Below are 115343 nucleotides of genomic sequence, written 5' to 3'. Positions count from 1 at the left end.
CGAAGCAGCCCCGAGGGCCGTTCCTGTTCCAGAGTCACCGCCTGGGACGCGGCATCCACGCGATCCAGAATATCCACGCAAGCAGCGTAATAGCGTTCGCCTGCTGCCGTAAGGCTCATGCGCCGGGTATTGCGATGGATCAGACGCACGCCCAGCGCGGACTCCAATTGCTGCAAGTTGCGCGACACCGACGAGTGAGTGGTGTCCAGCCGCTCGGCCGCGGCAGAAAACCCCTGAGCCTCCACGATGCAGCGAAACACGCGCATGGCGAGCATCTGATTCATATTTTCAGCGTACCGGCAGCTTGATGATTTGGGCGGTGGTCATCACATCACCGAAAGTATCCTCGACCTCGGCCAGTGCGGCCTTGTGCAAGGTGTCCTTGTCGATCGCTTCGCCACTGACCCGGGTGATCGCACGGGTAGCCGATGCATCGGAGGCGACCAACACATTGTAGCCAAGCGGCGCCGCATCACGGGCAGCACCGGCCACGCAGGCGTGGGTCATGAGACCGGAAATGATCAGGGTTTCGATGCCCGCGCTCTTCAAACGCTTGTCCAGGTCGGTACTGCCGAAGACGCTGACCGTGGTCTTTTGCAAAACAACATCCTGAGCCCTGGGCTGCATGTCCGGGTGGAATTTCACCGTTTCGCCACCCTCGGCAAACACCGCCGAACCGGCTGGCGCAATGTGCTGGATATGGAACACCGGCATGTGGTGGTCATCGGCGAAGTCAATCAGTTCGCGGGTGTTGGCCAAGGCAGCGGCACCGTCAGGGATGGGCATTTTGCCGGTGAAATATTCGTTCTGAAAATCGATGACCAGTAACGCGGTTTTACCGGCCGGGAGTTGGCTGACCGGCTCCGCGCCAGCCATGGCTCGAATAGTGGGATGTGCATCAGCCAGTGCACCGGTGCTGGCGACAATACCGGAGAACGCACAGGCGGCGAGCAAACGACGGGTGAAACGTTGCATAAGGGACTCCTTCATGGGTGGTTGAGTGAAGAAATCCTAGGGGGAGCGTTCAGGCGGGAACACAGTGCGGCTGGAACAGGACTTGTTTGTTTTTCGCACAAATCCACCGCTTCAGAGGGTGGGTCAGAAGGAAACGGCCGGTTCCCCCAATATCTGGCACTGCCGATGACACACAACCCGATTGCGTCCGCCGGTCTTGGCCTGGTAAAGCGCCTGGTCGGCGTCGTTGAGCCAGAAAGTCGCGTCGCCATAGGCCGGGTTGAAGGCCGCCAGGCCAATGCTCAGCGTGACTTTTAGCGCAGGGACCTGCTCGCACCCGAGCAGGGCGAATCGCTCACGCAGGCTCTCCATGGCGAGCACGGCATTGTGCAACGTCAGGTCCGGCAGAATCACGCCGAACTCGTCCCCTCCGTAACGCCCGACAACGTCGGCGGCCCGCAGGTTTTGCCTGAGCATCTTGCCGAGCTGACGCAACACCATGTCGCCGGCGCCATGGCCATAGGTATCATTGATGGCTTTGAAGTGGTCGATGTCCAGCAGCGCAATCACGCCGTGACCTGTCCCATCGTGTGGCTGTCTCAGGCAGCGCTGGAATTCTTCATTGAGCCGGTCCTTCCAGGCTCCGTGATTGAGTAGACCGGTCAGGCTGTCGGTACGACTCAGGGCCAACAACTCGCGCTTTTGTCGGCGCAGGGCGTCAGTCTGGCGAAAACAGATCCAACCCAACGCCAGCGGATAGATGCACAACAGCGGCAAACTGGCGTAGAGCTGCGCCGAGCTGGTCATGGGCACACTGGTCAACGGGAAGATGGCGGTGCCCAGGGCGATGCCCGCTATTTTCACTGCCGCCCCGGCGAACATAAAACGCAAGCCGCCGATGGAGACGTTGTTCATCGCCATCATCGCCAGCGTAACGGCCGTGGGCAGTGGATTGAATTGCATCGCCGCGACCCAGAAACCGCCAAGAAAGGCGTCGATCAGCAAGTTGCGGCGTTCGGCCTGGAACGGCAGGGCCGCGCGACGGGCCCATTGATAGGCCATATGCGGCCATATCAGGCCGTTGAAAAGCATGGCTCCCCAGACCCAGGGTGCCGGGTCGAGGGGATAGACCGCGACACTCACCAGCAACAACCCCAGCGCCAGGCCCAGGATTCGTGAGGTGTAAAGCCTCCTGGCCAATGACAGTCCCTTTCGTCCCGTTTTGTGCATAGAGACCTCTATACCGAGGACTTCCCAGGTTGTGGGATAGGGTAGTTTGAAGTCTATCAGGGCAACATCAAATAGCCACCAACGATGAAGGGATATTTATTCCCCTTCAAATGCACGGCGCTGTTCGGATTTTGGCTATACATGACAAAGGGAATCGGCAACCCACCACCAGGAGGCCCATGCGCAGCTATCAGGCGTTGATCATCGGCAGTAGGCAAATCCGGTGGCTGTCACAGCTGGTATCAAAGCAAAAGCGGCCACGTCGTCGCGATGTTCCCCGGTTTCAGCTTCACTTATCACTATCTGACTCGTCGGCTGCGGTTGGCCGATCACATTCTGTCCTGACCCTGGAGGGCAAAGCATGTTGGTGTTGTGGGTAGTCCTCGCCGTGTTCATCGCCTGGAGCTGGCTGACGTATCCAGGCATCGGCCATGTGCTGTACGACATGGGCATGGCCCTGGAGGCGCGTCTGTACCGACTGCACAAGATCACGGTGCCCATCAGCGAGATGACCGTGTCGACCTGGCAAGGCGGGCCCTACGAAGCGTCCGGCAGCATATTGATGCTGCACGGCTACAGCGCCGACAAAAACCTCTGGCTGCGTTTTGCCCGGCATTTTGTCAGCGACTACCGGGTGGTGATTCCTGACCTGGCTGGTCATGGCGAAACCGGCTTCAAGGCCGGCGGCGGTTATGACATTCCGACCCAGGCCCGGCGGGTGATCGAACTGTTGGATGCCTGCGGCCTGGACAAGGTCCATGTGATCGGCAACTCCATGGGCGGTCATCTCGCCGCCTGGCTGGCGGCGACTTCCCCGGAACGGATACTCACCCTGGCCCTGATCGACCCGGCCGGCGTCACCGCGCCCGAACCCAGCGACATGGAGCGGCACCTGGCAGCCGGCCACAACCCGTTCCTGGTGCGCTCGCGGGACGACTTCGCTCCTTTCTACGCGATGACGATGGCATCGCCGCCGTGGGTCCCGAGTGTGGTGCTGGCGGCGCTGGCCGAGCGTTATGAGCAACGCCGGGATGAACTGGAAGAGATCTTCGTCGACTTTCGCGCCAGCCCGCCGATGGAACCGCGCCTGCCCGACATCCGCGCGCCGTCGCTGCTGCTCTGGGGTCGCAAGGACCGGCTGATCGACGTCAGCAGTGTGCCCGTGTGGAGCAAGGGCATCGCCGACTTGCGTGTGGAAATCTGGGATGGGGTCGGCCACATGCCCATGGTCGAACGCCCCGGGAGAACCGCCGCGCTGTATCGCGATTTTCTCAAAGGCCTGGGCCAATGACCTTGATGCCGCTGAGCCACGGTGAAGTGGGCGGATCAGTCCCTGACAGAATGAAGTCCTGAAGATTCTTCGTTTGTCGACGCTGGTGAAGGCTGCGATCTTTCCTCCCACTTTCCCACAGCTTGCGCCAGGAATTCTCACAATGAGCTTCGTCAGTCCCGACCTGATCCGCCAACGCTTCTCCAAGGCGATGTCCGACATGTACCGCGACGAGGTGCCGCTGTACGGGGCACTGATGAATCTGGTGGAACAGACCAATGCCCAGGTGCTGGTCAACGACCCGCACTTGGCCGAACACCTGCGCAGTACCGGCGAACTCCAGCGCCTGGACCTGGAGCGCCACGGCGCGATCCGTGTCGGCACCGCCGCAGAACTGGCAACCCTGGGGCGTCTGTTCGCGGTCATGGGCATGCACCCGGTGGGCTACTACGACCTCACGCCCGCCGGGGTGCCTGTGCATTCCACGGCCTTTCGAGCCGTGCATGAAAGCGCCTTGCAGGTCAGCCCGTTCCGGGTGTTTACCTCGTTGCTGCGTCTGGAGCTGATCGAAAACACCGAGCTGCGGGCTTTTGCCGAATCGGTACTGAACAAGCGCCAGATCTTCACCGCCACGGCGCTCCAGCTCATCGACCTCGCCGAACGCCAAGGTGGTCTGACCCAACCACAGGCTGATGACTTCGTCCTGCAGGCCCTGGAAACCTTTCGTTGGCACCACAGCGCCACCGTCACGGCCGAGCAATATCGGCAACTGAGCGCCCAGCATCGGCTGATCGCCGACGTGGTGGCTTTCAAGGGCCCGCACATCAATCACCTGACGCCACGCACCCTGGACATCGACATCGTTCAGGCCCAGATGCCCGTGCACGGCATCACCCCCAAGGCAGTCGTCGAAGGCCCGCCCCGTCGGCATTGCCCGATCCTGCTGCGCCAGACCAGCTTCAAAGCGCTCGACGAACCTGTAGCGTTCACCGACCAGCCCCAATCCCAAGGCAGCCACAGCGCCCGCTTCGGCGAAATCGAGCAACGGGGCGCCGCCCTGACCCCGAAAGGTCGTGCACTCTACGATCAGTTGCTGAACGCCGCTCGGGATGCGCTGGGGGAATTTCCCAACGAAGCCAACGCCGAACGCTATAACGCACTGATGACCGAACATTTTGCCCAGTTTCCTGACAACCACGATGAGCTGCGTCGGCAGGCACTGGCGTACTTTCGCTATTTCGTGACGCCAAAGGGCCTCGCTGCCAAAGGCACGATCAAGCAACCGGCCTCGCTGGAACACTTGCTGGAAGCGCAATACCTGCGCGCCGAACCCTTGGTGTACGAGGACTTCCTGCCAGTGAGCGCCGCTGGCATCTTCCAGTCGAACCTCGGCGATGCAGCCCAAATTCACTACGCCGGACAGTCCAATCGCCAGGCATTCGAGCAAGCGCTGGGACAACCGACCATCGATGAGCTGCGGCTGTATGCCGAAACGCAACAGCGCTCCATGGATGAGTGCATGTCCGCCTTGGGAATGTAGGAAAAAACCGAAAGCCGAATGCGTAAGAAATTGCGCGTCCGGCTTGCCAACTACGCAACTCCTCGCGCGCATACCTCTGTACCCGGAGCGCTCATGGACCGGTTATTGATCCCAACTTATTGATATAAATAGTTTTTATAGAAGATGGCATGGCTCTTGATAACCGTCAGGCCACCTGGGGACGATTCCTTTCCCAGGTCCCTTTAGTTATCCCGCAAGGAGAGCATCCATTGGCTACCCCCGCTTACATGTCCATTGAAGGCACCAAACAAGGTCTGATCACTGCCGGCGCGTTTACGGCCGACTCGGTGGGCAATACCTACCAGGAAGGTCATGAAGATCAAGTCATGGTGCAAGGCTTCGAACACCAGGTCATCATCCCCCGCGATCCTCAGTCGGGTCAGCCAACCGGCCAGCGCGTGCATAAACCCCTGGTCATCACCAAGGTGTTCGACAAGGCCTCGCCGCTGCTGCTGGCGGCCCTGACCTGTGGAGAACGCCTGACCAAAGTCGAGATCCAGTGGTACCGCACCTCGGCAGCCGGCACCCAGGAGCATTACTACACCACCACCCTGGAGGACGCGATCATCGTCGATATCAAGGATTACATGCTCAACTGTCAGGACCCGGCGAACGCGCACTTCACCCATCTGGAAGATGTGCACTTCACCTACCGCAAGATCACCTGGACCCACGAAGTCAGCGGCACATCGGGCTCCGATGACTGGCGTTCACCGGTCGCCGGTTAATCGTCGATAGATATCGATTCAGGATGGTGTTCGCCCAGTGCGACGGCCTCGGCATTCCATGCACTGGTAAAGAGCCTGACACTGGGCGAACGGGCATAATAATAGTGGAACTTGCAAAATATGTGCGCGCGCTTGTTTAAATAATTATTTATCTTTAGTCGTAATTATTAATGCCCAATCAATCGCCGTGACGAGCCAGCCCGTTCTCCTCAGGCCGCCCAGCAACCGCTGTTTTTGGGGTCGTTTGGCAGCCGGCGCGAGCAGGCTCTCTTTCCATGAACTTCGATAAACTCCAGTGCGCCTACATAGCTATACGAACAGCTATACAAAATCCAACAGCAGTATAAAAAATATATCCGCTACGCCGAACAAGACCTGGCAAGTAAAAGCAGCATTAACAAGTGCGTTTTCAAGACCGCGCGATCTATCAATCCTCAACCCCGTCGCGCGGTCTTTTGTGCATCCGTCTCCCCCGCTTCTGTATCGCCTTCCTGCTGTTTGCGTTTAGCCGGATCGTTGGGGCGCAGGGCGTCGTTGTCACGCTCCACCTCACCCGGCATCGCCGGCTCGTCTGGATTGTGCGACGTTTGATCACTGGGTTTCATGGCGAACTCCTTGGTTTTTCGGGCCTGCGCGTCAGGCGTCAGGATCGGCGACTTCTTCAGCGACATTGGCGTCGGGTGAACGATGGTGCAGTTGCTCGGCCTTGGCCTTGAGTTCCTGCCACTGTGCCAGGTCGATAGCGCCCTGGCCGAACAGGTCATCGGCCACCCGCATCAGCTCGGTGAAATGGACGTCGGGCGACTGCTGCCAGTAGGTCTTGTCGTCGAACAAGCGCTGCCAGTCGGCCAGCGAGGGAAGTGTGAGGTCATCACTCATGACGGACTCCTCAGAGACATTCATAAGGTATGAGGGTCGACATTCCTGGGGAGTTCCGGCGATTCTCAGTAGCCGGTCATTTCCAGATAACCGTTGCCGCTGTGGCTGCCGCTCAGGTGCACCGGTCCTTCCCAATAGGGAATGCGCAGGTCCATCCAGGCGTTGGGGTTCAAGGCATCGGTGGTGATGTCGAGTCGCTTGCCGGGGATCCTGATCGTCCAGCGCACCGGCATCGAGCGCCCGGCAACCTCGGCGGTGTCCAGTGGTTCAAGGCTGATCTCATCGGCGTGCAAGGTCTGCGCCTGGCCTTGGGCATCGATCCAGGTGCCCGTGAGGTATGGCGCCCCATCCTTGTGGCGCATGCGGTAGAGCATCACATGCTCGCCGCTGTCCAGGTGCAGGGAAAACCAGTCCCAGCCCGTCTGGTTGGCAGTCAGTGGCTGGCTGCTCCATTCGCGGTCGAGCCAGGCCGGGCCGCTGACCGTATAACGTTGGCCATCGATTTCCACATGGCCGCTGGCCTGGAAGAACGGTTGGCTGTAGTAGTACGACGCCTGGCCCTGTTCGGATTTCTGGCTGAACCCCTTATCGCCCTGCAGCACCAGCGGACGCGTCGACGTGAGGCGCAACTCATAACTGAAGTGTCGGTCACGGGCCTTGAGCTGCATGTCCGCCAATGGATCGGCCCCCAACGCTTGGGTAGCGAACCGCCAGTCATCGATCCAGGCGTCGAAAGGACTCGTCTGCACCCCCGCCTGGCCCACGCCGCCGCGGGCATAGCGCTCGGCGGCATGGTGGACGGCGCTGGAAGTGACCGCAGCATGACCGAGCCAGATCGTCTGGTTGCGCCAGCCGCTGGCCTGGGGCGCGGCGTTCAGGGCGCTGCGAAACAGTGTCCATTGCACACCGTAATCGCGGCCCTCGGCATCCTTGAGATTGGCAGTGACGTACCACCACTCGATGCGAAACCCCTCATGAACGCCATGATCGGCGGGAAAACTGAATACCCGCCCCGGCACCACGGGCATGAATGCGCCGACCTGCTCACCCAAACCGGCGAAGCCTTTTGGCGGCGGTTGCCGGTTGTCACAACCGCAGAGCAGCAGCGCCATCAGCATCAAGCCCAGTTTAATCTTCATGGGCAAAGGTCCTGAGCAAATCCGCCGGTTGCGTGCGGTACAACGCATACAGCGGCCAAGCCGACGCCAGCAGGGTGGCAAGCATCGCCAGCCCCAGCAACTGCGCCAATTGCCACGGGAACACCCGCAACGGCAGGCGCCAGCCGAAGGCCTGCACATTGATCACCGCGTCCAGGCACCAGGCCAGGGCGATGCCCAGCGGCAAGGCCAGCACCAGGGTCAATAGCGCCAATAGCCAGGTCTGGCCCAGATTGAGCAACATCAACTGTCGACGCGTCACCCCCAACGCCCACAGCGGTGCCAACTGACCGAGACGGCTTTGGCTCTGAGTCAGCAGGCTGATGAACAGCGCCACCCCGGCCACCGCCAGCGTCAGGCTATTGAGGGCAGCGGTGGCGGCGAAGGTACGTTCGAATACTTGCGTCGACCAGCCCTTGAGCCGGGCCTGATCGACAATTCGGCTGTCATCCAGGCTGAACCGGGCCTGTAAGGCCGTCAGTAACGCCGGGATCGCGGAGGGTTCGATGCGCAGGTTGAAGCGGTTCGGCGTCAGTTGCGGCCAATGTCGCAGCAAGTGGTCGGCATTGACCAGCACATGGCCCTTGGGGTTGCCGTAGTCGGCATAGATGCCGACGAGGCGCGGCGTCCAGGAGCCCTGGGGCGTCGCAATAGTCAATTGATCGCCAATGTTCACGTTGAGACGCCGGGCCAGTTGTTCGCTGAGCATCAACGTGTCACCCGCGGCCAATTGCTCCCAAGGCTTGTCGGAAACCGACTCCAGCAACGGCCAATGCTGCCGATAGGCGCTGTGGTCGATGATGCCGTAGATGTCCGTCGGCCAGCCTTGCAAAGGGATCGAGACCTGCCAGTTGGGCAATATCGTGGTGATCGCCGACTGCTCCTTGAGCCAGGTGTGCAGCTCACCCGCCTGGGCCGGGGTTTGCGGACTGATGTACAGCTCGGCGGTCAACCGTTGCTCGAGCCAGTCACTGAAAGTCTGGCGAAAACCGGCGGTCATGCTGCCGGCACCGATATTCGCCGCCAGTGCCAGTAGCAACGCCATCAGTGCCAGGCTCAGCGTCGGCAATTGCTGACGGCAGTCGGCGAGAAACCATTGCCCAAGTACCGAACGACTGCGGCGCAACAGCAACTTCAGCGCGCCACTGAGCAACACCGGTAAAGCCAGGGCAGCGCCCAGCAACAACGCCGTCATCAAGACAAAACCGCTGCCCAGGCTGTCACCCCAGATCAACGCCGATACCGCGAGCAACCCCGCCAATGTCGCCACCCACCCCTGGCGCCGCAGCCAGCGGGCATGGGCCTGATGCCAGGCCTGGGGATTGGCCAGCGCCAACAGCGGCAGACGCGCCGCCCGCAGCAAACTGTCGGCTCCGGCCAATAACGCACCGAGCAGGCTCAGGCCCACGCCGCTGAGCCACCACCACGGGCTGAGGTTCAGGTGGCCGGCCACTTCGGCGCCGTACAGGCCGCGCAGGCTCGCCGCGACATCGGGCAACAACAGGCTGGCCAGCCAGTAGCCGCTGAGCACCCCGGCGATTCCGCCGAGCAAGGCCAGCGCGCCCAATTCAAGGGCCAGGCTGGCGACCAGCACCCGCGCACTGACGCCACAGGCCCGCAGGGTTCGCAGCAAGCTACGGCGTTGTTCCAGCGCCAGGCCAATGGCGGCGTGAACGATGAACAACCCCACTACGAAGGACAGCACCCCCAAGGCGTCGAGGTTCAGGTGAAAGCTTTCGGTCAGGCGTGACAGATTGTTTTCTTCATCGGCGTGCTTGAACTGCAGCCGGCCGTTGAACGCCGTCGGCAAGGGCGCGGTGAACGTGGCAGGCAATAGCAAACGCGACAGCTGGCCCGGCCGTCCAAGTACCTGCTGGGCGAAGCCGATGTCCATCAGCAGCACGCCAGGCGCCATGTCCGCCTGGATAAGCAACGGTGGCAGGGATTGTCCATCGACCGTCCGGGGCTGATCACCCTCGCTCAGTCCCAAGGCCTGCAAGGTCTGCGCAGCGATCCAGGTGCGGCCAGGGTCAGTGAAAAACTCCACCACGTCTGCCATCTCCCGGACCTGCCCCGCCACTGCCGCTCCGAGGGGCAAAGACACCGGATCGATGCCCATTAACTGCAGGCGCTGATCCTCGTGCCCCTGCAGCGTCACCCGAGCCTGCAACACGGGGGACACCGGCCATCCCAGGCGACGCAGATCGACAAACCATTGTTGAGTGAAGGTGCCGCCGCCGGGCGCACTGAGGCTGGCCTGGGGTTCACCACCAATCAGTTGGCTGGCTCGAGCGTAACTGTCCCGAGCCTGACTGTTGAGCGCCTGCACGCCGGTGAGCAGGCTGGTGGCGAGCCAGAGGCCGGTCAGGACGCTGAAAAACTGCACAGGGTGCTGACGCCAATGGCTGAGCAAGGCCTTGAGCGTCTGGCGAAGGATCATCACCCTTGGGCCACCTGCGCCAGACGTCCGCCCTGCAATACCACCCGACGGCTCAGACGGGCTGCCACCCGGGGGCTGTGGGTCACCATCAGCAGACTCGTCGGGCTGCCGTCCAGCAACTCCAGCAACAGTTGCAACACCTCGTCGCTGGTGGTTTCGTCGAGGCTGCCGGTGGGCTCGTCAGCCAGCAACAGGGGCGGCCGCGAGGCCAGTGCCCGCCCCAATGCCACCCGTTGCTGCTGGCCGCCGGACAGCTGTTCAGGATAGCGGTACAGCAGTTGCGAAAGGCCGAGCCGTTGCACCAGATGGGTCTGCCAGGCAGGGTCATAGCGACCGCACAGACGCGCCTGGAACGCCAGATTATCCTCCACCGGCAAGCTACTGATGAGGTTGAACTGCTGGAACACCAGGCCGAGCTGTGTACGTCGCCAGCTCGCCAGTTGGCTTTCGCTCATGCCGTCGAGCCTGCGCTCGCCAAAGCGAATGCTGCCACGGTCGACCTTGTCCAAACCGGCAACCAGATGCAGCAAGGTGCTTTTCCCGCTGCCGGACTCCCCCATCAGCGCCAGGCTGTCGCCAGGGGCCAACGTCAGGTCGATACCTTGCAGCACCGGCAATGGCCCTTGCGGCGTGGGATAGCTCTTAAATACGTCGCGAACTTCAAGCATGAAAAGGCTCATGGGTAAACGTGAGGCTCAGGATAGCGGAGTTGGGTGACGGGGACAGATCAAGGATGCGCTCAGGCAACGGGCAAACACCGCTGGTCGTCTGCCTCGCCTTGTTTTGCCCGACGCCTTGCAAAGCATAAATTTCAAGCTATCAATCAATGACTAATACGTGCCGTTTACATGCAGTCGGCAAATTCGTCATAAACATGACGCACCTGGATTGCCTCCTATTCAAGGACGATCGCCGACATGCCTCAAACCCAATATCGCCTCGATATCGATGGGCTTCGCTGCATTGCAGTCCTGGCCGTACTCATCCATCACCTCAACGCCAACCTGCTGCCAGGCGGGTTCGTGGGGGTCGATATTTTTTTCGTCATCTCGGGTTACCTCATCACTTCCCAGGTGTTTTCCGAGATCAAGGGCAACGCCTTTTCGCTCAAACGCTTTTATCAGCGGCGCATCAATCGCATCGTGCCCGCACTCGCCATTGTGTTGTTGGCGAGCGTGATCGCAGGGGCCTTCATCCTTTCTCCAGCCGACCTGACGCGGCTCAACGTCAGTGCGCTGTTCTCCCTGCTGGGGGTCTCGAATATCTATATCTGGATGAAGTACGGAAACTATTTCGCCGCCGATGCCAGCGAGGCGCCGCTGCTGCATACCTGGTCCCTGGGGATTGAAGAGCAGTTCTACGTGATCTGGCCGCTGTTGATCCTGGTGCTCTATCGCTTTGCCCCGCGTTATATTCTGCCGGTATTGGGCGTCGGTATCGTGGCGGCAGTAGGGTTTTCCGCATATGCCACGAACGTCTTCGCCACGGCCTCCTATTACCTGCTGCCCACACGTTTTTTCGAACTCATGATGGGCGGAGCGCTGGGTATCTATCTTTATCAGCCACGTACACTCAGCAGGATAGAAGTGCTGGCTTATACAGCGGCGGGGTATGGACTGATTGTTTTTTCCTTGTTTGCCCTGAGCCGGGACACACCCTTCCCTGGTGTCAACGCTTTTATACCTTGCCTGGGGGCAGCGCTGCTGATTCTGGCCGGCAGCGGTGAGGCTCGCTCGCGCCTGCTGACCAACCGCCCCATGGTGTTCATAGGCCTGATTTCCTATTCGCTGTATTTATGGCACTGGCCGTTGATTGCCTACCTGAATTACCTGGGCATCGAGATAACCCTTTCTGTGGGCGTATCACTGGTGCTGGTGTCGATTCTGTTGTCCTGGTGGTCCTGGCGGTATGTCGAAATTCCCTTTCGGCGCTCTGGCGCGCAATTGCAGTTCCCTCGCGTACTGGTCCGGCGATTCATGGTCCCGGCCCTGGGGCTGGCCCTCCTGGCGACCTTGAGCCTGCAATGGAATGGCTTCCCACAGCGTTTTGCACCTGAAGTGTCGAGGCTCGAGGCCATGGCGCTGAGCAAACCGAACAGGCTTCGCAGCGGTTGCCATATGCCCAGTGCGCGGTACAGCGCCGAACCTGATCCGGCTTGCCGGCTCGGCGCACACAAAGAGCAACTGGACGGGATGCTGGTGGGTGACTCGTTCGCCAATCATTTCACGGGCATGGTCGATATCCTGGCCAAACCCAACGGCATCAGATTAATGGACTACACCCTGGACGCCTGCCCGCCGATTTTCGGCTATGTCACCGAGGTGTCCGAGGCGTATGGGGACCGTTGCATGGCGCGCAACGCCCGGGTGTTCGAGCTGATCAAGCAGAACCACTACCCATACGTCGTGCTGGCCGGCGCCTGGCCCAGGGATGCGTCGGCTGCGCAAATTATCGAAGCGAGCATCAAGCACGTGGCGAACAACACCGGTCAGGTCATCGTGATCCTGCGCAACCAGAACATCGACAATGCAGCGACCTGCCCCGTGCGCCGCTTGATGTTCGGCACCGATCGCCCATGCTCAGCCCCACTGGATATCACCGCGACGTATTGGGAAGGGATACGCGCCAGACTGCCCCAGGTGCGCTTTATCGACCCCAATCAAGTGATCTGCCCAGCGGGACTCTGCAGCCCGATCATTGACGGGCAGTTGTTGTACCGCGATGACGCACACTTGAACGATGTGGGCTCACGCTTCATCGGCCGCACATTGCGCGAGCTGGGATTCTCCCTGCTGCACGACCCGGCCCGACTCGGCCCAATCGCCGCAATCCAGTGAGCCCCTCGCAGGCTTGTGGGTATGCAAGATCTACGAACGACTCGCTTGCGCAGCGATTGCGCCTACCCCTGTGCTCTATCAAATGGCGGAAGGCAGCCGGAGTCGAACCTGCCCGGGAACGGATGCCGTCCCCAACCGGGTTTGAAGCCCGGCCGCGCCACCGGGCGCGATTGCCTTCCTTGAACTCAGTCTTCTTGTTGGGCCAGTGCATTGTCGAGCCGGATGTGGCGCCGGTCGCCAAAGCGTCGGGTCAGGCCGATTCGGTCGAAGTACTCCAGAATCTGAATACTGCGCTTGCGCCCCAGGCCCACGGCATCGCGAAACGCGGTGACCTGAATCACCGGATCATCGCTGGCCAGTTGCACCAGCATAGCCGCCAATCGGCGCACCAGGGTCTCGGTATAAAACAAGTCACGGACCACTTGATGCATCAACCCCAAACGCGCCATCTTGCGCAGCAACAGGCGTACGGTGGCCTCTTCATGGCTTGTCGCTTTAGCCAGATCACGCACCCACGGCGGATCGAAACCCGCCTGTTCGAACAACGGCTGTAATTGTTGCCACAGGGTTTCATCGTCTTCGCTCAATCGCACTTGGTGATCGGGCAAGTGCAGCCAAGGGCCGCTGGCGACGATCGCACCGCTGGCCAGTAATTCGTTGAGCAGGCTGATAAAGGTCGGCCGGTCCAGCGCGGTGCCGGCGAAGCGACGCAGGCGATCCCTGTCTGGTCCCATTTGATCCGGTTCGAGTTGATGAAAGCGTGCCAGGTGTTCCAGCAGTGGCGCTTTCAAGGCCTCCCAGCGGGCAGCACTGAACAGCAACGGCCCTTGCCGCGTATCGATCAAGCGCACGTCATCGGGCAACACCCAGCTATCGCGCGGACGATTGAACTGGCGTTCCAGACGCTGCGGATCGAGCCCGGTGTCGCTGTTGGCCAGCAGCGTCGGCAGTGCGTCTTCCAGGCTGGTCGTGGTGGCCAGCATCTTTAGCTGCGCCAATCTTTCGGGGCTACGGTGGTGTCGGGCCGGGGCGAACGGGTCAAGCACCCGGCCACCGCCGAGAGTGCGTTGAGCGCTTTGGTCGCGCAGGATCAAACGATCGCCCCTCACCGCCAGCACCGGCGCGTTCACCCGCAATTGCGCGAACATCTGCTCACCCGGTGCCAGGCTGACGCCCTCCAGCAAGACCACTCGCCCAGTCACGTCCTGAGTGCCGAGATGCACGTGCACTGGCTGAAAGTGCTCGAAGCTTCGCGCCTCGCTGACCAACAAGGTCATCTCGATATCCAGACGCTGGGGCGGCGCATGCAGCCATTCGGCCAACAACCATTGGCCCCGGTGAACCTGCTCCAGGGCCAAACGGTCGGCACTCAGGTTCAGCGCGACTCGCTGCCCGGCCGTTGCGCTGTCAGCCGCCTGATTCTGCGCATGCAGGCCTCGCACCCGCACCGGTTTGCCCAGCGGACTCAACATCAGCGTATCGCCCACGGCCACTTGGCCAGATAACGCGGTGCCGGTCACCACGATCCCGGCACCGGCCACACTGAAAGCCCGATCAATCGCCAGGCGAAAACCGCCGCTGGCGCTGCGTTGAAGCACCTCATGTTGCGCATCCAGCAAGGCGTTACGCAGTGTCTCGACGCCTTCGCCGGTCACACTCGACAGCGCGACTTTCGGCGCGCCGGCATAAGGTCCGGGTGCGAGCAATGCGTCGATCTGTTCCTGGACGGCTTGCACACGAGCAGGGTCGACGCGGTCGCATTTGGTGATTGCAATCAGTGCCCGAGGGATGCCCAGCAACTCGACAATCGCCAAATGTTCGCGGGTCTGAGGCATGACACCGTCATCGGCCGCCACCACCAACAACACCAAATCAATGCCCTGAGCACCGGCGAGCATGTTGTGGGTGAAGCGCTCATGGCCGGGGACGTCGATAAAACCGGTCAGCGCGGCGCCCGGTTCCAGCGCCGCGTAGATGTAGCCGAGGTCGATGGTCATGCCGCGTTCGCGTTCTTCCCGGCGACGGTCGCCAGCCTGGCCGGTCAGTGCCTGGAGCAAGGAGGTTTTGCCGTGATCGATGTGCCCCGCTGTGCCGACAATCACCCGTCCTGACCCTCCTCTTGCAGTTGATTGAGTTGGGCCAACCACGCGGCTTCGTCGTCGAGTTGGCGCAGGTCCAGCCAAAGCGCATCGCCGTCGATGCGCCCGAGCACGGGAATCGGCAGCCGACGAAACGCGGCTTCCAGCCCCATCAATCGCCGCCCGCGCAGACGTTTGGATACGTTGGGCCGCAGGCATAACGCAGCACTCGGTAAGCGCGCCACCGGTTGGCTGCCGCTGCCGATCATGCCCAGCGCTGGTACCGCGCTGATGCTCCAGCCGTCACCCAATACCTGTGCCAGTGGCGGTTGCAGGCGTTCGGCCTGGGCGAAGATGTCGGTTTGGGGGCGGGTCAGCAGGCGCAGACTCGGCAGGCGCTCGACCAACCGCTCAGGATCGCGGTACAGCGCCAATACGGCTTCGAGGGCTGCCAGGGTTAGCTTGTCGACCCGCAGTGCGCGCTTGAGCGGATTCTTCTTGATCTTCGCGATCAGGTCTTTGCGGCCGACTATCAACCCGGCCTGGGGACCGCCGAGCAGTTTGTCGCCGCTGAAGGTAACGATATCCGCGCCATCGATCAGGGCCTGGCGCACCGTCGGTTCGGCGGGCAGGCCCCAGCGAGTCAGGTCCAGCAGACTGCCGCTGCCCAAGTCTTCGAGCAGCGGCAGTCCGTGGCGGTGAGCCAACTCCGCCAATTCAGCCGTCGGCACCCGGGCAGTGAAACCTTCGATTGAGTAATTGCTCGCATGTACGCGCATCACCAGGCCACTGCGCGGACCGATGGCCGCCTCGTAATCGCGGGCATGGGTGCGGTTGGTGGTACCCACTTCGTGCAGCCGCACTCCGGCGCGGGCCATGATGTCGGGAATGCGGAAGGCGCCGCCGATTTCGATCAGTTCACCACGGGAAATGATGCCTTCCTTGCGCGCGCCCAGGCTGTTGAGCGTCAGCAATACGGCGGCGGCGTTGTTGTTGACCACGGTCACCGCTTCGGCGCCGGTCAGCTCGCGGACCAGGCCTTCGATCAGGTCGTCCCGGTCGCCACGCTTGCCGCTGTGCAGATCAAACTCCAGATTGAGCGGATAGCGGGCGGCGAGCTGAACGGCTTCGATAGCCGACTCCGGCAGCAACGCGCGCCCAAGGTTGGTGTGCAGCACCGTGCCGGTGAGGTTGAACACCCGCCGGACCTGGCTGCGATGCTGGATCGCCAGACGCTCACCCACCCTGCCCGCCAATACGTCGGGAGCTATTTCAACGGCAGCGAGTTCAACCTTGAGCATCGGCTCGCGCAGGTCCTCGAGCAGTTCCCGCAGGCCGGCCAGCAGCGCGTCACGCCCATAACGCTCAGCCAACACCTGGCAGGCGGGATGGCGCAGCAAGCTGTCGATGGAGGGCAGCCGCAAAACTGGGCTGGCGGAGGTTGCAGACATCAGAGGCTCCCGGAAGCGAATGACCGTCGCGTCTGAGTGTAGCCGCTGGGCTCATCGGGATAGGCTTAGGAGGACAGGCTCAGTCGCCTCCCGGCGCCAGCATCAGATTCGGCGATGGGCGCTGGTAGCCCTCCTGCTCCAGGCGCATGTCCAGCATCAGGCTGGACAGGTCTGCCGAGAGCGCTTCGGCTTCGGCGTCGTTTTCCAGGTAGCTCAGTTTCAGATAGCTGTTGCAGCCGGGGCAGACTTCCGCCCGCAACGGCGCCTGATTGGCAGTATGACGGTCATCCTCGAAGCTGACGTATCGAAGTCCCTTGCTCTGTTCGCAATACACGCACTTGACCCGCACCGCATGCCATTCGCAAGCGCACAACGAGCACACCAGATAACGCAAACCGTTGTATTTGCCGCGATGGCGAATCACTCCGGCCATCGCCGGTGAACCGCAGGCCGGGCATTGACTAAGACTGTCGCCGCGCTTGAGTTCAAGGTTCGGTGAACTCAGCAGCCAATGGCTCCAGGCCGCTTGCAGCGCTGCACCGAGGAACGGCACCAGCTCTGCCGGCAGCATTGAATACTGTCCGCTGACCAAGGCAATCGCCCACGCCTTGAGCATCCCCGGGTTGGCACTACGCAAAGTCGCCACGGCGTTTTCTACCGCCGTTTGTGGCGGTGGCTGATAGCGCTGCAACAACGCTTCGAGATACGGCAACCAAACGTTTTCGCGCACCAGACTGTCGGCGGCGAACGGTGGCAAACCATGTTCCACGCACACCCGAAGACGTTCGGGATCGGGCATGGCGGCCACGGGCGGATCGTCCATCAATTTCTGCTGAGCGTGGCACAGCCCCGCGATCAAGCGCAGATAGGCCGCCATGGGATGCCCGTCGGCCAGGTGCTCCAGACGCAGCGCGCGCAAGGTGAACAGGTTATTCGGTGGCAGGTACAGAAACGGCGGTGAGCTCGCCGCCGCTTCTATCTGCCCAGGCTCAAGGATCGTGGCCACGGGGTCATCCTTTTTTGCTGATCGGTCGCTCAGGCGTCTCGTCTCGGGTCACTTCCCGGTACCAGAGTTCATGGTGTTTTTTCGCCCAGGCGCGACTGACTCTGCCACGCACCATTGCATGGACCGAACCACGAATCCAGATACCCGCATAGATGTGAATGATGATGCTCAGCACCAGGATGAACCCTGCCAGCGCATGCAGCAGCATCGCCCAGCGAATACTGGTGATGCCGAAGTACGCGCTGAACCAGGCACGCCAGATCACCAGCCCGCTGAACAGCAGCACCAGCATGCAGATCAGCAAGACCCAGAACAGCACTTTCTGCGCCGGGTTGTATTTGCCGATTGGCGGTACGCCCTCCTCCTCGTTACGCATGACCGTCCCGACGCGCGTGAGCCACAACCGGTCGTTGGCGCTGAAGTAATTCGCCCGCCAAAAACTGAACACCAGACCGAGGAACAGCACAAACATCGCCACGCCCATGTACGGATGCAGAATGCGCGTCCACGAACCGCCGCCAAACAGGTTGCTGAGCCAGAACAATCCCGGATGGAACAAGGCCAGCCCCGACAGCGCGGCCATGAAAAACAGAATCGCCACCAGCCAGTGATTGGTGCGCTGGTTGGAGGTGTAGCGCAGGATCGTTTTGTCGTTCATGGCCTGTCCTCCCCGCCGGGTTTCGTCGGATCAAAGGTGTGCACCGACGGATCGAATTCATGCACCGCCGGGTCGAGGGTGACTGGATGTTCGTCTTCCTCGACCCGTTGTGGCCCGACGCGCACGTAATGGAAGAACCCGGCCAGCACCGCCGCGCCCATGGCAAGCAACGCCAGGGGTTTGCTCAGGCCTTTCCACAGGTCCACCAACGGACTGATCACCGGGTGATCCGGCAACCCGGCATACAACCTGGGTGTGTCGGCATGGTGCAGCACATACATGACGTGCGTGCCGCCGACGCCTTCGGGATCATACAAACCGGCGTTTTCGAAACCGCGACTCTTGAGGTCGACGATACGTTCGGCGGCGTGCTCCTTCATGTCTTCCTTGCTGCCGAAAACGATGGCGCCAGTCGGGCAGGTTTTCACGCAGGCCGGCTCCAGCCCCACCGCCACCCGATCCGAACACAGCGTGCATTTATAAGCCTTGTGGTCCTTTTGCGAGATGCGCGGAATGTTGAACGGGCAACCGGTGATGCAATACCCGCAACCGATGCAATGGTCCTGATCGAAATCGACGATGCCGTTGACGTGTTTGATGATCGCGCCGGGGCTCGGGCACGCCGCCAGGCAGCCGGGCTCGGCGCAGTGCATGCAGCCGTCCTTGCGGATCAACCATTCGAGGTTACCGGCGTCGGTTTCATGCTCGGTAAAGCGCATCAAGGTCCAGGTGTCTGCGCTGAGGTCTTGAGGGTTGTCATAAGTGCCTAGGTTGTGACCGACATCGTCGCGCAGCTCGTTCCATTCCGAGCAGGCGACCTGGCAGGCCTTGCAGCCGATGCACTTGGTGGTATCGATCAGCTTGGCCACTGCCTCTTGCGTGCGCACCGAGGGCGGCATGGTGGTGGTGGCCGAACGGGCGATGATGTCTTGGCTGGCCATTTAGACTTTCTCCACGTTGACCAGGAACGACTTGGATTCCGGGGTCTGTGTGTTGCCATCGCCGAGGAACGGCACCAGGGTGTTGGTCAGGTAACCGTGACGGGTGGCGCCGGTGAAACCCCAGTGCAACGGGATACCGATCTGGTGCACCACTTGATTGTTGACCTGCAGCGGACGAATCCGCTTGGTCACCACCGCCACCGCTTCGATGTGCCCGCGCTTGGAACTGACCCGCACCCTGTCACCAGCAGCAATGCCTTTCTCCTTGGCCAGGACTTCGCCGATTTCGACAAACTGTTCGGGCTGGGTAATAGCGTTGATCGGGCAATGCTTGGACCAGAAATGGAAGTGTTCGGTCAGCCGGTAGCTGGTCGCCGCATAAGGAAAGTCCTTGGCCTGCCCGAGAGTTTCCCAGACTGAATCGAAGATCCGCCCGGCCGGGTTGCTGGTGGCCTGCTTGTTGTTGGGGTGCATCGGGTTGATGCCAATGGGCGTCTCGAACGGTTCATAGTGTTCCGGGAATGGCCCTTCGTTCATCTTGTCGAGGGCGAAGAAACGCGCCACGCCTTCGGGGTTCATGATGAACGGGTTGATGCCCGCTTCCGGTGCGGCGTCGGCCTTGTAATCGGGCACGTCGGTGCCGGTCCAGACCTTGCCGTTCCACCACACCAGCCGTTTGTTCGGGTCCCATGGTTTGCCTTGAGGGTCGCAAGAGGCACGGTTATAGAGAATCCGCCGGTTCATCGGCCAGGCCCAGGCCCACCCCGGGTTCTGCTTCATGCCGAAAGGATCGCTGTTGTCTCGCCGGGCCATCAGGTTGCCCTGCTCGGTCCAGCTGCCGCAGAAAATCCAGCACCCGGACGCCGTGCTGCCATCGTCCTTGAGTTGGCCGAAACCGGACAGTTGCTGACCCGTCTTGATTACCGCGCCTGAAGCGTCGGTGACATCGGATACGGCGTAGCCGTTGAATTCCCGGGCCAACTCTTCCGGCGCCGGGTCATCCGGCACTTTGTAGGGCCAGTCGAGCTTGAGGATCGGCTCGGCCCCGGCACCACCATTGGCCTGGTAACGCTTGCGCAGGCGCAAGAACAGCTCGGCCATGATCTTCACGTCCGTGCGCGCCTGCCCCGGGCCATCGGCACCCTTCCAGTGCCATTGCAGCCAACGACCGCTGTTGACCAGCGAACCGTTTTCTTCGGCGAAACAGGTGGTGGGCAGACGGATGACTTCGGTCTGGATCTCGACCGTTTGCACATCGTTGTAAGGGCCGGCGTTGCGCCAGAACTCCGAGGTTTCGGTGGCCAGTGGGTCCATCACCACCAGCCACTTGAGTTTGGCCAGCGCCTTCATTACCCGGTTCTTGTCCGGCAAGGCTGCGATCGGGTTGAAGCCCTGGCACATGTAGCCATTGACCTCGCCCTTGCCCATCATGTCGAACATTTTCAGGATGTCGTAGCCGGGAATGTCCAGTTTGGGCAGCCAGTCATAGCCCCAGTTATTCTCGGCAGTGGCATTGGCGCCGTACCAGGCTTTCATCAGGCTGACGTGAAACTTGCCGTAGTTCTGCCAGTAAGACATCTGCCCGGGACGCAGCGGCTTGAGTGCGCGCTTGGCGATGTAGGCGTTGTAATCCTGTTCGGCCTCGGCCGGCAGGGTCAGGTAACCGGGCAGCAGGTTGGACAGCAAGCCCAAGTCGGTCAGGCCCTGGATGTTGGAGTGCCCGCGCAGCGCATTGACGCCCCCGCCCGGCATGCCGACGTTGCCCAGCAGCAGTTGCACCATGGCCGCGCTGCGGATCATCTGCGAGCCGGTCGAATGCTGAGTCCAGCCCAGCGCGTAGAGAATCGTCATGGTTTTGCCCGGTTGCGAGCAGGTGGCGATCTCTTCCCAGATTTTCTGCATTGCATCCACGGGCATGCCGCAGACCTGACTGGTCAGCTCCAGGGTGTAGCGGCTGTAATGCTGCTTCATTAATTGATAGACGCAGCGTGGGTCTTGCAAGGTCGGGTCGACTTTGGCGAAACCGTCCTCGCCGATTTCGTAGCCCCAGCCGGACTTGTCGGTATAGATGCGCTTGCTCGCGTCGTAGCCGCTGAACAACCCATCCTCGAAGCCGTAGTTGGCCTTGACGATGAATGACAGGTCCGTATAGGCGCGTACGTATTCGTGCTGGATCTTGTCTTCGGTCAGCAGGTAATTGATCAGCCCACCCATGAAGGCAATGTCGGTGCCGGTGCGGATCGGCGCGTAATAGTCGGCCACCGAGGCCGTACGGGTGAAACGCGGGTCGACCACAATCAGCCGCGCCTTGTTGTGGGCTTTGGCTTCGGTCACCCATTTGAAACCGCAAGGGTGCGCTTCGGCGGCGTTGCCACCCATCACCAGAACCAGATTCGCATTGGCGATATCGGTCCAGTGGTTGGTCATGGCACCACGGCCATACGTCGGGGCAAGACTTGCCACCGTCGGGCCATGTCAGACACGTGCCTGGTTATCAAACCCCAGCATGCCGAGACTGCGAATCACCTTGTGGGTGATGTACCCCGCTTCGTTGGACGATGCCGACGCCGCAAGGAAACCGGTGGTCAGCCAGCGATTCACCGTTTGCCCCTGGGCGTTGTTCTCGATGAAATTGGCGTCGCGGTCGGCCTTCATCAGGTCGGCAATGCGATCCAGCGCTTCATCCCAGGAGATTCGCGTCCATTGCGTGGTGCCGGGCTTGCGCACCTGCGGGTACTGGAGACGAGTGGGGCTATGAATGAAATCGAGCAGCCCTGCGCCTTTGGGGCAGAGGGTGCCACGATTGACGGGATGGTCGGCATCGCCTTCGATGTGGATGATGCTCTGGGCGACATTCTTCGCATTGTCACCCAGGCTGTACATGATCAAACCGCAACCGACCGAGCAGTACGGGCAGGTGTTGCGGGTTTCATGGGTATGGGCGAGCTTGAAATGACGCACTTGTTCGGCGAAAGCTGGCGTCGGGGCCATGCCCAGCGCGCCGAGGCTTGAGCCCGCAAGGCCGAGACCAGCGACCTTGAAGAACTGACGACGGTTGAGGTCCATCGTGCACTCCTGATCAGGTGGAAACCCGGTGCATTGGCCGGATTTTTCTGGACGATCACGGTGACGGCAACGGAACTACCGTCACTTCAAACTGTAGACAATGCTGTTTTTTGTGGTGGAAAAACCGACCGTCGGGTAATGCCGCCAGCCAGCCAGACACATAATTAACGAAGATCTACTGTGGAAGCGAACCGGCTCGCGATGACGGCGGCACATTCAACAGCGGTGCCGACTGCCCCGCCGCCATCTCGGCTTGAACCGGACCCGGTGTGACAATCTGCTTGAGATCGATATGTTTCCATTCAGGCGTCGCCCCCAGCCGCGCATTGAAGCGGTAGTTGAAGGTAAAGGCGTCTTCGGTCGGCTGGCTCAGGGATTTTCCATAAGTCGCTTCAACACCGGCCGGGTCGTACCCCATCAACTGCAACAGCGTCGGGAAGATGTTGTAGTGGCTGGAGCGGTCCTTGTTCTGTGCCCACGCCCGCTGCCAATCCAGGGTCTGCAACCGCGCGCCTTCTATGACCACCAGCGGCACAAGCCCTTCCTCCGCCACCGGGTCACCACCGCAGTGGGTATTGAGCCCGGGGTTGCCGCGCTCGTGAAGATCCTGACCGTGGTCGGAGGTGTAGATCAGCACGGCGTTGCCTAAATCGGCCTGCTGGAAGATCCGCCTGAAGAACTCTCCGACATTCCACAGCAAAGTGTTCTGGTAAGCGTTGCGGTATAGCTCCCAGTCACGGGTCCGGCCATCAAAACCGTCACGCTGGCCGGTGTCGGCGACTTCGAGAAAGCGCCCACGCGGCAGTGCGGGACGATAGCTCATGAACTCATCCGGGTATTTGTCGTGCACCGGAAAATGCGCACCGAGCTTGTTCACCACCACCAGTTCGGCCCGGTCATTGCCCAGTCGCTCGATCAGTTGCGTGGCAACCGCCATGTCCCGCTCGAACACCGGGGTGCGGTCGAACTGCACGAAGTCGTCGATATCGTTTTTTTCGGTCTCGGTCATCAGGTTCTGAAGGTGACCACCGGTACGCTGGGCGTCGATATAGACCGTGCGCAACCCGGCGTTTTTAGCGTATTGCCAGATCGACGGCAACGTGCTGTTGATGCGCACGTAATCGGCTCGGGTGCCACCGTAACGCAAGGTGACGTTGGTGTCGGCGCTGCAGTTGGCAATGGAAGCGGCGTAACCGAAATTGAACACCTGCACCCCATCGGGCGGCGTCTTGAGGCCCGTGTGCACGCCGAACGGCGTATTGATATCCAGATAATTTCCAGCGACGCTTTCATCGATGATCAGCACAATATCATGCTCGATCGCCGAAGTTTGCCGCGCCAGGCGAATCGACTCCCGAGGGCCGACAGTGTTGTGCAGGGCTTCATAAACGAACAGATTCAGATAGGCCAGTGGTGTGTACATCACCGGCAGCCCCCGCGCGCCCTCGCCCGCCCGGACGAACAGGACTCCACTGAGCAACAACACGCCCAACACAGGCGCGGCGATAGGCAAATAACCGGGCAATGACACCGACCGCCGAGGCTTGAGACCCAGTCCCAACAGCAGCAACAGGCCACCGGTGGCGGCGCTGACAATCACTTCGCGGTACTGCGAAGCCGCCTCCCCGATAAAACCACCCGAATACACCAGCGACACAAACTGGCTGTACGTCAGGTAGCTGTCGGTCACCCGCGTGTAAACCTCGAAGAACACCGCCGAACCAAACATTGCCAGTGCGAACAGGTGACGCACGAAGGTCTGGCGAATGTAAGCACTCATCCACAGCGCCACCACCAATACCACGAACATCGCACCGAACAGCAACGTGGCGAAACCCAAACCCAAGGCATTCAGACGGTCAAGGTAATAGTCATATCCCCTGATCAGGTAGAGCACCAGCAACAGTTCCTTGAGGTATCGGAGCATGTGTTTCTCGGCGATAGGACGGCGTTGGAGAGAGGGTCGTTTTCTGCACGTTAGCAGCGGCTTTGCAAAGCGCAAGAAAAGGGATGAACGGCTAATGCGTCAAAAAAAAGTTAGCCCAAAAATGACACGCTTTAAGCCAGTCAAACGTAAAAATCTATGAATAAATACCGTTCATCGCCTAGTTAAACGCCGTTAAAGCCCTTTAAAAACGGCACTTTTCTAAACCAGTCAATGACTTGATATCAAAAGGCCAAGCTCCGTCGAGTTTGCCAACACTGACAACTGTCATTTTGCTGACACGCTTTTCTGAAGCTGCGCTATACCCCTCTAAACAGTTTCATCCGAGTTACATCAACCGTCTTGCGAGGCGCGCCAAAAATGGACGTGAGCGTATTTGGTACGGGGTATGTGGGATTGATTCAAGCGGCTGCGTTGGCTGACGTCGGCCACCGCGTTTTGTGCATCGACATTGACCCCAACAAGATTCGTCAGCTGCAGCAAGCGGTGCCACCGATCAGCGAGCCTGGGTTGTCCGAACTGCTCGAAGAGAACATCAAGAGTGGCCGGCTGCTGTTCAGTGATCAGGCCAGCGATGCGGTCAATCACGGCGAACTGATTTTCATCGCGGTAGGTACGCCAGCCGATGAAGACGGTTCGGCAGACCTGAGCCATGTACTGGCGGTCACCCGCCAGATCGCTGACTTCATGGACAGCGACCGCACCTTGATCATCAAGTCCACGGTACCGGTCGGCACCGCCGACAAGGTCGCCGAATGTGCCCGTCAGGCGTTGGCTCGCCGAGGTCTGAAACAGCTGAACGTGCGGGTGGTGTCCAACCCCGAGTTTCTCAAGGAAGGCAGCGCCCTGGCCGACTGCATGCGCCCGGACCGGATCATCATCGGCACCGCCGACCCGCTGGCCCGCGATCAGATGAGCGAGCTGTATGCGCCCTTTTGCCGTAACCGCGAAAAACTGATGTTCATGGACAACCGCAGCGCCGAACTGACCAAGTACGCGGCCAACGCCATGCTCGCCACCCGCATCAGCTTCATGAACGAACTGGCCAATCTCACCGAAAGGCTGGGCGCCGACATCGAAGCGGTACGCAAGGGTATCGGTTCGGACCCTCGCATCGGTTATCACTTCATCTACCCCGGATGCGGCTTCGGCGGTTCATGCTTTCCCAAGGACCTGCGCGCGCTGCTGCATACCGCCGAACAGAGCGGCATGCCCCTGCGCCTGCTGCGCAGTGTCACCGACGTCAACGACAGCCAGCGGCACATTCTCTTCGAGAAACTGACGCAACAGTTCTCCGGTGGCCTGGCCGGCAAGTCGATTGCGATTTGGGGCCTGGCTTTCAAACCCAATACCGATGACATGCGCGAAGCCCCCAGCCGCTACCTGATGGAGGCGCTGTGGCGCGAAGGCGCTCGGGTCCATGCCTACGACCCGGAGGCCATGTCCGAATGCCGCCGCCTCTATGGCTACCGCAAAGACCTGAACCTGTGCGCCACCCGCGACGACACCCTGGAGGATGCAGACGCCCTGGTGATCTGCACCGAGTGGAAGAACTTCCGGGTCGTGGATTTCGCTCTGTTGGCCAACAAGTTGCGCGCCCGGGTCATCATCGATGGCCGCAACCTGTACAACCCCGAACACCTGGCCGCCGCCGGCCTCCTGTATCGCGGCATCGGGTTGCGTCACACCGTGCCCAGCACGCTGCCCCAGGGGCCACGGGCGTGAACATTCTGGTGACCGGCGCAGCCGGTTTCATCGGCGCCCATTGCGTGCTGCGGCTGCTGCGCGACGGCCATCAGGTGTGGGGGTTGGACAACTTCAACGACTACTACGACCCGCAGCTCAAGCACGATCGCGTGGCATGGGTGAAGGACCAGGCTGGGGACTTTACGTTGGCACGGGTGGACCTGACCGACGCCTCGGCCATCGATGAGTTGTTCCAGTCACACCGCCCCGACGTGGTGATTCATCTCGCCGCCCAGGCCGGCGTGCGTTATTCCCTGGAGAATCCCCGGGCCTACGTCGACAGCAATCTCACCGGGTTCCTGAACATTCTGGAAAGCTGCCGTCGCCATCCGGTCAAGCACCTGATCTACGCCTCCTCAAGCTCGGTGTATGGCGCCAACCAGCGCACACCTTACTCAGTACAGGACGGCGTGAACCATCCGCTGTCGCTGTATGCGGCCAGCAAGAAAGCCAACGAGTTGATGGCCCACAGTTACAGCCATCTGTTTGGCATTCCGTGCACCGGCTTGCGGTTTTTCACGGTGTACGGCCCCTGGGGCCGGCCGGACATGTCGCCGATCCAGTTCGCCCGCGCCATCGCCGAAGGCCGCGTGTTGCAGTTGTTCAACCATGGCGAGCACCAGCGCGATTTCACCTACATCGACGACATCGTCGAAAGCATCGCCCGGCTGATCGAACGCCCGCCCCATGCCACGCCACAGTGGGATCGCGATCAACCGGACCCGGCCACCAGCGCGGCGCCCTGGCGGATCTACAACATCGGAGGGCAGCACCCGGTGGCGCTGCGCACCTATGTAGCGCTGCTGGAAAAGCACTTGGGGCAAACCGCCCGGATCGAACTGCTGCCCCTGCAACCGGGGGACGTGTTGAACACCTGCGCCGATGCCAGCGACCTGGCACGGGCCACCGGTTTTCAGCCGCGCATCGAGCTGGACGAGGGCCTCGGCCGCTTCATCGACTGGTTCCTCGATTACTACGCCCTGCCTATCGCCGACACCGCTTGCAGCCAAACGCTTGCGACCAACCTTCAGCGGAGGAGTCTATGACCCGACATGAACAAAGCATCCCTATCACCGCCCGCGGGGGCGACAAGCGTGTCGATCCCGAGCACCGCCGACGCCTGGACGCGGCCATCCATCGTCAGGGTCGTGGCTGGCTGACCGGTCGCGACGGCGGTCGACCCTGGACGGTCTCACGCACCAATCGGGTGGTGGCCTGTCTCGGCGCGCTGTCGATCCTGGTGCTGCTCAGCCCGCTGCTGCTGGGCCTGGCACTGCTGATCAAGTTCTCAAGCCCCGGTCCCGTGCTGTTCGTGCAGAAACGCACCGGATACCGCGGCCGGGTCTTTGGCATGTACAAGTTTCGCACCATGGTGGCTGATGCCGAGGCGCTCAAGGAGTCACTGCGCCACCTCAACAAGCACGGCGCCGATGCCATCGACTTCAAGATCGACAACGACCCGCGCATCACCCCCGTCGGCCGGTTCCTGCGACGCAGCAGCCTCGACGAGTTACCCAACCTGATCAATGTGGTGACCGGCGACATGCGCCTGGTCGGCCCGCGGCCGACCTCGTTCAACGCCTACCGCTACAAGGACAACCATCTTGTCCGCCTGAGCATCTACCCCGGCCTGACCGGCCTGTGGCAGATCTCCGGGCGCAGCAATATCGACTTCGACCAGCGCGTGGAACTGGACCTCAGCTACATCGCTGAACAAAGCCTGTTGCTGGACTTGAAGATCCTGATGATCACCCCTTTCAAAGTTTTCAGCGGCCACGGAGCGAGTTAAATGGACGGTTCAACCAATATCCTGAGCATCGCAAGCCCGAGCGAGACCAACCTGACCTCAACCGTGCTTGACCCATCCATACGGATTCTGCTTCTGACGGCCGCCAACACCGGCACCGGAACCAGTACCAGTGCCATGGCCCTGGCCGCTCAACTGGCGCAGATGAGCAGCGGCCGCGTACTGCTGGTGGACGCCAGCCAGTCGCCGCGCAACCTCAGCCAGCAATTGTCGCTGCACAAGGAGCGCGGCTTCAGCGACCTGCTGTTCAACAGCCTCGCACCGCCCTTGTTGCAGGACTGCGTGGTGCAGACCTCCAGCCTGCCCTTCGACGTGCTGCCCAACGGTCGTCTGGGGCGCAATGCCGAGCGCCTGAACCCCGAGCAGCTTCGCCCGCTGTTCAAGCAACTGGCCGGGCAATACCGCTTTGTGGTGATCGATGCCGACGCGGTGTATTCGGCCTCCGACACCTTGGTCATGAGCACCCAGGTGGACGGCGTGGTGCTGGTGGTACGCGGTGAAGACACCCGCTGGGAGGTGGCCCAGGCCGCTCGCCTGCGTCTGACCCAGGCCGGTGCCAAGGTGGTGGGCAGCGTGTTCAACCGCCGCAAGTACTACATGCCCAAGTGGCTCTACAACAACCTGTAAGCCTGCAAAAAGGATGACGAGATGAACGCCAGATTGCTTGTCCTGCTGCTGTTGCCGCTTGCCGGTTGCACCAGCCACACCGAAACCCGCTCCATGCCGGTGCAGATCCTCACGGCCGCACCGGCCAACGCCCAGGCCACTGACATGCCCCGGGTCGAACAGACCTTGCGTCCCCAGGATGTGCTGGATGTGATCTTTCACATCAGCACCAGCGGGTCGGATGCCTACCGGGTCCAGCCAGGTGACCAGGTGGCCTTGAACTTCACCGCCGCCAGCCAGCTCAACGGCGCACAACAGGTCATGCCCGACGGCACTATCGAACTGCCGGGGGCCAACACCTCGGTGAAAATCGCCGGCCTGACCACGGACGAAGCACGCCTTGAGGTACAGCGTGCCTATGACCGCAAAATGTTGTTCCAGCCCAACCGCAATCAATTGACGGTGCAGGTCACCAGCCCGTTGAGCAACGAGACAAAACTGCGCAACACCCTGACCCACCCGGGCACCGGCATGAGTCGGGAGATCACCGTGGGCACCGATGGCTACGCCAGTTTTCCGGAAATCGGCTCCGTGCCGCTGCAAGGCATGACCGTCAACCAGTTGGAAACCTTCCTCAATGAACGCTACGCCAAACTGCCAGGACGCATGTCCGTCAATGTGCTGCTCAAGTCCACCGCGGGTAACGAAATCTATGTTCTGGGCGAAGTCGCCCAACCCGGTTCCTATCCGATCCGTCGGCCAGTCTCGGTCCTTGAGGCGCTGACCATGGCCCGGGGCTCGAACATCAAGGCGCGGCTCGATTCGGTGGTGATCATGCGCCGCAACGGTAATCAGGTCGAAGCGCGCAGCTACGACGTGGAGAAGGCACTGGACGGTGACGCGTCGCAAATTGCCTACCTGCAACCGGACGACATGCTCTACGTGCCCAAGACCAAGCTGGCCAGCGCCGGCGAACTGGCCCGGCAATTGGCCGACGTGGTGCTGTTTCAGGGCGTGGGGTTCAGCTTCGGCTACCGCGTCGACAACAAAGGCAGCGACAACTGAAACTCAGGTGATTGATCATGAACCCCAAGGAAAACTATCTGCATGAGTTCTTCAGGATTTTCTTCGCCAACAAGCAATGGGTGAAGCGAGTCTTCCTGATCTTCGCCGTGATCGCCCTGGCGCTGCCGTTGATGCTCAAACAGAGCTTCGACATCACCGCCCAGGTCATCGTCCAGTCGAAAAAACTCTCCCAGGGCGACGCCACCACGTCGCTGAACCAGGAAGACGCCACCTTCATTCCACCGTCCCTGGCGGACATGGAAACCGAGAGCAATATCCTGCGCTCGCCGGCCCTGATCCGGCAGACCATCAGCACCCTGCGCGACCAGGGCGAGTACAGCCCCAGCCCCGGCATCTTCAACAAATGGGTGAGCGAGCCGCTCAAGCACTATGTCACCACGCCGCTGCGCGAGTATGTCGTCAACCCGCTGCGCGACGGCCTGGGACTGGAAGTCGATCCGGTGCGAGATACCACGCTCGACATGCTGACCGACGAAGCCATCGCCAACCTGAAAATCGAAACCCTGCCAGGCTCCAACGTCATCTCCATCGTCTACAGCTTCGGCGACCCGGCCCAGGGCACTCGGTTCGTGGCGCAACTGCTGGAGAACTACCTCTCCAGTCGCCAGGACCTGCAATCGATCGAGCTGCCGCAAGCCTTCTATGAGCAAAAGAAAACCCAGTACCAAACTCGCCTAGACGGACTGGAAGGCACCCGCCTGGCGCTGCTTGAAGACGTCAGCTCCTCAGATCCCAAGGAGGAGATCACCTTCCGCCTGAACGCCATCAACACCGAAGAACAGGCCTTGAACCTGTACCGCGATCGTCTGCTGCAAAGCCAGCGCTGGCTCGATTACCTCAAGACCAGCCTGACGGCGGCGAACAGCTCGCGGTTCAACGACTACACCTTCCCCTTCACCTTCACCACCACTGTGGACAACATCGCTTTCGAAGACCGGGAGATCAAACAACTGGGTGAGCAACTGACCACCCAGGTCAGCCGCTACATGAATGACCTGGCGATCTTCCAGCCCGGCAGCGAACCGATGCTATTGACTCGGGAGCAGATCGCACGCACCCGCCAGCAGTTTCTCAAAGTGGTGAGCAACCGCATCCAGGAACGCACCAACGACCTGGCAATCGTCAGCTCGGTGATCGACCAGAAAACCGCGCGCATCGCCGCGTTCAAGGAGCGCATCCATCAGTTGCAGCAAACCCAGAGCAAGCTGCGGCAGATGGACACAGAGATCAATGCTCTGCATGCGGCATTTTCCACCTACGCTCAACGGTTCGCCGAGAGCAGCACCGCTCGGGCGCTGGACAACGACCTATCCAACGCTCGCGTCCTGAGCCCGCCGTTCGAACCGACCGCCGCGGCGTTTCCCAAGCCAATGCTGATTATTGCGTTCGGTCTGTTCAGCGGCTTGCTCCTGGCGATCGCCCTGGTCTATGTGCGTGAGTTCTTCGACCATCGCTTCAAGCACCCTGCCCAGATTACCCAGCAACTGGATGTACCGGTGCTGCTGGTGATCAACGAGCAGAACCCCGACCAGGTCAACCCGCACCGCAACTGGAGCCTGCCCAGCCTTGTCCATTGGGTGCGCAATTGAACGCGCCGGTGGGCCCGACTTGCCGCAGCAGCGCCCTGCCGATCATTCATTTGCTCGACAGCGGCGGCTTCTACGGGGCCGAACGGATGTTGCTCGATCATTGCCTGGCCACGCCGGGGCAGCACCAAGTGCTGTTCCTGGCGGCGCCGCCGACGTTGATCACGCGCTTTCGCCAAGCCGGAGTCGATTGCCGCCACTGCGCCAGTTGGGCCGAGCTGGTGCAGCACCTGCGCCAGCGACGGGAGGAGCAGCCGCTGATCAACACCCATAACTTCAAGGGTCTGCTGTTCGGCTGGGCCGCGGCCACGCTGCTGCGCTTGCCCCTGGTCATCACCCAGCACGGCTTCACCCCGCGCAGCACCAAGCAACGGTTCTACACCTGGCTGAGCCTGCAACTGTGCCGGACCGCCTCGGTCAAGCGCGTGGTCTGCGTGGCCGAAAGCATTGCCGTGCTGCACCGCCAGGCCAGCGTGCGCGCGGAAAAACTCGACGTGATTCCCAACGGCCTGCCGTCGGTCACAGCACCGCTGCCTCATCGTGACGACAGGCTGCGCTGGCGGGTCGGCTACGTCGGTCGCTTGAGCCACGAGAAAGGCCCGGACCTGTTCCTCGACGCCATGATCCCGCTGTGCCAGCGGCATGCATCGCTGCACGCGGTGATGCTCGGCGACGGCCCGGAACGTCAGGCCTTGCTCAAGCGCATTGCCGACGCAGGCCTGCCGACTCGCATCGAGCTGCCCGGTTATCAGACCGACATGAACCCCTGGTGGAGTCAGCTCGACGCGCTGGTGATCAGTTCGCGTACCGAAGGCACACCGATGATTCTGCTCGAAGCGATGCAGGCCGGAGTGCCGGTGGTGGCATTCGGCGTGGGGGGCATTCCCGATGTGCTGCAGGACCGTCACAACGGCCTGCTCGCGACGCCGGCTGACAGCGCCGAACTGGCCCGGCAGATCGAAACACTGTTTGGCGAACCGCCCCTGGCGCGGATCCTGGCCGACAACGCGCGCCGCACCCAACGGGACCGTTATGACCTGCGCGCCCTGGCCGAACGCTGGTCGCAGCTCTATATCCGCACGGCACGGGAGGCTCGTCCATGATTGTCCCGCTCTCAATCGTCAGCCTGCTGGGCCTGGTTTGCCTGGTGTTGCTGGCCAGCCCCTATCCCTTCCTGGCGCCGGGGGCGGTGCTCGGCCTGGTGGGCGTCGCCGTGCTGTACCGCAAACCCGGCTGGGGCTTGCTGGGCATTGCGGCGCTGGTACCGTTCGAAGGTCTGTTCAAGGAGAATGCTTTTTCAGGCAGCAAATTCTTCGGCGTGGCACTGATTCTGATCCTGATGTTGCAGTTGGCTCTGCGTCAGATCCCTTCGTCACGCTTGCGCAGCAATATCTGGCGGCCGCTGATCGCCTTCATGATGCTCTATGGCCTGAGCCTGTTGCTGTCGCAGAACCTGGGCCTGTCCATGACCCACTTGCGCGAACTGATGGTGGGGTTGATTCTGTTCGTGATCACCCTGCTGATCGGTCGCGAGCTGAACCTGGACCTGTTCTGCCGGCTGATGACCCTGAGCGTGAGCACCACCTGTGTGCTGGCCATGTTCTCGGCCAAATACCAGGACCAGGGCCGCGCGTCCGGCCTGTTGGAAGACCCGAACACCTTTGCCCTGCTGATCGCCTTTACCGTGCCGCTGGCATTGTTGCTGGTATTACGCAGCCCGAACCTGTTGCACCGGTTATTCTGGGGTGGCTGTTTCATCCTGCTGCTGGGCGGCATGACCAAGACCGAATCGCGCTCCGGGCTGGTGGTGCTGTTGCTGAGCCTGGTGATTGGCCTCTATCACTATCGTGCACAACTGCCGCGCATCCGCCCGCGACACCTGGGCTTCGCCATGTTCGGGCTGGCCATCCTGATTCCCTTGGGGATCGCAGTGATGCCGGCCGGCTACGTGGCGCGCATCCAGTCGCTGAGCATCCTCAGCGCTGGCGCCAGTGCCCACAAAGACGAATCCCTGGGCCGACGCGCCTCGTACATCGTGGTCGGCAGTCAGATGATCCGCGAGAACCCGGTGCTGGGCAGCGGGCCGGGCACTTTCCCGCTGCACTACGCGCCCACCGGCTACGCCAAGGCGTTCTCGGCCAATCGCAAGCTGGGGGATCTGTATCGCCGGGCCCATAACACCTATCTGGAAATCTTCAGCGAGATCGGCATCCCGGGCGGGCTGATGTTCGTCGGCATGCTCGGCCTGGGCCTGTACAACCTGCTGCGCGCCCGCCAGCTCTGGTTGCAGCGGCGGGACTGGACGCAGGCAGACTTGGTGACGCACCTGGGCATGAGCTTCCTGTCGCTGACGCTGTTTTTGATGTTCCTCAGCGCCCCCAACCATAAGTTGCTGTGGATCATGCTCGCCCTCACCAGCGTGTTGCGCTACGACGCCGAACAGGCAACACCGCAGGAGGCCCGGCCATGACCTGCATCAGCATTGTGATCCCGATGTTCAACGAGGCCCGACACATTGGCCGTACGTTGCAGGCGGCGCAGGAAGCCGCCCGCCAGGCGCAGATGGACTGCGAGCTGATCGTGGTGGACAACGGCTCCGACGATCATGGCCCGCGCATCGCCAACGAACTGGGCGCGCGCGTGCTGATCGTGCCCGGCGTGCACATCGGCGCCCTGCGCAACCGCGGTGCGGCCGTCGCCCACGGGGAATGGCTGGCGTTCATCGACGCCGACATCGAGATGCCGGCCAACTGGCTCACGCTGTTACTGGAACTCCAAGGCCAGGGCGATGTGCTGGGCCTGGACTTGGACACCCCCGCTCAGGCGCCTTGGTTCGCTCAAGCCTGGCAACGCCGCAACCAACGCCCAGGCTCGCGTCCATTGCACCGAGTGCAGTGGCTGCCCAGCGCCAACCTGTTGTTGCGTCGCCAGTGGTTTGAGCAGGTCAGGGGGTTCGACGAAACCCTGCGCACGGGCGAAGACAAGGATTTTTCCCTACGCCTGCGCGACGCCGGGGCGCAATTGCTGCTGGTCAATGAAAGCGTGGCCCTGCATTGGGGCTACGAAGGCAGTTGGCGGGAGTGGATGAGCAAGGAACTGTGGCGCCAGGGCAGCCATTTGCAATTGTTGCGCAGCCATGGTCCGAGCCTGCGTCTGTTGCGCTTTCCCGCACTGTCCATCGGTGCCTGGGGCCTGGATTTTCTGGCGTTGGTCGCCCTGTTCCAGGGCCAGCCGCGCATTGCCCTGATGCTGCTGTTGCTGACCTCCCTGCCCGCTTTGTTCCTCAGTCTGCGCCAAAGCGGGCGTGACGTGCGCCTGACGCTGCAACTGTGGGCCTTGCACGGGGTGCGCTTGCACCTGACCGGCGCCGCGCTGCTTCTCAACCTTTGTCATTGGAACGTCAGGAGACCTGCCCGTGGCTGAATTTCTTTACTGGTCGTGCCTGTTGCTGCCGGTGTACGCCTACCTCGGTTATCCGCTGATGCTGAGCCTGCTGGCGCCGCTGTTTCCGCTCCGGCGCTACGGGCCGGCGTTGCCGATGAACGTCAGCATTGTCATCGCCGCCCATAACGAGGCACGGCACATCGAAGAGAAGCTGCGCACCTTGCTGGCCCAGGACTACCCGGCGCGCTCGCTGCAAATCATCCTGGCCAGCGACGGTTCCACCGACGACACGGTGGCCTGCGCTCGGCAGGTCATCGACCCGCGCATCACCGTGCTCGACCTGCCGCGCCAGGGCAAGGCCGCTGCCCTGAATACCGGCGTGGCCCACAGCACCGGAGAGATTCTGGTGTTCACCGATGCCGACAACCAATGGGCCGACGATACCCTCGGGCACCTGCTGGCCCCGCTGGACGATCCGGAAGTCGGCGCCTGTGCCGGGCACATGGAAATCCCCGTGCCGGGCAAGGGCCTGAGCCTGGGCGATAGCTTGTATCGGCATTACGAAGGCTGGCTGCGTCAGGTGGAGAGCCGCACAGGCTGCATGGTCTCGGCCGATGGCGCCTTGCTGGCCTTGCGTCGCGAGCTGTTTGAACCCATACCGGCGCAGGTCAACGACGACTTCTTCCTGAGCACCTGTGCGCCGGCGGCGGGTAAATCCATCGTGTATGCGCCACTGGCCCGGGTCACCGACCAGGGTGTAGACGAAGCCGACAAACAGTTTCGCCGTCGCCAGCGGGTCACCGTGGGCGGCCTGCAAAGCCTGGCCCAGCGCCGGCAGTTGCTCAACCCCCTGCGTCACGGGCTCTACGCCATCGGCCTGATCAGCCACAAACTGATCCGTCGTCTGGCGCCAGTGTTGCTATTGCCGCTGCTGCTGAGCAACGCCTGGCTGTGGAATGAACATCTGTTCTATCGCCTGAGCCTGGTGGCGCAACTGCTCGGCTACGCCATCGCAATGATCGGCTTACTGGACGTAAGCCACCGCTTGCCCAGGCCCTTTCGCCTGGCCGCGTTCGTGCTGGTGACGCTGGCGGGCATGAGCATCGGGCTGTGGCAGTTTCTGCGAGGTCATCGTTATAGCCAATGGAACCCCGAGCAGAACCGCTAAGGAGACGGCCCATGTCCATCAAACAAGTCTTCAAGCGCACCGGCGGCTGGCTGTACCTGAACACCTCCCTGGGTCGTGGTCCGTTGCGTGGTGCCGGCGTGATTCTGATGCTGCACCGGGTCCTTAACAATGACCGCGCCGCCGAGCTGCCCCATCGCAACGAATTGTGCGTGGGGCCAGAAGCCTTCGAGCATTTGCTGATCTGGCTGCAACGCTATTTCGAATGCGTGCCCTTGATGAGCCTGCTGTTGGCGGACCCTGAAAGCGTCCCGAATCGCCCGCGAGTGGCGCTGACCTTCGACGACGGTTGGCGCGACAACGCGATGAATGCCTTTCCTTTGCTGCGCCAATACCAGGTGCCGGCGAGTATTTTCCTGTCCACCGATTTCATCGGCAGCCGCCAGCACTTCTGGTGGGAAAGCATTGGCGAAACCCTGTGGGGCAGCCATGGCCAAGTGGCGCGACATTCATTGATCGAGCATTTGCAGCACGCCGGCCGACCGTTGCCGGTGATGCTCGACGACCTGGATGACCAGCGCCGCAGCCTGTCGCTGATGCACTATCTGCAAAGCCTCAAGAGCCTTGACCCGCAGGTTTTGAACGACCTCACCGACGCCTGCCCTACGGGCGCCCAACCCCAGGCCCTGGACTGGTTCCAGGTACGGATGCTGGAAGATTCCGGGCTCATCCGCTTCGGCCCCCATGGTGCCAGCCACGCGATTCTCACCGCGCTGGATGATCAGCGCCTGCACGAAGAGCTGAGCCGCAGTCGGGCGGCCCTGGAGAACGGTTGCGCCCAGCCGCTGCCGGTGTATTGCTACCCCAATGGCGATCACGATGAGCGCGTGCGTCAACAGGTGGCGGACCACGGCTTTCCATTTGCCCTGGGCACCGAAACCGGCTTGTATCGCACCGACGGCGACCCGTTGAACCTGCCGCGCTTCGGCGTCAGCCAACGCAATGCCCAGCACCCTGAGTTGCTGGCTTGGCGCATTCGCCGGGGGACACGCCCATGAGCCGCGGCCACTACCTCAAGCATCTGGCCCTGAGCATGGGCACACGCCTGGCGATGATTGGCCTGCGCCTGCTGCGCAATGTGCTGCTGGCGCGGATCCTTGGGCCCAGTGAACGCGGGCTGTTCGCACTGCTGAGTACCCTGCCGGACCTGATCAGCGCCGTCACCAGTGGCGGCTTGAATTCGGCCGTGGGCTATCAAGCGGCTCAACAACGTTCGATGGGCCTTTTGCTCAGCCAAGTGCTGGTCTTCGGCTGCCTGTTGGCCGGGTTGTTGACGGTACTGGTCGTGGCGCTGGTGCGCGAATTCGGCGGCGAACTGGACATCACCACGCAGTTGGGGCTGTTGGCGTGGCTGCTGCTGTTGGCGGTGCCGTTGACCGTGCTCAAGAGCGGCCTGCTGACCCTGCACAATGCCTCCGGCGGCGTTGGCGCCTTCAATGCCCTGCGACTGATGGAGTCCCTGGCACCGCTGTTACTGTTCCTGGCACTGTTCTGGATGTGGAAAGACACTGCCCTGGAAGCGGCGCTGATCAGTTGGTTGGCAGGTCTGAGCCTGGTGGTGTTGGCCGGTTGGGTCTGGCTGCGGCGGGACCACCCGTTCACCTTGCAATGGGATCGCTCCCACCAGAAGGAGCTGTTGCGCTACGGCGCCCGCAGCCACCCCGATTTGATGTTCCAGCAAGTGGTACTGCGCTCGGATTACCTGTTCATCGGCGCCCTGCTGGGCAGCACTGCCCTGGGCCATTACGCCATGGCCAGCGCCGCCGCGGAACTGCTGCTGATCGTGCCGGAGGCGGTTACCACACCGCTGATGAAGCGCCTGCTGCAGCAGGACTCCGACATGAAACGCCTGACGCCTCTGGCCCTGCGCCTGACCGCCACGGTCATGCTCGGCGCCTGCCTGGGCATGGCACTGATTGGTGAATGGCTGATCGTCACGCTGTTCGGCGCGGCCTACCAACCGGCGTATCCCGCCTTGCTGGCGCTGCTGCCGGGGCTGTTCGGGCTGTGTTACGCGAGCATTTTGCGCCTGGACCTGCTGGGCAAGAACCGCCCTGGTACGGTTTCGCTGCTGATGGGGGTTGGGGCGTTATTAAACCTGGCGTTGAACCTGATCCTGATTCCGCGCTACGGCATCGTCGGGGCTGCCGCGGCTTCTTCGGTCGCCTATATGACCGTGACCATCGCGCTACTGGCGATGTACTGCCGCCTCAGTGGCGTGGCGTTGTGGCAGACGCTGATCATCCTGCCCAGTGACCTGCTGCCGATGCGGCAGATGCTGATGGGGAAATCTGCATGAACGCCGTCGTCAGGCAGACCGCCATCGCGAGCAGGCTCGCTCCCACAGGGCCCGGCGCCGGGCACAAAAACTGCGGTCGCTACACCTCCACTGTGGGAGCGAGCCTGCTCGCGATGGCGGTCTGCCCGGTGCCTATGCAAACCCGTCAGATCGGGTTTCTCCTGCCCGCAGACACCCTGTTTTGCCATGGACTGGAGCACACCCCTTTTCCCCCAACATACCACCCGTCAGGAGGCACCATGAAGTCCCTGCAAAAATTGCGTGATCGCATCCAGAAGAAAGGCCTGCGCGCCGTGTTCAAACAGCTGTGCAGACACTACGTGTTTTTCCACTCCCAACTGATATGGATGGAGCGTGATCTGGTCAGTCCTGTGCGACCTTGCAAGCTTAAGCCTTATGCACCAGTACGCCGGGAAATCATCACGACCAGCAACGCCGACGCTTTCGCCACTCACTTCGGCGACCGTGTCGAGACCATGCGTGAGCTGGCAGCCGAAGGCCACACCGGCCTGATGTACCTGGACGACAAGGGCGATACCATCGGTTTCATCTGGGCCAGTCAACGCGACTATTTCGATCGCCACTTCTATGGTTGCTGGTTCCCAGTCAAGCCGGGCGAGTTCTTCGAGTTCGGCGGTGAAATGATCCGCGCCTATTGGGGCAGCCAGTTGTCCGTGGACGTACAGCTGGACCTCTGGAAGACCATGGCCGACAAAGGCAGCGACAAGGTAGTCGACGTCTGCGACCTGCAGAACATTCCAGCCGTCAAACTGCACCTGCGCATGGACTATCGGGAACGCGGCCAAATCACTCACGTGTATTGCCTGTTTGGCCGCTGGCGGTTTTTCCGCGACACGTTTTACACCGGCTCGGCACTGGGCGCTTTTCAAAAACCGGCCCCGCCGGTTGCATCGACTGCGGCGGCCTGATGTCCATGGCGATCCGGCTCCAATGGTGTCGCTCCTTGCCGCCTCAGCGGTGTGGCGCCGTGGCAGACACAGATCATCCTGCCCAGCGACTTACTGCCGATACGCCGCAGGCTGATGGGGACATCAGCATGAAGGCGCTCGTCAGCCAACCCCCCATCGCGAGCCAGCTCGCGATGGGGGGCACCAACCCGCCACCCGTCAGGAGGGGCCATGAATATTCTGCAAAAATTGCGTGATCGCATTCAGAAAAAAGGTCTGCGTGCCGTTCTAAAACAGCTGTGCAGACACTACGTATATTTCCACGAGCAACTGGTGTGGATGGAACGGGATCTGGTCAGCCCGATACAGCCTAACAAGCTCAGGCCCTATACGCCGTTGCGCCGGGAACCCATTACCACCTGCAATGCCGATGCTTTCGCCAGATATTTTGGTGACCGTGTCGAGACCATGCGCGAACTGGCTGCCGAAGGCCACACCGGACTGATGTACCTGGACAGCAAGGGTGACACCGTCGCTTTCATCTGGGGCAGTACACGGGACTATTTCGACCGCCATTTCTTTCGCTGCTGGTTCCCGGTCAAACCGGGTGAGTTCTTCGAGTTCGGCGGTGAACTGTACCGCGCCTACTGGGGGACCCAGCTATCGGTGGATATCCAGCTGGATCTGTGGAAAGCCATGGCCAAGCAGGGTTGCGACAGAGTAGTCGACGTCTTCGAACGGCGGAACATTCCAGCCGCCAAGCTGCACCTGCGCATGGACTATCAGGAGCGCGGCCAGATCACCCATATGTATTGCTTGTTCGGCCGCTGGCGGTTCTTCCGTGACACGTTTTACACCGGCTCGGTCTTGGACTCTTTTCGTAAACCGGCCAAGCCGGTTACATCTACTGCGGCGGCCTGACGTCCATGGCGATCCGCTTTCAATGGTGTCGCTCTCTGGGCGCGGCGGACTTTCCTGTTTCAGCTTATGAACAGCTGCGAACCCAGGTGTCCGACGCAACACCGTTCAACACCCTGGCCTGGCTGCAAGCGGCGGAATTTGCCCTGTTGCCCGATCAGCAATTGCATGTGCTACTGGGCTGGCAGGACCAGGACCTGTCTCTATGCCTGCCCCTGATTTCGGGACGTGAGCGTATCAGCGGACTGCGGTTCCGAGTATTGCATCACTTGGGTTACCCCTTGGCCGACCGCATCGCTCTGATGGCGCGCCTGGACGCCGAAGGCATGGGCCAGGCGCTGATGCAGATCCGTCAGCATGTGCCCCACGCGATGCTGCAACTCAATGAAGTGGTGGAACCGGTTGGCGAGCAAAGCGTCCTCAGCGCCTGGATGGCACTGAGTTCCACCGGAGAGCGGCGGCTCAGCTGCCGGGTTCCGGTGCACCTGATCAGCGACAGCGACCATCAGGAAGTTTCCGGCGATCCACGCTACAAATTGCGCCGGGCGCGCAAGCGGATCGCCGCTTGCGGCGCCGAAATCCGTCGAGTGACGCCGGACGCTATCAGCATGGGACAGCTGTTGCGGGCGCTTGCCGATGTCGAGGCCGCCAGCTGGAAAGGCGAGGAAGGTGTCGGGATCTTCGCCGACCCCAGGCGCCGTCAGTGGATGAATCACGCCTTCACCGCCCTCGCCGCCCAAGGCCTGGTGCGGATAGTGATGCTGGAACTGAACGGCGAGTGCATAAGCTATCGCCTCGGTCTGTTGGACCAGGGGCGACTGTATGACTACAACCTGGCGTTCCTGCCGCAGCATGCCGACCTGGGCAGCGGCCGTGTGTTGCTCGAAGAGTGGATCCGCTGGGGGCTGGACGAAAACTGGCGGTGGATCGATGCGTCACGGGTCAGTCTCGATAATTCCAGCCATCAATTGCACGAACGCATGACCGGACAACTGGAGCACTGGCGTTGGAGTTTTTATTCGTGGCAACCCGATGGACTGATCCTCGGGCTCGCCTTGCGGCTCTGGAAAAGTCTTAAACCCTGGCTTCGCAAACACCCTCCCCAAAAAACCACCGCAACAGACTCACCTTCTATCCCCAAGGAAAAGGAGATTTCCCATGCCCCACCAAGTGATCATCAACGCTGACGACTTCGGACTGTGTTTGAGTGAAAACACGATAATCGTTCGAGCGTTCGAAGCAGGCCTAATCAGTTCCGCGACCATAATGGCCAATATGCCGGGCTTCAAACAGGCGTGCGTGCAGTCCCGACAGCCCCGGCTCAAAGGGCGCATCGGCCTGCATTTCAATCTCAGCCATGGGCAGCCGTTGAGCCAGGCCATAAAGTCGCGCCCGGCATTTTGCAATGCACACGGCCAGTTCGACTTCAGTCTGTCACGCTCTTGCCTACGTCTGGGCTCAAAAGACATCGCGGCAATAGAGGACGAACTTCAGGCGCAATGGCAACGCTGCCTGGATCACGGATTGCGTCCAAGCCACCTGGACTCGCATCAGCACGTGCACAACATCTGGCCCATCGGAGAACAGGTCGCGCGCTTCGCTGCGCGCCAAGGTGTGCCCATTCGCCTGGCGCGTAACCTCGGAGCAAACCTGACTGTACCCAAGCGCATCTTCAAGGCCTTGCTCAACCGCCGCCTGCGTCGTTTATGCGGCGCGACGGCTGACTATGTCTGCACACCGGCCGACTTGCAGCACGCCGCAGCACCCGACCATGGTTTGCTGGAGGTGATTGTTCATCCGGTGCAACTGGATGGGGACTTCGGCGACGCCTACCTGGCTCCTGGCTGCTCGTTGACCCAGGTGCTGCATCAGCGCCTGGCGGGAGTGCCGAAGGTGGGGTATGGCAAGACTGAGCGGAGATTTGAGCCAGTTCCGCTTGAGAGTGCATAATTCCCCCGCTGCCATAAAGGCTTTATCTTGTGGGGGGATTTACTCCCTCCTCACAAGATCATCTCAGTCACCGAAGACCGTCGCACCAGCGAGGCACGCCGTCCGAAATCCCTGCGTACTCTGAGCAGAATCTGCTAAAAGGCAGCTTTCATCTTGAGCAGCGAATCGCATCGATGTCTTCGACTCCTCTCTCCCGCCTTGGGCGACGCTGGCTGGCTTTGCTGTGCATGAGCGCGATGGTGGTCGGGCTGCCGGTGGGCTGTGGCGTGTTGCAGCACAAGGAGCGCGAGCTGGTATTTCGCATCGAGCCGGGTACGGCGACCTGGTTCAGCGGCTTGCCGGGCGGCGTGCAGGAGTTCGACCTCAAGCCCAAAAGCTTCAAGGCCGGGGAAAGTATCCACGGCTGGTGGTGGCCGGCTGAACGCAAGAACGCGCCGGCGATTCTGTACCTGCACGGGGTGCGCTGGAACCTGACCGGTCAGTTGTTTCGTATTCGGCAGTTAAGGGCCCTGGGCTTTTCGGTGCTGGCCATCGATTACCGTGGTTTCGGCAAAAGCCAGGGCGATCTGCCGTCGGAAGCCAGCGTCTATGAAGATGCGCGCATTGCCTGGGAGCGTCTTGAAGTGCTGCAACCGGACCCGGCCCTGCGGCTGATCTACGGCCACTCACTGGGGGGCGCCGTCGCCGTCGACCTCGCCGCGGAACTGGGCCAGAAGGCGGCGAAAGACGGCAGCCGCGTGCCCGCCCGAGGTCTGGTCATCGAATCCACTTTCACCTCCCTGGGCGATGTCGCCACCGCCATGGCCAACACTTCCCTGCCGGTGCGCTGGTTGCTGTCGCAGAAGTTCGACTCCATCGACAAGATTCGCGAGATCAACATGCCGTTGCTGGTGGTGCACGGCGCCGCCGACCGCTACGTCCCGCCGCGTTTCAGTGAGCAATTGTTCAATGCCGCCCAGGAGCCAAAGCGCCTGCTGCTGGTGCCAGGCGCGACGCACAACAACAGCATGAACCTGGCGGGCAGCACCTATCGGCAGGCGCTGGATGCCCTGATGAAAGCCGGGCCATCGCCAGTGGCCGGACAACCTCATACCAGAGCGGCCAAGGCTGGCTGATCACCTTTACCGCCAATCCCCCTGTGGGAGCGAGCCTGCTCGCGATAGCGGTGGGTCAGTTTGCAGACAGGCTGGATGTGCTGCCGTCATCGCGAGCAGGCTCGCTCCCACAGGAAGTTGTGTGCACTTCAGACGCCCTCTGGAGCCGGGCACGAAAAAAAACGGCACCTTGCGGTGCCGTTTTTTCATTGCAGATCCAGCTTTATTTACGTGCCGCTTCCCATGATTTCAGCAGCTCGGCGTAGCTCACTGTCTCACCTTTAGGCTTCTCGTTGGCCAGTTTCGGCTTCGGTGCGCCCGGCTGGTCGAACCAGTATTGCGCGTCGCGCTCGGGGTTCATTTTCGGGGCGCAGGTGGCCTGGGCCTTGGAGCGCTCCAGACGGGTCATGATCGCGTCCTGATCCTTGGCCAAACCGTCAAGAGCCTGTTGCGGAGTCTTCTCGCCGCTGGCGGCTTCGGCGATGTGGCTCCACCACAGCTGCGCAAGGCGAGGATAATCCGGCACGTTGGTCCCGGTCGGGGACCATTGCACGCGAGCCGGGCTGCGGTAGAACTCCACCAGACCGCCGAGTTTAGGCGCCAGGTCGGTCATGGCTTGGGAATTGATGTCCGATTCACGAATCGGCGTCAAACCCACAATGGTTTTCTTCAGCGACACCGTCTTGGACGTCACGAATTGCGCGTAGAGCCAGGCGGCAAGCCGCTGTTTCTCAGGCGTGGATTTGAGGAACGTCCAGGACCCCACATCCTGATACCCCAACTTCATGCCCTCTTCCCAATACGGTCCGCGCGGCGACGGCGCCATGCGCCATTTCGGCGTGCCATCGGCGTTCATCACCGGCAGGCCCGGTTTAGTCATGTCGGCCGTAAAAGCGGTGTACCAGAAAATCTGCTGGGCGATGTTGCCTTGCGACGGCACCGGTCCGGATTCGGAGAAGGTCATGCCGGCCGCTTCCGGTGGCGCGTACTTCTTCATCCAGTCCACGTATTTGGTGGTCGCGTACACGGCCGCCGGGCCATTGGTATCGCCACCACGGGTCACGCTGGAGCCGACCGGATGGCAGTTCTCGACGCGAATCCCCCACTCGTCCACTGGCAAACCGTTGGGCAGGCCCTTGTCGCCGCCACCGGCCATGGAAAACCAGGCATCGGTGAAGCGCCAGCCCAGGGAGGGATCCTTTTTGCCGTAGTCCATGTGACCGTAGACGCGCTTGCCGTCGATTTCCTTGACGTCTTCGGTGAAGAACTTGGCGATGTCCTCGTAGGCCGACCAGTTCACCGGCACACCCAGCTCGTAGCCGTATTTCTCCTTGAACTTGGCCTTCAGGTCCGCCCGCTCGAACCAGTCGGCACGAAACCAGTACAGGTTGGCGAATTGCTGGTCGGGCAGTTGATAGAGCTTGCCGTCCGGGCCGGTGGTGAACGATGTGCCGATGAAGTCCTTGAGGTCCAGGGTCGGCGAGGTGTAGGCCTTGCCTTCGTTGGCCATCATATCGGTGATCGATTCGGTCTTGCCGTAGCGAAAGTGCGTCCCGATCAGGTCCGAGTCGTTGACCCAACCGTCGTAAATGTTCTTGTCCGACTGCATCTGGGTCTGCAGCTTCTCCACCACGTCGCCTTCCTGCAACAGGTCGTGGGTCAGCTCGATCCCGGTGATGTCCCTGAAGGCCTTGGCCAGCACCTTGGATTCATATTCGTGAGTGGCGATGGTTTCCGACACCACGTTGATTTTCATGCCGCGAAATGGCTCGGACGCCTTGATGAACCACTTGAGCTCTTCGAGCTGCTGTTCGGCTGTCAGGGTAGACGGCTTGAATTCACTGCCAATCCATTTTTTCGCCGCGTCTTCATAGGCGTCGGCCCAGGCCGCAGCGCTCAACCCGCTGAGTGCCAGCACGGCTGCCAATGAAACGCTATGTCGCAGCTTATTGTTTTTATCGAACATAGAGACCTCCTGTTTGGGTTTAAGAGCCTGATCGTCGAACCTTCGACGTGGCCTGTACGGTTAACTCGATTGCACGAATTAGCCACACAGGCCACTTAGCCCCACCGCATCACTGCCAACAGCCACACCAAGGACAACGCGAACGCTATCCAGATGCTCCAGTCGGTGGCGCCAATCACCAGCAGATGCAGGTAGGCGCTACCGAGAAGACCGATAAACAACCGATCGCCACGGGTGGTGGCAATCGGCAGGAAACCGCGCCGAGGGATACTCGGCGAACGCAGTTCCCACGTGGTCATGCCTGCCAGCAGCAAGGCAATGACCCCAAAAAAGGCCGCCGTCGGGCCGGTCCAGTTCATCCATTCCATCATCGTCTCCTCAGACCCGGCCCAGGGCAAAGCCCTTGGCCACATGGTTGCGTACGAACCAGATCACCAGCATGCCTGGCAGGATAGTCAACACCCCCGCCGCCGCCAGCACGCCCCAATCGATACCCGATGCCGAGACTGTGCGGGTCATGACCGCCGCGATCGGCTTGGCATTCACCGAGGTGAGCGTGCGCGCCAGCAGCAGTTCGACCCAGGAAAACATGAAGCAGAAAAACGCCGTGACACCAATGCCGGAGCCAATCAACGGGATGAAGATCTTCGCGAAGAACTTGGGGAAACTGTAGCCGTCAATGTAGGCGGTCTCGTCAATTTCTTTCGGCACCCCGGACATGAAACCTTCGAGGATCCACACCGCCAGCGGCACGTTGAACAGGCAGTGGGCCAAGGCCACGGCGATATGGGTGTCGAACAGCCCGATGGACGAATACAGCTGGAAGAACGGCAACAGGAACACCGCCGGCGGCGCCATGCGGTTGGTCAGCAGCCAGAAGAACAGGTGTTTGTCCCCCAGGAACCGGTAGCGGGAAAACGCATAGGCCGCCGGCAACGCCACAGCCAGGGAAATCACCGTGTTCAGGCTGACGTAGTACAGCGAGTTCAGGTAACCGGTGTACCAGCTCGGGTCGGTGAAAATCACCTTGTAGTTCTGGAAGGTGAAATCCTGGGGCCACAGCGTCAGGGTGCCGAGGATCTCGGTGTTGCTCTTGAACGACATGTTCAGCAGCCAGTAGATGGGCACCAGCAGGAACAGGATGTAGATCAGCAACGGAATCAGCTTTCTCTTGCTCATGGCGCGGGCCTCAACGGTTGGCGTCGGAATGAGTCATGGCGGTATAGAACAGCCACGACACCAACAGAATGATCAGGAAGTACACCAGGGAAAACGCTGCCGCCGGGCCCAGGTCGAATTGACCGATAGCCATCTGAGTCAGGGTCTGGCTCAGGAACGTGGTGGCGTTACCCGGCCCGCCGCCGGTGAGCACGAACGGCTCGGTGTAGATCATGAAGCTGTCCATGAAGCGCAGCATTACCGCGATCAGCAGCACACTCTTCATCTTCGGCAACTGAATATGTCGGAACACCGCCCAGTTGGAGGCCCGGTCGATCCGCGCAGCCTGGTAATACACGTCCGGAATCGCCCGCAACCCGGAATAGCAGAGCAGCGCCACCAGGGACGTCCAATGCCAGACGTCCATCACCAATACCGTGACCCAGGCGTCCATGGTGTTGGCCGCATAGTTGTAGTTGATGCCCATGGCGTTGAGCGTGGACCCCATCAGGCCGATGTCGGCGCGGCCGAAAATCTGCCAGATGGTGCCCACCACGTTCCATGGAATCAGCAGCGGAATCGCCAGGATGATCAACACCAGGGATGACCATTTACCTTTGGTGGGCATGGTCAGGGCGATGGCGATGCCCAACGGAATCTCAATCAGCAGCACGCACGCCGAGTAGATGAACTGGCGCAGCAGCGAGTCGTGCAGCCGGGGATCGAGCAGCACCTGTTTGTACCAGTCGGCGCCGACGAAATAGCGACTGGACTGGTCGAAGATGTCCTGCACCGAATAGTTGACTACGGTCATCATCGGGATCACCGCACTGAACGCCACCAGCAGGAACACCGGCAACACCAGCCACCAGGCCTTGTTGTTCTGCACCTTGTTCATGGCTGCACCTCGCTCAACGGTTCCAGCAAGTATTCATCGGCATACACCATCAGCCATTGGCCCGGAAAACTGATGTACGCGGTGCCTTCGGGCACCGGTTTGTCTTCGGCCAGACGCACCTTGATCGGCGCGCCATCGAGGTTGAGGGTGAGGATCTTGTAGGTGCCCAGGTCTTCGACATGGACCACATCGGCCCGCATCGCATCGTCGTAAGGCCCGTCCCAGACATGGACAAATTCAGGACGAATACCCACCTTCAGGCTTTTGCCTTCGGCCTGGGCAATACCGCGTTGCAAGGTTTCGGACAGCGGAAAGTGGGTGGAGGCGAACCCGACGCCGCCGGGTTGCGCGGTGACCTCGATCAGGTTCATCCCCGGGCTGCCGATGAAATAGCCGACAAAGGTGTGGCTCGGACGCTCGAACAACTCCCGGGGCGTACCGAACTGCACGATCTGGCCGCCATACATCACCGCGATCTTGTCGGCGAAGGTGGACGCTTCCAACTGGTCGTGAGTGACGTAGACCATGGTGATGTTGAACTGCTCGTGGATCTGCTTGAGCTTGCGCCGCAGCTTCCACTTCAGGTGCGGGTCGATCACCGTCAGCGGTTCGTCGAACAGGATCGCCGACACATCGTCGCGCACCAGCCCGCGGCCCATAGAGACTTTCTGTTTTTCGTCGGCGGTAAGGTTGCGGGCCTTTTTGTCCAACAGGTTCTGCAGGTCCAGGACCTCGGCGATTTCCTGCACCTTGGTGTGGATTTTCGCTTCGGCCATGCCCTGGTTGCGCAGCGGGAAGGCCAGGTTGTCGAACACCGTCATGGTGTCGTACACCACCGGGAACTGGAACACCTGGGCAATGTTGCGATGCTCCGGGGTCAGCTCGTTGACGACTTTACTGTCGAACATCACCTGGCCTTCGGAAGGGCTCAGCAGTCCGGAAATGATATTGAGCAAGGTGGATTTGCCGCAGCCCGATGGCCCGAGCAACGCATAGGCGCCGCCCTGCTCCCAGATGTGGTTCATCTCGCGGATCGCGTAATCCTCTGGGCCCGCCGGGGTGCTGGTGTAGCTGTGGGCGAGGTTCTGCAAACGAATTTCAGCCATCAGGCAACCCTCGCAATTCGCTGGCCCGGGGCTTGGACCAGCTTGCCCTGGGCATCGAAGACAAACAGTTTGTGGGTCGGAATGTAGATGCGGATCGGCTCATCCACGTCGTATTCATGGACGCCGGACAAGTGCAGCACCAGCAGGAAATGCTCGTTGCGCACGTGCAGGAATGTCTCCGAACCGCTGATCTCGGCCACCTCGACGGTCACCGCCAACTCCAGGTCGTCGTCGTTGCTCGGCACCAGGGAAATATGGCTGGGCCGCACACCAAAACGGAACTCACCCTCGCCCACCGGGCGCAGATCGACGTTCAGCGGAAAGTGCACGAAATTGGCAAAGCTCACTTCATTGCCGGCGATACGACCCGGCATGAGATTGATCGGTGGCTCGGAGAACAGCTCGGCGGCCAGTACGGTTTGCGGCTGGTGATATACCGAGGCCGACTTGCCGCTCTGGATCACCCGGCCCTCGTGCAGAATCGTCGTGGTGCCGCCCAAAGCCAGGGCTTCGTTGGGTTCGGTGGTGGCGTAGACGGCGATAGTGTGACGGGCCTGGAACAGTTCGCGCATTTCCTGGCGAAGTTCCTCACGCAGCTTGTAGTCCAGGTTCACCAGGGGCTCATCGAACAGGATCAGTTCGGCGTCCTTGACCAGGGCTCGGGCCATGGCGGTGCGCTGCTGTTGACCACCGGACAATTCCAGCGGATGACGCTGCAGGAACTTCTCAATGCGCAGCATCTTCGCGGTTTCCAGCACCTTGCTCTGGATCACCTCGTTGGACACACCGGCCTGGCGCAGCGGCGAGGCGATGTTTTCGAACACGGTCATGGTCGGGTAGTTGATGAACTGCTGATAAACCATCGACACGTTGCGCAGGCGCACCGGGCGCTGGGTGACATCGACGCCGTTCATCAGGATGCGACCGCTATCGGGCTTGTCCAGACCGGCCATCAGGCGCATGAGGCTGGTCTTGCCGGACAGCGTGCGGCCCAGCAGAACATTGAACGATCCGGGTTCGAAACTCAGGTTGGCATCGTCGATCCAGGTCTGGCCTTCGACGGTGCGACAAATGTGCTCAAGCGTTAATGACATGGCTCGGCCTTTTTATTATTTGGAGTCAAGCGACCCGAGACTAAAAGCGAAAGCCGTGCCAGAAATCACAAACCATTGATCAGATTGGATTTTCCTCTATTCCTTCAAAAAAATGCGTTCATTGATGAACACAAATGAACAGCCCAGAATGAACAACTGAACAATTTGCCGGTTGACAATGAACAAATTTGAACAACACTGAATGAACGTTTTCGGCTAGGCCTGACGCGGACTTTGTGGGAGCGAGCCTGCTCGCGATAGCGGTGGATCAGCTGCATTGATGTGACTGACACAACGCTATCGCGAGCAGGCTCGCTCCCACAGGGTTTGTGTATCAAGTGACATTCAGGCATGCCCCAGCACAAGGAGGATGTGCGAGACTTATCACAACAATAAAAACAACATCTGCGAGAGTGCCCCATGGCCGCACCTGCTCCAGCCTTGTCCCACGAAGCCATCATCCAGGCCTCCTGGTCCCGCTGCCGCGCCTTTGGCCTGAATCACCAGAGTGTGCCTGCCTTCGATCAATTGCCCGCCGAAGGCATTGCCCAGTTGCTGGAAAGCCAGCATTCGCTGGTGCAGACCACCCACCAAGAAGTCCTGCCGTACTACGAGAACATCCTGAGCAACTCCAATTGCCTGATCATGCTGGCCGACAACCAGGGCCAAGTGCTGACCTCCTGGGGCACCCAGCGCTTTATCGAACCGAAACTGGCCCATGGCTTCAGCGCCGGGGCGAGCTGGATGGAACGCTGCAGTGGCACCAACGCCATCGGCACTGCGCTGGCCTGTGAACAGGCGGTGCACATCGAACACGATGAACACTTCCTCAAGGCCAACCGCTTCATGACCGGCTCCGCCGCGCCGATCTTCGACGCCGAGCGCAAGGTCATCGCCGTGCTGGACGTTTCCAGCGACAGCTACCTGCCGCCCTCCCACACCCTGGGCATGGTCAAGATGATGAGCCAGACCGTGGAAAACCGGCTGATCCTCAACCTGTTTCGCGGTGAACATTTCCAGCTGACCTTCAACACCGGATTAAACAACCTCGACAGCCAATGGGCCGGGCTGCTGATTTTCGATGAAACCGGCCAGGTGCTTTCCGCCAACCGCCGCGCCGACAATCTACTGGGCCTGCGCCTGTCACGGGTGAGCATCGAAAGCCTGTTCAAGGTTTCGCTGCTGGAGCTGCTGAACCAGCCCGATGGCTTGCCGTTCGCCCTGCAAGCGTCGGGGAGCAATCGCTTCCAGTGTTTGCTCAGACGCCCGCAACAGGTGACGGTCAAGGCCCGGGTCTTCAGCGAGTCAACGCCCTCGTCCGCCCCCGTCGCGAACGTGATCAGCCTCAATACCTTGCACTTGGGCGACAGCCGCGTGGAAAAAGCCGTACGCCAGGCCGAACGCTTGCTGGAGAAAGACATTCCACTGCTGATCCACGGCGAAACCGGCGTCGGCAAGGAAGTGTTCGTCAAAGCCCTGCACCAGGCCAGCTCCCGCAGCAAGCAGCCATTCGTTGCGGTCAACTGCGCGGCGATCCCCGCCGAGCTGGTGGAATCGGAACTGTTCGGTTACGAAAAAGGCGCTTTCACCGGCGCCAATCAAAAAGGCAGTATCGGCCTGATCCGCAAGGCCGACCGCGGCACCCTGTTCCTCGATGAGATCGGTGACATGCCCCTCCCGACTCAGGCCCGGTTGCTGCGGGTATTGCAGGAACGCTGCGTGCAGCCGGTGGGCAGCGCCGAGCTGTTCCCAGTGGACATTCGCATCATCTCCGCCACCAACCGCTTGTTACGCGAACAAGTGCAGTTGGGTCGGTTCCGCGAAGACCTCTACTACCGCATCGGCGGCCTGACCCTGGAACTGCCGCCCCTGCGTGAACGCAGTGACAAACAGGCCCTGTTCAAACGCCTTTGGGAACAGCACCGCGAACCCACGCAATGGGCCGGCCTGAGCCGCGAAGTGCTGGATCTGTTCGAACGCCATCCATGGCCAGGCAACCTGCGCCAGGTCAGCAGCGTGCTGCAAGTGGCCCTGGCGATGGCCGAGGAGCAGCCGATCCGCCCGGAACATCTGCCGGACGACTTCTTCATTGATCTTGAAATGGAACCGGTGGAAACACCGGAGCCGCTGACGGTGGACCTGAACGATATCGAGGACCTGAACCGCCAGTTGCAGGCGGTGGGCGGGAACATTTCGCACCTGGCGCGACGGCTGGGGGTCAGCCGCAACACCTTGTACAAACGCTTGCGGCAACTTGAAAGCTGATGCACAACCTGTGGGAGCAAGCCCGCTCCCACAGGCGTTTCGCTTAACTGTTCGGCATCACTGCGAATGAGGCTGCTATTGATTCCATTGACGCTTTAGTCGAACGCGCCGTTGAGCACTTCATAAATGATGCCTGTGGCGATTGCCACCAGAATCAGGTCCGTGCCCACCTGCTGCCATTCATAACCGTCATAGTGCGGCAAGCGCCCCAGTAGCCGGCCATCCAGCTTCTTGGCAATGCCCGGTGGCAACGGCTTGCCTCGGGCAAGGTTTTTCTGGATACCCGGCGGCAAGGGTGGGCCGGGGCTCCAATAATCACGGTGGCCGCTCACCAGGCCGAGAATGCCGCCGCGGTCGATGCTGGGGCCGTTGTGCCAATCGCCACCGCCACCCGATGGGTTGCCCTTGCCGCCCTGGTTACCTTTGCCGCCCTGACTGTTTCCAGGGTTGTTTCCTGGGTTGCCTTGACCGCCCTTGTTGCCCTGCCCGCCTTTGCCTCCTTGTCCCTGACCCTGACCTTGATCGAATTTGGCGTTCCCCTTGTCGTTACCCGGGTTCGCCACAACAGCGGTAGAACCTGCCACGAGGGCGAAGCAGGTAACCGCAACAATCAACGAGCGCGATTTGAACATGGTGGTTCTCACTGAAAAGGGAACATCCCTGTGAATATAGAGGCTAGCGGTGATATTAGTTCCATATCATGCTGCGCGCTGACAGCGAAGCCCAGTACCGTACAACGACGTTTTCAAGGAGCCCCATGCGCAAGGATTACCTGGCCTTTTTCATTTCAATGTTCCTCTCACGACTAGCCGACCAGATACTGCTGTTCATCGTCCCGCTGATTGTTTTCCAGACCACCCACAGCGTCTCCTGGGCGGGCTTGGCTTTCTTTGTCGAGTCCCTGCCGCGTTTTCTGTCGTTCCCGATCTGCGGCGCACTGTGCGACAAGTTCCCGCCCATTCGAATCCTGCACATCAGCCAGGTTTATCGCGCCGTGATGTGCATCGCCGCCGTAGTGCTCTTCATGATGTTTGGCGGCATCTATTGGATCGTCGCCCTCTCGGCGGTCTGCGGTGTATTGACCACCCAGGGCATCATGGCCCGCGAAGTGGTGATGCCTTACATCTTCAAGCACTACACCTACACCAAGACCTTGTCGTACTCACAGATCGCCGACCAGACCGGGCTGGTGCTGGGCCCGCTGATCGCTGCGCTGATGCTGGAAGTATGGGCCTGGCACTGGGTGGTGCTGGCGATTGCCGTACTGTTCCTGCTGGCGGACCTGGCGATGCTGTTCTGGCAGCGTACCAGCGCGGTCACACTGCAAACTTTCGAGCAACATCACGACGTCTGGCTGAACCCGCTGCGCATTGCCTTCGGCCACATCCGCAACCTGGCCGAGCTGAAAAAAATCATTGGCCTGGCCGTAGGGGTCAACCTGATCATCGGCGTCACCCTCGCCACCTCGGCGGCCATGATGATTGGCGAGTACGCCGCAGGGAAGGACTCTTACGCCGGACTACAGGCAGCCGGGGCGGTCACCACCATCATCATCCTGTTCTTTCTGGCGCGGGTGAGCTTGCCCTTGAACGTCCTCGGAGCGGTGTCCTATACATTGATTACCGCAGGAGCCTTCATCACCGCACTCAGTCCGAACATCGGGGGTTATGTCATTGGTTTCCTGCTGATCGTCGGGTTCGACAAGATGTTCAACGTCTACTTCCGCACGTTGCGCCAACAAGTCATTCCACCCAAGGATTTCGGCAAGACGGTCGGTGTCATTACGCTACTCAACAACCTCTCGCAACCGCTGGCGGGCTTGCTGGTCGCGGTGCTTGCTGCGCCTGTTGGAACGCATCGGGTGATTCTACTGCTGGCGTTCGCCACCAGCGTGATCGGCATTTCAGTGGTGGTGGTCTTCAGCAAGACGGCAGGCCTGCCGGACGGCTACGGCGCCGATACGGACGCTTGAGAAGTCGCCCGCGTCTTTAAATATTCATCTGTGGGCGGTTAGAGTTTCCCAGTGCGAACCATTCGTCGCTAATGGAAGGTGACGCGCATTTCGCCGCCACGTCTGGCTCAGGGTTTGCACCGACTTGTCATGGCAGCCCTGGGGCGACGTAACCCTGACGCGGCGGCCGTCTTATCACTGCAGGTCAGTCACCGGAGATGTACCGTGTCAACTCTCAATGAAATCGCAGCGAACCACGCGAGAATGGCAAAGGCAAAGGAAGAAGAGTCGATACGGCTGCGTGCACTTCACGGTCAAATAGTCGGTGGTTTTGACATTGCGCCGGTCGAGGCGAAACAGAAGATGCCACTGCACTTCATGACCGGCGTTCAGGACCACTCGTTTGGGGAGGCATTGGCCCTGAACTTCTGACCTGTGTTGATTGCAATTGATCGCCCGCTTGTGAGCGGGCGACATGGTTTCAGAACTGCCTGACTAAAGCGGCTGCAAGTATCCCGGCCGCAATTGCCGGCAGCGGTTTCTTCACTATCACCATGATGATTGCGGTGGTCAGCAAAGCCAGGCGCGCGCCGTTGTCACCCTTGATCGCCAACGGGGCAAGCACGGCCACCAATACCGAGCCGGACATTGCCGTGATGAATTGCTGTACCCGATAGTTGATCGGCACGAACGACATCACGAAAACACCGCCCCAGCGGGTCGCCAACGTCACGATGGCCATGATCACTATGACAATCAACGTGCCGTAACCCGCCGTGTCGATATTCATTGTTGTTTCTCCATCCACAGCGCGCCCAGAATGCCCCCCGCCAAAGCGCCTACCACGACATGACTGTTGGCCGGCAAGTACCAGTAGGCCAATAGCGATGAGCAGGCCGCCACGGTCCAGATAATGAACATGCGCAGGTTCTTCTTCCCGCCCACGACCATCGCCAGCAAGAAACACCCCATCACCATGTCGAGCCCGAAACTGACGGGGTCTTCAATGGCGCTGCCAAAGTGCAGCCCCAGCCAACTGCCCAGGATCCAGGCGACCCAGAGCGCGATGCCACCGCCAAATAAAAGCCCCAGCCCAGGTTTTCCACGGCTGAACGCTTGCATCGCCATGGCCCAGTTGGCGTCCGACACCACCAGCATTACACCGTAGCGCTTGGCAACCGGCAGCTCCCGTAGCCAAGGGTAAAGCGTGGCCCCCATCAACAGATGCCGGGCGTTGATGGCGAAAACGGTGATCATCAGCGGAACGACCGGGACCTGTTGGCCCCATAAATCCAGCGCGGCAAATTGAGAAGCGCCGGCGAATACCAGCGTACTCATGAGCACGGCCGACGTATTACTTAAGCCTGTTTGCGCAGCGGCCAAGCCGAAGGCCACACCGAATACGATGACGAAAAGAGCGAGAGGAATTAGCTGTTTGAAGCCATCGTAGATGTGCGTCAGCTTTAGCTCGTGCAGGTGGGGCTCTACGTTCGACAAGAGATGACCTCTTTTGAATATTGCTGCGTGGCTTGAACAACCGAGGTCACAGGACAGGACCTATTACCAAAGAAGTAATGGGTGAGCCCTACGATTCAAGGTAGGGCTTCCTTTAGCGATTCTCGCCAGTTGTACTGCAACTGCGCTGAACTGCCGGGTTATTCGACGGCGGACCGGCTGTTGCGCCAGAACAGATACGCCAGCCCCACCGGTGCTACGAAAATCGCCAACGACCAGCACATGGCCATGGTGAAAACCTTCACGATCAACATGAACAGTGCATTCACGAAGAACACATTGTTGCCCATGATGTAGCCAACAACACTTTCGTAGACGAACCGAGAATACGGATAGAGCAATGTGTTGATGACCGCCAACACAATCAGCCCAGGCTTCGCGCCGATTCCCCCAGGGCCATTGGCCGCCAGGGAGATGATCATCGCAGCGAACACCAACCCGAACAGGAACTGGCGGATGTAATAGCTGGTAGTAAGACCCCCAAAGGTCTTGGCGAAAAATGAGTGCATAGAAGATCCCTCTAGAACGCTGATTTAAACGAGGCGCCACCATACCAGCATCATTTATTCGTGCAAGATCAAGCGGGTCCCCGGATTGATGTCCCCGCAAGCGGTAGACGATCGGACCGAGTCCTTGCTTTTAGAAACTGAGACCTACAAAAAACGGGCGACTCATAAGTCGCCCGCTTTTGACATAAATCAGCAAGGACAAAAGCTAAGCGTCGGGATGTTCACTGGCCACCGAATCGGCGGCATCCACATCAGACATATCCTCCTCGATAGGAGCCTCATCATCCGCCGGCAACGGAACCTCGGGGCCGTCCTTCTTGGGATCGTGACCTGCTTCGTTATCCGTGCCGCGCGTTACGTCCTGCTGAGATTTGTTCCCAGGAGCATTCTCGTCGATTTCCATGCTGGCTCTCCGTTCTGACGTGAGGAATTTGCACGCTTAAACATGAGAGAGGCCGGGGCACTGCAAGTGCCGAGCAATGGATGAACGGCAGGTACAGAAAACCGGAGTCTGGATCGGGAGCGGGAAACTGAAAACTGATCCCGGCGCAGTTCGGCTCAGTGGCAGTGGCGTGTTCCCGCTTTCTTGTCGTTATGACAGCCCTGCTTGTCCGTACGGCCACCATGGGCGATTGCGGATATAGAAGTGACTGCAAGAACGGCTGCCAGTACCAGGGTGATGATTTTCATGGTCCACTTCCTGTGATTGTGAGTTTCTGTACTTCGCCGATTTGGCTGACCGATGCGAGTAGATCGTAATGCCTATATCTCCCAGCCTCGTCAGGTGATCCAAACATGCTGAAGGTGCAGAATTTAGCACCATTACTTCGCCACTACGAGCCGAATAAAAGGGCTTGTCCGTCGCCAAAGGGATCGTGGTAAAACTGGGGAAATACCGCGATTCTTCGTCTCGGATCACTCAGCCGTCTGATGTCGTGGTCTGTCCTCGTTCTCCCGATAATCAGCCCATCCCATAATCGTGGACTGTCCCCGTTTCCACAGAATGCTGATATCCGGCGAGCAAAGAAATTGGCAAAGGAGATTTGAGCATGAGCCAACACCTGACAACATTTGACATGGCAGCACTACTCGATAGCGACGAAGCAATCAGTGAGTACCTTTCTCAAGTGCTGGCTGACGGTGATAGCGAGGAGTTTCTCCGAGCGATCGGCTATGTAGCCAAGGCCCGAGGCATGGCGCAGATCGCTAAGGACTCTGGCATGGGACGAGAAAGCCTGTACAAGGCGTTCGCACCCGGATCAAAGCCGAGATTCGATACCGTACTCAAGGTCATTCATGCACTCGGCATTGATCTTCATGCGCAGCCTGGGCATGCAGCTAATCATTCACCGGCCTGACGAACGGACTAGACACCGGAGACCGGGGACAGAGCACGATTTGAATTCACTTGTAATAGGACCGTCTCATAGTCGTAGTCTGTCCCCGTTTTCCTCTTATGAAACGGGCGACTTATAAGTCGCCCGTCTTCATTACTCTGCCGCCTGCGCCCGCAATCGTCTTCCAATCACATCCATGACATCACAACCATCGCGTAACGATGTGGTCAGCAATTTACAAAAGTCAGTCAGCACCACCGTGTCTGAGGTGATGTCCGAGCGAAACGCGATATTTTCCAAGACTTGGGTCACAGTGCGGATGCGGTAATCGGCGGTTTCGAACAGGACGTCTAGAGGGGCTTCGGTGTCGATGAGCAGGGTTGCGGGGATGAAGTCGATGCCGGTGATGGGCATGTATCGGGTCATGGGTAGTACCTCAATTCGATGAAAAGGAGTACTTCATTCAATCGAGTCGCCAAACCCGAATCGCCATTGGGCGACAGAAAGACAATAAGCCCCACTCATTGGTGCGGCAATGCGCCGGTTTCCGAGGTTCGCGTAGGTATTTTCCTCAATGCCACTGGCGCGCCGACGTTACTCATTGGACAGGAATCGGTCGATGATCATCGAGACCGCTTGCACCGGAGAGACCAAGGCTGTGTCTATACAAAACGGAGCTTCATCCCACGGCTCATACTCATGATCCAGTACCGACTGCCAGGTGGGTGGAGTCAGCCCGGGAATATCAACCGTCCTTGTTTCGACCCGGCGTCGATGTTCATCTTTATCGGAGCAAATCACTTGGATGTTTGCCAATCGACGACCCGCCTGTAAGGCGATTTCGCTCCACGCGATTCGGCTTTCGAGGACGGGATTGACACCATCAACGATGATCGTGCGACCCAAACGAAGATTACTGAGCGCAAGCTCATTGGCGACCATGTAACCACTGCGTCCCACATCTTGCGCAAGCGCGCCCGAGTTTCGAATCGCCTGCTCAATCGTATCGATCCGCAGGTACACGGCGCCTGTTGTAGCGGCGAGATCATTGGCGATAGTGGTTTTTCCGGTGCCGGGAAGGCCGCTGAAGACGATGAGCATTGCATATCCTTTGATTAGTGAGCTAGTCCAGTGTAGGCAGCCGTTTTCCCAAGGGGCATCAGGATTGTGAAACTGGTGACATGTGAAACTGGGACAGACCACGACTCTTCGTCTCGAATCACCCACCTGTCTCATATCGTGGTCTGTCCCCCGTTTCGTCCCCCGGTTCCCTTCTGGCTGATGGTAAAAGTATCCGCAAAATAGCCTGCTTACTGGAGTGCAGCACGACCACGGTTTAGCGGGCGAAGCTGCCCCTGCTCCGGATCTGTAATCCCCTGTGGGACCACGCACCTGACTGGCCGTCTCCTGGCGGCTTTTTCATGGCCTCGATATTTTGGAATCGTAGCCATCGAGAGGAGGCTGATGCGGAAGCGGTGTTAAGGACCGCCCCCAAAACCTTGTTTATCCCCCTACCAGCGATATTTACCTCGTGGGGTTGAAAGCAAAGTACTCCCCGACCACATAACATCTGAAAAAAATCGAGTGCTAGGGTATCGAAGCAGCCTTGGAAGCCATTCCATTATCCCAAGCTATACTGGGCAGCATAGTCAGCATCATCAAATGCGCTACTTCACGAGGGAACGATGAGCAATCAAGCACTGGACTTACTTATTGAATGCGAGCTGCTTAAAGTCAACGGTAAGATCATCGACTTGGGCAAGGTCTCCAGTGAAGAGCTTTCGCGGCGTTATACGCACTTCGTCATAGCGAGACAAGGAAGTATCTATACCGAGGTTGAAAAACACCCATCAGATTCGATGCTCAACGCACAATTTAGCACGTGGTCTTCAAAATACTCACAGCAGAACACGCTTTCCTCCCTACTTACTTACAACAAGATAGTCCTAAATGATCCATTGGTTTCTTCTCGGCCAAACATAAGCATTGCAGATCTACAAGCGGGACTTGAGTTTTATAGCTGGCTTCACCCACTTATAAGAGCAGGCTTCGTAACCATCTACCCTATAGATTATTATGAACGCCCTACTGACGAGATCCCCTTACTTTACTCAGACGACTCCTTTAGATCTTCAATATCTCCAGCGATCCATGACTTCGCACACTCGAACGCGGTATTGAAGTCGGTGACAATGGATAGCGAAGGACGAATGCTGCTCATGAGAGAAGACGCGAGCGTCAAACGAAGAACGGCACTTAATGTTGGATTTAAGAACGATCAACTTTACTCAGGTGTTGGGTTATTCAAATTCACTACACTTGAGGATGCGAAAGAAATTAACGGAAGGCTGACAGCCAGACAATACTGGGATAAAGATGGAGCGCTACCAAAAGAAAAATTTAATCAGTGGGCTTACCAAGCCACTAACCAAGCAGTCATGGCCCGACTGAAAGCCATAAGCAATCAAGTCGCTTTAGCTCAAAACCTGGGACACACTTACATAACTGAGTCAGAGTTTGAATCCACCTTACTTTCACTATCAAATGCAAAAGGCGCACAAAAAATCGAACCATGTGTAAAGTTTCTGAATCTCAATGACCGGTTTATAAATATAGAATCTCCCAACACAATTATAGAGTTACGCAACAGACACCCAGAAGCTTTTGAACGCTTCAACAACTCGATTACGGCGGTAAGCGAAGAACTTCACGGCATTAATGAAGAAGACTTTGCGAAGAAGTCTCGCCTCCTATTTGAGAAGGAAATTATGCCTCAAGTGGATGATATTCGTAGCACCATCGGTCAAATCAGTTCTGGAATCGTCAAAGGCACTCTAACTTCTTTTTGCGGTTTGAGCCTAGCGATATGTACTGGTTCAGTGATCCCGCTTGCTTCCTCGCTAGCTATATCGGCAGCACAAGGCCTGAGCGAAAGCCTCCCGGCATGGCGGGAATTACAACTTAAGAAGAAGCGCCCAAGTTATATATGGCATCGACTGATGAAGAGTAGAAGCAATTAGTTACCCCCTTAGTCCATTGTCGCAACCATTACTGCGGAAGACAGAGATGCCAGATAACCAAGAAGCACAGATAGCGACGGCAGATGCCTTAACGCTGCTCCTGCACAACCAGCACGCCTTGGCCGCTGGCTGGAAGAGGCGACGAGGCGACGAGGTGGCCAGCCGACCATGGAAGCGAAAGCGTCGCCCTAATGCTGTGGCAGCACTGGAAACACTGGACAGAAACGCTATAGCGATCACAGACGCGATTATGCGATTGAGGCGCGCCTAGCGAAGCGACTTGGCAAGTCACCTTCGTCAGTTAAGGATGATGATGCTCGCTATAACAGCAGCCAAGAATCCAAATGGTAAGCAGGAGAACGGAAGGTTGTAGGTCATGGGCAGCTAGACGAAATACACGGCACATACCGGCAACATTCGTCATCCGCGATTTCGCGAAAGTGACTCAAACTGACGCTCAAACGCCGAACCAGTCCTCTCGCAGTGAAACCTATCAGCAGCCCCGCCATGAAGAATGTCGCGAGCACCCACCCAACCCAAGGCCCGCCATGATCATATGTAGCCTTTAAAGGTCACTGCACCGTTGCTCGCTGATGCACCAGCCAGTGACAGAGCCCTAATCCATGGGTTCACATGTGCGTTCTCCCCTGCCATTCCTTTATCACGAACCTTTTTAGCTACTTACCCAGATGCTTCTCTGCTCGCTCAATCACTGTAGCCGTCCACATCTTCGCTTCATTCCAGCTCTTGATGTGATCTCCGCACACCGGACAGTAGAGATCGTCCTTGTCCCTAACAGGCAGTTTGATTTTGCGGATTTCGAGGATGGACTCACACCTACCGCACTTGCAACGCTCTGTAGTCATCTTGGAACCTATATTCAGGGCCAGTTATCCCATCGTGGGTCCACATCCCACCAACAAGCTATGTTTTGACCTTCGAGTAATCCTCGTAAGCGTAGCCCATCCGCAAAGGCTCCTGCTCTCGCCCCTTGGTGTCCATATCACTCAGCGTCTTTTTGAGCCTGTCATGCTCAACCTTCAACGCAGCCAACTCAGTCGAGCTATCACGGTACATCACTATCAGCCCGGCGATATTCTTGTGGGCCTTCCGCAGGTCACACCGGCTAGTCTCCAGCTCAGCACAGAGCAGATCACACTGGTGCTCCAGCATCTCTTCCCGGCTGGGCAACCCCAAGTCAAATCCGCTGTCGTCGATCACATCATCTTCCATCGCATCGCATCGCACGCCGGATACTGTATATAAAAACAGTATAGCCACGCTCAGCAAAACTCCAAGAGTTGTGTTCCTTGGATGCGCCGTTCTGGCTGGCTTTCAGGCGAATGTGGCGGTTACCATCCAAAACATCGAGCGAGGACAGGTGAAGAAATGCGAGCTACGGACACTACTGAAAAGACCAGATGGAAAACAGTGATGAAGGTATTCTGGTGGATAGTAGCCACGATAGCCGCCGTGCCGATAACGAAGCGGGTTGAGACACAAATGAATTTATCGATGTTCAGCCCAGCGATTGATGGGCTGTGGAGTTGGCTCACGACGCTCGGAGCGTGGCTCTCGCGTGACGTCTCGATACCGGTCTGGTTTCTATTGCTGCTGCTAGTTACTACATTACTGACGATACTTATGCTGATCCTCATCTACGCACGATACGAGCCGGACGCAGAAGAAGACGTCAAATCACACCCCTTGAGTAATGAACAAATGCAGGTGTTCCTGTGCGTGGGGAGCTCGGTCAATCGAGGGGAGAACCTTACGTTCAGTGACTTGCTTGAGCACACCCGCCTACCAAGAATCACCACCCACCACGCACTCGACGTTTTAGGGGGGTATCAGCTGATTACTGGTGCAACGGACACCATGGGCTACGAGTACATTAATCTGACCCACCGTGGTCGAGAGTTTTACTTAGACCAAATGCGTGAAGCCTCAACTTCTGGCCAGTAGTTTCATACCGTCAACGCCGCTCGATCGCCCGTTCACATTGCTCAGTGTGAACGAACCCTATATTTTGTGAACGTTCTGCTTGAATTCCAGTGTCTAGTCCTGAAACAGGTGTAAACCTGTTTCAGGACTAGACACCGACAATTTAAAGATCAGCGTGTAGTCGCGCTGACTACGCCTTTTTGCTGATTTCATTTACGCCCTCCTGAAACGGATCAGAAGGTGTAAACCTTATTCAGGACGGGACACAGACAACAAAAAAGGGCCAACCTTTCGGTTGACCCTTCTAGACCGCCCAGCAGAGCGGATTTTGTTTGGTAGGCGCGATTGGACTCGAACCAACGACCCCCACCATGTCAAGGTGGTGCTCTAACCAACTGAGCTACGTGCCTGCTGTGAGGCGGCATTCTACGGAATTCCAAAGGGGTGTCAATACCTTTTTTTCACCTAACCCTATGAATATGCAAAATATTTAATTTCACCAAAGCGGCGAAGATTTGGCGGTGGCTGGCGGCTGATTTTTATCTCGGGTAGGATCGGCACATTCGTAAAAAATATAAAACAGAGGTTGCAGAATGGCGAACACACCGTATCCAGAGTCTTATTACGCCGCGTCGGCCAATCCGGTTCCAGCTCGCCCTGCCCTGCAGGATGATGTCGAAACGGATGTTTGCGTGATCGGCGCTGGTTACACCGGCCTGTCCTCTGCGCTGTTTCTGCTGGAGAACGGCTTCAAGGTCACGGTGCTTGAGGCGGCAAAGGTCGGCTTTGGGGCTTCGGGTCGTAATGGCGGGCAGATCGTTAACAGTTATAGCCGCGACATTGATGTGATCGAGCGCAGTGTCGGGCCTCGGCAGGCGCAGTTGCTGGGCAATATGGCGTTCGAGGGTAGTCGGATCATTCGCGAGCGGGTGGCGAAGTATCAGATTCAGTGTGATTTGAAGGATGGCGGAGTGTTCGCCGCCCTTACCGCCAAGCAAATGGGCCACCTGGAGTCGCAGAAGCGTTTGTGGGAGCGTTTCGGTCATACCCAGCTTGAGTTACTCGATCAGCGGCGTATTCGCGAGGTGGTGGCCTGCGAGGAGTATGTAGGCGGAATGCTGGATATGAGTGGTGGGCATATTCATCCGCTAAACCTGGCCTTGGGCGAAGCGGCGGCGGTGGAGTCCCTTGGCGGGATGATTTATGAACAGTCGCCAGCGGTGCGCATCGAGCGTGGCGCCAGCCCAGTGGTGCATACACCGCAGGGCAAGGTCAGGGCCAAGTTCATTATCGTGGCGGGCAATGCTTACCTGGGCAATCTGGTGCCGGAGCTGGCGGCCAAGTCCATGCCTTGCGGCACTCAGGTGATTGCTACAGAACCGTTGGGCGATGAGTTGGCACATAGCCTGCTGCCTCAGGATTATTGCGTCGAAGACTGCAACTACCTGCTCGATTACTACCGGCTGACGGGCGACAAGCGTCTGATCTTCGGTGGCGGCGTGGTGTATGGCGCGAGGGATCCAGCGAACATTGAAGCGATCATTCGTCCGAAGATGCTCAAGGCATTCCCGCAGCTCAAAGACGTGAAGATTGATTACGCCTGGACCGGAAATTTCCTGCTGACGTTATCGCGGCTTCCGCAGGTCGGACGCCTGGGAGACAACATCTATTATTCCCAAGGCTGCAGCGGCCATGGCGTGACGTACACGCACCTGGCGGGCAAGGTCTTGGCCGAGGCGCTGCGTGGCCAGGCTGAGCGTTTTGATGCGTTTGCGGACCTGCCGCACTACCCTTTCCCCGGCGGTCAGTTATTGCGCACGCCGTTTGCGGCGATGGGGGCTTGGTATTACGGGTTGCGGGATAAATTGGGGTTCTGAAGCCGCCAACAATAAGGGGCTGCTTCGCAGCCCTGCGGGGATAAATCCCCTCGCCACAGCAAGCTCCCTCGCCACAGGCCTGCTCCACTATCGTTATCCCAAAAACAAAAAACCCCGGTCTTTCGACCAGGGTTTTTGCTATCGACTAGAAGCTGGCTTTTCAACCTTCTTCTTAGCTTCAAGGCGTTCAGTGGGCCTCGAAGCAGATATGGCGCAGCGGACGGGACTCGAACCCGCGACCCCCGGCGTGACAGGCCGGTATTCTAACCGACTGAACTACCGCTGCGTATCGCTGTGGACTTGCGTCCAGTTAACTCGTCTGACCCAAACCCTGGGGCTTGAATCTCGAACCAGGTAAACCTGCTTCGGAAAATATGGCGCAGCGGACGGGACTCGAACCCGCGACCCCCGGCGTGACAGGCCGGTATTCTAACCGACTGAACTACCGCTGCGCGTCGGTGGAGGCTTTTGACAGCTTCCGTCTTGCTTTCGCAAAACTCTCGTAAAACATGGTGGGTGATGACGGGATCGAACCGCCGACATTCTGCTTGTAAGGCAGACGCTCTCCCAGCTGAGCTAATCACCCTTTGCTTCGTTGAGGCCGCGAAATTTACGCAGGTACCGAAGCTAAGTCAATAGCAGGGTTGAGTTTTTTTCAAAAACAGCTTTTGAGCGGCAAGCTTCAAGCTGCAACTTAAAGGCGCCAACACCGCATAATCGCTCGCCCCTTGCAGCTGCTCCTCACTCATAAATCATTTTCTTGGTCATACCGCCATCCACCACGAACTCCTGGCCCGTGACAAAACCGGCGTTGCGCGACAACAGCCACGCCACCATGGCCGCGACGTCCTCCACCGTGCCGACCCTGCCCGCCGGATGCTGGGCATGGTCGGCATCGGTGAGCGGCTGCGCGCGACGCTGGGACGGGTCCCGTGCGTCGATCCAGCCAGGGCTGACAGCGTTGACTCGGATTTCCGGGCCAAGACTGATCGCCAAGGCGTGGGTCAGGGCGAGCAAGCCGCCCTTGCTCGCCGCATAGGCTTCGGTGTCGGGTTCTGATTGCGCGGCACGGGTCGAAGCCAGGTTGACGATGGCGCCATTGTGAGCACGCAGATAAGGCGCACAATGCTTGGCCAGCAGCATGGGACCACCCAGGTTCACCGCCAGGACCCGATTCCAGTAAGCCAGATCCAGGCTTTCCAGGGTGATGTTATGGGGATCGGCGATGGCCGCGTTGCACACCAGCGCGTCAAGCCGCCCAAACTGGCCCAACACCTCGGCGATTCCCGTGGCGACTTGCGTCTCGTCCGCCACGTCCATGGTGATGAACCAGGCGTTCTCCCCCAGCGTCTTGGCGACCTTGGAGCCGCGCTCACGATCCAGGTCAGTCAGCACCACCTGCCAGCCTTCACAGATCAGCCAAGTGGCAATCCCCAGGCCGATGCCCCGCGCGGCGCCCGTCACCAGAGCTACCCGGCCGTGAGTGCCGCCGTGCGGCGTTGCCAGCTCGATCACAAGGCGGCCAACCCACGGGCCAGATCGGCTTGCAGATCAGCCACGTCCTCCAGACCGACCGCGACACGGATCAGGCTGTCGCGGATGCCCGCTGCTTCACGCTCCTGTGGCGAAAGGCGGCCGTGGGAGGTGGTGCTCGGGTGAGTGATGGTGGTTTTGCTGTCACCCAGGTTGGCGGTGATGGAAATCAACCGGGTGGCGTCGATGAAGCGCCAGGCGCCCTCCTTGCCCCCTTTGACCTCGAAGCTCACCACCGCACCGAAACCGCGCTGCTGACGCGCGGCCAGGTCATGTTGCGGATGGCTCTTGAGGCCGGCGTAGTGCACTTTCTCGATGCCATCCTGCTGCTCCAGCCACTCAGCCAGCAATTGGGCGTTGGCGCAATGGGCTTTCATACGCAGGCCGAGGGTTTCCAGGCCCTTGAGGAAGATCCAGGCGTTGAACGGACTCAAGGTCGGCCCGGCGGTGCGCAGGAAGCCCACCACTTCTTTCATTTGCTCGCCACGACCAGCCACCACGCCGCCCATGCAACGACCCTGGCCGTCGATGAACTTGGTCGCCGAATGCACCACCACGTCGGCACCCAGCTTCAGCGGCTGTTGCAACGCCGGCGTGCAGAAGCAGTTATCGACCACCAGCATGGCGCCCTTGGCGTGGGCGATTTCCGCCAGCGCGGCGATATCCACCAACTCGGCCAGGGGATTGGACGGCGACTCGACAAACAGCAGCTTGGTGTTGGGCTTGATTGCCGCATCCCAACCGGACAAGTCCGCCAGGGGTACGTAATCGACTTCCACGCCGAAACGCTTGAAGTACTTTTCGAACAGGCTGATGGTCGAGCCGAAGACACTGCGCGACACCAGCACGTGGTCGCCAGCACTGCAAAAGCTCATGACCACGGCCATGATCGCCGCCATGCCAGTGGCAGTGGCCACGGCCTGCTCGGCACCTTCCAGAGCAGCGATGCGCTCTTCGAAAGCCCGCACGGTGGGGTTGGTGTAGCGCGAGTAGACGTTGCCCGGCACCTCGCCAGCAAACCGTGCCGCCGCATCGGCAGCGGTACGGAACACGTAGCTGGACGTGAAGAACATCGGATCGCCATGCTCGGCTTCCGGCGTGCGGTGCTGACCGGCGCGGACCGCCAGGGTATCGAACGCTACACCCTCAAGGTCGCTGTCCAGCCGACCGGCATCCCAATCCTGACTCATGCTGTCGCTCCTGTAGTCATTAAACGCAAACCGGCCCCTCAGGGCCGGCTTGTCACTCAGTTGTTGTACAGATCGATGATCGCGCTGACCGCCTGGGTCTTGGCCTTGGACGCATCGTTACGAGCGTTCTCGATCTTGTTCAGGTAGGCCTCATCGACGTCACCGGTGACGTACTTGCCGTCAAACACTGCGCAGTCGAATTGCTCGATCTTGATCTTGCCACCACCCACCGCTTCTATCAGGTCCGGCAGGTCCTGGTAGATCAGCCAGTCGGCGCCGATCAGGTCGGCCACTTCCTGGGTAGTGCGATTGTGGGCGATCAGCTCGTGAGCGCTCGGCATGTCGATGCCGTAGACGTTCGGATAACGCACGGCCGGCGCCGCCGAGCAGAAGTACACGTTCTTGGCACCGGCTTCACGGGCCATCTGGATAATCTGCTTGCAGGTGGTTCCGCGCACGATGGAGTCGTCCACCAGCATCACGTTCTTGCCGCGAAATTCCAGTTCGATGGCGTTGAGCTTCTGGCGTACGGATTTTTTCCGCGCGGCCTGGCCGGGCATGATGAAAGTACGGCCAATGTAACGGTTCTTCACGAAGCCTTCGCGGAACTTGACGCCCAGGTGATTCGCCAGCTCCAGGGCCGCGGTGCGGCTGGTGTCCGGGATCGGGATGACCACGTCGATGTCGTGGTCCGGCCGCTCGCGCAAGATCTTGTCGGCCAGTTTCTCGCCCATGCGCAGGCGGGCCTTATAGACCGAGATACCGTCGATGATCGAGTCCGGGCGTGCCAGGTAAACGTGCTCGAAGATGCACGGGGTCAGGCTCGGATTGGTCGCACACTGGCGGGTGAACAACTTGCCGTCTTCGGTGATGTAGACCGCTTCGCCCGGGGCCAGATCGCGAATCAGGGTGAAACCCAGCACGTCCAGAGACACGCTTTCGGAGGCAATCATGTACTCGACGCCTTCGTCGGTGTGACGCTGACCGAACACGATCGGACGAATGCCATGGGGATCGCGGAAACCGACGATGCCGTAGCCGGTGATCATCGCCACGACCGAGTAGCCGCCGACGCAACGGTTATGCACGTCAGTCACGGCGGCGAACACGTCTTCTTCGGTCGGCTGCAGCTTGCCGCGCTGGGCCAGCTCATGGGCGAAGACGTTGAGCATCACTTCCGAGTCGGAGTTGGTATTGACGTGGCGCAGGTCCGATTCGTAGATCTCCTTGGCCAACTGCTCGACGTTGGTCAGGTTGCCGTTGTGCGCCAACGTGATGCCATACGGCGAGTTGACGTAGAACGGCTGGGCTTCGGCCGAGGTAGAGCTGCCCGCTGTTGGGTAGCGCACATGGCCAATGCCCATGTGGCCGACCAGGCGCTGCATGTGACGCTGATGGAACACGTCACGCACCAGCCCGTTGTCCTTGCGCAGGAATAACCGGCCGTCATGGCTGGTCACGATACCGGCAGCGTCCTGGCCGCGGTGCTGGAGCACGGTTAGCGCGTCATACAGCGCCTGATTGACGTTCGACTTACCGACGATACCGACGATGCCACACATGCGACACAACCCCTACTTAATGGATCTGAACTGAACAACACTCACTGCGGCGTTTTGGCCATCGGCAAGAGTTGTTCCTTGAACGGTATTTCAGCGGGTACGCTGATACCGCTGGCAAGCCACTGACTGCTCCAACCCAGGATCAGGTTCTTGGACCAGTCTGCGACCAATAGAAATTGTGGCACGAGCCGGGACTCCTGCCACCACGTATCCTGCTGTACCGGCCCCAGGCTCAATAGCCCGACGGCCACGACCACCAGCAACGCGCCACGCGCCGCGCCGAAGGCCATGCCCAGGAACCGGTCTGTCCCGGAAAGCCCGGTGACGCGAATCAGTTCGCCGATCAGGTAGTTGATCATTGCGCCGACCAGCAAGGTGGCGATAAACAAGATGGCACAGCCCGCGATCACGCGGGCCGACGGGGTTTCAATGTATCCGGCGAGGTACTGGGACAACGAACCACCAAACATCCAGGCTACGACCCCCGCGATGATCCAGGTCAGCAGCGAGAGGGCTTCCTTGACGAAGCCGCGGCTCAGACTGATCAATGCGGAGATGGCGACGATTGCAACGATCGCCCAGTCAACCCAGGTAAATGGCACGGTGCAGCCTACAGACGGATAAGGCGGCGCATTTTAGCAGAGGCCAGAGCTGTCGGTAAGCTGCGATTGTCAGTGTGATTCAAATCAGACAAACCGCTGTTAGCCGCGCTCAGGCTGAAAACGCACGACAAACCCCTTGAGGTTCTGCTGCCGACTGAGCAGGTCCCGCAGCCGGTCGGCCTCGGCACGCTCGATCAGCGGCCCCACAAATACGCGATTCTTGCCATCGGCGGTGCGGATATAAGCGTTGTAACCCTGGCTGCGCAGGGTTTTCTGCAGCTTTTCAGCGCTCTCACGATTGCTCAGGCTGGCCAACTGAACGGACCAACTGACCGACAGACCGTTGGCGTCCACGCGGCTTTGCGTGGTATCCGGCTTGGCCGGGGCTGCGGTAATCGGCTGGGTCGGCGCCGGCTTGGCCACCGGTGCTGTCGGGGCTGGAGCGACTGCCGGCTTGCTCGGAGCCGGTGCTGGCGTGGCGGGAGCCGCCGGCGCAGGCTCGATCGGCAGGGAAGGCGCAGGTTGCTCGGCCAGCTCCTCGTCGCTCGGAACGGGTTCCTGGGGTAGCGCTTCAGGTTCAGGCACCACCACCGGCTCGACCTGCACGGGCGCAATAGACGGCGCCTGAGGGGCAGCCGGAGCGTCGACCGTAACCTGGCGCTGCTCATCCTGACGAGAAAACAGCATCGGCAGGAAAATCACCGCCAAGGCCACCAATACCAGGGCCCCCACCATGCGCTGCTTGTACGCCTTATCCAGCAATGCCATCTGCAGCTTCCTCCGTGGAGCGCCGGGCCAGCCATTGAAGGGCCTCGGCAACACAAAAAAATGATCCGAACAGCAGGATCTCATCGTCGACCGTCGCCAGGGCGCACTGCCCTTCCAGCGCCGCGGCCACGCTGTCATAAGTCTCTACGCAAGCCCCACGACGCTGCAAGGCTTCCTGTAGCTCGGCAGCCGGGCGCGAGCGCGGCGAATCCAGCGGTGCTACCGCCCAATGCTGGACACTAGCACCCAACGCATCGACAACGCCATCCAGATCCTTGTCGCCGAGCAGCCCAAACACCGCCAGGCGGCGCCCGGCTACCGGCCGCCGCGCCAGGCGCTCGGCCAGATACTGCGCCGCATGAGGATTGTGGCCGACATCAAGCAGCAGATTCAGGCGCTTGCCGTGCCAATCGAACTGGCGGCGATCAAGACGACCGACGACGCGAGTCGCTTGCAGCGCTTCGATAATTTGTCCGGCATGCCATGGCAAGTCCAGCAACAGGTAAGCCTGGAGCGCCAGCGCGGCGTTCTCCATCGGCAGCTCCAGCAGCGGCAAATCGCGCAACTCCACCGGATTGCCCCGGGCGTCACTGCCCCGCCATTGCCAATGCTGCTCAGTCATTGCCAGGTCAAAATCCCGCCCGCGCAAAAAGAACGGGCAGCCCAACTCACGGACTTTGTCCAGCAGCGGCTGAGGGGGATTGAGGTCACCACAGAGCGCAGGCGCGCCCGGGCGGAAGATGCCGGCCTTCTCGAAGGCGACGGACTCACGGGTGTCACCCAGATAATCGGTATGGTCCACACCGATGCTGGTGACCAGCGCAACGTCCGCATCCACCAGATTGACAGCATCGAGCCGGCCACCCAGGCCGACTTCAAGCACCACGGCATCAAGACCGGCACGCGTGAACAGCCAGAACGCCGCCAGCGTGCCCATCTCGAAATAGGTCAGGGAAATCTCGCCCCGCCCGGCTTCCACCGCAGCAAAGGCTTCGCACAGCTCGGCGTCAGAGGCTTCGACGCCGTTGACCTGCACCCGCTCGTTGTAACGCAACAGGTGCGGCGAACTGTAGACACCAACGCTCAACCCCTGGGCCCGCAACAGCGAGGCCACGAAGGCGCAGGTCGAACCCTTGCCATTGGTGCCGGTAACGGTGATGACCCGGGGCGCCGGCTTGGCCAGTCCCATGCGGGACATTACCGCTTGCGAGCGCTCCAGCCCCATGTCGATGGCTGACGGATGCAACTGCTCAAGGTAGGCAAGCCAATCGCCCAGGGTACGTTGGGTCATATGTTCGCTGGCACCGGCGGAACCACGATCGGCTCGATGGGGGCGGCGACAAATTTCGGCGTCGGCAGGCCCATCAGTTGCGCCAGCAGGTTGCCCAGACGCGGACGCAATTCCTGGCGGTGGATGATCATGTCGATGGCGCCGTGCTCCAGCAGGAACTCACTGCGCTGGAAACCTTCCGGCAGTTTTTCGCGCACGGTCTGCTCGATAACGCGCGGGCCGGCAAAACCGATCAGCGCCTTCGGCTCGCCAACAATTACATCGCCCAGCATCGCCAAGCTGGCGGAAACGCCGCCGTAGACCGGATCGGTCAGCACCGAGATGAACGGAATGCCTTCTTCACGCAGACGCGCCAGCACCGCGGAGGTCTTGGCCATTTGCATCAGGGAGATCAGCGCTTCCTGCATACGTGCACCGCCGGAAGCGGCAAAGCAGATCATCGGGCAACGGTTTTCCAGGGCATGGTTGGCGGCACGCACGAAGCGCTCACCGACGATGGCTCCCATGGAACCGCCCATGAAGGAGAATTCGAACGCCGAAACCACCACTGGCATGCCCAGCAGGGTGCCGCTCATGGACACCAGGGCGTCTTTTTCGCCGGTCTGCTTCTGGGCCGCAGTCAGGCGATCCTTGTACTTCTTGCCGTCGCGAAATTTCAGGCGGTCCACCGGTTCCAGGTCGGCGCCCAGCTCAACACGGCCTTCGGCGTCCAGGAAGATGTCGATACGGGCACGCGCGCCGATGCGCATGTGGTGGTTGCACTTGGGGCAAACGTCCAGGGTCTTTTCCAGCTCAGGACGGTACAGCACCGCTTCGCAGGATGGACATTTGTGCCACAGACCTTCAGGCACCGAGCTTTTCTTCACCTCGGAACGCATGATCGAAGGGATCAGTTTGTCTACCAACCAGTTGCTCATGCTTTCTTTCTCCAGTACCGGTGACCCGAACGCTCTGGTTCGCGGTCCCGCGTATGCCCTTGAGCTAAATTCATTGTGCGGCGAGGTTCGAGGGACCACCACGATCAGCGCGAAACATGACCTGCGTGCAGCCCAACTCCCTCAGCCATCCCGGCCACCGCGATACTGCGGTGGCCACTACGCTATCGGCCCACCCGGAGGCGGCGCCTGCCTGCTTTGTACAGTGCTGGTATGGACGGCGGCAGTCTGCCAGCCGTCACATTGACTACTGACTGCTGCGTACAGCGGCCATGAACGCACGAATCCTGGCCGGATCCTTGATGCCCTTGCTTTGCTCCACTCCGCCGCTGACATCTACCGCGTAAGGGCGAACCTGACGGATGGCTTCGGCCACGTTTTGCGCCGTCAGCCCACCGGCGAGAATAATCGGTTTGCTCAGGCCCTGGGGCACCAGCGACCAATCGAATGCTTCACCGGTCCCACCGGGAACGCCTTCCACATAGGTGTCCAGCAGTATGCCACTGGCACCGGCAAAGGCATCGCAACTGGCCGCAATGTCATCACCGGCCTTGACCCGCAACGCCTTGATGTACGGATGATGCCAGCCCTCGCAATCGGCCGGAGCCTCATCTCCGTGAAACTGCAACAGGGCCAACGGCACCGCATCGAGTATCTCGCCCAGCTCACAACGACTGGCGTTGACGAACAGGCCGACGGGGGTCACGAACGGAGGCAAGGCCCGGATGATCGCCCTCGCCTGCTGCACCGTCACCGCGCGCGGGCTCTTGGCATAAAACACCAGCCCGATGGCATCGGCACCCGCCTCCACCGCCGCCAGCGCGTCCTCGACGCGGGTGATCCCGCAAATCTTGCTGCGAACGGCCGGCATGTCGTCAAAACCTCAGGCAAATCCGTGAAAGTCCCGGATGGTAGCAAATGCTGCGCAGGGCGTCAGCCGTCGAGTTCCGAGAAGCCCGTGAGGAAATGTGGCCCGATGTAACGCTGCGGCAGCTCGAATTCATCGTGGTATTCGACCTGCACCAGGTACAGGCCAAACGGGTGCGCGGTCACCCCACCGGAACGCCGGATGCGGCTTTCGAGCACTTCCTTGATCCACTCCACCGGCCGCTCACCGGCACCGATGGTCATCAGCACGCCCGCGATGTTGCGCACCATGTGATGCAGGAAGGCGCTGGCACGGATGTCGAGCACGATCATTTTGCCGTGGCGGGTCACCCGCAGGTGATGCAGCTCCTTGATCGGCGACTTGGCCTGGCACTGGCCGGCGCGAAAGGCGCTGAAATCATGAACACCGACCAGGTACTGCGCGGCTTCAGCCATGCGCTCGACGTCCAGCGGACGGTGGTTCCAAGTGATTTCTTCGTTCAGATGCGCGGGGCGGATCTGGTCGTTGTAGATCACATAGCGATAACGCCGGGCGATGGCCTTGAAGCGTGCATGAAAATGCGCCGGCATTGCCTTGGCCCAACTGACACTGACGTCGTGAGGCAAGTTGATGTTGGCCCCCATGACCCAGGCCTTCATCGAACGCTCGACCTGGGTGTCGAAATGCACCACCTGGCCGCAGGCGTGCACGCCGGCATCGGTACGGCCGGCGCAATGCAGCGACACGGGCGAATCAGCGACTTTGGACAGCGCGTTTTCGAGGGTTTCCTGCACCGTCGCCACCCCGGAGGCCTGGCGCTGCCAGCCACGATAGCGCGAGCCTTTGTATTCAACGCCCAGGGCGATCCGGAAAAAGCCGTCGGCCGCCATTTCGGCAGCCGGGTTGTCTATGTTTGCCAAGGAATTACAGCCTGCTGAAGTACGCAAAGGCAGGCATTATAAGGCGCACGGGAGGGGATGCCAGTCCAACCGGTAGTCATGTGTTGAATGTACGGGCGCCATCGCGAGCAGGCTCGCTCCCACAAGGGATTTGTGCTGGGCGCAGGATGTGTGAATACCCGAGAACCTCTGTGGGAGCGAGCCTGCTCGCGATGGCGCCAGCCCAAACACCATTACCTCCCCTGCCCCAAACAAAAACGGCAGCCTTACTGGCTGCCGCTTTGGTTTACCCGATGACCTCAGGCCAGGCGCGATAACATTTCCTGCGCCTCGCTCTTTTGCGTGGCATCGCCTTCGCTGAGGACTTCGCCAAGGATATCCCGGGCGCCGTCGTTGTCACCCATGTCGATGTAAGCCTGGGCCAGATCGAGCTTGGTCGCCACTTCATCGGTGCCGCTGAGGAAGTCGAAATCCGGCTCATCGTCGGCACTGGCCAACGCATCTTCAGCGGTAAAAGTCGGCTGAGCGAGGGTGTCGGACAGGCGTTCAAGCTCGGCGTTGACATCGTCCAGTTCGGACTCGAAGGCGTCCTTGGGTTTGTCTTGCACGTCCATTTCATCGGCCAGGGACAGGTCGAAGTCTTCCGGCAGCTCAAGGTCATCCGACGGGGTGTCGGCCACGGCAGGGGTTTGGGCGGCAGGCTCATCCAGGCCCTTGAGGTCGTCATCCAGGTCCAACAGGAAGTCTTCGTCGGCCAGGGCCGGCGTCGGCGTCGGCGTCGGGGCGTCGGCGCCCAGGTCAAGGTCGAATTCCGACAGGTCATCCAGACTTTCATTGGCCTCGGTCTGCTGCTTGAGCAACGATTCGAAGTCCAGGTCATCATCGGACGGAAATGCATCCAGCTCGATGACAGGCTCTGGCTCAGGCGTTGCCGGTGCGGCTTCCAGATCCTCAAGGCTCAGGTCGAAGGCGCTGTCGAGCTCCTCATCGGTCGGCGGCGTGTCTTCCAGCAAATCCTTGACGTACTGGGCGTCCAACTCGGCTGCGACTGCCGCGGCGGCCAGGCCGGCAGTGGTGGCGACCACCATGGCCGGGAAACGACTTTTGAGTTGTTCGACCTGGGAATAGTTTTCGCCGTTGGCCACCAGTTGGCGCTCTTGGGCAACAAAGGCGTCGCGGTCACCCTGCTGACCGTAGACTTCCATCAGCTTCAGGCGCAGGTCGCTGCGCTGAGGCTCGACCTTGATGCCCTGCTCAAGCAGATCGGCTGCCTGATTCAAACGACCACGATCAATGTGGGACTGGGCCTGACCCAGCACATCGTCGGAACGCTCGGCAGCCGGAGCCACCAATGGCGCGGCGATCGGCGGCGTGACGATCACGGGCGCAATCACCGGGGCTGGCTTGGGCGCAGGTGCGGGAGCGGGTTTTGGTTCGAGTTTTACGCTTGGCGGTGGAACTTCAATGCCCTCGAAGCTGCTCGGGGGCAGATCGAGCTCCGGGGAGAAGTCAGCCTCCTCCTCGAGGGCTCGGGCCATGCGCAAGTGCTTTTCGGCTTCCAGTTGTGCCTTGCGGCGACGGGCCAGCAACAGCAGCAGCAACAGCAGGATCAACGCACCACCGCCAATCAGGCCCAACAGGATCGGATTGGTCAGCAGATCGTTGTACTTTTGTTCGCTGGACGCTGCCGGGGCTGGCTCCACGGGAGTCGCGGGCGGCGTCGCTTCAGGCGCGGGCGCAGGGGCTTGCGCCGTTGGGTCCGGCGTCAATTCTGCCGACATCGCCGGGGCCGACTCATCGGCCGGCGGTACGGCGACACCATCAGCCTGCATTTTGGCCAGTTGATTGTTCTTCAGCTCGATCAGGCGTTGCAGCTTGTCCAGTTGGCTCTGCAGATCCGCCATGCGGCTTTTGAGTTCTTCATTGTCGCGGCGAGCCGAATCGAGGCTTTCCTGGGTGACCGCAAGCTTGTTGCTCAGGGCCTGGGCATCGCCGGCGGCGCCTTTGGCGCCGGCCTTTGCGGCCTCGGCGGAGACCAGACTCAGGTTATCGCGAGCGGCCGCCTGGGCCGGTGCAGTTTGACTGCCACCACGCTTGGTACCGTCCAACTGCTGCTGGCCGGAACGCGCAACGCCCCGCCGCCCCTGGCGCCAAGCGGCATTCTGCGCAGCCACTTCAGCGATAGCCTGGGGTTGCGGCAACGCGGTGCTTTGCACCGGGTCCGGCAGACGCAATACCTTACCGGTCTTGAGCAGATTGATGTTGCCGTTGATGAATGCGTCCGGGTTCAACGCCTGGATCGCCAGCATGGTTTGCTGGATGGACCCACCGTTGCGCACCTTGGCGGCAATTTCCCAAAGGGTATCGCGCGGCGTGGTGGTGTATTGGGAGGGCTTGGTGGCGCCCGTCACCGGCGTGGAGACGACCTGGGACGGCTTCGTCCGGGCGGCGTCCGCCGCCTGGGGGGAGAATTTGGAAGGGTCGATCAACACGCTGTAGTCGCGCAGCAGGCGGCCATTGGGCCACATCACCTGCACCAGGAACTTGACCATCGGCTCCGACAGCGGCTGACTGGAAGTCACCCGCAGGACGCTCTTGCCATTGGCATTGATTACCGGGGTGAAGCTCAGGTCACTGAGAAAGGCCTGGCGGTCGATCCCGGCCTTGGCAAACTCCTCGGGCGAGGCCAGGCTCGGCACGACTTCGGCGGCCGTCAATTGCTGGACGTCGAGCAGCTCGATCTCGGCGACCAGAGGCTGGTTCGGCGGCGACTTCAGGGTCAATTCCCCGAGCCCGAGCGCTTGCGCCATACCGGAGGACAGCGCCGAGGCGGCCGCTATTGCTAACACCAGTTTGCGAACTTGAACCATAGCCTCTTCCTTTGTTTGAACATTCCTCGGCCAGCGAGAAGGTGTTGATGCCGCTGCCGTAAGGCATTGCGCGCCACCCCGAAGCAACGGCGCGCGCGATCGTTTCACTCATGCTCGGGGAAAGCCCCGAGAGGGAGGTTCGCCTTCAGCACTCTGGCCAAGCATAGCGCCCAGCTAGAATCATTCGACAAATTGTTGCCAAGTATCTTTTACAGCAGGTCTTTTATCAACAACTCAGCCACTTGCACAGCATTGAGCGCCGCGCCCTTGCGTACGTTATCTGACGTCAGCCACATATTTAGTTCCGCCGGGTCATCGATCCCCCCGCGCACACGTCCAACGTAGACTACATCCTGCCCTACCGCATCGCCCACCGGAGTCGGGTAATCGCCCGCCTCCACCAGCTCGATGCCGGGTGCCGCTTCCAGGACTGCGTTGACTTTCGCCAGGTCGACGACGTTGGCTGCCTGCACAGTCACGCTAAAGCTATCGCCAAAAAACACCGGGGCTTGAATGCAAGTGACGGAAATCTTTAACGAAGGCTGTTCCAGCACCTGACGCAATTCGCGCACCAGACGCTTTTCCAACAGCGTGTGACCCTGCTCGTCCGGGGTACCCACCTGAGCCAGCAGGTTGAACGCCATCTGCCGATCGAAAAATTTCGGCTCAAGGGGACGCGCGTTAAGCAACTCGGCGGTCTGGCGGGCCAGTTCACTGACGGCGGCGCGGCCCTGAGCGGACACAGCGAGGCTGGCGGTCAGGCTGATGCGCTGCAACTCCAGGCATTGGCGCAGCGGTGCCAGCACCACGGCCAGCGCGGTCGCCGACGCACTGGGGCTGCTGACTTGAAACGGCTTGCTCAGACCCGCCAGCAGCTCGGCGTTGGCTTCCGGCACGATCTGCGGCGCCTGCTCAGCCGGCAGGGCGCCAGACAGGTCAATCAACGCGCAACCGGCCGCCGTGGCACGCGGGGCGAAGCTCAGGGTTACCGCCGGGCCGGCGGCAAAAAACACCAGTTGGACTTTGCCGAAATCAAATTCGTCGACTTCGCGCACCCGCACATTTTTGCCGCGAAACATTACCGAGCTTCCTGCCGACTCGCTGCTGGCCAGCAGGTGCAGGTTGCCGATCGGGAAGTCACGCTCTTCGAGAATCTGGACAAGGGTTTCGCCGACAGTACCGGTGGCGCCGATCACGGCAATATCAAAGGACTGGCTCATGGGTCTACCTCAGGTAAAACGTGGGGAGCGGCACTTTACCGGGTGGTGGGTATGCAGGCAATTGGCTGGGAGATTTGCAGTGGTTGTACTGGCCCCATCGCGAGCAGGCTCGCTCCCACAGGTTTTGCGGCCACTGAAAATCCACTGTGGGAGCGAGCCTGCTCGCCATGGCGATGTCACGGACGACACCGTTTCCATAAAAAAACCCGCACCTCTCACAAGGCACGGGTTCTTTCACAGCAGTGACCGATCAACGTTCGAGCAGAATCCGCAGCATGCGACGCAGCGGTTCGGCCGCGCCCCACAGCAACTGGTCGCCAACGGTGAAGGCGCCGACGAATTGCGAGCCCATGTTCAACTTGCGCAGACGACCCACCGGTACGTTCAAGGTGCCGGTGACCTTGGTCGGGCTCAGCTCCTGCATGCTGATTTCGCGATTGTTCGGCACCAGCTTGACCCAAGGGTTGTGCTGGCTGATCAGCCCTTCGATGTCGGCGATCGGCACGTCTTTGTTCAACTTGATGGTCAGCGCCTGGCTGTGGCAGCGCATGGCGCCGATGCGCACGCAGATGCCGTCCACCGGGATCGGGCTCTTGAAGCGACCGAGGATCTTGTTGGTTTCGGCCTGGGCCTTCCACTCTTCACGGCTCTGGCCGTTCGGCAGTTCCTTGTCGATCCACGGGATCAGGCTGCCGGCCAGCGGCACGCCGAAGTTCTCGGTCGGGTACGCATCGCTGCGCATCGCCTCGGCGACCTTGCGGTCGATGTCCAGGATGGCGCTGGCCGGGTTGGCCAAGTCATCGGCGACAGCGGCGTGGGTCGCACCCATTTGCTTGATCAGTTCACGCATGTTCTGCGCGCCGGCCCCGGAGGCCGCCTGATAGGTCATGGCACTCATCCATTCCACCAGACCGGCTTCGAACAGACCGCCCAGGCCCATCAGCATCAGGCTGACGGTGCAGTTGCCGCCAATGTAGTTCTTGGTGCCCGCGTCCAGTTGCTGGTCGATGACCTTGCGGTTCACCGGGTCGAGGATGATCACCGCGTCGTCCTGCATGCGCAGGCTGGAGGCGGCGTCGATCCAGTAACCCTGCCAGCCGGCCTCACGCAGTTTCGGGAAGACTTCGCTGGTGTAGTCGCCACCCTGACAGGTCAGGATCACGTCGAGGGTCTTGAGCTCGTCAATGCTGTAGGCATCCTTGAGCGCACCGGTGTCCTTGCCCACGGACGGGCCCTGGCCACCGACATTGGAAGTGGTGAAAAACACCGGTTCAATGAGATCGAAATCCTGCTCTTCCAGCATTCGCTGCATGAGCACGGAACCGACCATGCCGCGCCAACCGATCAGACCTACACGTTTCATCGCAACTACACCTATACAAAAGTGGGCCACCGTCGAAGCGGTGGGCCGCAAAGATTACAGATTACGCAACGCGGCGACTACTGCATCGCCCATTTGCTGCGTACCGACTTTGGTACAACCGGTCGACCAGATGTCGCCCGTGCGCAAACCTTGATCCAATACCACGCTGACCGCCTTCTCGATGGCATCAGCCGCGTCATTGAGACTGAAGCTGTAGCGCAGCATCATCGACACCGACAGGATGGTTGCCAACGGGTTGGCAATGCCCTGCCCGGCAATGTCCGGCGCCGAACCGTGGCATGGCTCGTACATGCCTTTGTTGTTGGCATCCAGGGAGGCCGACGGCAGCATGCCGATGGAGCCGGTGAGCATCGATGCTTCATCGGACAGGATGTCACCGAACATGTTGTCGGTGACGATCACGTCAAACTGCTTGGGCGCGCGCACCAGTTGCATCGCGGCGTTATCGACGTACATGTGGCTCAGTTCGATGTCCGGGTAATCCTTGGCCACCTGCTCGACCACTTCGCGCCACAGTTGGCTGGAAGCCAGGACGTTCGCCTTGTCCACCGAGCACAGCTTTTTGCCGCGCACCCGTGCCATGTCAAAACCGACCCGGGCGATACGGCGGATTTCGCTCTCGCTGTACGGCAAGGTGTCGTAGGCCTGACGCTCGCCATTATCCAGCTCACGGGTGCCGCGCGGGGCGCCGAAGTAGATACCGCCGGTCAGTTCACGAACGATGAGGATGTCCAGTCCCGAAACGATTTCCGGCTTCAGGCTCGAAGCGTCGGCCAGTTGCGGGTAGAGGATCGCCGGACGCAGATTGCCGAACAGGCCCAGTTGCGCACGGATCTTCAGCAGGCCGCGCTCTGGACGAATGTCGCGCTCGATCTTGTCCCATTTCGGGCCGCCCACGGCGCCCAGCAGTACGGCATCGGCGGCACGGGCGCGATCCAGGGTTTCATCGGCCAAGGGGACGCCGTGTTTGTCGATCGCAGCGCCGCCGATCACATCGTGGCTGAGTTCAAAGCCCAGGCCGTACTTGTCGTTCGCCAGCTCCAGGACCTTGACCGCTTCGGCCATGATTTCCGGGCCAATACCGTCGCCTGGGAGAATCAGAATCTGCTTGCTCATGTTTTCCTCGTTTGCTCTGTCGGCCCGCGCTTGGACGGGTCGGAAAAAGTGCTATCGCTCGGCCCACAGCACCAGTACGTCTGTACTGAACGAACCATCGGCCTCAATCTCAAAATATTCACGCACCTCAACACCCATCGATCGCTGCAGCTCACGGATCGCCCCACGCATCACTTCGGGGGTGCGCATGCGCTCGACCCACGACTGGTACTCCAGGCGCAGACGCTGGCGCGTGGTGCTGCGGGTATGCAACCCCGCCTCGCTGACCTGGCGCAACCACTCGCCGGCCGAATAATCGCGAACATGACTGGTGTCACGCAGCACCTCAACGCTTTGCAGGTACGTGTCCAGCAGCGGTATGCCGGGTGACAGGACATCAATGAACGCCGCCACTCCACCCGGCTTGAGCACCCGGCGCACTTCCCGCAGCGCCAGGCCCAGATCGCTCCAATGATGCGCCGAATAGCGGCTGAACACGAAGTCGAACTCAGCGTCAGCGAACGGCAGGCGTTCGGCAGCGCCGCACACCGTGGTGATGTTACTCAGGCCACGATCCACCGCCGCAGCGGCCACGACGTCAAGCATTTGCTGGGACAGGTCATAGGCCACCACTTCACCGGCCAGCGGCGCGACGTGGAAACTCACGTGCCCGGCGCCACAGCCCAGGTCCAGCACACGGGCATCGCCGCGCCCTGCCAGCTCAGCCTGCAGCAGCGCGAACTCGGTGCCCTGGGCGTGCACGGCACTGCTCAGATAGGCCGAGGCCTGTTCGCCGAATTGCTTTTGTACGACCTGACTGTGGGCGGTGGTGGTCATGGGGACTTCCTTTTTGTGGTGTCTGTTCTGGCCTCATCGCGAGCAGGCTCGCTCCCACATTGGACTGACGGCGCCCACAAACCCTGTGGGAGCGAGCCTGCTCGCGATGAGGCCGGTACTGCCTATATCAATCCATCAAGCATCGCGAAACAACCAAGGCTGGCTCGCACGGTGCTTGGCCTCGAACGCGGCAATCGCCTCGCCGTCCTGCAAGGTCAGGCCGATGTCGTCCAGACCGTTGAGCAGGCAGTGCTTGCGGAATGCATCGATCTCGAAATTCAACACCTTGCCGTCAGGACGGGTCACGGTCTGGGCGGCCAGGTCGATCTGCAGTTGATAGCCAGGGTTGGCCTCGACCTGCTGGAACAACTCATCCACATCAGCGTCGCTGAGGATGATCGGCAACAAGCCGTTCTTGAAGCTGTTGTTGAAGAAAATGTCGGCGTAGCTCGGCGCAATGATGCTGCGAAAGCCGTACTCTTCAAGGGCCCATGGTGCGTGTTCGCGACTGGAGCCGCAGCCGAAGTTTTCGCGGGCCAGCAACACGCTGGCGCCTTGGTAACGTTCGGCGTTGAGTACAAAATCCTTGTTCAACGGGCGCTTGGAGTTGTCCTGGTACGGCTGGCCCACGTCCAGGTAGCGCCACTCGTCAAACAGGTTCGGGCCGAAACCGGTGCGTTTGATCGACTTCAAAAACTGCTTGGGGATGATCTGGTCGGTGTCGACGTTGGCACGATCCAAAGGCGCGACAAGACCAGTGTGCTGGGTAAAAGCTTTCATGCTGCGCTCCTTCAGATCAATTCACGGACGTCGACGAAACGGCCGTTGACGGCGGCCGCGGCGGCCATGGCCGGGCTGACCAGATGCGTGCGGCCACCGGCGCCCTGACGGCCTTCGAAGTTACGGTTGGAGGTCGAGGCGCAATGTTCGCCCGACTCCAAACGGTCCGGGTTCATCGCCAGGCACATCGAGCACCCAGGCTCACGCCATTCGAAACCAGCCTCGAGGAAAATCTTGTCCAGACCTTCGGCTTCCGCCTGGGCCTTCACCAGGCCCGAGCCCGGCACTACGATGGCTTGCTTGATGGTCGAGGCGACTTTGCGGCCCTTGGCGATCACCGCCGCTGCGCGCAGGTCTTCGATCCGCGAGTTGGTGCAGGAGCCAATGAACACGCGATCGAGCTGAATGTCGGTGATCGCCTGGTTGGCGCTCAAACCCATGTATTTCAGGGCTCGGACGATGGAGTCACGCTTGACCAGATCCATCTCTTTGGCAGGATCGGGCACGTTCTGGTCCACAGCCAGAACCATTTCCGGGGAAGTGCCCCAACTGACTTGCGGCTTGATCTGGGTCGCGTCGAGCTCAATCACCGTATCGAACTTGGCATCAGCGTCGGACACCAGGTCTTTCCAGGCTTCGACCGCCATGTCCCATTCGGCGCCTTTGGGAGCGAACGGACGACCCTTGACGTATTCCACGGTTTTTTCATCGGCGGCCACCAGCCCGACACGAGCGCCGGCTTCAATGGACATGTTGCAGATGGTCATGCGCCCTTCCACGGACAAATCGCGGATGGCGCTGCCGGCGAATTCGATGGCATGGCCGTTACCACCAGCGGTACCGATCTTGCCGATCACGGCCAGGACGATGTCTTTGGCAGTCACGCCGAACGGCAGCTGGCCCTCGACGCGCACCAGCATGTTTTTCATTTTCTTGGCGACCAGGCACTGGGTGGCGAGCACGTGCTCGACCTCGGAGGTGCCAATGCCGTGGGCCAAGGCGCCAAACGCGCCATGGGTGGAGGTGTGGGAGTCGCCGCAGACCACGGTCATGCCGGGCAAGGTCGCGCCCTGCTCCGGGCCAATAACGTGGACGATACCCTGGCGCACGTCATTCATCTTGAATTCAACGATGCCGTATTCGTCACAGTTATCGTCAAGGGTCTGAACCTGCAAGCGCGAGACCTGATCGGCAATGGCTTCGATGCCGCCCTTGCGCTCCGGTGTGGTCGGCACGTTGTGGTCCGGGGTCGCGATATTGGCATCGATGCGCCACGGCTTGCGCCCGGCCAGACGCAGGCCTTCGAAGGCTTGCGGCGAAGTCACTTCGTGAATGATGTGACGGTCGATGTAGATCAGCGCCGAACCATCGTCGCGCTGCTTGACCAAATGCGAATCCCAGAGCTTGTCGTAGAGCGTTTTGCCGGCCATCAGACGGTTCCTCATCAGCTTGTTTCTATGCCCCGGGTCCTGAATGAATCAATAACCCCTTGGCTTGTGAGGCTGATCTTATGAGGCTACATTAAATAACTCAAATTCATATTTTTCATGCTTTGCATAACCATTTGGAATTCGACCAGGACGACCATGGACCTCGCCAGCCTCAACGCCTTTATCGCCATCGCCGAGACCGGCAGTTTCTCCGGCGCCGGCGAACGCCTGCACCTGACCCAGCCGGCCATCAGCAAGCGTATCGCCGGGCTGGAGCAACAGCTCAAAGTGCGTCTTTTCGATCGGCTCGGCCGAGAAGTCGGCCTGACCGAGGCCGGCCGAGCCCTTCTGCCACGGGCCTATCAGATTCTTAACGTGCTGGATGACACCCGCCGCGCCCTGACCAACCTGACCGGTGAAGTGAGCGGACGCCTGACGCTCGCCACCAGCCACCATATCGGCCTGCATCGACTGCCCCCGCTATTGAGAGAGTTCACCCGACGCTACCCACAGGTGGCGCTGGATATTCAGTTTCTGGATTCGGAAGTGGCCTACGAAGAAATTCTCCACGGTCGGGCGGAGCTGGCGGTCATCACCCTGGCCCCGGAGCCGCACACACTGGTGCGCGCCACGCCGGTGTGGGACGACCCCCTGGACTTCGTGGTGGCGCCGGAGCACGCGCTGCTGGACAACGGCCCGGTCAGCCTGGCGGACATCGCCTTGCATCCGGCGGTTTTCCCCGGCGGCAATACCTTTACCCACCACATTGTTCAACGCCTGTTCGAAGCCCAGGGCCTGACGCCGAACATCGCCATGAGCACGAATTATCTGGAAACCATAAAAATGATGGTCTCCATCGGCCTGGCCTGGAGCGTCCTGCCACGCACCATGCTCGATGACCAGGTGGCACGCATTCCTTTGCCAGGCATACAGCTCAGTCGCCAGCTAGGCTATATCTTGCACACCGAACGGACGCTGTCGAATGCTGCACGGGCTTTCATGTCCTTACTGGACGCACAAATCGATCTGCCAGGGAAAAGGGCATAGGTTGTGCTACTCCTATAGAGCCGAAACGCCTGCGCCCAACGCCCCAAATTGCCCAAGGCTCGCGAGATAATGCCCAAATCCGCTGACCAATTCCCGCCCCTGCCGCGCATTCAGGCGCTAGACCCTAAACGGTCCGAGCAAAGCTGGGACAGCGCCCCACAGTTGCTGGCCGCCCTGAACGGCGCGCGGCTGGGAGCCTGGTCGTGGGACATTGATACCGGGCGGATCAGTTGGTCACGTGGCACCCAGGCGCTGTTCGGCTTCGACCCGCGCCAGCCATTGCCGGCGGATGTGGACTATCTGGACCTGTTGCTCCCCCAAGACCGGGCGAAGGCCATCCGCGCCTTTCATGCGGCAGTGGCCGGTGCGCCCCTGGAACAGGCCATGCACCACCGCATCGTCTGGCCCGACGGCAGCCTGCACTGGCTGGAAATCAACGGCAGCGTATTACCCGACAAACACGGCCGCCCGCGGATGATCGGAGTGATCCGGGAGATCACGCACCAGCGCGAACGGGAGCAGGCACTGCGCAACTCGGAAAAACGCTTCGCCACGCTCTTTCATCTATGTCCAAACATGGTGCTGCTGACCCGCCAGGAAGACGGGCTGATCATCGAGGCCAACCAGTACTTTGAAAGTCTGTTCGGCTGGCCGCTGCACGACATCATCGGCCGTACGACGCTGGAGCTGGGCTTATGGGTCGACCCCGGGCAACGGGCAAAACTGGTGGAGACTCTCAAGGCCAATGGCGAAATAGCGAGTTTGGAGGTGGAGCTGCAAGCCAGCAATGGTCAGATCCACAGCGGCCTGCTCAGCGCCCAGAAGGTCGAGCTGGAAGGCCAGCCCTACCTGCTGAGCACCTTCCTCGATACCACCGAACGCAAACTCGCCGAACAAGCCCTCAAGGACAGCCAGGAACGCCTCGATCTGGCCCTCGACTCGGCGCAATTGGGCACCTGGGACTGGCATATTCCCAGCGGCATGCTCTATGGCTCGGCCCGAGCGGCGCAGTTGCATGGCCTGGAGCCCAAGCCGTTCCACGAGTCGTTCGATGCTTTTTTCGAAGGGGTGCCCGATGACGAGCGCAACAACATGCGCAACGCCTACCGCAGCCTGCGGGAAGGCCCGGCGGGAAATTATCAACTGACCTACCGCGTACAAATGCCGGACGGCAGCTCCCGCTACCTGGAGAGCCGCGCACGCCTCTATCGTAACGACGATGGCAGCCCGTTGCGCATGGCCGGCACCTTGCTGGATATCACTGACCAGGTGGAACGCGAACAGAGCCTGGCGGCATCGGAAGAGAAATTCGCCACGCTGTTTCAAGTCAGTCCCGACCCGATCTGCGTCACCCATCAGGACAGTGGCCGATTCATTGAAATCAACTCCAGCTTCACCCAGACCTTCGGCTGGTCAACCACCGATGTGATCGGCCTGAGCGCCGACGAAATTGGCCTGTGGGATGCCTCGGGGAGCAGCCTGCAACGCATCGAAAGGGTCATACGCGAGCGCTCCCTGAACAACGTGGCCGTCGTCGTCCACCATAAAAACGGCCAGCCGCTGACATGCGTCATTTCCAGTCGTCAGATCAATGTCGGCAACCAACCCTGCATCGTCACCACCCTGCGGGACATCTCCCAGCAGCAGCGCTCCGAAGCGGCCCTCAAGGCCAGCGAAGAGAAATTCGCCAAGGCTTTCCATTCCAGCCCTGACGCCATCACCATTACCGAACGCGATAGCGGTCGCTACCTCGAAGTCAATGACGGCTTCTGCCGCCTGACCGGTTACCGCGCCGACGAAGTGATCGGGCACACGGTCTACGAGGTGGGTATCTGGGCCGAAGAAAAACAACGCATGGCGTTGCTGGCCGAACTGGAGCTCAAGGGCCGGGTGCATCACCAGGAAATGCTCGGGCGCAATAAACGCGGAGAGATCCTCACGGTGGAGGTCTCAGTCGAACCCATCATGCTCAATGAAACGGCCTGCCTGTTGCTGACCGCCCGGGACGTGAGCCTGTTGCGCAATGCCGAAGCACAGATCCGCCACCTGGCCTATCACGACCCGCTGACCAACCTGCCCAACCGCGCCTTGCTGATGGATCGGCTGAGCCAGCAGATCGCCTTGCTCAAGCGCCATAACCTGAGGGGCGCCCTGCTGTTTCTGGACCTGGACCACTTCAAGCACATCAACGACTCCCTGGGTCACCCGGTGGGCGACACGGTGCTGAAAATCATCACCGCGCGCCTGGAAGCCAGCGTGCGCTTGGAAGACACCGTGGCGAGGCTGGGCGGCGACGAATTCGTGGTGTTGCTCAGCGGCCTGGAAGGCACCCGCAACGCAGTCAGCCAACAGGTGCAGAACCTGGCCGACACCCTGCGCGAATTACTGTCGGAGCCGATGTTTCTCGATGGCCAACGGTTGCAGGTCACGCCGAGCATCGGCATGGCGCTGATCCCGGACCATGGCTCCACCCCCACCGACCTGCTCAAGCGCGCCGACATTGCGCTGTACCGCGCCAAGGATTCGGGGCGCAACACCTCACAAATGTTCCATAGCACCATGCAAAAAGCCGCCAGCGAACGGCTGCGCATGGAAACCGACCTGCGCCAGGCCTTGGCCCGAGGGGAGTTCAGCGTTCATTTCCAACCTCAGGTCGACGCCCGGGACAACCGCATCATCGGCGCTGAAACGCTGGTGCGCTGGCATCACCCCGAATTGGGGGCCCAGTCGCCGAATGAATTCATCAAAGTGCTGGAGGACAGCGGGCTGATCCTGGAGGTCGGAACCTGGATCCTCGAGGAGGCCTGCAACGGCTTCAAACAACTGATCGCCAAGGGCAAGATCGATCCGCTGCAATTCAGCCTATGCGTGAATATCAGCCCACGGCAGTTCCGCCAGAGCGACTTCGTCGAGCGCATCGAAAGCTGCCTCGCCACCTATGGCCTGCCTAACGCCATGCTCAAGCTGGAAATCACCGAGGGCATCGTGATCCAGAACCTGGACGACACCATCGCCAAGATGCGTCGCCTGAAAAAAATAGGGGTGAGCTTCGCCATGGACGATTTCGGGACCGGCTATTCGTCGCTGACCTACCTCAAACGCCTGCCGGTGGACACCCTGAAAATCGATCAGTCATTCGTGCGCGACGCCACCAGCGACCCCAACGATACCGAAATCATCCGCGCCATCGTCGCCATGGCCCGCAGCCTTGAGCTGGAGGTGATTGCCGAAGGCGTGGAGACCTTGGAGCAACTGAGCTTCCTGCAGGGGCTTGGTTGCCATCTGTACCAAGGCTACTTGCACAGCCGGCCGTTGCCGCTGGAAGCGTTCGAGCGGTTGTTACCGTAATACCGCTATGAACAAACCCTTGTGGAATGACATTGTGGCGAGGGGATTTATCCCCGTTGGGCTGCGCAGCAGCCCCAAAGAAATTGAACGACACTGACCCGCCTGACATACCGAGGCGGCTGGTTTTTGGGGCCGCTTCGCAGCCCAACGGGGATAAATCCCCTCGCCACAATGGAATCTTCATTCCCCAATGAAGAAGGGCGCCATTGGGCGCCCTTCTTCAGTTGCGATGCATCAATTTTGCAACGCGGGTTGTTGCTGCGCCCCGTTGATCGGGATGCGCTTGGCTTTCGCCTCTTCCGGGATCACTCGCAACAGGTCGATGCTCAACAGACCGTTGCTCAGGCCGGCGGATTTGATCTCGATATGATCGGCCAACCGGAAGGACAGCTTGAACGCACGCTGGGCGATACCCTGGTGCAGGTAGGTCACGCTGTCGTTGCTCGCCTCGCGCTTACCGCCGCTGATGGTCAGCACACCTTTTTCCACTTGCAGGTCCAGGTCTTCTTCCTGGAACCCGGCGGCGGCGACCACGATGCGATACTCGTCATCGCCATGTTTTTCCACGTTGTAGGGTGGATAGCTGCTGCCCGGTTCGTTGCGCAAGGCGGTTTCGAACAGGTCGTTGAAACGGTCGAAGCCCACCGAGGAACGGAACAGAGGGGCCAGAGAAAATGCGGTACTCATGATTCAAATCTCCTGAAAAGTTCAGCAAGGTTTTTTGTCTCCGCGACCCGAATTCGGCATCGCGTAATCCCTATCTAGGGACCGCCAAAAACTTTTCAAGAGGTTGTTTTGAAATTTTTTTCAGGCCGCTTCGGTGCGCTGCACGCCGAGCAAACGGCCTACCGCGTCCAGGTCGGTTTCCCGGCGCAGGGCGGTAAACAGCTCCACCGCTTCGGGGTAATTACGGGTCAGCATTGCCAGCCACTGCTTCAACCGGCCGGGCGCCTGGCGTGGGGTCAATTGCTCGACCACCTGCACCCAGAAGTCCTGGAGCATGGGTTGTAACTCGGCCCAGGACAGCTCGATCACCTCTTCCCCGGCCCTGGCCGCAGCGATCTGCCGGGCCAGATCAGGACGGGAAACGAGGCCACGGCCGAGCATGATGTCTTCCACGCCGCTGATCTCGCGGCAGCGGCGCCAGTCTTCGACGCTCCAGATATCGCCGTTGGCGAACACCGGGACCTTGACCACTTCCTGAACCCGCGGGATCCACTCCCAGTGGGCCGGTGGTTTATAGCCGTCGGTCTTGGTCCGCGCATGCACCACAATGTGTGCCGCCCCCCCTTCGGCCAATGCCGTGGCACACACCAGCGCCCCATCCGGGCTGTCGAAACCCAGGCGCATCTTGGCGGTGACAGGAATGTGCCTGGGCACCGCGCGGCGCACGTGCTCGACAATTTCGTTGAGCAGCTCCGGCTCCTTGAGCAACACCGCCCCACCCCGTGATTTGTTCACAGTCTTGGCCGGGCAGCCGAAGTTCAGGTCGATAACCTGCGAACCCAGTTCGCAGGCCAATGCGGCGTTCTCCGCCAGGCACACCGGATCGGAACCGAGCAATTGCACCCGCAGCGGCACGCCGGCAGCAGTCCGGGCACCGGTCAGCAGCTCAGGGGCAAGCTTGTGGAAATAGGCCGGTGTGAGCAGACGGTCATTGATGCGAATGAACTCGGTCACGCACCAGTCGATACCGCCAACACGGGTCAGAACGTCCCGCAAGATGTTGTCAACCAACCCCTCCATGGGCGCCAGGGCAATTTGCATGGAAAAACACACTCAACGAAAAACGTGCGGCAGTTTACCGGATTTTGCCCACATACCCGGCATTCACCACAAATCCCCTGTGGGAGCGGGCTCCGGGGCGTTCACAGAATCGGGGTCCACCGCCAATCCCTGTGGGAGCCGGGCTTGCTCGCGAAAGCGGTGGGTCAGTCGATGAGGATGCCGGATGTCATCAGCGCAGGACCATAACCCTCGATGAACTCCGGCGGCATGCGCTTAGGCCTGCCAGTGGACAGCTCGATGCAAACAAAGGTGGTCTGGGCGCGCAGCAACGTGGTGTTGTCGCTGGGGCGAATCAGCTGGAAATGCCGATTCATCTTCAGTCGCTGATCCCAGTCGACGATCCAGGTAGCCAGTTGCAGCTCGTCACCTTCGTAGGCCGCCGCCAGGTAATCGATCTCATGACGCACAACCGCCATGGCCCGGTCCAGCCGCCGATACTCCACCAGATCCAGCCCGAGGCGCTGGGAATGGCGCCAGGCACAGCGCTCAAGCCAGGTGACGTATACCGCGTTATTGGCGTGGCCCAGCCCGTCGATGTCTTCGGCATTTACTTGAAGATCAATAATGAACGGCGTTGCCCGATCCCAGCCCATGCCCCTCTCCCGGTCGAATTTGGTGGGGGCCAGTGTAACGGATCCGAGCTTGACCGCCATCGCGGGCAAGCCTTGCTCCCACAGATCAAGCCGATTGCCGCGCTTGCAGACTGCGCCCGGCCAGCAGCGATAACACACCATCAATGACGCGAGGATCGGCCAGCACCCGCTGGTGGCCGCCGTGCGGCAAGCGCAGCAAGCGGCTGTCGAACCAGGCTTCGTGAATCAGTTGCGACTCCTTGACCGAAACGAAAGTGTCGTCCTCGGCATGGACAATCAGCCCGGGCACATCCAGTTGGTAATGGGCGACATCCATCCTTGAAGCCAGCATGCCCACATCGTTTTCCACTTGGCGAATGAAGGCCGATCGCGCCTTGGGCGGCAGCCCCATCATCCGGGCGAACCCACGCAGCACGCCAAGAATGCGCGCAGGCGCTGCAATGCTGACCAGAGTCTCGGTCCGCAACCCCAACTGAACCGCGAGCATGGCACTAGCGCCCCCCATGGAATGCCCGACCACGGCTTGCAGCGGCGGTAACTCCGCCGCAGCTTCGAGCATGGCCCTGGCGAACAGCAGGACATTGGCCTCGCGCCCAGGTGAGCGGCCATGGGCCGGGCCGTCCAACGCCACCACCGTGTAACCGGCACCTACCAGCGCCGTGATCAGCGCGGCAAATTGCGTGGGTCGCCCTTCCCAGCCATGCATCAACAAGACGGTCGGGCCTTTACCCCAGCGCAAGGCGGACAGACCGAAGCGTAAGGTGATGCGCTCTGAAGTCGCCAGCAATGGCAACTCCCAATCCCTTGGCGGCAAGTCCCGGGGACGCATGAACAGCGATCGCATCTTCTTCGCCACCAGGCCCGGGGCGACCCATCCCAGCGTGCCATTGACACCACGAATCCAGCTAAACCTGTTCATCGCTCATCTCCAGGGCTTGCGCCTTAGCTCAGCGCACCGCCGACTTGGCAGCGCGCAGCAACCGATCCGATAACTCTCCCGGGCCCAACGCTCGTGCCAAGGCCAGGCCGCCGACCATCAGGGCAATGTCCGCCAAGGCTTTATCGGCGTCTTCCGGGCTGGCCGCCAACTGCGCAACCATCAGCTCAATATGCTCATTGAGCACCTCACGGAACTCATCCGGCAGCCGCCCGAGCTCACCTACCGATGCCGGGATCGGGCAGGCCAGCTCGGTGGTATCACGGTGCTTGCGCGACAGGTAGAACGCGGCTGCCAGGGTTCGCCGCTCCTCACCGCTCAGCTCGGCATCCATGTCGGCGATCAAGCTGCGACGATGGCTGAGCAGTTGCTTGAATGCCTCCAGCATCAAGGCATCCTTGCTTTCGAAGTGGGCATAGAAACCGCCCACTGTCAGCCCGGCCGCGCCCATCACCTCGCCGACACTCGGCTCGGCCGGACCACGCTGAATCAGCGCGGCACTGGCAGCCTTGAGTATGCGTTCGCGGGTTTGCGCCTTTTTATCGCTCATCGTTACCTCCGAATATTACGATTGAAATATTATCTATGTAATAATTTTCCGCAAGCGGAAATTTTGACCGCTGGTCAGAAGCATCGTTAGAGGAATTGAAGATTGGCCGAACGCCAGACAAACAAAAGGGCCATTCAAGAATTGAATGACCCTTATAAAATCCCGCAGAGCGGGTAATCGTGGCGTCCCCTAGGGGACTCGAACCCCTGTTACCGCCGTGAAAGGGCGGTGTCCTAGGCCACTAGACGAAGGGGACACAAACCTTCTGACGTGATCAGCGCTGAGAACTGATCGATTCAAGGCCGGTGTGGCCAAACCTTGAACCTGTAATTGGTGGAGCTAGACGGGATCGAACCGTCGACCTCTTGCATGCCATGCAAGCGCTCTCCCAGCTGAGCTATAGCCCCGGATTTTTCGCCTCGCGGCGGAGCGACATCTTGCAACATCGCTTCTGTAAAACTGGCGTCCCCTAGGGGACTCGAACCCCTGTTACCGCCGTGAAAGGGCGGTGTCCTAGGCCACTAGACGAAGGGGACGCAAACCCTTCTATACAACTGATCAACGCTGAGTGTTGATCGCTTCAAGGCCAGTGTGGCCAGGCCTTGAAGTGTAAATTGGTGGAGCTAGACGGGATCGAACCGTCGACCTCTTGCATGCCATGCAAGCGCTCTCCCAGCTGAGCTATAGCCCCTCATCGCTGAGGACGGGGCGAATCTTAAGGGCGTATCAGAGGGCTGTCAAATTTATTTTCAACAAATTTGAAAGTTTTTTGCCGGGATAACAATCACTTACCACCTTCCCCCGTAAAACTGGGACTTCGCCTGTTTCGTAGGAGCTGACGAGCCAAGCGAGGCTGCGATCTTTCCCCAGTTAATTGAATCTCAAGCGAATGATAAAAATATCGCAGCCTCGCTTCGCTCGTCAGCTCCTACGGGGCCATCAGGCAATCGCGCCCAGCAGTTTTTCCCACTCCTTGTTCTCCTTCTTCGACACACCACCGAGCAGATCGATGGCCTGGCGCAGACGGAAGCGGGTCAGGTCCGGGCCGAGGATCTCCATCGCATCGAGTACCGACACCGAACTGGCCTGGCCAGTAATGGCAGCGAACATCAGCGGCATGGCATCACGCAGTTTCAGCTCCAGCGATTCGACCACGGCCTGGATGGTCGCAGTGATGCTGTCCTTTTCCCACTGACGCAGACTTTCAAGTTTCCACAGGATCAATTGCATCAACTGGCGCACCTGATCACCGGAAAGTTTCTTGGACTCGAACAGCTTGGCATCCGGGGTCACGCCACCGGCAAAGAAGAAGCCGGCCAGCGGGGCAATCTGGCTGAACGTCTCCACCCTGCCCTGCACATGGGGAGCGATTTTCATCATGTACTCAGGGTTCAATGCCCACTTCTGTACACGCGCAGCAAACTCCTCCACCGGCAGGTCACGCAACCACTGACCGTTGAGCCAGGAGAGTTTCTCGACATCGAAGATCGGACCACCCAGCGACACCCGCGACAGGTCGAAGTGCTCGACCATTTCTTGCAGCGAGAACTTCTCGCGCTCATCCGGCATCGACCAGCCCATGCGTCCCAGGTAGTTGAGCATCGCCTCGGGCATGAAGCCCATGCGCTCATAGAAGGTCACCGAAGTCGGGTTCTTGCGCTTGGACAACTTGCTCTTGTCCGGGTTACGCAGCAACGGCATGTAGCACAGCTGCGGTTGTTCCCAGCCGAAGTACTCGTAGAGCAGGATCAGTTTCGGCGCCGACGGCAGCCACTCTTCACCGCGCAGGACGTGGGTGATGCCCATCAGGTGATCGTCGACCACGTTCGCCAGGAAATACGTCGGCAGGCCGTCGGTCTTCATCAGCACTTGCATGTCCATGCGATCCCACGGGATCTCGACGTCACCGCGCAGCATGTCCGGCACCACGCAGACGCCTTCGGTCGGCACCTTCATGCGGATCACATGGGGCTCGCCGGCGGCCAGGCGACGGGCGATTTCTTCCTTGGACAGCAGCAGCGCGCGACCGTCGTAGCGCGGGGTTTCGCCGCGAGCCATCTGCTCGGCGCGCATCTGGTCCAGCTCTTCGGCAGTGCAGAAGCACGGGAAGGCGTGGCCCATGTCTACCAGCTGCTGGCAGTACTGCTTGTAGATATCGCCGCGCTCGCTCTGGCGATATGGGCCATGGGGGCCGCCAACGTCAGGGCCTTCGCTCCAGTCGATGCCCAGCCAGCGCAACGCGTCGAAAATCTGCTGTTCGGACTCGCGAGTCGAACGCAACTGGTCAGTGTCCTCGATCCGCAGGATGAACTCACCGCCATGCTGCTTGGCAAAGCAATAGTTGAACAAAGCGATGTAAGCGGTGCCGACATGGGGATCGCCAGTGGGCGAAGGCGCGATGCGGGTGCGGACGGTGGTCATGGCATGTCTCGGAAAGAATATAAAAGCGAAGATGAAACAGGGGGCGAATGGTAACAGGCGATGGTGGGCGGGCTCCAGTGAGAGGGGGATTTGTGTCGCACCGGTCAGACCGACTCACCTTCAATCGCGAGCAGGCTCGCTCCCACAAGGGACCGCGTCCGGCCTGGACAACTCGGTCAGTTGTGGGAGCGAGCCTGCTCGCGATGAGGCCATTACAGTCGCCACAACACCTCAGACAGTCAGCAACCGCTCGCGCAGCTTGCCAATCTCGTCACGCAACTGCGCCGCGGCTTCGAACTCCAAGTCCCGGGCCAGTTGGTACATTTTCTCTTCCAACTGACGGATACGCTTGCTGATTTCGCTCGGTGAGCGCAGTTCGGCTTCGTAACGGGCGCTCTCTTCGGCGGCCTTGGCCATGCCCTTGCGCTTCTTGCTGCGCGAGCCGGGCACAGTGGCGCCTTCCATGATGTCGGCGACGTCCTTGAACACCCCTTTTGGCGTGATGCCGTTGGCCAGGTTGAAGGCAATCTGTTTATCGCGACGACGCTCGGTCTCGCCGATGGCCCGCTCCATGGAACCGGTGATGCGATCGGCATAAAGAATCGCCCGGCCGTTGAGGTTACGCGCCGCCCGACCGATGGTCTGGATCAACGATCGCTCGGAGCGCAGGAAACCTTCCTTGTCGGCGTCCAGGATTGCCACCAATGACACCTCCGGCATGTCCAGGCCTTCGCGCAGCAGGTTGATCCCCACCAGCACGTCGAACGTACCCAGGCGCAGGTCGCGAATAATCTCGACCCGCTCCACCGTGTCGATGTCCGAGTGCAGGTAGCGCACCCGCACACCGTGGTCGGCCAGATAATCAGTCAGGTCTTCGGCCATGCGCTTGGTCAGCGTGGTGACCAGCACCCGCTCCTCCACTGCCACTCGCTTGGAGATTTCCGAGAGCAGATCATCGACCTGAGTCAGCGCCGGGCGCACCTCAACCTGTGGATCGACCAGCCCGGTGGGCCGCACCACCTGTTCGACCACCCGGCCGGCATGCTCGGCCTCGTAGTTGCCTGGGGTGGCGGAGACGAAAATCGTCTGCGGACTCACACTTTCCCATTCATCAAAGCGCATCGGCCGGTTATCCAGCGCCGAGGGCAGGCGGAAACCGTATTCCACCAGGGTTTCCTTGCGGGACCGGTCGCCTTTGTACATGGCCCCGACCTGGGGCACGCTGACGTGGGATTCGTCGATCACCAGCAAGGCATCGGCCGGCAGATAGTCATACAACGTAGGCGGTGGCGCGCCCGCCGGGCGACCCGACAGGTAGCGCGAGTAGTTTTCGATGCCGTTGCAGTAACCCAGCTCCAGGATCATCTCCAGGTCGAATCGGGTCCGCTGCTCCAGCCGCTGGGCTTCCACCAGTTTGTTGTTCGACCGCAAGTATTCCAGGCGCTCCTGCAGCTCAACCTTGATCCCCTCGATAGCGTCCAGCAGGGTTTCCCGGGGCGTCACGTAGTGGCTCTTGGGGTAGAAGGTGAAGCGCGGTAGCTTGCGGATCACCTCTCCGGTCAGCGGATCGAACGCCGAAAGACTCTCCACTTCGTCATCGAACAGCTCGATGCGGATCGCCTCCAGGTCCGATTCGGCCGGGTAGATGTCGATCACATCGCCACGGACCCGGAACGTTGCCCGGGCGAAATCCATGTCGTTGCGGGTGTATTGCAGGTCCGCCAGGCGGCGCAGCAAGGCTCGCTGGTCGAGCTTGTCGCCGCGATCAACGTGCAAGACCATCTTCAGGTACGTTTCCGGGCTACCCAGACCGTAGATGCACGACACCGTGGTGACGATGATCGCGTCCTTGCGCTCGAGCAATGCCTTGGTGGCCGAGAGCCGCATCTGCTCGATGTGATCATTGATCGAAGCATCCTTCTCGATGAAGGTGTCCGAGGACGGTACGTAGGCCTCGGGTTGGTAGTAGTCGTAATAGGAGACGAAGTACTCCACCGCGTTATTGGGGAAAAACGCCTTGAACTCGCCATACAGCTGCGCCGCCAGGGTCTTGTTCGGTGCCAGCACCAGGGTCGGGCGCTGCACTTGGGCAATCACGTTGGCGATGCTGAAAGTCTTGCCCGAGCCGGTCACACCGAGCAGCGTCTGGTGCGCCAGCCCGGCCTCGATGCCTTCGACCATCAGGCGAATGGCTTCCGGCTGGTCGCCGGCGGGCTGAAATCGGGTGACTAGCTGGAATTCAGACATAACAAAACCTCTGGGTTCACCCCTGTCGGCCAGCCAACAGGAACGAGAAAGACCGAAACGACTGATGTCGCCCGAGGAAAAAACTGGGATTCGTACAATGTGGAGGTGAATGCCTTCGCTTTCAAGACGAACGTCCTACACGCCTTGAAGTCTTTGACGCCGCCAGGGGCCTAACGGTCGAAAAAAACGAAAATACTTGCCTTAAAAACCGATTCGCCTGTCGCCGCGCCCGGTGATGGCCTCTATACTAGCTCCCCGTTTGTGCACCGCTCTAGTGCATTCGGCTGGAGCGCTACACGTCCCCCCACACTCCATTCAGAGCCGCGCAATAATGAGCCTGTTTTCCGCTGTCGAATTGGCACCACGCGACCCCATCCTGGGCCTCAACGAAGCATTCAACGCCGACACCCGTACCAATAAGGTCAATCTGGGCGTGGGTGTTTACTGCAACGAGGAGGGGCGTATTCCACTTCTGCGCGCCGTTGTCGAAGCCGAGACGATCCGCGTGGCCCAACACGTTTCCCGTGGTTACCTGCCAATCGACGGCATTGCTGCCTACGACCAGGCGGTCCAGACCTTGTTGTTCGGCAAAGACAGTCCATTGATCGCTTCCGGTCGCGTCATCACCACCCAAGCCGTGGGCGGCACCGGCGCACTGAAGATCGGTGCCGACTTCCTCAAGCAACTGCTGCCTGACGCCGTCGTGGCCATCAGCGATCCAAGCTGGGAAAACCACCGTGCGCTGTTCGAAACCGCCGGGTTCCCGGTGCAGAACTACCGCTACTACGACGCCGCCACCCATGACGTGAACCGCAGCGGCCTGCTGGAAGACCTCAACGCCCTGCCCGACCGCTCGATCGTCGTGCTGCACGCCTGCTGCCATAACCCCACCGGCGTGGACCTGAGCCCCGAGGACTGGAAAAACGTGCTGGCCGTGGTCAAGGCCAAGAACCACGTTCCATTTTTGGACATGGCTTATCAGGGCTTTGGCGACGGGATCGACGAAGACGCCGCCGCCGTGCGCCTGTTCGCTGAGTCGGGCCTGACCTTCTTCGCGTCCAGCTCGTTCTCCAAATCGTTCTCGCTGTACGGCGAGCGCGTTGGCGCCCTGTCGATCGTCAGCGAGTCGAAAGAGGAAAGTGCCCGGGTACTGTCCCAGGTCAAGCGTGTGATCCGCACCAACTACTCCAACCCGCCGACCCACGGCGCCAGCATTGTCGCGGCCGTGCTCAACAGCCCGGAACTGCGGGCCCAGTGGGAAGCGGAACTGGCAGAAATGCGCCTGCGGATTCGCGGCATGCGCAACCAGATGGTGGACATGCTGGCTAAAGCCGCTCCGCAGCGGGATTTCAGCTTCGTCGCACGCCAGCGCGGGATGTTTTCCTACTCCGGCCTGACCGTTGAACAAGTGACGCGCCTGCGCAACGAGTTCGGCATCTATGCCCTGGACACCGGCCGCATCTGCGTGGCCGCGCTGAACCAGAACAACATCGATGCGGTGACCAAGGCTATTGTTCAGGTGATCTGAAGGTCGTCGGGATGAAAAAAGGGAAGCCAAGGCTTCCCTTTTTTCGCGTTCACCCTGCCCCGTGGCGAGGGAGCTTGCTCCCGCTGGGCTGTGTAGGAGCTGGCGAAGCCTGCGATCTTTTGATCTTTTGATCTTTTGATCTTTTGATCTTTTGATCTTTCGCTTGAGATTCAAGTGTCAGGGGAAAGATCGCAGCCTCGTTGCACTCGACAGCTCCTACGCCCCAGCGGGAGCAAGCTCCCTCGCCACAAAAGCAACTTGTCGAGGCTACAACTCCGTCGCCCGCTGACTCGCGGCATCGTCGTAGATCACATACAACGACTCGGCAATCTGACTCTTGATGGCCTTGGTGCTTTCCAGCCCCAGGACAAACCCCTCGGCCTTACCACCGGCACGGTTCAGTTCGTCAGCGGTGCTGGCCTGGGTGATGGCATCGTAGAGTTTCTCGGCATGCGGTCCCACGCCCTTGGGCAAGCTGATCTGGACGGTGCTCATAGGCACACCTCGGTGTGGCTGTCTGTGTGAAGCGGTAACAGATGATTCATGGCGCAAACCTTTGTTTGGCGAATGGCCGGCAGCGCGTGCAGCCACTTCCGGGGGACCATGGTAGCCCTCTCCTGCCGTTGCGGTAACCGCAATCACCGATTAATCGCCAACGGACCTGAGGAATGCGCCGGCCGCCAAGAGAAGCTTGACTTCTCTTTTCCAATCAGTAACATACGCGTCATTCCGCGATAGCTCAGTTGGTAGAGCAAGTGACTGTTAATCACTGGGTCCCTGGTTCGAGTCCAGGTCGTGGAGCCAGACAGCAGCAAATCAAGCCCCTGAATTGAAAGATTCAGGGGCTTTTTTGTGGGCGAAAGAAAGGGCTGATGATTGAAAAGGCCTGCCGATGTCGCTGGCGGAACAATCAGTCAGGCCAGAACAGGCATCATGGTCTGAATCCTGCTTGAATTTGCCAGGCCCGACCGTCACGTGCACGTCATGAGGACGTCGCAAACTGGCGTTGTCCGCCAACAAACATCTCCATAACAACAAGGACGAAGGCATGCCCACGCAAAACCCTCACCGCAACAATGATCTGTGCACCTCCAGCAAGGTGTACACCGCGCTGACTGAACTCAAGCACTTGGAAGGCCACCGCAGCGCCAAATTCCTTTCACTGCTGACGCAACACCTGGTGCGCAAGGGCCTGCTCAACGAGCAGGAAGTGGTGCACATGCTCGATCTGGTGGTCGATTGAGCAGCATCGATTCCTACTATTGAAGCGGTTGATTTTTCCTCCTCCCTGCTGAGTCGTAAGGTAACCCCATCGATTGATGGAGGTTCCCATGCCCAAGGTTCAAATCATGTCTGTCATTGGTAGCGCCGTACCCGCCCCGCTCAGGGAGCGTGGTCTGTTGGCCTGCTGGTATCTGGTACAGGACGGCGTCACCATCAGCGGTCCGCTGACGTCACTGCCCGCCGCCCAAGCCCTGTCACAACGTATCGGCCCTTATCTGCTGACGGCCTAGGGCAACCGCACCCGCGGCTTGCTTTCGACGAACAGCGCCCAACATGACATGAACAGCGCGGCGATCAGCGGGCCGATCACAAATCCGTTCAGCCCGAACACCGCCAGCCCGCCCAACGTCGAGACCAGTACCATGTAGTCAGGCATCTTCGTATCCTTACCCACCAGAATGGGGCGCAGGAAATTGTCCACCAGGCCAATGACGAATATCCCGAACAGCGTCAATACCACGCCCTGCCAGATGGCCCCGGAGAGCAGGAAATAAACTGCCACCGGCGCCCAGACCAGGCCCGCGCCCACCGCCGGCAACAGCGACAGAAAGGCCATCAGCACCGCCCAGAGCAACACCGTCGGAATTCCCAGGATCCAGAAAATCAGCCCACCCAACGCCCCCTGGGTAATAGCCACCAGCAGGTTGCCCTTGACGGTTGCGCGCACCACCCGATTGAACTTCAACTGCAGGCGACGTTTCTGGTACTCCGCCAGGGGCACGGCAGTACGGACCTTGCGCACCAGCTCAGGGCCGTCACGCAGGAAAAAGAACAACAAATAAATCATGACGAAGAAACTCACCAGAAACTGAAACGTGCCCTGGCCGAAGCTGAACGCCTGAGTGGCGAAAAACTCGCTGCCTTGCATCGCACCTTTGACGATCCGCTCTCGCAGCCCGTTCAGGTTACCCAGGCCGAAACGGTCGAGCAGATTCTGGAAGTATGGCGGCAAGGCATCCCTGAAGCGGGCCAGATAATCGGCGATGTCCAACTCCCCGCTTTCCAGGCTCTTGTAGAGCGCCGCTCCTTCCTGAACCAGCAACGTACTGATGACGATCACCGGCAAGATCGCGATCACCACGCAAATACTCAATGTCAGCAACGAAGTGAGGTTGCGCTGCCAGCCGAGTTTCAATTGCAGGCGGCGCTGCATCGGCGCAAAGACGATCCCCAGGATCACTGCCCAGAATACCGCGCCGTAAAACGGCAGGAGGATCCAGATGAAAGCGATGGTGACCAGAATCAACATCAGCATCTGGGATTTGTCTTGCAGGCTCTTTCGGTTCATTTGTTTTCCATATCCTTGGCGCAATAAACGTTAGTCAGCCAGGATTCGCCGGAGTGCCTTCGCCTTTGCACGCTTGAGTTGATCCAGATCAATTGCACTTGACCGGTGGTGGCGTACCCTCGCCGCTTTTTGCGACCAGACGCCACCATGCCCTTCGTTGCTCCCGAACTGCTCGCCCCCGCCGGCACCCTGAAAAACATGCGCTATGCCTTCGCCTACGGCGCCGACGCGGTGTACGCCGGCCAACCGCGCTACAGCCTGCGTGTGCGCAACAACGAGTTCGACCACGCCAACCTGGCCTTGGGCATTGGCGAAGCCCAGGCCATGGGCAAGCGCTTCTATGTGGTGGTGAACATCGCGCCCCACAACGCCAAGCTGCGTACCTTCCTCAAAGACCTGGAACCTGTGATTGCCATGGCGCCGGACGCGCTGATCATGTCCGACCCCGGGCTGATCATGCTGGTACGCCGACACTTCCCAGAGATGCCGATTCATCTGTCGGTGCAGGCCAACACGGTGAACTGGGCAAGCGTCGAGTTCTGGCAACAGCAGGGCTTGAGCCGCATCATCCTGTCCCGAGAGCTGTCCCTGGAGGAAATCGCCGAAATCCGCGAGCAGGTGCCGGCCATGGAACTGGAGGTGTTCGTCCACGGGGCACTGTGCATGGCTTATTCCGGACGCTGCCTGCTGTCGGGCTACCTGAACCGGCGCGACGCCAACCAAGGCAGTTGCACCAACGCCTGTCGCTGGAAGTATTCGGCGCAACCGGCGCAGGAAAACGTGGTCGGCGATATCGTGCAAACCTGGCCAGCCGAACCGACCCTGGGCCTCGGCGCGCCCACCGACCAGGTGTTCCTGCTTCAGGAAGCGAACCGCCCGGAGGAATCGATGCCGGCCTTCGAGGACGAGCACGGCACCTACATCATGAACGCCAAGGATCTGCGGGCCGTGCAACACGTGGAACGGCTTGCCCGCATGGGCGTGCATTCCTTGAAGATCGAAGGTCGGACCAAGTCGCACTTTTATTGCGCACGTACCACCCAGGTCTATCGCCGGGCGATCGACGATGCCGTGGCCGGCCGGGAGTTTGACCGCAGCCTGATGACCGATCTCGAATCCCTGGCCCAGCGCGGCTACACCGAGGGCTTTCTACGCCGGCATGTGCATGATGAGTACCAGAATTACCAGAACGGCAGCTCGGTGGCAGAGCGCCAGCAGTTCGTCGGCGAACTGACCGGCCAGCGGCGCGAGCGTCTGGCCGAAGTCCGGGTCAAGAACCGCTTTGGCCTGGGCGATCACATGGAATTGATGACCCCCAAGGGCAACTTTCACTTCGACCTGCATCAGTTGCAGAACGTCAAAGGCCAGGGCATCGACGTGGCACCGGGAGACGGGCATGTGGTGTACGTGCCGATTCCGGATGCGGTGGATTTGCGGTTTGGGTTATTGATGCGCGATGTGCGCCAGGCGTAAAGGATAATCAGACACCACCCAATACATGTGGGAGCGGGCTTGCTCGCGAATGCGGTGTGTCAGCCAATATATTCACGCCTGACACACTGCATTCGCGAGCAAGCCCGCTCCCACAGAGATTTCGCGGTCAATGCAGGGTTTGTGAACTAACAGGTTTTCAGCCCTCGGCAGGAACTGCCGAAGGCTGCGATCCTTCTTTCTCGATAAGACCCGGTTGCCCAGGTGAAAACATCTGGATCGAGAGCAAAAGATCGCAGCCTTCGGCAGCTCCTGGACGTCAGATCCGGAACTGCCCCACCAATTTGCCCAGGCGCTGCCCCAGATCGGCCAGGCTGCGGGAGGTCTGGGCACCGAGTTGGGTTTCGTCGGCAACACTGTCCACTGCCACGGCGATCTGGTGCACGCTGCGGTTGATTTCCTCGGCCACAGCAGTCTGTTCTTCAGCGGCGCTGGCGATCTGGGCGTTCATCGAGTTGATGGTGCCGATCAACTGCGCCATGGTGTCCAGGGACGCCCCGGCCTCGTTGGCTTGTACCGACGTACCATCGCCCGCTTCGCTGGAGCGGCGCATCGCTTCCACCGCCGCGTGGGTGCCCGATTGCAGGCGATCAATCATGCCCTGGATTTCCTGGGTACTTTGCTGGGTCCGGCTAGCCAGGGCCCGCACTTCATCAGCCACCACGGCAAAACCGCGGCCCGCTTCCCCGGCACGAGCGGCCTCGATGGCGGCGTTCAGCGCCAACAGGTTGGTCTGCTCGGCGATCGAGCGAATCACTCCCAGCACGCTGACAATCGAAGCCACGTCCTGCTGCAAGCTGTCCAGGGACAGGCCGCTGCTGCGAATATCGTTCACCAGCGCATGAATCTGCTGGATGCTGCCGGCCACCACACGCTTGGCGGACTGGCCTTCTTCGTCGGTCTGCTGGGCCGCGACGGCGGCACCCTGGGCACTGCGAGCCACTTCCTGGGCGGCCGAAGACATCTCGTTGATCGCCGTGGCGACCTGGTCGGTTTCGTGACGCTGACGCTCCATGGCCTGCTCGGAGCGCTGCGCCTGCTCGGAAACCTGCGCCACCAGCCCAGTCAGTTGCGAGGTCATTTCGGTGATCTGCCGTACCAGACCGTGGATCTTGTCGACAAAACGGTTGAACGAGCCGGCCAGTTGGCCGAGTTCGTCCTGGCTGGTGATCGCCAGGCGGCGAGTCAGGTCGCCCTCGCCCGCCGCGATGTCATCGAGGTTGTCTTTCATCAGGTGCAGCGGCCGCAGGATGGCGTTGGCCAACAACATGCCCACCACCGCAATCAACAGCAATACCACGACAGCAATACCCACAATGCTCAGCAGAACGCCTTGCAAACGTTCTTGAACCTTGACTTCCACCAGTGCGACCTGGGCTTCGATGCCGTCCAGGTTGACCGAGCTGCCGACAGCCATGTCCCACTTGGGCAGGTATTCGGTGTAACCGAGCTTAGGCACCAGTTCCTTACTGTTGGGCAGTGGGGAGCTATATTCCAGATAGTGGGTCCCGTCCTTGGCGACTTTCACCAGGTCACGGTTGACATAGACACCGTTGGGATCGCGGTTGTCCTTGAAGTTTTTGCCCACACCGTCGGGGCTGTTGGCCTTGAAGAGGCGAACAGTTTCGGAGTCGTAACCGAAGAAGTAGCCGTCCTTGCCGTAGGCGACGTTCGACAGCAGCTTGATCGCCTCGGCCCGCGCGGCGTTGTCCCCGGGCGCCGACGCATCGTATATCGGCTTGATGGCCGTCAGCCCCACCGCTACGTAATTCTGCAGCGTGGCCTTGGCGTCGCTGAGCAAGCGTTCACGGGTTTGCTGGACCTCTTTACTGGCCTGTTCCTTCAGAATAAAGGCCGTGGTCAGGCTGATGATAACGGCGGACAGCAATACAGGCAGTATTGCCAAGGACAGAACTTTAGCCTTCAGGCTCAGGCGCATACTGGTCACTCTTGTCGGTTTTATGGCGTGGTTAACTGTGTTAACGGCACGACGTGGGAAAACTGTAGGACAAGGTGAACGGGCTCGGGCGAGTGGTCAGCAGAAGAGTCGCTGGGTTAAAGGGCCTCTTCGCGAGCAAGCCCGCTCCCACAATGGTTCAGCGGTGAACACAGAAAATGTGAGCATCAGCGATCCATTGTGGGAGCGGGCTTGCTCGCGAAAGGTGCGACTCCGTCCTTGAGCCTCGTTGAATAGACCTTACAACACCATCGCCGCCACCCAGCCAAACACCAGCAGCGGTAGGTTGTAATGGATGAAGGTCGGGACCACGGTGTCCCAGATGTGGTGGTGCTGACCATCGATGTTCAGGCCGGAGGTCGGGCCCAGGGTCGAGTCCGAAGCGGGCGAACCCGCATCACCCAAGGCTCCGGCGGTGCCGACGATGCAGACGATCGCCAGCGGGCTGAAACCCAATTGCAGGCACAGCGGCACGAATATCGTCGCCAGGATCGGTACCGTGGAGAACGACGAGCCGATGCCCATGGTCACCAGCAACCCCACCAGCAACATCAACAGGGCGCCGATGCCTTTGTTATGGCCGATCCAGGCCGCCGAGGTTTCCACCAGGCTCTGGACTTCACCCGTCGCCTTCATCACTTCGGCAAAGCCCGAGGCGGCGATCATGATGAAACCGATCATCGCCATCATCTTCATGCCTTCGGTGAACAGGTCGTCGGTTTCGCGCCAACGCACCACCCCCGATACCGAGAAAATCAGGAACCCGGCCAGGGCACCGATGATCATCGAATCCAGCAGTAGCTGAATGACGAACGCCGCCGCGATCGCAAGCCCCGCCACCAGCAGGCTCAACGGGTTGTAGCGTGTGGTGACCTGCTCAGCCCTGGCAATTGTTTTGAGGTCGTACACGCGCTTTTTGCGATACGTGAAAAACGCCATGGCCAAGCCAAACACCATGCCCAGTGCCGGAATGCCCATGGCGTGGGTGATGTTGATGCCACTGACGTCCACGCCGCTGCGGGCGACGTTGGCCAGCAGGATCTCGTTGAGGAAAATGTTGCCAAAGCCCACCGGCAGGAACATGTAGGGCGTTATCAGGCCGAAGGTCATGACGCAGGCAATCAACCGGCGGTCCAACTGCAGCTTGGTCAGCACATAAAGAAGCGGCGGCACCAACAGCGGGATAAAAGCGATATGGATCGGCAGAATATTCTGCGAGGCGACCGCGACCGTTCCCAGCAAGCCGATCAGGACCCATTTGACCGCCGAACCTGCGGCGACATCCTGGCGATCCACCATGGCCAGGGCTTTGTCGGCCAACGCATGCGCCATGCCGGACTTGGCAATCGCTACGGCGAAAGCACCCAGCAAAGCGTAGGACAACGCCACCGTTGCCCCGCCCCCGAGGCCGGCATTGAACGCCTTGAGCGTGGCGTCGATGCCCAGGCCACCCGTCAGGCCGCCCACCAGAGCGCCAATAATCAGCGCGATCACCACATGCACGCGGGACAGACTGAGCACCAGCATCACGCCAACCGCGGCAATTACTGCATTTATCATCATTACCTCAAAGCACAGCGATGGAGAGCCACCGGACAAAAAGGTCGCGACTTTGCAGGAAGCGGCGAGAAGCTGCAAGGGTCATGCGGCGGGTTTTAAGTTGGTCGCAATACATGAATTCGCCATATGGGCGCGATCAACGGAGTTTTTTAGATCAACCCAAACCAGTGTGGGAGCGGGCTTGCTCGCGAATGCGGTGTGCCAGTCATGAATTTTTACCTGACGGACCGCATTCGCGAGCAAGCCCGCTCCCACAGGGACTGGTACTCCACATCAGCGTCTGGGCAGTTCGATCGTGACCTTCAGCCCGCCCCATTCGCTGTCGCCCAGCGCCAGCGTCCCGCCCCAGGTGTCGACAATGTCCCGCACGATGCCCAGCCCCAACCCGTGCCCATCGGTCTGCTCATCGAGCCGCGCACCCCGACTGAAGACCTGATCGCGGCGGTCTGCGGGAATGCCTGGCCCATCGTCTTCCACCACCAGACTGAACCCCTCGGCTGTCTCGCTCACGGTCAGGCGCACTTGCGCGTCGGCCCATTTGCAGGCGTTGTCCAGCAGGTTGCCCAGCAGCTCCAGCAGATCTTCACGATCCCAGGGCAGGTGCAGGCCGGGCGGTGCGACATAAGCCAAGTGCAAGTGTTCCCCATGGATCATGTTCAGCGTGGCCAGCAGCGCCGGCAGTTCCGCGTCGCAGTCAAGATGGGCACCGGGCAAAGCGTCGCCGGACAGCCGGGCGCGGTTGAGTTCGCGGTTCAGGCGCTGGCGGACCTGCTCCAGTTGTTCGAGCAACAGCTTGCGCAGCTCGGGGTAAGGGTCGAGTTTTTCATTTGCAGCCAGGCTTTGCAGCACCGCCAGCGGGGTTTTCAGGGCATGTCCCAGGTTGCCCAGGGCGTTGCGCGAACGTTTGAGGCTGTCTTCGGTATGGGCCAACAGATGGTTGATCTGCGCCACCAGCGGTTCCAGTTCCCGGGGCACCTGTTCGTCAAGTTGCGAACGCTGCCCGCGCTGCAACTGGGCGATCTGCTCCCGGGCTTTGTCGAGCGGGCGCAAGGCACGGTGCACCGTGATGCGCTGCAACAACAGAATCAGCAGCAACCCCGCCAAGCCAAGTCCCAGGCCGATCTGCTGCATGCGCAGGAAAGTGTCCCGCACGGGCGTGTAGTCCTGGGCCACGCTGATGGAAATCGCCTGGCCCAGACGCCGATAGTCGGTACGCAGTACCAGCAGCTTCTGACCTTCAGGCCCCAATTGCAGGTTGCTGTGCAGCCCCGGATGGTCGAGACGGGGCAACTCCTGGTCCCACAGGGACCGGGAGCGCCAATGCTCATCGGCAAAATCAATGCGGAAATAATGCCCGGAAAACGGTCGCAGATAGGCCGGCGACAAGCGTCGCTCATCCAGTTGCAGGCCTTGCGGACCACGCACCAGGGCGACCAGCAGGTTCTCGCTGTCGTTGCGCAGCCCCGCCTCCAGATACCGCTGCAAACCCAGCTCGAACAGCCACAGACTGGTCTGCGCCAGAACCAGACCGACCACCACCATTACACCGATCAGGCCAAGGCTCAGGCGCCGCTGGATCGATCTCACTGCGCCTGCCCGCCGAACAGGTAACCCTGGCCGCGACGGGTTTCGATCACGCTGCGGCCCAGCTTGCGCCGCAAGTGATTGACATGGACTTCCAGCACATTGGAATCGCGCTCGGTTTCACCGTCATACAGGTGTTCGGCGAGATGGCTCTTGGAAAGGATCTGCTCGGGATGAAGCATGAAGTAGCGCAACAAGCGAAACTCGGCTGCGGTCAGTTGGATTTCGGTGCCATCGCGACTCACACACTGGCGTCCCTCATCCAGATGCAGGCCGGCCGCCTGGAGCGTCGGCTGGTTGGCCTGGCCATGGGAGCGGCGCAGCAGTGCCTGGATCCGCAGGTGCAGCTCTTCGGGATGAAAGGGTTTGGTCAGGTAATCGTCGGCCCCGGCCTTGAGGCCTTCGATGCGCTCGGCCCAGGAACCGCGGGCGGTCAGGATCAGCACCGGCGTGCTCAAGCCGCCCGCGCGCCATTGGGCCAACACTTCAAGCCCCGGCACACCCGGCAAGCCGAGATCGAGGATGATCAGGTCATAAGGCTCACTGCTGCCCTGATAAACCGCGTCGCGACCATCAGCGAGCCAATCGACGGCGTAACCCTGCCGCGTCAGCCCGGCCATCACTTCGTCGGCCAGGGGAACATGATCTTCCACCAGAAGCAGGCGCATCAGTCTTCCTCATCTTTGAGTAAACGGCCGGTCGCGGCGTCCAGGTCCAGTTCGCGCACGACGCCGTCGGTCGCCAGCAATTCGACCTCGTAAATATAGACGCCGTGTTTTTCTTCCAGCTCGGCCTCCAGCAGCTTGGCGCCAGGGTGGCGATCCAGGGCCTGTTGCAGCAAGTGTTCCAGGGGCAGGATCACACCCTGCTGCCGCAATTGCAGGGCCTCATCCTGGTCCAGGTCCCGGGCAACCGCCAGTGAACAGAATATCAACAGCGCCAGCGCCCAACGGCTGCGGGGGCGTAAATTAAGCTTCATTACAGATCCTGATGATTCTTGAGCACCTTGCCGTCAACCGCGTCCAATTCAAGTTCCCAGTCAACGCCCTGGGCATCGCGAAGGTCCACCTGATAGATGTACTTGCCGTACTCTTGTTCCAGCTCGGTATCGGTCAGGGTGGCGCCAGGGTGTTCGGACAAGACAGTGGCGTTGAGTTTTTCAACGGACAGAATGGTACCAGCGTCCCGCAGCTTTTGTGCTTCGTCAGCCGTGAGGTCTCGTGCGTTGGCCAGGCTACTGATGGCCATCAAGATCGCAATGGAAAAGGCAGTCAGGCGGTTCATGGATCATCTCCTTTTTTGTAATCTTCACCGGGAACTGTATCGGGACGAACTTAACTGAAACTGAATTGCCATCATTGAACGCAGGTCAATCTGGCAAGCCCTGCTCACCATAGGGGTCGGTCAGTTAACATGAATGAGACTGACGTACCGTCATCGCGAGCAGGCTCGCTCCCACAGGGGATGATGTCGTTAAATTATCCGCTGCACCCTTCGAGACCGATATGACCGCCATCCACATCAAGTTCCCTGCCCTGACCCTCAAGGCCGGCCCGCGTGCTCTGGCACGCATTCGCCAGGCTGGCCTGAACGCTGCCGATGTTGGCATTCTGCCGGGTGCCGCCGGTGGCCCCAAGGCCTTGGGCATTCAGGGGCTGGACCTGGCGCTGTTCGGCGAGTGGCTGCCCGCCGCGCCCCGGGAGCGCTCGCTGATCGGTGCCTCGGTGGGCTCCTGGCGCTTCGCCAGCGCCTGCTTGCCGGATGCCGCCGAGGGGATCCGGCGCCTGGGCACCCTGTACAACGAGCAAAGCTTTGCCAAAGGCGTGACCATGGCCGGGGTCAGCCAGAGTTCCCAACACATGCTCGATGATCTGCTTCAGGGTCGCGACACGTCGATCCTCGACAACCTGCATTACCGGCTCAACATCATGGTGGTCAAAAGTCACGGCTGGCTGGCCCAGGATCATCGCGGGCGGCTCGGCCTGGGATTGTCGTCGGTGATCGCCGACAACCTGCGAGGCCGAGCGCGCCTGTCGCGGCATTTCGAACGGCTGATCGTCCACGACCCACGCCGGGCGCCGCCGTTGCACCCGTTGAACGACTTTCCGTCACGCTTCGTCCCGCTGGAGGCCGGGAATCTACGCCAGGCGCTGCTGGCATCCGGCTCGATTCCGATGGTGATGGAGGGCGTGCGTGATCTGCCGGGCGCCGGTGCTGGCACCTACCGCGACGGCGGCCTGTTGGACTACCACTTGGACCTGCCCTACAGCGGCGAGGACATCGTGTTGTATCCGCACTTCACCGACCGGGTCATTCCCGGCTGGTTCGACAAGGGCCTGCCATGGCGCCGGGGGAACGTCGAGCGTCTGCAGAACGTGCTGTTGCTGGCGCCGTCCCGTGAATACCTGGCGCGCCTGCCCTTCGGCAAACTGCCAGACCGGAACGACTTCAAACGTTTCATGGGTGATGACACGAGCCGCCGCAAATACTGGCGCACGGCGATGGATGAAAGCCGCCGGCTCGGTGACGAGTTCCTGGAGCTGGCGGCCAACGGGGGGCTGGGCGGGCGGTTGCTGACCCTTTAGTCAGCACGGTCGCGCAACGCCGGAACCAAACTGATAAACTCCGCCGCCTGCCTCGCGACCGCTACCTTTAAAGAGCCTGAACTTGTGGAAATCTTCAAAGAATTTACCTTCGAATCCGCCCACCGCCTGCCCCACGTGCCGGACGGTCACAAGTGTGGCCGCCTGCACGGTCACTCGTTCAAAGTGGCCATACACCTGAGCGGTGACATCGACTCGCACACCGGCTGGATTCGGGACTTCTCGGAGATCAAGGCGATCTTCAAGCCGCTCTACGAGCGCCTGGACCACAACTACCTCAACGACATCCCTGGCCTGGAAAACCCCACCAGCGAAGTCCTGGCCAAGTGGATCTGGAATCAGTTGAAGCCATTGTTGCCGGAGCTCTGTGCCATTCGCATCCATGAGACCTGCACCAGCGGTTGCATCTACCGCGGCGAGTAACCACTTTCCTTGTGGCAAGGGAGCTTGCTCCCGCTGGGCTGCGCAGCAGCCCCAAAAGCAGCGACTCTATTCAACCTGATACACCGCAACTTCAGGCTTGAGGACCGCTTCGCGGCCCAGCGGGAGCAAGCTCCCTCGCCACAATCGGTTTTTTCCCATGTGAATCGGGTCTATGCTCTGTCCCTGAGCCATTTCCAGTGAAGCTCCCATCATGACCAACTGGCCCCTGGACCACGAATACAACTTCAACGGGCACCGCATCCGCTACGCCGTCCACGGCGACGGCCCGCCGCTGGTGTTTGTCCACGGCACGCCTTTCTCTTCCTACGTGTGGCACCGAATCGCCCCGCTGTTCTTCGCCACTCACAAGGTGCATTACTTTGACCTGCTGGGTTACGGCCAATCCGCACAGCCGGACGCAGATGTTTCCCTCGGTGTGCAAAACCAGTTGCTCGCACAATTGCTGGAACACTGGGGCCTGGATTGCCCGGACGTGGTGGCCCACGATTTTGGTGGCGCAACCGCCCTGCGCACGCACCTGCTCAACGGCAAGCATTACCGCAGCCTGACCCTGATCGATCCGGTGGCGCTGTCGCCCTGGGGTTCACCCTTTGTCCAACATGTGCGCCAGTATGAGGCGGCGTTCAGCGGCCTGCCCGATTACATTCAGCGGGCCATCGTGCCAACCTATATCCGGGGTGCGATCAACAGACAGATCCCGGATGAAGAACTGGCGCCGTACGTGCAGCCCTGGCTGGGCGAGACCGGCCAGGCCGCGCTCTATCGGCAGATCGCGCAGATGGACGAGCGCTATACCCGCGAGGTCGAGCCGTTGTATGCAACCGTGCGCTGCCCGACGCAGATCCTTTGGGGAGAGGACGATCAGTGGATCCCCATCGAACGCGGTCGGGCGCTACAAAAACGGATCCCCGGCGCGCAGTTCCATCCTGTCCCGAACGCTGGGCATCTGGTCCAGGAAGACGCGCCGGAGGCCGTCGTTGCGTCGGTGTTGCGGTTCCTAGCGCTGCACTCTCCCACCTGAAGAAACCGCATGACTTTGTGGGAGCGGGCTTGCTCGCGAAGGCGGTGTGTCAGTTACCAATACACTGGCTGACACTCCGCTTTCGCGAGCAAGCCCGCTCCCACAAGGAAACCGCATAGGCAGTGGACACTGTGTTCCAACTTGAATCACCGCCGCACCGCTTTCGCCCTCTTTGCCCACCCAACCCCAAAGATTGTCTATAAATAACCTCGCGCTCACTCGTTTGGCACGGGCGCTGCACGCTTGCGACATCTCTCTCCTGCGCAAGGACCTCCACATGACTCAAAACGATCCGGCTAACGACTATCCCTTGAGCGAAGTGCCGATGCATGCCCGCAAGGGCCTGGCCTCCACGGCCATGGTGCTGCTGGGCTTCACCTTTTTCACCGCCACCATGTTTGCCGGTGGCAAGCTGGGGGTAGCGTTCGGTTTTGCCGAAATGCTCACGGTCATCGTGATCGGCAATCTGCTGTTGGGCCTGTATGCCGCCGGCCTGGGTTATATCGCCTTCAAGAGCGGGCTCAATTCGGTGCTGATGGGTCGCTTCTGTTTCGGTGAGGTGGGCAGCAAGCTCAGCGACTTGATCTTGGGTTTCACCCAGATCGGCTGGTATGCCTGGGGCACGGCGACGGCGGCGGTGGTACTGGGCAAGTATTTTCATTTGAACGAAGGCACCGTGCTGGGGCTGATGGTGCTGTTCGGCCTGGGTTTCTGCGTTACCGCCTACATTGGTTATCGCGGGCTGGAGATCCTGTCGTACATCGCCGTGCCGGCCATGATGTTGCTGCTGATGTTGTCGATGTGGGTCGCCACGGTAAAGGTCGGAGGTCTGGATGGGTTGCTGGCGGTGGTGCCGACGGGCAGTCTCGATTGGTCCACCGCCATCACGCTGGTGTTCGGCACGTTCGTCAGCGGCGCCACCCAGGCGACCAACTGGACACGGTTCTCCCGCTCCGCGAAGATCGCGGTGCTGGCAAGCCTGATCGGCTTTTTCATCGGCAACGGCCTGATGGTATTGATCGGCGCCTACGGAGCCATCGTCTATCAGCAGCCGGACGTGGTGGAAGTGCTGCTGTTGCAAGGCTTCGCCATGGCGGCGATGGCGATGCTGCTGCTCAACATCTGGAGCACCCAGGACAACACCATCTACAACTTCGCCGTGGCCGGCTGCAACCTGCTGCGCACCCGTCGGCGCAAAACCGTGACCCTGGGCGGCGCGGCGATCGGCACACTGCTGGCCCTGCTGGGCATGTACGATCTGCTGGTGCCTTACCTGATTTTGCTGGGCACGGTGATCCCGCCGATTGGCGGAGTGATCATGGCCGATTTCTTCTTCCGCTGGCGCGGCCGCTATCCACGCTTGGCTGAGGCGCAGCTACCGGCGTTCAACTGGCCGGGGCTGTTTGCGTACGCCGCAGGCACCCTCGCGGCGTTCACGTCGCCCTGGGTTGCGCCACTGGTAGGAATCGCCACCGGCGCGCTAACGTATGTGATATTGATCGGCCTATTGGGAATTCGCGCCACCGATACCCCCCTACAAGATCTTTGAGAAGGACTCGCTTGATGCACATCATCAACGCCCGCCTGCGCAACCGCGAAGGCTTGCATGAATTGCACCTGGAAAACGGCCTGATCGCCAGCATTGCCCGCCAGACCGAAGCCCCGAGCCTTGGCCCGCAAGACCTCGACGCCGGCGGTAATCTGGTGGTGCCGCCCTTCGTCGAACCGCACATTCATCTGGATGCCACCCTCACCGCCGGCGAACCCCGCTGGAACATGAGCGGAACGCTGTTCGAGGGTATCGAGTGCTGGGGCGAGCGCAAGGCCACCATCACCCAGGAAGACACCAAGACCCGCGCCAAAAAAACCATCCAGGCCTTGGCCGCCCATGGCATCCAGCATGTACGCACCCATGTCGACGTCACCGATCCTGACCTCACCGCCCTCAAAGCCATGCTTGAAGTGCGTGAGGAAAGTCGTCACCTGATCGACCTGCAGATCGTCGCGTTTCCCCAGGAAGGCATCGAGTCCTACCGCAACGGCCGCGAACTGATGGAAGAAGCGATTCGAATGGGTGCCGACGTGGTGGGCGGCATTCCGCATTTCGAGTACACCCGGGATCAAGGCGTCAGCTCGGTGAAGTTCCTGATGGACCTGGCCGAGCGCACCGGTTGCCTGGTGGACGTGCATTGCGACGAGACCGACGACCCGCACTCGCGTTTTCTCGAAGTGCTGGCCGAAGAAGCCCGCAGCCGCGACATGGGCGCCCGCGTCACCGCCAGCCACACCACGGCCATGGGCTCCTATGACAATGCCTACTGCGCCAAGCTGTTTCGCCTGCTCGGGCACTCGGGCATCAGCTTCGTTTCCTGCCCCACCGAAAGCATCCACCTGCAGGGCCGTTTCGATAATTTCCCTAAACGCCGCGGCGTCACTCGGGTCAATGAACTGCTCGAAGCGGGGATGAACGTGTGCTTCGGCCAGGACTCCATCGTCGACCCGTGGTACCCCCTGGGCAACGGCAATATCCTGCGGGTACTCGAAGCCGGCCTGCACATCTGCCACATGCTGGGTTACCGCAACCTGCAAAGCGCCCTGGACCTGGTCACCGACAACAGTGCCAAGGCCATGGCCCTGGGCGAGCGCTACGGCCTGGAACCCGGGCGCCCGGCGAACCTGCTGATCCTCTCGGCCGACAGTGACTACGAAGTGATCCGCAGCCAGGGCCTACCGCTCTACTCCATTCGCAATGGCCAAGTGCTGATGAAGCGGCAGATGCCGGTGGTGGAGTTTGCGGTTCAGCCAGGTTGAGGTCATCGCGATAGTGGTGGTTCAGCTACCGTATGGCTGAATGTGCTGCCGTCTTCGCGAGCAAGCCCGCTCCCACATGGGGTCTGTGTTATGCACGAGATCTGTGTTCACGGAAGATCAACTGTGGGAGCGGGCTTGCTCGCGAAGACATCATTCGCCGCACCGCATGCCTCCAGACATTTGCGAAGTGTCGAAACCTAAGGGAGGGGTTCGGCAGTACCAAACAACCTCACCCGCATCAACTCACCCGCCTGTTCTTCCAGCAGAATCGGCGCCGTGCCACCCGGCATCACCACACTCACCGCCCCCGCCTTCACCCAGCCCACCCGCCACGCGGCGCTGGCCACGGCACTGGCGCTGGTGCCCGAGGAGGCGGTGGGGCCTTCACCCCGCTCGAACACCCGGGCAACCACGCGCCCTTCGGCTTCGAGCCAGGCCCATTGCAGATTCACCCCCGCCAGGCAGGGCACACCGGCCCCAGCGGGCGGCGCATAGGCAATGCGCGTCAGGCTTTGCGCCAATGCCGGGGCACGCATCTGCGGGTTACTTGGCAACGTCTCGGCGCTGTCCACCAAGGTCACGCAGTGCGGGTTGCCAATGTTCACGAACTGACTGCTGCCCCAGGCCGGATTCAAAGCATGAAGCACAGCCACACGGCTGACCTCGCGCTGGTTGACGATCTCGCTTTGCACACCGTGAGCAACTACAGCGCCGGGCCCGAAAAGTGGTTTTCCCAAGTCCAGCCAGAAACCTGAGAGACCTTCGAACTCCGCCACGCGAACCGCCGTTTGCAGCGGTGACATGCCTTCACGTTTGTCGTGATGAACCTGTAGCACGCACTCACCCTCGCTCGGCATCAGGCCTTGCGCTTTGAGGGCCTGGGAGAAAATCGTCAGGCCATTGCCACTGCGCTCGGCCAGGGTGCCGTCGGTGTTGACGATCAACAGGTCAAACGGTGGCTCATTCTGGAACGGGCCGATCAGCAGACCATCGCTGCAATGGGCCTTGGCATCCGGCGGCGCCTGGCCCGGAGCCCAACTACAGAAGGCCTGCACTGCCGCTTGGCTCCAGGCTTGGCGTGCCTGTGCAGCCTGGGCGGCTGTCGGCGGCAGGTCAATGCCTTGGGCACGGACCTGTTGCGGTGAGACCACCCCATAAATATTGCCCCGTGCATCATAAAACTGCGTCATGGACCAGACCCGGATTCAGCCAGCGAAAGCCGGTACTTTATTCCGGCCAAGGCTGTGCAGGCAAAGCGTGCTTGCCACCCACGCACCTCTTCGGCACCTTGAGGTCGCGGCGCGGTCAGTGGATGTGCAAGCATAGGGCCCGCCCGCACCCTCGCCTCGCAAAACCAAGGACGTTTCATGACTGCCATTACGCCACCGCCCACCTTCATCCCCGGACGCCTGGAACAGATGTCCACCCGCATTGCCTATCTCATCGCCGGCGTCGGGATCGCGGCCTGGGCCCCGCTGGTGCCGTACGCCAAGGTGCGGGCGAACCTGGACGAAGGCACTCTCGGGTTGCTGTTGTTATGCCTTGGGGTGGGGTCGATTCTGGCGATGCCGATTGCCGGCGCACTGGCGGCGCGGTTTGGCTGCCGTCGGGTGCTCAGTGGCGGCACGATTCTGATCTGCCTGGCCTTGCCGGCGCTGGCAACGATGACGTCTTTGCCCTGGCTGGTGGCAGCCTTGTTTTTGTTTGGCGCCGGCCTCGGCACCGTGGACTCGACCGTCAACCTGCAGGCGGTGATCGTCGAGCGAGCCAGCGGCAAGACCATGATGTCGGGTTTTCACGGCATGTTCAGCCTCGGCGGGATCATTGGCGCGGCCGGTGTGAGCGCACTGCTCGGCCTGGGCCTGTCGCCGCTGGGGGCGACGCTGGTGGTTAACGCAGTGTTGCTGGTGGCGCTGTTCAAGGCGGCGCCGCATCTGCTGCCCTATGGCAGTGAAAGCTCGGGCCCGGCGTTTGCCATTCCCCACGGCGTGGTGCTGTTTATCGGCATCCTGTGTTTCGTCGTTTTCCTGGCCGAAGGCGCGGTGTTGGACTGGAGCGCGGTATTCCTGGTCGCCGAGCGTGATATGGATACGGCCTATGCCGGGCTCGGTTATGCCGCGTTCGCGCTGACCATGACCGTCGGCCGGTTGACGGGGGATTCGGTGG

General features: G+C 60.4%; 102 protein-coding genes, 10 tRNA genes and 1 pseudogene (2 of these 113 cut by a window edge). 41 read left to right on the top strand and 72 right to left on the bottom strand.

Annotated elements, in window-relative coordinates:
* The 3 genes from BM132_RS16645 to BM132_RS16635 all read right to left on the bottom strand — a co-directional run.
* Positions 1-284: the beginning of a LysR family transcriptional regulator gene (locus BM132_RS16645; protein ID WP_092456957.1), read on the bottom strand. 604 nt of this gene lie to the left of the window's left edge; only the first 284 of its 888 coding nucleotides appear in the window; the start codon lies at positions 282-284; the stop codon falls past the left edge of the window.
* A gap of 4 nt (positions 285-288) precedes the next feature.
* Positions 289-975, bottom strand: a complete 687-nt coding sequence (locus BM132_RS16640) for a cysteine hydrolase family protein (protein WP_092456954.1) — start codon at positions 973-975, stop codon at positions 289-291.
* Positions 976-1098: 123 nt separating this feature from the next.
* Positions 1099-2184, bottom strand: coding sequence for a diguanylate cyclase (locus tag BM132_RS16635; protein WP_092456952.1), 1086 nt, complete (start codon positions 2182-2184; stop codon positions 1099-1101).
* A 361-nt stretch (positions 2185-2545) separates the two neighbouring features.
* Here BM132_RS16635 and BM132_RS16630 point away from each other — a divergent pair, with 361 nt between their 5' ends.
* From BM132_RS16630 to BM132_RS16620, 3 genes are all read left to right on the top strand, one after another.
* The gene (locus BM132_RS16630; RefSeq protein ID WP_092400530.1) at positions 2546-3475 is read left to right on the top strand and encodes an alpha/beta fold hydrolase; all 930 of its coding nucleotides are present in this window, start codon (positions 2546-2548) and stop codon (positions 3473-3475) included.
* Between the two features lie 142 nt (positions 3476-3617).
* Complete coding sequence (locus tag BM132_RS16625; protein WP_092456949.1) at positions 3618-4994, top strand: 2-oxoadipate dioxygenase/decarboxylase HglS; 1377 nt, start codon at positions 3618-3620, stop codon at positions 4992-4994.
* Between the two features lie 230 nt (positions 4995-5224).
* Positions 5225-5743 carry an Hcp family type VI secretion system effector gene (locus tag BM132_RS16620; protein WP_047228526.1) on the top strand — a complete coding sequence of 173 codons (519 nt, stop codon included), beginning with the start codon at positions 5225-5227 and terminating at the stop codon, positions 5741-5743.
* Positions 5744-6177: 434 nt separating this feature from the next.
* Here the strand turns inward: BM132_RS16620 and BM132_RS28480 are convergent, their stop codons facing one another.
* The 5 genes from BM132_RS28480 to BM132_RS16600 all read right to left on the bottom strand — a co-directional run bounded on the left by BM132_RS28480 (position 6178) and on the right by BM132_RS16600 (position 10887).
* The gene (locus tag BM132_RS28480; RefSeq protein ID WP_177218183.1) at positions 6178-6348 is read right to left on the bottom strand and encodes a hypothetical protein; all 171 of its coding nucleotides are present in this window, start codon (positions 6346-6348) and stop codon (positions 6178-6180) included.
* 31 nt (positions 6349-6379) lie between these two features.
* Positions 6380-6622, bottom strand: coding sequence for a hypothetical protein (locus BM132_RS16615; protein ID WP_047228527.1), 243 nt, complete (start codon positions 6620-6622; stop codon positions 6380-6382).
* A 65-nt stretch (positions 6623-6687) separates the two neighbouring features.
* A complete protein-coding gene (locus BM132_RS16610) occupies positions 6688-7761 on the bottom strand; it encodes a lipocalin-like domain-containing protein (protein WP_092456946.1) in 1074 nt (357 codons plus the stop codon).
* A complete protein-coding gene (locus BM132_RS16605; RefSeq protein WP_092456943.1) occupies positions 7751-10219 on the bottom strand; it encodes an ABC transporter permease in 2469 nt (822 codons plus the stop codon). Before BM132_RS16605 ends, BM132_RS16610 begins: the two co-directional genes overlap by 11 nt.
* The gene (locus BM132_RS16600) at positions 10219-10887 is read right to left on the bottom strand and encodes an ABC transporter ATP-binding protein (RefSeq protein ID WP_092456940.1); all 669 of its coding nucleotides are present in this window, start codon (positions 10885-10887) and stop codon (positions 10219-10221) included. The genes BM132_RS16605 and BM132_RS16600 overlap by 1 nt, the downstream gene beginning before the upstream one ends.
* Before the next feature lie 249 nt (positions 10888-11136).
* On the opposite strand from BM132_RS16600, the gene BM132_RS16595 reads away from it, so the two are divergent.
* Entirely contained in the window at positions 11137-13056 is a 1920-nt protein-coding gene (locus tag BM132_RS16595) for an acyltransferase family protein (RefSeq protein WP_092400519.1), read from the top strand.
* Between the two features lie 83 nt (positions 13057-13139).
* Here BM132_RS16595 and BM132_RS16590 read toward each other — a convergent pair.
* The 8 genes from BM132_RS16590 to BM132_RS16550 all read right to left on the bottom strand — a co-directional run bounded on the left by BM132_RS16590 (position 13140) and on the right by BM132_RS16550 (position 24183).
* Positions 13140-13235, bottom strand: a tRNA-Sec gene (locus BM132_RS16590).
* Positions 13236-13241: 6 nt separating this feature from the next.
* On the bottom strand, positions 13242-15158 hold the full coding sequence (gene selB, locus BM132_RS16585) for a selenocysteine-specific translation elongation factor (RefSeq protein WP_092456937.1): 1917 nt from the start codon (positions 15156-15158) through the stop codon (positions 13242-13244).
* Positions 15155-16585, bottom strand: coding sequence for an L-seryl-tRNA(Sec) selenium transferase (gene selA / locus BM132_RS16580; protein ID WP_092400515.1), 1431 nt, complete (start codon positions 16583-16585; stop codon positions 15155-15157). Before selA ends, selB begins: the two co-directional genes overlap by 4 nt.
* A 79-nt stretch (positions 16586-16664) precedes the next feature.
* Complete coding sequence (gene fdhE / locus BM132_RS16575) at positions 16665-17591, bottom strand: formate dehydrogenase accessory protein FdhE (RefSeq protein WP_092456934.1); 927 nt, start codon at positions 17589-17591, stop codon at positions 16665-16667.
* Between the two features lie 4 nt (positions 17592-17595).
* Complete coding sequence (locus tag BM132_RS16570) at positions 17596-18249, bottom strand: formate dehydrogenase subunit gamma (RefSeq protein ID WP_092400511.1); 654 nt, start codon at positions 18247-18249, stop codon at positions 17596-17598.
* Complete coding sequence (gene fdxH, locus BM132_RS16565) at positions 18246-19190, bottom strand: formate dehydrogenase subunit beta (protein ID WP_092400509.1); 945 nt, start codon at positions 19188-19190, stop codon at positions 18246-18248. Before fdxH ends, BM132_RS16570 begins: the two co-directional genes overlap by 4 nt.
* The gene (gene fdnG / locus BM132_RS16560) at positions 19191-22256 is read right to left on the bottom strand and encodes a formate dehydrogenase-N subunit alpha (RefSeq protein WP_143092362.1); all 3066 of its coding nucleotides are present in this window, start codon (positions 22254-22256) and stop codon (positions 19191-19193) included. It lies immediately after the preceding gene.
* A gap of 175 nt (positions 22257-22431) precedes the next feature.
* The gene (locus BM132_RS16550; protein WP_092400503.1) at positions 22432-24183 is read right to left on the bottom strand and encodes a sulfatase-like hydrolase/transferase; all 1752 of its coding nucleotides are present in this window, start codon (positions 24181-24183) and stop codon (positions 22432-22434) included.
* 378 nt (positions 24184-24561) lie between these two features.
* Here BM132_RS16550 and BM132_RS16545 point away from each other — a divergent pair, with 378 nt between their 5' ends.
* The 17 genes from BM132_RS16545 to BM132_RS16465 all read left to right on the top strand — a co-directional run bounded on the left by BM132_RS16545 (position 24562) and on the right by BM132_RS16465 (position 42792).
* A complete protein-coding gene (locus BM132_RS16545) occupies positions 24562-25926 on the top strand; it encodes a UDP-glucose dehydrogenase family protein (RefSeq protein ID WP_092400501.1) in 1365 nt (454 codons plus the stop codon).
* Positions 25923-26993: an NAD-dependent epimerase gene (locus BM132_RS16540; RefSeq protein ID WP_092456928.1), complete on the top strand. Its 1071-nt coding sequence runs from the start codon at positions 25923-25925 to the stop codon at positions 26991-26993. The genes BM132_RS16545 and BM132_RS16540 overlap by 4 nt, the downstream gene beginning before the upstream one ends.
* Entirely contained in the window at positions 26990-27736 is a 747-nt protein-coding gene (locus tag BM132_RS16535; RefSeq protein ID WP_092400497.1) for a sugar transferase, read from the top strand. The genes BM132_RS16540 and BM132_RS16535 overlap by 4 nt, the downstream gene beginning before the upstream one ends.
* A complete protein-coding gene (locus BM132_RS16530; protein WP_092400495.1) occupies positions 27737-28381 on the top strand; it encodes a CpsD/CapB family tyrosine-protein kinase in 645 nt (214 codons plus the stop codon).
* 21 nt (positions 28382-28402) lie between these two features.
* A complete protein-coding gene (locus tag BM132_RS16525) occupies positions 28403-29425 on the top strand; it encodes a polysaccharide biosynthesis/export family protein (protein WP_092400493.1) in 1023 nt (340 codons plus the stop codon).
* Between the two features lie 17 nt (positions 29426-29442).
* A complete protein-coding gene (locus BM132_RS16520; RefSeq protein ID WP_092456924.1) occupies positions 29443-31035 on the top strand; it encodes a GumC family protein in 1593 nt (530 codons plus the stop codon).
* On the top strand, positions 31032-32135 hold the full coding sequence (locus BM132_RS16515; protein ID WP_092456921.1) for a glycosyltransferase family 4 protein: 1104 nt from the start codon (positions 31032-31034) through the stop codon (positions 32133-32135). The genes BM132_RS16520 and BM132_RS16515 overlap by 4 nt, the downstream gene beginning before the upstream one ends.
* Positions 32132-33502, top strand: coding sequence for an O-antigen ligase family protein (locus BM132_RS16510; RefSeq protein ID WP_092456918.1), 1371 nt, complete (start codon positions 32132-32134; stop codon positions 33500-33502). Before BM132_RS16515 ends, BM132_RS16510 begins: the two co-directional genes overlap by 4 nt.
* Positions 33499-34455 (top strand): glycosyltransferase family 2 protein, encoded by a 957-nt coding sequence (locus tag BM132_RS16505; RefSeq protein ID WP_092456915.1) that lies wholly within the window; start codon positions 33499-33501, stop codon positions 34453-34455. Before BM132_RS16510 ends, BM132_RS16505 begins: the two co-directional genes overlap by 4 nt.
* Entirely contained in the window at positions 34448-35584 is a 1137-nt protein-coding gene (locus BM132_RS16500; protein WP_092456912.1) for a glycosyltransferase family 2 protein, read from the top strand. Before BM132_RS16505 ends, BM132_RS16500 begins: the two co-directional genes overlap by 8 nt.
* An 11-nt stretch (positions 35585-35595) precedes the next feature.
* Positions 35596-36600 carry a polysaccharide deacetylase family protein gene (locus BM132_RS16495; RefSeq protein ID WP_092456909.1) on the top strand — a complete coding sequence of 335 codons (1005 nt, stop codon included), beginning with the start codon at positions 35596-35598 and terminating at the stop codon, positions 36598-36600.
* A complete protein-coding gene (locus BM132_RS16490) occupies positions 36597-37901 on the top strand; it encodes a lipopolysaccharide biosynthesis protein (RefSeq protein WP_092456906.1) in 1305 nt (434 codons plus the stop codon). The genes BM132_RS16495 and BM132_RS16490 overlap by 4 nt, the downstream gene beginning before the upstream one ends.
* Before the next feature lie 239 nt (positions 37902-38140).
* Positions 38141-38830, top strand: coding sequence for an N-acetyltransferase (locus BM132_RS16485; protein WP_092400477.1), 690 nt, complete (start codon positions 38141-38143; stop codon positions 38828-38830).
* Positions 38831-39040: 210 nt separating this feature from the next.
* Complete coding sequence (locus BM132_RS16480; RefSeq protein WP_092400475.1) at positions 39041-39730, top strand: N-acetyltransferase; 690 nt, start codon at positions 39041-39043, stop codon at positions 39728-39730.
* Between the two features lie 5 nt (positions 39731-39735).
* Positions 39736-40914, top strand: a complete 1179-nt coding sequence (locus tag BM132_RS16475; RefSeq protein ID WP_092400473.1) for a GNAT family N-acetyltransferase — start codon at positions 39736-39738, stop codon at positions 40912-40914.
* Entirely contained in the window at positions 40886-41677 is a 792-nt protein-coding gene (locus BM132_RS16470; protein WP_092456903.1) for a carbohydrate deacetylase, read from the top strand. The genes BM132_RS16475 and BM132_RS16470 overlap by 29 nt, the downstream gene beginning before the upstream one ends.
* A gap of 173 nt (positions 41678-41850) precedes the next feature.
* Positions 41851-42792 (top strand): alpha/beta hydrolase, encoded by a 942-nt coding sequence (locus tag BM132_RS16465; protein ID WP_092456900.1) that lies wholly within the window; start codon positions 41851-41853, stop codon positions 42790-42792.
* A gap of 202 nt (positions 42793-42994) precedes the next feature.
* On the opposite strand, the gene BM132_RS16460 is transcribed toward BM132_RS16465, so the two are convergent.
* The 6 genes from BM132_RS16460 to BM132_RS16435 all read right to left on the bottom strand — a co-directional run bounded on the left by BM132_RS16460 (position 42995) and on the right by BM132_RS16435 (position 48993).
* Positions 42995-44737: an ABC transporter substrate-binding protein gene (locus tag BM132_RS16460; RefSeq protein WP_092400469.1), complete on the bottom strand. Its 1743-nt coding sequence runs from the start codon at positions 44735-44737 to the stop codon at positions 42995-42997.
* Between the two features lie 95 nt (positions 44738-44832).
* Positions 44833-45105 carry a DUF2160 domain-containing protein gene (locus BM132_RS16455; protein WP_047228550.1) on the bottom strand — a complete coding sequence of 91 codons (273 nt, stop codon included), beginning with the start codon at positions 45103-45105 and terminating at the stop codon, positions 44833-44835.
* A gap of 10 nt (positions 45106-45115) precedes the next feature.
* Positions 45116-45916 (bottom strand): carbohydrate ABC transporter permease, encoded by an 801-nt coding sequence (locus tag BM132_RS16450; RefSeq protein WP_047228551.1) that lies wholly within the window; start codon positions 45914-45916, stop codon positions 45116-45118.
* Positions 45917-45926: 10 nt separating this feature from the next.
* On the bottom strand, positions 45927-46793 hold the full coding sequence (locus tag BM132_RS16445) for a carbohydrate ABC transporter permease (protein ID WP_092400465.1): 867 nt from the start codon (positions 46791-46793) through the stop codon (positions 45927-45929).
* Entirely contained in the window at positions 46790-47899 is a 1110-nt protein-coding gene (locus tag BM132_RS16440) for an ABC transporter ATP-binding protein (RefSeq protein ID WP_092400463.1), read from the bottom strand. The genes BM132_RS16445 and BM132_RS16440 overlap by 4 nt, the downstream gene beginning before the upstream one ends.
* Positions 47899-48993, bottom strand: a complete 1095-nt coding sequence (locus BM132_RS16435) for an ABC transporter ATP-binding protein (RefSeq protein WP_047228554.1) — start codon at positions 48991-48993, stop codon at positions 47899-47901. Before BM132_RS16435 ends, BM132_RS16440 begins: the two co-directional genes overlap by 1 nt.
* 420 nt (positions 48994-49413) lie before the next feature.
* On the opposite strand from BM132_RS16435, the gene BM132_RS16430 reads away from it, so the two are divergent.
* Complete coding sequence (locus BM132_RS16430; RefSeq protein WP_092456897.1) at positions 49414-51258, top strand: sigma-54-dependent Fis family transcriptional regulator; 1845 nt, start codon at positions 49414-49416, stop codon at positions 51256-51258.
* Positions 51259-51353: 95 nt separating this feature from the next.
* On the opposite strand, the gene BM132_RS16425 is transcribed toward BM132_RS16430, so the two are convergent.
* Positions 51354-51890 carry an anti-virulence regulator CigR family protein gene (locus tag BM132_RS16425; RefSeq protein WP_092456895.1) on the bottom strand — a complete coding sequence of 179 codons (537 nt, stop codon included), beginning with the start codon at positions 51888-51890 and terminating at the stop codon, positions 51354-51356.
* 125 nt (positions 51891-52015) lie between these two features.
* On the opposite strand from BM132_RS16425, the gene BM132_RS16420 reads away from it, so the two are divergent.
* Together BM132_RS16420 and BM132_RS16415 are read left to right on the top strand one after the other, a co-directional pair.
* Positions 52016-53230 (top strand): MFS transporter, encoded by a 1215-nt coding sequence (locus tag BM132_RS16420; protein ID WP_092456892.1) that lies wholly within the window; start codon positions 52016-52018, stop codon positions 53228-53230.
* A gap of 204 nt (positions 53231-53434) precedes the next feature.
* Positions 53435-53641, top strand: a complete 207-nt coding sequence (locus BM132_RS16415; protein ID WP_092400455.1) for a hypothetical protein — start codon at positions 53435-53437, stop codon at positions 53639-53641.
* A 49-nt stretch (positions 53642-53690) separates the two neighbouring features.
* Here the strand turns inward: BM132_RS16415 and BM132_RS16410 are convergent, their stop codons facing one another.
* The 5 genes from BM132_RS16410 to BM132_RS16390 all read right to left on the bottom strand — a co-directional run bounded on the left by BM132_RS16410 (position 53691) and on the right by BM132_RS16390 (position 55923).
* Positions 53691-53999, bottom strand: coding sequence for an AzlD family protein (locus tag BM132_RS16410; RefSeq protein WP_092456889.1), 309 nt, complete (start codon positions 53997-53999; stop codon positions 53691-53693).
* A complete protein-coding gene (locus tag BM132_RS16405) occupies positions 53996-54706 on the bottom strand; it encodes an AzlC family ABC transporter permease (protein ID WP_092400451.1) in 711 nt (236 codons plus the stop codon). Before BM132_RS16405 ends, BM132_RS16410 begins: the two co-directional genes overlap by 4 nt.
* A 158-nt stretch (positions 54707-54864) precedes the next feature.
* Positions 54865-55233: a hypothetical protein gene (locus BM132_RS16400; protein WP_092400449.1), complete on the bottom strand. Its 369-nt coding sequence runs from the start codon at positions 55231-55233 to the stop codon at positions 54865-54867.
* A gap of 205 nt (positions 55234-55438) precedes the next feature.
* Complete coding sequence (locus BM132_RS16395) at positions 55439-55636, bottom strand: hypothetical protein (protein WP_092400447.1); 198 nt, start codon at positions 55634-55636, stop codon at positions 55439-55441.
* Between the two features lie 155 nt (positions 55637-55791).
* A complete protein-coding gene (locus BM132_RS16390; RefSeq protein WP_094030742.1) occupies positions 55792-55923 on the bottom strand; it encodes a YHYH domain-containing protein in 132 nt (43 codons plus the stop codon).
* Between the two features lie 359 nt (positions 55924-56282).
* On the opposite strand from BM132_RS16390, the gene BM132_RS16385 reads away from it, so the two are divergent.
* On the top strand, positions 56283-56591 hold the full coding sequence (locus tag BM132_RS16385) for an addiction module antidote protein (protein ID WP_038858737.1): 309 nt from the start codon (positions 56283-56285) through the stop codon (positions 56589-56591).
* Between the two features lie 132 nt (positions 56592-56723).
* Here the strand turns inward: BM132_RS16385 and BM132_RS16380 are convergent, their stop codons facing one another.
* Both BM132_RS16380 and BM132_RS16375 read right to left on the bottom strand, forming a co-directional pair.
* Positions 56724-56996 carry a hypothetical protein gene (locus tag BM132_RS16380; RefSeq protein WP_092456886.1) on the bottom strand — a complete coding sequence of 91 codons (273 nt, stop codon included), beginning with the start codon at positions 56994-56996 and terminating at the stop codon, positions 56724-56726.
* 168 nt (positions 56997-57164) lie between these two features.
* Positions 57165-57671, bottom strand: coding sequence for a P-loop nucleotide/nucleoside kinase family protein (locus BM132_RS16375; protein WP_092456883.1), 507 nt, complete (start codon positions 57669-57671; stop codon positions 57165-57167).
* 584 nt (positions 57672-58255) lie between these two features.
* On the opposite strand from BM132_RS16375, the gene BM132_RS16370 reads away from it, so the two are divergent.
* The gene (locus BM132_RS16370) at positions 58256-59590 is read left to right on the top strand and encodes a hypothetical protein (RefSeq protein WP_092456880.1); all 1335 of its coding nucleotides are present in this window, start codon (positions 58256-58258) and stop codon (positions 59588-59590) included.
* A 924-nt stretch (positions 59591-60514) separates the two neighbouring features.
* Here BM132_RS16370 and BM132_RS16360 read toward each other — a convergent pair.
* Entirely contained in the window at positions 60515-60871 is a 357-nt protein-coding gene (locus tag BM132_RS16360; RefSeq protein ID WP_256244272.1) for a hypothetical protein, read from the bottom strand.
* 153 nt (positions 60872-61024) lie between these two features.
* Here BM132_RS16360 and BM132_RS16355 point away from each other — a divergent pair, with 153 nt between their 5' ends.
* Positions 61025-61555 (top strand): hypothetical protein, encoded by a 531-nt coding sequence (locus BM132_RS16355; RefSeq protein WP_092456871.1) that lies wholly within the window; start codon positions 61025-61027, stop codon positions 61553-61555.
* A 312-nt stretch (positions 61556-61867) separates the two neighbouring features.
* On the opposite strand, the gene BM132_RS16350 is transcribed toward BM132_RS16355, so the two are convergent.
* A tRNA-Val gene (locus BM132_RS16350) sits at positions 61868-61944 on the bottom strand.
* 183 nt (positions 61945-62127) lie between these two features.
* Between BM132_RS16350 and BM132_RS16345 the strand changes: the two genes are divergently transcribed.
* Complete coding sequence (locus tag BM132_RS16345; RefSeq protein WP_092456868.1) at positions 62128-63411, top strand: NAD(P)/FAD-dependent oxidoreductase; 1284 nt, start codon at positions 62128-62130, stop codon at positions 63409-63411.
* A 209-nt stretch (positions 63412-63620) separates the two neighbouring features.
* Here the strand turns inward: BM132_RS16345 and BM132_RS16340 are convergent.
* From BM132_RS16340 to leuC, 19 genes are all read right to left on the bottom strand, one after another.
* Positions 63621-63697, bottom strand: a tRNA-Asp gene (locus BM132_RS16340).
* Between the two features lie 89 nt (positions 63698-63786).
* A tRNA-Asp gene (locus BM132_RS16335) sits at positions 63787-63863 on the bottom strand.
* 58 nt (positions 63864-63921) lie between these two features.
* Positions 63922-63997 (bottom strand) — tRNA-Val (locus BM132_RS16330).
* A gap of 155 nt (positions 63998-64152) precedes the next feature.
* On the bottom strand, positions 64153-64926 hold the full coding sequence (locus BM132_RS16325; RefSeq protein ID WP_092400417.1) for an SDR family oxidoreductase: 774 nt from the start codon (positions 64924-64926) through the stop codon (positions 64153-64155).
* The gene (locus BM132_RS16320) at positions 64923-66134 is read right to left on the bottom strand and encodes an O-succinylhomoserine sulfhydrylase (protein ID WP_092456865.1); all 1212 of its coding nucleotides are present in this window, start codon (positions 66132-66134) and stop codon (positions 64923-64925) included. The genes BM132_RS16325 and BM132_RS16320 overlap by 4 nt, the downstream gene beginning before the upstream one ends.
* 56 nt (positions 66135-66190) lie before the next feature.
* Positions 66191-67696: an amidophosphoribosyltransferase gene (purF, locus tag BM132_RS16315; protein ID WP_047229235.1), complete on the bottom strand. Its 1506-nt coding sequence runs from the start codon at positions 67694-67696 to the stop codon at positions 66191-66193.
* Between the two features lie 41 nt (positions 67697-67737).
* Complete coding sequence (locus BM132_RS16310; protein ID WP_039593931.1) at positions 67738-68298, bottom strand: CvpA family protein; 561 nt, start codon at positions 68296-68298, stop codon at positions 67738-67740.
* A gap of 99 nt (positions 68299-68397) precedes the next feature.
* Complete coding sequence (locus BM132_RS16305; RefSeq protein WP_092456862.1) at positions 68398-69066, bottom strand: SPOR domain-containing protein; 669 nt, start codon at positions 69064-69066, stop codon at positions 68398-68400.
* The gene (gene folC, locus BM132_RS16300; RefSeq protein WP_092456859.1) at positions 69050-70357 is read right to left on the bottom strand and encodes a bifunctional tetrahydrofolate synthase/dihydrofolate synthase; all 1308 of its coding nucleotides are present in this window, start codon (positions 70355-70357) and stop codon (positions 69050-69052) included. Before folC ends, BM132_RS16305 begins: the two co-directional genes overlap by 17 nt.
* Positions 70354-71274 carry an acetyl-CoA carboxylase, carboxyltransferase subunit beta gene (gene accD, locus BM132_RS16295; protein WP_047229238.1) on the bottom strand — a complete coding sequence of 307 codons (921 nt, stop codon included), beginning with the start codon at positions 71272-71274 and terminating at the stop codon, positions 70354-70356. Before accD ends, folC begins: the two co-directional genes overlap by 4 nt.
* 265 nt (positions 71275-71539) lie before the next feature.
* Positions 71540-72163, bottom strand: coding sequence for a phosphoribosylanthranilate isomerase (locus tag BM132_RS16290; RefSeq protein ID WP_092456856.1), 624 nt, complete (start codon positions 72161-72163; stop codon positions 71540-71542).
* Between the two features lie 62 nt (positions 72164-72225).
* The gene (gene truA, locus BM132_RS16285) at positions 72226-73050 is read right to left on the bottom strand and encodes a tRNA pseudouridine(38-40) synthase TruA (protein WP_047229296.1); all 825 of its coding nucleotides are present in this window, start codon (positions 73048-73050) and stop codon (positions 72226-72228) included.
* Positions 73051-73358: 308 nt separating this feature from the next.
* Complete coding sequence (locus tag BM132_RS16280) at positions 73359-75929, bottom strand: FimV/HubP family polar landmark protein (RefSeq protein WP_092456853.1); 2571 nt, start codon at positions 75927-75929, stop codon at positions 73359-73361.
* 209 nt (positions 75930-76138) lie between these two features.
* Positions 76139-77149, bottom strand: coding sequence for an aspartate-semialdehyde dehydrogenase (locus BM132_RS16275; RefSeq protein WP_092456850.1), 1011 nt, complete (start codon positions 77147-77149; stop codon positions 76139-76141).
* A 250-nt stretch (positions 77150-77399) separates the two neighbouring features.
* A complete protein-coding gene (gene asd, locus BM132_RS16270) occupies positions 77400-78512 on the bottom strand; it encodes an aspartate-semialdehyde dehydrogenase (RefSeq protein ID WP_047229242.1) in 1113 nt (370 codons plus the stop codon).
* Positions 78513-78566: 54 nt separating this feature from the next.
* Positions 78567-79649 (bottom strand): 3-isopropylmalate dehydrogenase, encoded by a 1083-nt coding sequence (gene leuB / locus BM132_RS16265; protein ID WP_047229243.1) that lies wholly within the window; start codon positions 79647-79649, stop codon positions 78567-78569.
* A gap of 51 nt (positions 79650-79700) precedes the next feature.
* Positions 79701-80465, bottom strand: a complete 765-nt coding sequence (locus tag BM132_RS16260) for a class I SAM-dependent methyltransferase (protein WP_092456847.1) — start codon at positions 80463-80465, stop codon at positions 79701-79703.
* A 135-nt stretch (positions 80466-80600) separates the two neighbouring features.
* Complete coding sequence (gene leuD / locus BM132_RS16255) at positions 80601-81245, bottom strand: 3-isopropylmalate dehydratase small subunit (protein WP_092456844.1); 645 nt, start codon at positions 81243-81245, stop codon at positions 80601-80603.
* Positions 81246-81256: 11 nt separating this feature from the next.
* Positions 81257-82675, bottom strand: coding sequence for a 3-isopropylmalate dehydratase large subunit (gene leuC, locus BM132_RS16250; RefSeq protein ID WP_092456841.1), 1419 nt, complete (start codon positions 82673-82675; stop codon positions 81257-81259).
* 156 nt (positions 82676-82831) lie between these two features.
* Here leuC and BM132_RS16245 point away from each other — a divergent pair, with 156 nt between their 5' ends.
* Both BM132_RS16245 and BM132_RS16240 read left to right on the top strand, forming a co-directional pair.
* The gene (locus BM132_RS16245; protein WP_092400395.1) at positions 82832-83722 is read left to right on the top strand and encodes a LysR family transcriptional regulator; all 891 of its coding nucleotides are present in this window, start codon (positions 82832-82834) and stop codon (positions 83720-83722) included.
* A gap of 69 nt (positions 83723-83791) precedes the next feature.
* A complete protein-coding gene (locus tag BM132_RS16240; RefSeq protein WP_092456838.1) occupies positions 83792-87070 on the top strand; it encodes an EAL domain-containing protein in 3279 nt (1092 codons plus the stop codon).
* A 234-nt stretch (positions 87071-87304) separates the two neighbouring features.
* On the opposite strand, the gene BM132_RS16235 is transcribed toward BM132_RS16240, so the two are convergent.
* The 11 genes from BM132_RS16235 to uvrB form a co-directional block, all read right to left on the bottom strand.
* Positions 87305-87757, bottom strand: a complete 453-nt coding sequence (locus BM132_RS16235; protein ID WP_003203872.1) for an Hsp20 family protein — start codon at positions 87755-87757, stop codon at positions 87305-87307.
* A gap of 120 nt (positions 87758-87877) precedes the next feature.
* Positions 87878-88837, bottom strand: coding sequence for a tRNA dihydrouridine synthase (locus BM132_RS16230; RefSeq protein ID WP_092400391.1), 960 nt, complete (start codon positions 88835-88837; stop codon positions 87878-87880).
* 164 nt (positions 88838-89001) lie between these two features.
* Positions 89002-89451, bottom strand: coding sequence for an acyl-CoA thioesterase (locus BM132_RS16225; RefSeq protein WP_047229251.1), 450 nt, complete (start codon positions 89449-89451; stop codon positions 89002-89004).
* A gap of 85 nt (positions 89452-89536) precedes the next feature.
* On the bottom strand, positions 89537-90370 hold the full coding sequence (locus tag BM132_RS16220; RefSeq protein ID WP_092456835.1) for an alpha/beta fold hydrolase: 834 nt from the start codon (positions 90368-90370) through the stop codon (positions 89537-89539).
* 28 nt (positions 90371-90398) lie between these two features.
* Positions 90399-90938, bottom strand: a complete 540-nt coding sequence (locus BM132_RS16215) for a TetR/AcrR family transcriptional regulator (RefSeq protein ID WP_092400389.1) — start codon at positions 90936-90938, stop codon at positions 90399-90401.
* Positions 90939-91118: 180 nt separating this feature from the next.
* Positions 91119-91194, bottom strand: a tRNA-Glu gene (locus BM132_RS16210).
* A gap of 75 nt (positions 91195-91269) precedes the next feature.
* A tRNA-Ala gene (locus BM132_RS16205) sits at positions 91270-91345 on the bottom strand.
* A gap of 53 nt (positions 91346-91398) precedes the next feature.
* Positions 91399-91474 (bottom strand) — tRNA-Glu (locus BM132_RS16200).
* Between the two features lie 79 nt (positions 91475-91553).
* A tRNA-Ala gene (locus BM132_RS16195) sits at positions 91554-91629 on the bottom strand.
* A gap of 248 nt (positions 91630-91877) precedes the next feature.
* Positions 91878-93359 (bottom strand): glutamate--tRNA ligase, encoded by a 1482-nt coding sequence (gltX, locus tag BM132_RS16190; RefSeq protein ID WP_092456832.1) that lies wholly within the window; start codon positions 93357-93359, stop codon positions 91878-91880.
* 231 nt (positions 93360-93590) lie between these two features.
* Positions 93591-95606: an excinuclease ABC subunit UvrB gene (gene uvrB, locus BM132_RS16185; protein WP_092400385.1), complete on the bottom strand. Its 2016-nt coding sequence runs from the start codon at positions 95604-95606 to the stop codon at positions 93591-93593.
* A 331-nt stretch (positions 95607-95937) separates the two neighbouring features.
* Here uvrB and BM132_RS16180 point away from each other — a divergent pair, with 331 nt between their 5' ends.
* The gene (locus BM132_RS16180; protein WP_092400383.1) at positions 95938-97134 is read left to right on the top strand and encodes an amino acid aminotransferase; all 1197 of its coding nucleotides are present in this window, start codon (positions 95938-95940) and stop codon (positions 97132-97134) included.
* Between the two features lie 267 nt (positions 97135-97401).
* Here BM132_RS16180 and BM132_RS16175 read toward each other — a convergent pair whose 3' ends face one another.
* Positions 97402-97629 (bottom strand): hypothetical protein, encoded by a 228-nt coding sequence (locus BM132_RS16175; protein WP_092456829.1) that lies wholly within the window; start codon positions 97627-97629, stop codon positions 97402-97404.
* A gap of 233 nt (positions 97630-97862) precedes the next feature.
* Here BM132_RS16175 and BM132_RS16170 point away from each other — a divergent pair.
* The 3 genes from BM132_RS16170 to BM132_RS16160 all read left to right on the top strand — a co-directional run bounded on the left by BM132_RS16170 (position 97863) and on the right by BM132_RS16160 (position 98648).
* A tRNA-Asn gene (locus BM132_RS16170) sits at positions 97863-97938 on the top strand.
* 244 nt (positions 97939-98182) lie between these two features.
* Positions 98183-98377: a hypothetical protein gene (locus BM132_RS16165; RefSeq protein WP_092400689.1), complete on the top strand. Its 195-nt coding sequence runs from the start codon at positions 98183-98185 to the stop codon at positions 98375-98377.
* An 88-nt stretch (positions 98378-98465) separates the two neighbouring features.
* Positions 98466-98648: a hypothetical protein gene (locus BM132_RS16160; RefSeq protein WP_047229260.1), complete on the top strand. Its 183-nt coding sequence runs from the start codon at positions 98466-98468 to the stop codon at positions 98646-98648.
* On the opposite strand, the gene BM132_RS16155 is transcribed toward BM132_RS16160, so the two are convergent.
* The gene (locus BM132_RS16155) at positions 98645-99706 is read right to left on the bottom strand and encodes an AI-2E family transporter (RefSeq protein ID WP_092456825.1); all 1062 of its coding nucleotides are present in this window, start codon (positions 99704-99706) and stop codon (positions 98645-98647) included. The two genes, BM132_RS16160 and BM132_RS16155, sit on opposite strands and share 4 nt — an antisense overlap.
* A 147-nt stretch (positions 99707-99853) precedes the next feature.
* On the opposite strand from BM132_RS16155, the gene yegQ reads away from it, so the two are divergent.
* Positions 99854-101179: a prephenate-dependent tRNA uridine(34) hydroxylase TrhP gene (yegQ, locus tag BM132_RS16150; protein WP_092456822.1), complete on the top strand. Its 1326-nt coding sequence runs from the start codon at positions 99854-99856 to the stop codon at positions 101177-101179.
* A 277-nt stretch (positions 101180-101456) separates the two neighbouring features.
* Here yegQ and BM132_RS28965 read toward each other — a convergent pair whose 3' ends face one another.
* The 7 genes and pseudogenes from BM132_RS28965 to BM132_RS16120 all read right to left on the bottom strand — a co-directional run bounded on the left by BM132_RS28965 (position 101457) and on the right by BM132_RS16120 (position 107582).
* Positions 101457-102212, bottom strand: a complete 756-nt coding sequence (locus BM132_RS28965) for a methyl-accepting chemotaxis protein (RefSeq protein WP_371264138.1) — start codon at positions 102210-102212, stop codon at positions 101457-101459.
* A gap of 102 nt (positions 102213-102314) precedes the next feature.
* Positions 102315-103136, bottom strand: a pseudogene (locus tag BM132_RS28960) (cache domain-containing protein); the annotation flags it as partial.
* 258 nt (positions 103137-103394) lie between these two features.
* Positions 103395-104711, bottom strand: a complete 1317-nt coding sequence (locus BM132_RS16140; protein ID WP_177193375.1) for a Na+/H+ antiporter family protein — start codon at positions 104709-104711, stop codon at positions 103395-103397.
* 276 nt (positions 104712-104987) lie between these two features.
* Positions 104988-106301, bottom strand: a complete 1314-nt coding sequence (locus tag BM132_RS16135) for an ATP-binding protein (RefSeq protein WP_092400370.1) — start codon at positions 106299-106301, stop codon at positions 104988-104990.
* Complete coding sequence (locus tag BM132_RS16130) at positions 106298-106966, bottom strand: response regulator transcription factor (protein WP_047229265.1); 669 nt, start codon at positions 106964-106966, stop codon at positions 106298-106300. Before BM132_RS16130 ends, BM132_RS16135 begins: the two co-directional genes overlap by 4 nt.
* Positions 106966-107277 carry a PepSY domain-containing protein gene (locus BM132_RS16125; RefSeq protein ID WP_092456816.1) on the bottom strand — a complete coding sequence of 104 codons (312 nt, stop codon included), beginning with the start codon at positions 107275-107277 and terminating at the stop codon, positions 106966-106968. Before BM132_RS16125 ends, BM132_RS16130 begins: the two co-directional genes overlap by 1 nt.
* The gene (locus BM132_RS16120; protein WP_092456813.1) at positions 107277-107582 is read right to left on the bottom strand and encodes a PepSY domain-containing protein; all 306 of its coding nucleotides are present in this window, start codon (positions 107580-107582) and stop codon (positions 107277-107279) included. Before BM132_RS16120 ends, BM132_RS16125 begins: the two co-directional genes overlap by 1 nt.
* Positions 107583-107803: 221 nt before the next feature.
* Between BM132_RS16120 and BM132_RS16115 the strand changes: the two genes are divergently transcribed.
* The 5 genes from BM132_RS16115 (at position 107804) to codA (ending at position 113177) form a co-directional block, all read left to right on the top strand.
* Positions 107804-108883, top strand: a complete 1080-nt coding sequence (locus BM132_RS16115; RefSeq protein WP_092456810.1) for a hypothetical protein — start codon at positions 107804-107806, stop codon at positions 108881-108883.
* A gap of 84 nt (positions 108884-108967) precedes the next feature.
* Positions 108968-109324: a 6-carboxytetrahydropterin synthase QueD gene (queD, locus tag BM132_RS16110; protein ID WP_092456807.1), complete on the top strand. Its 357-nt coding sequence runs from the start codon at positions 108968-108970 to the stop codon at positions 109322-109324.
* A gap of 211 nt (positions 109325-109535) precedes the next feature.
* Complete coding sequence (locus BM132_RS16105; RefSeq protein WP_092456804.1) at positions 109536-110366, top strand: alpha/beta fold hydrolase; 831 nt, start codon at positions 109536-109538, stop codon at positions 110364-110366.
* 277 nt (positions 110367-110643) lie between these two features.
* Positions 110644-111915, top strand: a complete 1272-nt coding sequence (codB, locus tag BM132_RS16100) for a cytosine permease (RefSeq protein ID WP_092456801.1) — start codon at positions 110644-110646, stop codon at positions 111913-111915.
* 14 nt (positions 111916-111929) lie between these two features.
* Positions 111930-113177: a cytosine deaminase gene (gene codA, locus BM132_RS16095; RefSeq protein ID WP_092400356.1), complete on the top strand. Its 1248-nt coding sequence runs from the start codon at positions 111930-111932 to the stop codon at positions 113175-113177.
* A gap of 197 nt (positions 113178-113374) precedes the next feature.
* Here codA and BM132_RS16090 read toward each other — a convergent pair whose 3' ends face one another.
* Positions 113375-114367 carry a diaminopimelate epimerase gene (locus tag BM132_RS16090; RefSeq protein WP_092456798.1) on the bottom strand — a complete coding sequence of 331 codons (993 nt, stop codon included), beginning with the start codon at positions 114365-114367 and terminating at the stop codon, positions 113375-113377.
* Positions 114368-114544: 177 nt separating this feature from the next.
* On the opposite strand from BM132_RS16090, the gene BM132_RS16085 reads away from it, so the two are divergent.
* Positions 114545-115343, top strand: the 5' portion of a protein-coding gene (locus BM132_RS16085) for an MFS transporter (RefSeq protein WP_092456795.1). Its footprint extends 353 nt past the window's final position; the window shows 799 of its 1152 coding nt (coding positions 1-799); its start codon is at positions 114545-114547; its stop codon lies beyond the right edge, outside the window.

This window comes from Pseudomonas sp. NFACC45 (assembly GCF_900113505.1).
Lineage (GTDB): Bacteria > Pseudomonadota > Gammaproteobacteria > Pseudomonadales > Pseudomonadaceae > Aquipseudomonas > Aquipseudomonas tehranensis.
Note: the sequence above shows the minus strand (reverse complement) of the source record. Positions and strands in the feature narration are given on the sequence as shown.

What these genes read in the sequence shown, in the direction of transcription:
- BM132_RS16640 (WP_092456954.1), bottom strand. Translation starts at nt 975, where the DNA reads ATGCAACGTTTCACCCGTCGTTTGCTCGCCGCCTGTGCGTTCTCCGGT.
- BM132_RS16635 (WP_092456952.1), bottom strand. Translation starts at nt 2,184, where the DNA reads ATGCACAAAACGGGACGAAAGGGACTGTCATTGGCCAGGAGGCTTTAC.
- BM132_RS16630 (WP_092400530.1), top strand. Translation starts at nt 2,546, where the DNA reads ATGTTGGTGTTGTGGGTAGTCCTCGCCGTGTTCATCGCCTGGAGCTGG.
- BM132_RS16625 (WP_092456949.1), top strand. Translation starts at nt 3,618, where the DNA reads ATGAGCTTCGTCAGTCCCGACCTGATCCGCCAACGCTTCTCCAAGGCG.
- BM132_RS28480 (WP_177218183.1), bottom strand. Translation starts at nt 6,348, where the DNA reads ATGAAACCCAGTGATCAAACGTCGCACAATCCAGACGAGCCGGCGATG.
- BM132_RS16615 (WP_047228527.1), bottom strand. Translation starts at nt 6,622, where the DNA reads ATGAGTGATGACCTCACACTTCCCTCGCTGGCCGACTGGCAGCGCTTG.
- BM132_RS16610 (WP_092456946.1), bottom strand. Translation starts at nt 7,761, where the DNA reads ATGAAGATTAAACTGGGCTTGATGCTGATGGCGCTGCTGCTCTGCGGT.
- BM132_RS16605 (WP_092456943.1), bottom strand. Translation starts at nt 10,219, where the DNA reads ATGATCCTTCGCCAGACGCTCAAGGCCTTGCTCAGCCATTGGCGTCAG.
- BM132_RS16600 (WP_092456940.1), bottom strand. Translation starts at nt 10,887, where the DNA reads ATGCTTGAAGTTCGCGACGTATTTAAGAGCTATCCCACGCCGCAAGGG.
- BM132_RS16595 (WP_092400519.1), top strand. Translation starts at nt 11,137, where the DNA reads ATGCCTCAAACCCAATATCGCCTCGATATCGATGGGCTTCGCTGCATT.
- selA (WP_092400515.1), bottom strand. Translation starts at nt 16,585, where the DNA reads ATGTCTGCAACCTCCGCCAGCCCAGTTTTGCGGCTGCCCTCCATCGAC.
- BM132_RS16570 (WP_092400511.1), bottom strand. Translation starts at nt 18,249, where the DNA reads ATGAACGACAAAACGATCCTGCGCTACACCTCCAACCAGCGCACCAAT.
- fdxH (WP_092400509.1), bottom strand. Translation starts at nt 19,190, where the DNA reads ATGGCCAGCCAAGACATCATCGCCCGTTCGGCCACCACCACCATGCCG.
- BM132_RS16550 (WP_092400503.1), bottom strand. Translation starts at nt 24,183, where the DNA reads ATGCTCCGATACCTCAAGGAACTGTTGCTGGTGCTCTACCTGATCAGG.
- BM132_RS16545 (WP_092400501.1), top strand. Translation starts at nt 24,562, where the DNA reads ATGGACGTGAGCGTATTTGGTACGGGGTATGTGGGATTGATTCAAGCG.
- BM132_RS16535 (WP_092400497.1), top strand. Translation starts at nt 26,990, where the DNA reads ATGACCCGACATGAACAAAGCATCCCTATCACCGCCCGCGGGGGCGAC.
- BM132_RS16530 (WP_092400495.1), top strand. Translation starts at nt 27,737, where the DNA reads ATGGACGGTTCAACCAATATCCTGAGCATCGCAAGCCCGAGCGAGACC.
- BM132_RS16525 (WP_092400493.1), top strand. Translation starts at nt 28,403, where the DNA reads ATGAACGCCAGATTGCTTGTCCTGCTGCTGTTGCCGCTTGCCGGTTGC.
- BM132_RS16520 (WP_092456924.1), top strand. Translation starts at nt 29,443, where the DNA reads ATGAACCCCAAGGAAAACTATCTGCATGAGTTCTTCAGGATTTTCTTC.
- BM132_RS16510 (WP_092456918.1), top strand. Translation starts at nt 32,132, where the DNA reads ATGATTGTCCCGCTCTCAATCGTCAGCCTGCTGGGCCTGGTTTGCCTG.
- BM132_RS16505 (WP_092456915.1), top strand. Translation starts at nt 33,499, where the DNA reads ATGACCTGCATCAGCATTGTGATCCCGATGTTCAACGAGGCCCGACAC.
- BM132_RS16495 (WP_092456909.1), top strand. Translation starts at nt 35,596, where the DNA reads ATGTCCATCAAACAAGTCTTCAAGCGCACCGGCGGCTGGCTGTACCTG.
- BM132_RS16490 (WP_092456906.1), top strand. Translation starts at nt 36,597, where the DNA reads ATGAGCCGCGGCCACTACCTCAAGCATCTGGCCCTGAGCATGGGCACA.
- BM132_RS16485 (WP_092400477.1), top strand. Translation starts at nt 38,141, where the DNA reads ATGAAGTCCCTGCAAAAATTGCGTGATCGCATCCAGAAGAAAGGCCTG.
- BM132_RS16480 (WP_092400475.1), top strand. Translation starts at nt 39,041, where the DNA reads ATGAATATTCTGCAAAAATTGCGTGATCGCATTCAGAAAAAAGGTCTG.
- BM132_RS16475 (WP_092400473.1), top strand. Translation starts at nt 39,736, where the DNA reads ATGGCGATCCGCTTTCAATGGTGTCGCTCTCTGGGCGCGGCGGACTTT.
- BM132_RS16470 (WP_092456903.1), top strand. Translation starts at nt 40,886, where the DNA reads ATGCCCCACCAAGTGATCATCAACGCTGACGACTTCGGACTGTGTTTG.
- BM132_RS16465 (WP_092456900.1), top strand. Translation starts at nt 41,851, where the DNA reads ATGTCTTCGACTCCTCTCTCCCGCCTTGGGCGACGCTGGCTGGCTTTG.
- BM132_RS16460 (WP_092400469.1), bottom strand. Translation starts at nt 44,737, where the DNA reads ATGTTCGATAAAAACAATAAGCTGCGACATAGCGTTTCATTGGCAGCC.
- BM132_RS16455 (WP_047228550.1), bottom strand. Translation starts at nt 45,105, where the DNA reads ATGGAATGGATGAACTGGACCGGCCCGACGGCGGCCTTTTTTGGGGTC.
- BM132_RS16450 (WP_047228551.1), bottom strand. Translation starts at nt 45,916, where the DNA reads ATGAGCAAGAGAAAGCTGATTCCGTTGCTGATCTACATCCTGTTCCTG.
- BM132_RS16445 (WP_092400465.1), bottom strand. Translation starts at nt 46,793, where the DNA reads ATGAACAAGGTGCAGAACAACAAGGCCTGGTGGCTGGTGTTGCCGGTG.
- BM132_RS16440 (WP_092400463.1), bottom strand. Translation starts at nt 47,899, where the DNA reads ATGGCTGAAATTCGTTTGCAGAACCTCGCCCACAGCTACACCAGCACC.
- BM132_RS16435 (WP_047228554.1), bottom strand. Translation starts at nt 48,993, where the DNA reads ATGTCATTAACGCTTGAGCACATTTGTCGCACCGTCGAAGGCCAGACC.
- BM132_RS16430 (WP_092456897.1), top strand. Translation starts at nt 49,414, where the DNA reads ATGGCCGCACCTGCTCCAGCCTTGTCCCACGAAGCCATCATCCAGGCC.
- BM132_RS16425 (WP_092456895.1), bottom strand. Translation starts at nt 51,890, where the DNA reads ATGTTCAAATCGCGCTCGTTGATTGTTGCGGTTACCTGCTTCGCCCTC.
- BM132_RS16420 (WP_092456892.1), top strand. Translation starts at nt 52,016, where the DNA reads ATGCGCAAGGATTACCTGGCCTTTTTCATTTCAATGTTCCTCTCACGA.
- BM132_RS16410 (WP_092456889.1), bottom strand. Translation starts at nt 53,999, where the DNA reads ATGAATATCGACACGGCGGGTTACGGCACGTTGATTGTCATAGTGATC.
- BM132_RS16400 (WP_092400449.1), bottom strand. Translation starts at nt 55,233, where the DNA reads ATGCACTCATTTTTCGCCAAGACCTTTGGGGGTCTTACTACCAGCTAT.
- BM132_RS16395 (WP_092400447.1), bottom strand. Translation starts at nt 55,636, where the DNA reads ATGGAAATCGACGAGAATGCTCCTGGGAACAAATCTCAGCAGGACGTA.
- BM132_RS16390 (WP_094030742.1), bottom strand. Translation starts at nt 55,923, where the DNA reads ATGAAAATCATCACCCTGGTACTGGCAGCCGTTCTTGCAGTCACTTCT.
- BM132_RS16385 (WP_038858737.1), top strand. Translation starts at nt 56,283, where the DNA reads ATGAGCCAACACCTGACAACATTTGACATGGCAGCACTACTCGATAGC.
- BM132_RS16380 (WP_092456886.1), bottom strand. Translation starts at nt 56,996, where the DNA reads ATGACCCGATACATGCCCATCACCGGCATCGACTTCATCCCCGCAACC.
- BM132_RS16375 (WP_092456883.1), bottom strand. Translation starts at nt 57,671, where the DNA reads ATGCTCATCGTCTTCAGCGGCCTTCCCGGCACCGGAAAAACCACTATC.
- BM132_RS16370 (WP_092456880.1), top strand. Translation starts at nt 58,256, where the DNA reads ATGAGCAATCAAGCACTGGACTTACTTATTGAATGCGAGCTGCTTAAA.
- BM132_RS16355 (WP_092456871.1), top strand. Translation starts at nt 61,025, where the DNA reads ATGAAGGTATTCTGGTGGATAGTAGCCACGATAGCCGCCGTGCCGATA.
- BM132_RS16345 (WP_092456868.1), top strand. Translation starts at nt 62,128, where the DNA reads ATGGCGAACACACCGTATCCAGAGTCTTATTACGCCGCGTCGGCCAAT.
- BM132_RS16320 (WP_092456865.1), bottom strand. Translation starts at nt 66,134, where the DNA reads ATGAGTCAGGATTGGGATGCCGGTCGGCTGGACAGCGACCTTGAGGGT.
- purF (WP_047229235.1), bottom strand. Translation starts at nt 67,696, where the DNA reads ATGTGTGGCATCGTCGGTATCGTCGGTAAGTCGAACGTCAATCAGGCG.
- BM132_RS16305 (WP_092456862.1), bottom strand. Translation starts at nt 69,066, where the DNA reads ATGGCATTGCTGGATAAGGCGTACAAGCAGCGCATGGTGGGGGCCCTG.
- folC (WP_092456859.1), bottom strand. Translation starts at nt 70,357, where the DNA reads ATGACCCAACGTACCCTGGGCGATTGGCTTGCCTACCTTGAGCAGTTG.
- accD (WP_047229238.1), bottom strand. Translation starts at nt 71,274, where the DNA reads ATGAGCAACTGGTTGGTAGACAAACTGATCCCTTCGATCATGCGTTCC.
- BM132_RS16290 (WP_092456856.1), bottom strand. Translation starts at nt 72,163, where the DNA reads ATGCCGGCCGTTCGCAGCAAGATTTGCGGGATCACCCGCGTCGAGGAC.
- truA (WP_047229296.1), bottom strand. Translation starts at nt 73,050, where the DNA reads ATGGCGGCCGACGGCTTTTTCCGGATCGCCCTGGGCGTTGAATACAAA.
- BM132_RS16280 (WP_092456853.1), bottom strand. Translation starts at nt 75,929, where the DNA reads ATGGTTCAAGTTCGCAAACTGGTGTTAGCAATAGCGGCCGCCTCGGCG.
- BM132_RS16275 (WP_092456850.1), bottom strand. Translation starts at nt 77,149, where the DNA reads ATGAGCCAGTCCTTTGATATTGCCGTGATCGGCGCCACCGGTACTGTC.
- asd (WP_047229242.1), bottom strand. Translation starts at nt 78,512, where the DNA reads ATGAAACGTGTAGGTCTGATCGGTTGGCGCGGCATGGTCGGTTCCGTG.
- leuB (WP_047229243.1), bottom strand. Translation starts at nt 79,649, where the DNA reads ATGAGCAAGCAGATTCTGATTCTCCCAGGCGACGGTATTGGCCCGGAA.
- BM132_RS16260 (WP_092456847.1), bottom strand. Translation starts at nt 80,465, where the DNA reads ATGACCACCACCGCCCACAGTCAGGTCGTACAAAAGCAATTCGGCGAA.
- leuD (WP_092456844.1), bottom strand. Translation starts at nt 81,245, where the DNA reads ATGAAAGCTTTTACCCAGCACACTGGTCTTGTCGCGCCTTTGGATCGT.
- leuC (WP_092456841.1), bottom strand. Translation starts at nt 82,675, where the DNA reads ATGGCCGGCAAAACGCTCTACGACAAGCTCTGGGATTCGCATTTGGTC.
- BM132_RS16245 (WP_092400395.1), top strand. Translation starts at nt 82,832, where the DNA reads ATGGACCTCGCCAGCCTCAACGCCTTTATCGCCATCGCCGAGACCGGC.
- BM132_RS16240 (WP_092456838.1), top strand. Translation starts at nt 83,792, where the DNA reads ATGCCCAAATCCGCTGACCAATTCCCGCCCCTGCCGCGCATTCAGGCG.
- BM132_RS16235 (WP_003203872.1), bottom strand. Translation starts at nt 87,757, where the DNA reads ATGAGTACCGCATTTTCTCTGGCCCCTCTGTTCCGTTCCTCGGTGGGC.
- BM132_RS16230 (WP_092400391.1), bottom strand. Translation starts at nt 88,837, where the DNA reads ATGCAAATTGCCCTGGCGCCCATGGAGGGGTTGGTTGACAACATCTTG.
- BM132_RS16225 (WP_047229251.1), bottom strand. Translation starts at nt 89,451, where the DNA reads ATGGGCTGGGATCGGGCAACGCCGTTCATTATTGATCTTCAAGTAAAT.
- BM132_RS16220 (WP_092456835.1), bottom strand. Translation starts at nt 90,370, where the DNA reads ATGAACAGGTTTAGCTGGATTCGTGGTGTCAATGGCACGCTGGGATGG.
- BM132_RS16215 (WP_092400389.1), bottom strand. Translation starts at nt 90,938, where the DNA reads ATGAGCGATAAAAAGGCGCAAACCCGCGAACGCATACTCAAGGCTGCC.
- gltX (WP_092456832.1), bottom strand. Translation starts at nt 93,359, where the DNA reads ATGACCACCGTCCGCACCCGCATCGCGCCTTCGCCCACTGGCGATCCC.
- uvrB (WP_092400385.1), bottom strand. Translation starts at nt 95,606, where the DNA reads ATGTCTGAATTCCAGCTAGTCACCCGATTTCAGCCCGCCGGCGACCAG.
- BM132_RS16180 (WP_092400383.1), top strand. Translation starts at nt 95,938, where the DNA reads ATGAGCCTGTTTTCCGCTGTCGAATTGGCACCACGCGACCCCATCCTG.
- BM132_RS16175 (WP_092456829.1), bottom strand. Translation starts at nt 97,629, where the DNA reads ATGAGCACCGTCCAGATCAGCTTGCCCAAGGGCGTGGGACCGCATGCC.
- BM132_RS16165 (WP_092400689.1), top strand. Translation starts at nt 98,183, where the DNA reads ATGCCCACGCAAAACCCTCACCGCAACAATGATCTGTGCACCTCCAGC.
- BM132_RS16160 (WP_047229260.1), top strand. Translation starts at nt 98,466, where the DNA reads ATGCCCAAGGTTCAAATCATGTCTGTCATTGGTAGCGCCGTACCCGCC.
- BM132_RS16155 (WP_092456825.1), bottom strand. Translation starts at nt 99,706, where the DNA reads ATGAACCGAAAGAGCCTGCAAGACAAATCCCAGATGCTGATGTTGATT.
- yegQ (WP_092456822.1), top strand. Translation starts at nt 99,854, where the DNA reads ATGCCCTTCGTTGCTCCCGAACTGCTCGCCCCCGCCGGCACCCTGAAA.
- BM132_RS28965 (WP_371264138.1), bottom strand. Translation starts at nt 102,212, where the DNA reads ATGGAGCGTCAGCGTCACGAAACCGACCAGGTCGCCACGGCGATCAAC.
- BM132_RS16130 (WP_047229265.1), bottom strand. Translation starts at nt 106,966, where the DNA reads ATGCGCCTGCTTCTGGTGGAAGATCATGTTCCCCTGGCCGACGAAGTG.
- BM132_RS16125 (WP_092456816.1), bottom strand. Translation starts at nt 107,277, where the DNA reads ATGAAGCTTAATTTACGCCCCCGCAGCCGTTGGGCGCTGGCGCTGTTG.
- BM132_RS16120 (WP_092456813.1), bottom strand. Translation starts at nt 107,582, where the DNA reads ATGAACCGCCTGACTGCCTTTTCCATTGCGATCTTGATGGCCATCAGT.
- BM132_RS16115 (WP_092456810.1), top strand. Translation starts at nt 107,804, where the DNA reads ATGACCGCCATCCACATCAAGTTCCCTGCCCTGACCCTCAAGGCCGGC.
- BM132_RS16105 (WP_092456804.1), top strand. Translation starts at nt 109,536, where the DNA reads ATGACCAACTGGCCCCTGGACCACGAATACAACTTCAACGGGCACCGC.
- codB (WP_092456801.1), top strand. Translation starts at nt 110,644, where the DNA reads ATGACTCAAAACGATCCGGCTAACGACTATCCCTTGAGCGAAGTGCCG.
- codA (WP_092400356.1), top strand. Translation starts at nt 111,930, where the DNA reads ATGCACATCATCAACGCCCGCCTGCGCAACCGCGAAGGCTTGCATGAA.
- BM132_RS16090 (WP_092456798.1), bottom strand. Translation starts at nt 114,367, where the DNA reads ATGACGCAGTTTTATGATGCACGGGGCAATATTTATGGGGTGGTCTCA.